The following is a 115,343-nucleotide window of genomic DNA, read 5'->3' as shown; positions in this document are numbered from 1 at the left end:
AGTCTTTATGCGGGCAATTACTCCTAAAATAAAAAGCGATTGGGATGAATCGGCTACAGCGATGCGAACGAAATGGATATCAGCAGTAACTCCGGAATATAAACTGACCTATTCCGAATATGCATCTGATGTTCCCTGGCTCACCGATCTGAAAAAAGATCCGGATGAACTAGTCAACTGCTATCGGGACCCGGCCTACAAGGAAATCGTTTCCCGGTTAGCTGCTGACTTGAAAGAATATGGGGAACAATACAACGACCCAAGGATTAAGCATCCTAAGATACAACAGGAAATTCTATCTGCAATCTTGAAAAAGTAGACAATATCCGTTAAAAATACAGCGTACAGCAAGGCGGATATAGAAAAAATGCAGACCTTTAGTTCCTAAACAAAAATATCATAAACTTATATATACTTTAAATATTATGAAATCAAACGTATTGATCGGTCTCGGACTGGGAGCTTTCTTATTCTCCCCCTCCACCTCTCATGCCCAAAAGGCGAAAGAGGCAAAGACCCCGAATGTCATTTTTATCTATGCCGACGACCTCGGTTATGGTGACCTGGAATGCTATGGAGCAACCCGCGTACAAACGCCAAATGTAAACAAACTGGCAGACAGTGGTATCCGCTTTACCAACACACATGCAACAGCGGCCACCAGTACCCCATCCCGTTATTCCCTGCTTACCGGAGAATATGCCTGGCGCAGACCCGGTACGGACATCGCTGCCGGTAATGCCGGAATGATTATCCGCCCGGAACGCTATACCATTGCCGATATGTTCAAAAATGCAGGCTATACAACAGCTGCCCTGGGTAAATGGCATCTGGGACTGGGCGACAAGACTGCCGAACAGGACTGGAACGCTCCTCTGCCTGCCGCATTAGGTGATTTAGGATTCGACTATTCCTATATCATGGCAGCGACAGCCGACCGTGTTCCCTGTGTATTCATCGAAAACGGAAAAGTGGCCAACTACGACCCGTCCGCTCCTATCGAAGTAAGTTATCAGAAACCTTTCGAAGGCGAACCCTTAGGAAAAGATCATCCGGAGCTTCTATATAACCTGAAACACAGCCACGGTCACGATATGGCTATCGTAAACGGTATCGGACGTATCGGTTATATGAAAGGCGGCGGCAAGGCTTTATGGAAAGATGAAAACCTGGCAGATTCCATCACGACACATGCCCTCGATTTCATCAAAGCAAACAAAGATAAACCCTTCTTCATGTATTTCGCGACAAACGACGTACATGTTCCCCGCTTCCCGCACGACCGCTTCAGAGGCAAGAACCCGATGGGATTGAGAGGCGACGCTATCGTGCAGTTTGACTGGAGTGTCGGACAAATCCTCGACGAACTCGACAGGCTGGGACTAAGAGAAAACACCTTGATCATCCTTTCCAGCGACAACGGTCCTGTTGTGGATGACGGTTATGCAGATCAGGCAGAAGAACTGCTGGGCGATCATAAGCCGGGCGGTCCGTTACGCGGCGGTAAATACAGTGCATTTGAAGCCGGAACCCGTATCCCTGCTATTGCAAGCTGGCCGAAAGAAATAAAAAAAGGCCAAGTCTCTGACGCATTAATGTCGCAGGTTGACTGGTTCGCTTCACTGGCAGCACTGACAGGTTCCGTCCTTCCCAAGGGAGCAGCCCCCGACAGTTACAATTATCTGGGCACTTTGCTGGGAACAGACAATGCCGACCGTCCTTGGGTGATCGAACAGGCATCCGACCATACGTTGTCTGTCCGCACAAAAGACTGGAAATACATTGAAACCAGCAACGGACCGAAAATAGTTCCCTGGGGACCGAAGATCGAGACCGGTTATTCCAAAACTCCTCAACTGTACGATATGACACAGGTAGGCGAACAGGAAAACCTCGCTGAAAAACGTCCGGAAGTCGTTTATCAGTTACAGGAAATTCTGAAAGGTGTACGTAACAATACAGTCAAACCTAAATAATCAGATTTTATCTGTTTAGACTATAAATCAATGGTCCGAAGCGAAAGTTCCGGGCCATTTTTATGTTTTTACCTTTTTTTATCAGGGAATAGGCATTATCTTTGTGGCAATTTGGCAGAAAATAAAAGGATAATGCTGGGACTTATTAGTAAAGGAATTGTGATAGGCGTACTTGTATCAGCCCCTATGGGCCCGATAGGTATGTTGTGTATACAAAGAACATTGAACAAAGGACGTTGGCACGGTTTCGTTACCGGCCTGGGAGCAGCCTTATCGGATGTCATCTATGCGGCACTGACCTGCCTGGGAATGGGAGTTGTCGTCAACTTCGTGGAAGCCAACCAGGCACCGCTCCAACTAATGGGCAGTATCGTTCTCGGTCTTTTCGGTTACTACATATATCAATCCAATCCTGTAAAAAACTTAAAAAAGCAACGTGAAAAAAAGTTATCGTTCACACAGGATTTTATTACAGCTTTTCTTCTTACCTTTAGCAACGTATTAATCGTGCTGCTATATATAGGACTGTTTGCGCGTTTTGGATTTGTGTTGCCGGATCATTCCGTCTGGATGTTGGTGGGAGGAATAATATGCATAGGAATAGGTGCCGTCCTTTGGTGGTTCGGCATCACATATATAGTTGCGAAATTAAAAAAGTGGTTTAATGTACGGGGAATATGGTTATTGAATCGGATTGTAGGGACAGTCATCATTATATTGGCTATTGTAGGGGTATTATCGGTACTCCTCACCTCATATTTCCATTTGCCGTTGCTCCAAATCTATAATTAACATGAAGAAGCTTAAAGTACCTTATTTAGTAACGCTGGATGTGCTGGATTTATCATCAGTCGGTTTTCTCTTGGAAAACAAAGCCCAGCGAGAGTATATCGATGTCATCAATTGGGAAGAATACCCTTATAAACCAATTGTCGCTTTCGATATTGCGCGAACGGATGAAAATCTTTATATCCGTTATTTCGTAAAAGGGAATTCTTTAAAGGCTGTTCACAGCTCAGACGGTTCCCCGGTTTATACAGATAGTTGTGTCGAGTTTTTCATGAAAACGGTCGATGATCACAACTACATGAATTTCGAGTTCAATTGTATCGGGACTTGTGATGCTGCCCGCCGCCAGTCGCGTGATATCAAAAGATCACTAAACACCGATGAATACACTTCTATCCGTCGGTATTCATCCATAGAGAACAAACCTTTTTCAGAAAAGACAGGTGTATTCTCCTGGGAGTTGGTCGTATCTATCCCCTTCAGGCTCATGGGACTCGATCCGGAAAACCTGCCGGAAAAGATTCTGGGCAATTTCTACAAATGTGCGGACGATACAGAATATCCCCACTTTGTCAGCTGGAACCCGATAGACCTCCCAAGCCCCGACTTCCACCGTCCGGAGTTTTTCGGAGAGATTTATTTATAAGACATTTATTCAATAAAATAAAAAATGCCGGAGACCTGAAAGTGATATTATATAACCTTTCAGGTCTCCGGTATTTTTCAGACTTAATTCTTATCGACTCAAAGTAGTTCCGTCAAAATCTTAGTCACCTCTTCTGCCGAAGGATGGATTGCCAAAATCTTTCCATCCTTATCTACCAGATAGGTGCAGCCGCCACTGTTGCCGGCACCGTACATTTCCCAGATATTTCCTTTATCGTTCAGTTCGACTAAGTTCAACCAGGGGTATTTGTCCTGTTCGATTGCCTTTTTCATGGCATCCGTGTTATTATTTTCACGGGCAATGCCGACTACGGTGAATCCTTTGTCTTTAAATGCTTCATAAATAGGGATCATGCTGGATGACAAACGGCGGCACGGTCCGCACCAGGAAGCCCATAAGTCGATTAAAGCTACTTTCCCTTTTATCTGATCCGAAAGTTTTACCATATTCCCTTCAAGGTCCGGGGCAGAAAAGTCAATGTAAGAACCTCCAACCTTTACATTCAAACTCGCAATGATACGCTCCATATCCGTGATATAAGGATGGGAAGAGAATTTTTCTTTATACTTGTTTTCAAATATATCCTGATAGACGGAAACATCTTCCTCCCCCGGACTATAGCGGGCCATCATAATAGCGCGGTCAAGCATCTGTTTCAAAATACATAAGCCGTTCAATGTCGGTTCTTTTTGCATATAATCAAGTTTCCATTGCCGAATGCCCTCAAAATATTCTTTATACTTCTTATTCAGCGCAATGCCTTCTTCCGAGAACTCTTTTCCGGCTTTGTTCAAACGGTCATATTCCGGATAAAGCGTTCTCCGTTCTTCGTCCGTTTTCGCAGCAGATATACGTTTCTTTAAATCATACATTTCTTTTGAATAATAGCGTTCCTCCTGATCCAGGGCATCCCGGTCCTTTTCCAATTGGTTCACAGGATACAATTTCTCCATTTCCTCCTGCATACGGATTTCTTCTTTATTCAAAGCGGATTCCGTTTGTAAGATACTATGCGGACGGTGTTCCATCGGGTAAAGAGTGAAATGTAAAGTTCCTTTCTCGGAGATAAAATAGGTCGGACGCCAGGCACCGTTCAAGTGCTCTTCCCAGAAAACCAGTTCGTAGGTCTCGTTTTCATTCGCAGTCAACGTATAACTGAATTTACCATCCCTGACAGGGATAGAAATAAACGGGGTAGTACGCATATCTTTTCCGGCACGTATCAATGTCAGGCGGGAACTTTCAGGGCGGTCTATTACTTCTCCTTCCAGTACACATTCAAAAGTACCGGGTTGAGCAGGCTGCTTTTTCAAATGTATGCCTTCGATATGGAAATCTCCTTTTTCCGATCCTTCGATAAAACTGATGGCTTCTTCATTCTCATCTACCGGCTCAAAGAATAACGTAGCCGGAGAATTGCCGGATTCGGGCATATAAACCTCCTTATCCAGTTCAAAATCGGACGATTTCAGTAATTTGTATTTCTTTCCCGAAGTAACACCTTCCAGATAGGCACCCGAAGAGAGGCGAACCCAATAATTCGGACGGTTGTACATTTCCGCATAGAGAATCGTTGCCGTATCTGTCAGCTCCACCCGATAAACTTCCATAATTGTTGTATTTTTATTATCAATAACCGGATAATCGATAACGCGGCTTTGCTTTGTACAAGCGACACTGAGGCAAATCATCAGAAAAAGTAATAGTTTCATTTTCATAATCAGTCAAATCAAAGGATTAATAATTTATCAAAAGTAAGTAATATGCCACAATAAACAAAAAAAATAAGGATGGAAGTATACCCCCACCCTTATCAAACACACAACTCCCCAGATTATTTATTTTTATCTTTCGATAACTTCAATTCAATAACGAAAGCTATAATCAATCCGATACCCCCGAACAACAGGACTGATGCACCATATACCGTACTGATCAATTCGCGCCGTCCATCAAGATTAAAATCTGTAAGCGACACAGAGATAATAAATCCGACCAGCAACCCCAATCCGATTCCAGCCAGCAAACACCCGGTTTTCAAAGAACTAAAAGAGAAATTAGTAGCCAGACGTGGTAAACCGATCTTCACATCGAAAGCGGAAGGCTCCAGTTTATCCCCGATCTTCTCAATAATAGCCAAACGTTCTTTTTTACGTACAAACAATTCAAACAAGCCGTAAATACCGGCACAAACTATTCCGACGATCAGCGGAACCATTATAAAATCCATCATAGCAGTAAATATTAAATGTTATTATTAATTCATTTATAAGTTTGACGCAGCTTCTTAGAAAAGGTTACAGGTTTCATTATATCTTCCATAAAAAAATCGCTTGAAAATGGAGAAATCACATTTTTATGTAATACGTATATAATCATCAAATAGGCAACGACAGTATGTTTGATGACATGATAAATAAAATAAGACAGCGTGGTGAACTTGTCATCGAGTGTTATCCAGTAGGTTACTGGCGATTATCTCAAAAGCAACCACTAACTAACTCATTAGTAATTAGTTGATATTACTATCCTGTACAGGAAAACCAACTACGGTGTACAGGGTAACCGGATAAGGTGTACACCCTAACCGACTAGGGTGTACAGGGTAGCTTTACCTGGTAAAGACCTAAGAGACAACAGGTAAGGGGGTATGTAATAGTTCCTCCTTTATCTATTTATAAGAAATGAAAGAACTAATTTAAAAAGTCACATTGCCGGATGAAAGGCAATGATAACTGATGCCGGCATTGCCGGAACGAAATGAGATTCATTTTTAACCTCCGTCGAGCGAAGCCTGCGCTGTATAAATCTCCCCCCAATAAAGTTTTCAAACTTTACCTTTCAGGTTTCAGGATACATAACTGCCTGAAAAATAACAAATCAACCTGAAAGATGCTTTATACAGGAAGTTGATTCCGGTAAGTAGGCATCCGTTCGTCACCCCGTAGTTATCTATTTGCCGGCGAGAAGTTATCCGTCCCAAAAGCATAGGTGTTCCGAATTGTCAAGACCGCTTTTGGGATGACAAAGTTGATATGTTTGAAGACAAAAGTCTTATATTTTACCGGCAGCTATTTAACCTTGAATTCTCGTATACATTTTTTACAGTTTCATCCCTTCAGCCGGATGCATTGAAAAACATTCCATACAGGGCTTCTGAAAGCTGAATGCAATAGTATGCAATTCATAAGGAGGGCGAATCAGATAACAAACAGGCTTATATTTACGCTCTTGTATTTGATTCCAAGAATAGCTGTTTTCTAATTATAGAAATAAATGAACTATTTACTGTGTTACAACCAGTCTATAATTAGATAGCTCAATTTTGATAGCACCACATCGGTGCGCCAACTCTGAAATTCAGATTGCTACTTGCTTTTCACCGAATACGGTTTTAAAAGCCTTGTCGAGCATGATATTCACCTACTTTTCCATAATCAATAGTTTTAGTTGTTTTATTACCCGATAGCAGGTAACGGGACAAATGTAGGCTATATTTTATTTAATCCAAACAGAGAAGGGGATTATTTGATTCAGGCGTAGAAAAATGTTTCACATTTTTCAGTTGTAAGTTGTAACCAAATTGCCGAACTTGCGTCCATAAAATAGGATGGAGTTGTATAGCGACGCATATTACATAGAAAGAGTACAAGCGGGAGATACAGGATGCTTTGCCTGTCTGCTCGATAGATACAGTCGTCCGGTTCATTCGTTAATCCTTAAAATGGTACATAGTAAGGAAGACGCGGAAGAACTGGCGCAAGATGTATTTATGAAGGTCTTTCGTAATTTGTCGTCTTTCAAGGGCGATTGTAGTTTCTCCACCTGGATTTACCGGATTGCCTATAACACGGCTATTTCGGAATTGCGCAGGAAGAGACAGGAATTTGTCGCCATTGAAGAATCGCAGATCAGCAATGTGTCGGAAGAAGAGGTCAGCGAAATGTTGGGACGTAGTTCGACAACCGAACAACTCGATAAGCTGGAAGCGGCCCTCGAACAACTCCCCCCGGACGAAAGGGCACTGATACTGCTCTTTTATATGAAAGAGAAAACGGTGGACGAACTGACCGTGATAACCGGTCTTGGGGCATCCAATATCAAAGTGAAGTTACACCGCATACGGAAAAAGTTATTTGTATTAATTAAAGGAATGGAGGAAAATTAAATATGGACAGCAACAAAAAGAACCCTGATATACTGGAAAGCCTGTTCAGGCAAATGCCGGAAGAAGAGTTGCCCGCATCATTCCGTCTGAATGTGATGCAGCAGATTGCCAAAGAGACCGTCAAGGTTAAGAAACGGAACGAATGGTTCGGGTTGGCTGCTGTCATTGTGGCTTCGCTGGGGATGCTGGGGATGGCTGCCGCTTTCCTCTTCTACATGGATTTTCCACAAATAACCGTGCCGAAAATAACATGGCCGAAAATCGACCTCCCCATCTTTAGTTTTTATTTTTATATCGGAATACTAACGTTGTTCCTGCTGTTCCTTGACTATAAGCTGAGGAAGGTATTTCGCAAGGATGAGTAAAGACGAAACGGGCCCCGTTCTCGTAGGTGGGATCAATGGAAAGAGTTCCGCCCAAACGGTCTGCGATCAGTGTACAGATAGATAACCCCAGACCGGCACCGGATTTATAGTCGTCCAGTTTTTCAAAACGCTGGAAAACTGCGGACTGTTTCTCTTTCGAAAACATAATAACACATCAATAGTCCTCCAGCGGATATCAGTAATATCCAATCAGAAAAAGCAAGTGATATAAAGCATAAATTCCAAGGCAAAACTATTGTATATCAGAAAAAAGCATTACCTTTGCCCCGATTTTTGAGAGATGACAACATAATGTCTAACTTACTAATTAAAACAAACTTAAGTATTAACAATTAGAGAATGGAAAATTTAAAGAACATTCAGCCGGTTGAAGATTTCAACTGGGACTCCTATGAAAAGGGAGAAACTTACGGTGACGTAAGCAAGGACGACCTTGTAAAAACGTATGACGAAACCCTGAACACTGTAAAGGATAAGGAAGTCGTTATGGGAACCGTTACTGCAATGAACAAACGTGAAGTTGTAGTGAACATCGGTTTCAAATCAGACGGTGTTGTATCAATGGCGGAATTCCGTTACAATCCGGATCTGAAAATTGGTGACGAAGTAGAAGTTTACATCGAAAACCAGGAAGACAAAAAAGGACAGTTGATCCTTTCTCACAAGAAAGCTCGCGCTACACGTTCTTGGGATCGTGTTAACGAAGCTCTTGAAAAAGACGAAATTATCAAAGGTTACATCAAATGTCGTACGAAGGGCGGTATGATCGTTGACGTATTCGGTATCGAAGCATTCTTACCGGGTTCTCAGATCGACGTTAAACCGATCCGCGATTACGATGTATTTGTAGGTAAGACAATGGAATTCAAGATCGTTAAGATCAACCAGGAATTCAAGAACGTTGTTGTATCTCACAAGGCTCTTATCGAAGCAGAGCTTGAAGCACAGAAGAAAGATATTATCTCTAAACTGGAAAAAGGACAGGTTCTGGAAGGAACTGTTAAAAACATCACTTCTTACGGTGTATTCATCGACTTGGGTGGCGTAGACGGTTTGATCCATATCACAGACCTTTCCTGGGGCCGTGTTTCTCATCCGGAAGAAATCGTTCAGCTTGATCAGAAAATCAATGTTGTTATCCTTGACTTCGATGACGAAAAGAAACGTATCGCTCTCGGCTTGAAACAACTGACTCCGCATCCTTGGGATGCTTTGGATCCGGACTTGAAAGTAGGTGACAAAGTGAAAGGTAAAGTGGTTGTTATGGCTGACTACGGCGCATTCATCGAAATCGCTGCCGGCGTAGAAGGTTTGATCCACGTATCAGAAATGAGCTGGACTCAGCACCTGCGCAGTGCTCAGGACTTCATGAAGGTTGGTGACGAAATCGAAGCAGTTATCCTGACTTTGGATCGTGACGAACGTAAGATGTCTCTGGGTATCAAACAGCTGAAAGCTGACCCATGGGAAGATATCGAATCTCGCTTCCCAGTTGGTTCACGCCACACAGCTAAAGTTCGTAACTTCACTAACTTCGGTGTATTCGTAGAAATCGAAGAAGGCGTTGACGGCTTAATCCACATCTCTGACCTTTCTTGGACTAAGAAGATCAAACACCCGAGCGAATTCACTCAGATCGGTGCAGAAATCGAAGTTCAGGTACTGGAAATCGACAAGGAAAATCGTCGTTTGAGCTTAGGCCACAAACAACTGGAAGAAAATCCCTGGGATGTATTTGAAACTATCTTCACAGTAGGTTCAATCCACGAAGGTACAATCATCGAAGTACTTGACAAGGGCGCTGTCGTATCCTTGCCTTATGGTGTAGAAGGTTTCGCAACTCCGAAACACCTGGTAAAAGAAGACGGTTCTCAGGCTGCTGTAGACGAAAAACTACAGTTCAAGGTAATCGAATTCAACAAAGAAGCAAAACGTATCATCCTTTCTCACAGCCGCATCTTCGAAGATGAACAGAAGGGCGCTAAGAAAGATGCTCCTGCTGGTGACAAAAAACCGTCAGCAAGACGCAACAACAAGAACGAAGAATCTTCTGCAATGGTAACTGGTCCGGTTGAAAAGACTACACTGGGTGACATTGAAGAACTGGCTGCTTTGAAAGAAAAACTTTCAGGTAAATAATCAGTATCACTGATAACCGATATAAAGGAGTTGTTTTTTCAAAAACAACTCCTTTTTCTTTATTTCCTCCCCCTATTCACTCACTCAATAATGAAAGGCTATATATTTGTTGACTTTCATCTATTTTTACTCCTGATAAGTTTGCGTATTTTAAATTAATTACAGAACTTTGTTGAAGTTACTTGAATATTATGATCATGGACGAAAACATAACAAACAAAGGCATCACTATCCTCATCGCAGAAGATGAAGAAAGTAATTTCTTATTATTAAAAACAATTCTGAAAAAGCATTGTAACATACTTCATGCTAAAACGGGAGTAGAGTTATTGGAGATCTATAAGGAGCAACATGCAGATCTGATCCTTCTGGATATTAAAATGCCGGAAATGAACGGGATTGATGCATTAAAGGAAATCCGGAAATTTGATCAGGACATACCTATCATCATGCAATCGGCTTATGCCTTTGAGAATGACATGGAAGCTGCCCGCCAAGCCGGAAGCAACGGGTTTGTAACGAAACCTATCAACATCAAGGAGCTCAAAAGCGTTCTTTCCAGTTTCTTGCCGCAGTTGACATGGTAATTTCTTCGAAAATACAAAATAAAAAAGGAGATGCTTATTACAAGTATCTCCTTCTTATTTCAAATAAACGTTTACCTACTCATTAGCAGCTTCTGCTTTTTCGCATTCAGCTGCCTGTTCTTGTGCACCATAATAAGCACAATCTTCACCAATACCGATAAGCTGATTGATTGCATGTCTCTTATCCAGATCAGTGAAATAAGTTTCAACGACTTTATAAATATCGAAACCTCCCGTTGATCCGGCTGCCAGATTCAATGACTCTACCATTTTTTTAGCTGCATTGTGAATTTCTTTTTTGTCAATAAGATGCAACTCATTGCTGTGAATTAGATTCTTTCCCATGATGTTTGACTTTAAAGTTATACTCGCTTTTATTAATAACTACAGAATAAACAAGTTACTTCTACTTGCTGTTTCTTTACAGCTTTAAATATACAAACATCTTCTTATTTTCATACAATTTCATCCCTTTAATTTCATAGAATCTTCAAATTATTCAAAAGTACATGCTTTTTCAACGTTCCACCATCCCGAATAAAGGTTTGGTCGGGTGTGATAAAATGATGGTGACGTTCAAGAGAAACAACAACATTTTTTATGAAGTAACAAATGAACAATTCACCATAAACAATGGTTCTTACAAATCATCAGGGCATTGTCTGTAAAAAAAATGTCAATAAGCGTTCCATATTTCTTCATTGTCACACCATATTTCCACTGTCTGAATATCATAAAGAACGATGTTTTAATTTTATACACAAAATAATTATAGGGTGATGTCTTTAAAGGAAAACAAATTACATGTAGGAAATAATGACACCATTGATTCTATAAAAAATGATTTAATTTTCTATGAGAATGTCAAACAAATTCCTATAACTCCGTATCCGTCATATATACAATACGGACTGGTTATGCTTTGCTCTGAAGGTAGTGCAAAGATTAAAGTTCACACACATGAACATTTGTTGATGAACAATGAACTTGTCATTCTATTACCGGGACAACTGGTTTCTATATACGAGACAAGTCAGGATTTTAAGATAAATGCATTTTCTGTTTCACAATCATTGTTTAATGATGTGTTGAGCGGTATTCATAGATTTTCGCCACATTTTTTTATCTATATGCGAACTCACTTCCATTACAAATTAATGGAAAGCGAAAGTATTAACTTTGAAAATTACTATAATCTGGTTTGTTCGAAAGCTAAATCTGCATCCAACCTATACCCCCGGGAATCTGTGATTCATGTATTACGCATTCTCTATCTGGACCTGTACAATACATACAAGATCAGTTCCCTTCCTTATATTCCAACAATGGATGTGCATAAAAAAGAACTTGCAGACAAATTCTTTTATCTGATTATGCAACATTACAAAGAGAACAGGGAGGTTGCATTCTATGCTAAAGAACTATGTATTACTCCTAAATATCTGACAACGATAATAAAAGCTGTCAGCGGAAAATCAGCGAAAGACTGGATACTGGAATATATCATACTGGAAATAAAAGCGCTACTGAGAGATTCTTCTCTTAACATCCAGGAGATTGTTGTAAAAACAAATTTCGCCAATCAGTCCTCTCTTGGGCGGTTCTTCCGTAAACACACTGGCATGTCTCCTTCCGAATACAGGAAAAGCATGATGGAAACATATTATTAATATTAAACTACATATCTAATAACTAATAAAATAAAGTCATGAACAGAAGTCAATTAATCAATGAATTAGCGACAAAAACAAATCTCAATAAACGGGATATAACAACTATTCTCGATGCTTTTACTGAAATGGTTGCAGAAAAAACAAAGGCAGGCGACCGTGTTTTCATTCCCGGTTTCGGTTCATTCAAACCACGTCTGCAAACAAGCCGTCCGGCAAGAAACCCCAGAAACGGGGATGTGATTCAACTCACACCGCGAACGATTGTACATTTCAAATGTGCTTCTCTCTTGATAGAGAAGATGAACGAAAAATAAATGAAAAAAAGGGCTTATTTCAAAATAAGTCCTTTTTTTATTACGATTTGTCATACTTATCGATTAAAAAGTATCTTTGCAGCCACAGAGTAGCATGAAAAGGAAATTATGACTGAACAAGAGATCAGAAGATATTTACGACAAATGAAGGAAGAGGACTCCCAAACTGCCTTGCAGAAATTCTATGATCTATGCTTTGATCGTTTTTTCCGTATTGCTTATTACTATCTGAAACAGGAAGAATGGGCGCAGGAAGTCGTACTCGACGTATTCATGAAAATCTGGGAAAAGCGGGAGTCATTACAAACGATAGTCAATCTGGAAGATTACTTCTTTATCACAGTAAAAAATGCTGCACTGAATTATCTGGCAAAAGAAGAAAGGCAAAAACAGATTACCGAAATAATAGCCGATAAGATAGCCAATCAGGAAAATTCACCGGAAGAAATCCTTATCAACGAAGAACTTTTTTCCCACTATGTCAAAGCACTGGACCGTCTACCGGAAAAATGCCGGGAGATATTCATCCGCATACGGGAAGAAAAACAAAGCTATGCACAGGTCGCTAAAGAATTAAAAATCAGCATCAATACAGTTGACGTACAAGTACAAAAGGCTGTAACCCGACTACGGGATATGTTATCACGCTACCTGAAGCCAGACAAGAACGGATCATAATCTTAACTTATTTTCACCAAATCGACATAGTGAGTTCCAGCGTACATCTCTGTCTTTATTTATGAAAGCAATAATTAAACAGATAAAGAAAAGATGACACCTGAAAACGACAACTTTGATAAGATTCTGGAACAACTGGTCGCCTCTACACGTTCACCGAGAGGACGCTTCTCCGCTAAAAACAGTTGGAAAATACTGGAAAGGCGTATCTCTCCAGCCAGTGGAAAAATAAAATTTCTCCGTATCGCAGGAAGCGTTGCAGCCTCCATACTCATCTGCCTGGCCAGTTGGTATACATATGATTATATCCAATCGGGCACCATACAGACTATTTCTACCCTGGCTGAAATACGGGACATTACACTACCCGACCAGTCTGTTGTCACCCTGAACCGTTACTCAACACTTAGCTTTCCTTCTCGTTTCAGGGGAACCAAAAGAGAAGTCCGGTTAACCGGAGAAGCCTATTTCGATGTAGAAAAAGATACCAGGCACCCATTCATTGTAAAAGCAGAGTCCGTAAACGTACAGGTACTGGGAACCCAATTCAATGTGGAAGCCTATCCCGAAGACCCCGAAATAAAAACAACCCTGATCGAAGGTTCCGTTGCCGTCAGCATACCGGAAGAAAACCGGCGAATCGTCCTTTCTCCCAATGAAAGTGCTATCTATAACCGGTTACAGAAAAGTTTACAACATGAAATAAATCCCAAAAGCAGCAACGATATTGTCTGGCGAAACGGCCATTTCCTATTCGATTATCTGCCATTGCAGGAAATAACCCGGCAACTTTCACATGCCTTCAATATAAAAATAGAAATTACCGATCCCGAACTCCGGAATTACCATATACGGGCTAACTTCACCAATGGCGAAAGCCTGGAAGAAATGCTCGAATTATTAAAAGGAGCCGGCAATTTTAATTACACAATAACAAACAATACTATCATTATCAGCACTAAGCTTTAGTAAATTATGAACTATTCTATACATTACCCGCTTTTCCGCATCAGCCTCATATGTCTCTTGTGGGTTATTTTCGGGAGAACTCCTCTTGATGCCCAAAATAAAGACACATTATTAAATTTCAGTATCCGGAATGCTGCTTTAGACAAATTCGCAAAGCAGTTGGAGGATTCTACCGGCTTCTCTTTCATCTACGGAGAAAAGATACAGCTTAAAAAGCCTGTAACCCTGGATATGACTCAATCTCCTATCACGGATATTCTACACAGGGCTTTCGAAAACGAAGCAATCGCTTTTAAGATCTCTGGAAAATATATCTTATTAGATAAACGGGAAACACCCGTTAACCGCAAATATACAATCAGCGGCTATGTTACAGACGGGATATCATCGGAAACACTGATCGGTACGAATATCTTTGAACAAAACAGAAGGATAGGAACTTCGACCAACCCTTTCGGATTTTATAGTATTACGCTTCCCGAAGGAGATGCAGCACTTTCATTCTCCTACCTTGGTTATGCCACTCAAATATGCCGGTTCCGGTTGGAAAAGGACACCTTGCTGAATATCCGGTTACTGACCGACAATCAGTTAGAGGAAGTTGTCGTCCTGTCAAATAAAAGAGAAACCGGAATCCATGCCACTGCGATGAGTGCCCTTGATGTCCCGATGAAACAAATCCGCAACACACCTGTTGTTTTGGGAGAAGCTGATTTACTGAAGACAATCCAGCTGTTACCCGGCGTACAGGCGGGTATGGAAGGATTCAGTGGTTTGCATGTACGTGGCGGCGGACCGGACCAGAACCTGATCCTACTGGATGGTATTCCGATCTACAATGCAGATCACCTGCTGGGCGTATTCTCGATCTTCACCCCGGAGGCCATGAAAAAAGTGACTCTCTTCAAAGGCTCCTTTCCTGCCCGTTATGGCGGACGATTATCGTCTATCATCGATATCCGCACCAATGACGGCGATATGCAAAATTATCATGGAACGATCAGTGTCGGCCTGCTAACCAGTAAGCTGCATTTTGAAGGACCGATCATAAAAAACAAAACTTCTTTCTGTCTGACAGGACGCCGCACCTATCTGGACCTGGTGGCAAGACCTTTTCTGCCGGAAGATAAAAAATACAACTATTACTTCTATGATATCAATGCTAAAGTAAACCATAAGTTTTCCGACAGAAGCCGACTCTTCCTCAGCTTTTATAAAGGAAAAGACCATTATGATTACAAACGGGATAAGGAATACGACGGTTATGACGATGGTCCGCGCCTGTATTTCTATAACAGCAAAATCAATATCAACTGGGGGAATACTATCGCAGCCGGACGCTGGAATTATATGTTCAACAATAAGTTGTTCAGTAACACGACTGTAGCATACAACCATTATCAGATGTCAATGGCTGACAGTTATAAAAAGGAAGCCACCGGAACCGAGAAAAAGACCAATACCGATCCCATGCATAACGAAACCTATACATATAATTCCGATTATAGGTCAGGGATACACGATGTTAGTATCCAGACAGATTTCGACTATACGCCTGCCCCGAACCATCATGTCAAATTCGGCGGCTCTTATCTGAATCATACGTTCCGTCCGGAGGTCACAACCTCAAATGTGAGAGAAGCAGAAAACGGATCAGTAGCACAAGATACCGTCTATAAAGATTCTTCTAACAGTAATCTGCATGGCCATGAATGCGCTTTGTATGCAGAAGATGACTTCAACATAGGTACCCGGTTAAGTATTAATGCAGGTATACATCTTTCCTTGTTTTACACCCAGGGGAAAGGTTATTTCTCAGCACAACCCCGCCTGTCCGCCCGCTACCGCCTGAACAAGGACTATGCAATAAAAGGTTCATTTACTCAAATGGAACAGTACGTACATTTATTATCGTCGTCAGCCATCTCACTACCAACTGATTTATGGGTGCCTGTTACTCAAAATATCCGCCCGATGCGGTCATTTCAATATGCTGTCGGGGGATACTATACAGGGATAAAAGGATGGGAATTTTCGTTGGAAGGATATTATAAAGATATGCATAATGTTCTGGAATATCAGGATGGCGCCTCTTTCTTCGGAACCTCAGGAGGATGGCAGGAAAAAGTGGAAATGGGTCGCGGACGTTCTTTCGGACTGGAAATACTTGCACAAAAAACGCTGGGAAAAACAACCGGCTGGCTGGCCTATACAATTGCCAAAAGTGACCGCCAGTTCAAAGACGGCAGCATTAACTACGGAGAACGTTTCCCCTATAAATATGACCGTCGCCACAATATAAATTTTTGTGTGAACCATCAGTTCAGTGAACGGTTCGATATTGGACTCACCTGGATATTTAACACCGGAGGGGCAGCAACATTAGCCGAACAGCATACCGGGACAATAAACGGAAACTTGCTCGATTATATCGAACACCGCAACAATTACCGATTACCCGTCAGTCATCGATTGAACCTGGGAGTTAACTTCCATAAAAAAGTACGCCGGGGTACACACACTTGGAATATATCTGTCTACAATGCCTATAATGCCATGACTCCCAATTTGATCTATCTGGAAGAAGAATACATCGGACAAGAACATATTGGAGAAGGAGGTGTGCCTGAAACAACCTGGAAAAGGAAAACAAGGTTGATCAAACAGACTTTATTACCCTGTATACCTTCCGTCACTTATACATTTAAATTCTAAAACAGAAAATGACATGAGAAAGAATTTATCCTATCTATTATTCATACTCTATACATCTCTTTTCTCAGCTTGTGAGAACGAGATACCCTTCCAAAGTAAAATTCAAGAGTCCCAACTACTCATGAATGCCTTTCTGGAAGCCGAAAAAGAAGAGAATCAAGTTTACTTGCATATCATTGATGGCGAGACAACAACATTAGTGAGCGATGGAGCCGTCACGATCTATGTCAACGGAGAGAAGAAAGAAGTTGCTGAAGCCGAATTGATCTCCACCAGTTATAATGACTCTACAAAATACTGCCGCGTGAAAACCCAGTTTCTCCCCGGTGATCTGGTACGCCTGGAAGCAGCTGCGGAAAACGGGCAATATCACGCCTGGGCTGAAGTAAAAATACCCCAACCGATCGAAAAAATTATACAGGTAGATACCCTTCTGACTAAAATTAAAATAGGATATTATATGGATAACTGCATCCGGTACAGAATCACATTCAACGACCGATCCGGAGAAAAGAACTATTATCAACTGCGTATCCAGGAAAACACTTACCGGACATATCCGGAAGAGGGAACAACATACGGACCGGCAATCATCTATCCGGATATTATCAGTCAGGAAGATATCGTGTTGACCGATGGTCATCTCAGTACTGCCGATGATGAAGAATTCGGCATTCTTGATATGACCGTCCAAAATGTGAACAATGTATTCACCGACAGTCGTTTCGAAAACGGATCTTACACGCTTAATGTATATACACGCTACTATGATCACAAAAATATGGACGAAAAGCTGTTTGTAGAGACAGATGCCGTCATCCGGCTACTCTGTATCACCCAGACAGACTATCGGTATATGCGTGCCATGAACTGCCTTGAGTCGGGAAACTATAACGAAACCTTTATGGAACCGGTCATTATACCTCAAAACGTTGTCGGCGGATTAGGGTTTGTCGGTGCTAGCTCCGAAAAACAAATGACGATTCGTATCCTGACCCGCCCGCCATTGTGGTAAAAAACGGTCACTGGAAATTCATTTCTCAAATCCAACAATAGCAAAATAGTTAAAGGATACTAATTGACAACATATTATATAGGGTATCCTTTAACTCATACGGTTATTAATTCAAAAAAATATAGTAATTTTAATCCATTAATAATAATCGTATGAAAAGGTTTTATTTATTTTTATCAATATTGTTTCTGACTATATTTATGAGTAGTTGCTCAAATGATCCTTCGAATCCTTTTCCTGAAGAGGGATATTCTAAACTCATTATAAAAGCAGAAACAAAATCGGCAAACGAACCCACTGAGAAAATCATTTTTACAGGAGATGATATCCTATGGTTCAACGGAACAACAAAAGAAATCCGGTTTAAAGACAATTACTATCAACAAAACTCCATTTCACTTTATGCCAATATTAAATTTTATCTGGATGACAAGTATTTGTTTTCTACCTTGACCCGGGTTTCAGATGTCAACTCCCAAATTTTCAACTCACCGGTATTCTATTACAGTATAATTGAAAATAAATTTTTTATAAACGACGGATATCCTGATATTGCAGTTTTAGGTTCATTGACTGAAATACAAAAAATACGTGATGAGAATATGCAGGCCATAGCAAATGAATGGGATAAATTTATCGGGTATATGAAAAAAGTGAATAAGTACAAAGAGTAGATCAACGACAAACTGTTCGCTAAATGTTGAGTAAAAAGGAGTTTAAACTCTTATTTGATACATATTTTGATGCTGTCCGGAGTTTCATATTTTATCGTTGCGGCGATACTGATATGGCATCTGATATAGCGCAAGAGATATTTATGAAAATATGGGAGAAAAAAGAACAGTTACATAATAATAACCTGAAAGCCCTTTTATATAAAATGGCGAATGAAATGGTGATAAGTTCTTATCGGAAAGAAACAAGCCGGAATCATTTCGAGCAGGATATGATACGCAATGACGCATCATGCTTGTCTCCCGAAGAGGAGATACTTTTCAAGGAACTTGCCACATCCTATGCCAGAGCTCTGGAACAGATGCCCGAAAAACAACGCATCGTTTTCCTGATGAGCCGGAACGATGAATTAAAATATCACGAAATTGCAGGACTCCTTGATATAAGTATTAAAACAGTTGAGAAACGAATGAATTCCGCATTGCAATTTCTAAAGAAAGTATTATTAACGGAAACTAAAAATGAAACCGGACAATATTAAAATAATCCCCCAATGGAGCAAAAGCAAGGAAGATATCTGGAATGAAGCTTTTGCCAGCCTTGAAGATACCCCATCTTCAAAAAAAAACCGGCATATCCCATTTTGGAAATATGCAGCCGTGCTCCTTGTTGCCATTATCCTGACCGGGTCTGTAATCTCTCAATCTTATACCGTGACCGAAATTGCGAAACGGGGATCGCATCTTGCTGTCACCCTTCCTGACGGCTCAAAAGTAAATCTCAATGCCGATAGCCGGCTTACCTATAAACCTTACCAATGGATTATATCGAGAAATGTTGAACTTGAAGGAGAAGCCTTTTTCGAAGTAAAACAGGGAAAACGTTTTTCTGTAAAATCAAATCAGAATAAAGTGAATGTATTAGGAACAAGTTTCAATATATTTTCACGGCCAGGGAACTATCGTGTAACCTGTCTGACCGGCAAAGTAAAAGTGACAACCCATAATGAAACGACCACCCTCGCTCCGGATATGCAACTGACCTATCATAACGGTAAACTGACCATTAAAGAAAATATCAATGCCGGTCAATCAATCGGATGGATAGAAGACAAATTTGTTTTTGAAGGAGTCCCACTGGTTGAAGTGATCAATGAAATAGAACGTCAGTATGATATTCGGGTCAAAGCAGACATTCCTCCGGGACATGTCTATACTGGTAATTTTAGCAGGGCCACAAAACCTGATATGATACTCGAAATTATAGGAAAACCTTTTGGAATCAAATTCAGCATAGAATAAGTGAAAAGGTCAATAGTCATCATTTTCATACAGTTGATAAGTACAATCGCTGCATTTTCACAGGAAATGCAGCTTACTGTTTCCAACAAACCTTTAAACACTGTTTTAGGAATGCTTGGCATGGAAATATCGTTTGATGACAAAGCGTTATCCGCTTATAATATATCCGTCTCGAAAACATTTAAAAATCCGGAAGACGCCCTTTATTATCTGCTAAACAATAAACCGTTCAAAGTCGAAAAAATAAATCATGTATATATCATCATTCCGTTAGACAGGCAAGTACCGGAAAGCAATACGGAAACAAAGCCATCCGAACCTCACAGACAATTTGTTTTCACCGGAACCGCATCCGGCAAGAAAACCGAAGATACACTAATTTTCATACTCCCCGAAACAATTATCACAGCAGATGAAGTTCGCCATAAAGTAGACTGCAACAGTTACTCCATCACTCCTGATATGCGCAGAGGAATAAACAATACGGAAGAACTATTGCATAAAATACCCGGGATCTATTTCGACAAAGCAACTAATACCCTCAAAGTAAGCGACAGTAAGAATATATTACTGTTAGTAGACGGAATACAACAATCGCAGGATCATATAAAATATATGTCACCCAACAGAATACATGCCGTTGAAGTAATCAATGGAGCGTCCGGCCGTTTCATATCCGATGACTATACAGCCATTATCAATATTATCCTGAAAAAGGATTACCGGGGATATGACATCTATGCCTCTAATTTTTCAGCCGTCAGCCTTTCGGGTATAAACAACAGCGAACGGCTGATATTGAACCAACCTGTAATCAGAATGAGTTATACCTATGACAAAATCAATTTCTATGCAACCTATTCTCATAACAAGGAAAACCAAGACTTACCTGTATCCAAAAATTTAATATACAGAGGTGTGGAACTTATTTCAGAAATGCCGGAAAACACACCCAATGACCTGTATGAGCATAAGAATAATACCATAACGGCTGGAGTCAGTTACCAAATCACACCGACGCAAACGGTTGGCATCCAAGGTGATTATGTATCCGGCAAGACAGAAACAAACCAGATATACACCATGGAACGTACGGATATAAGTAACAATGACCGACGCACGATCAAAAATTCAACAGAAACTGCCACATCTGATTACACATTTGTCGGCACACTGTATTATCAGGGACAGTTTAGCGAACGTTTCCGGTTATATAGCGATTTTTCATACAATTATTATTACAATGATATAAAAAACCAATACGACCAGAACGATGCATCGAACTATATAATCCAGGATACATACAACGAGTATAAAAACCATACATTATTTAATGTTGAGGGAAAATATTCGTTATCGTCCCAGATATCGATGAACTTAGGATATTCCAATGCCTGGAGAATGTATGGTTCGGAGAGTAGTCACGGCAGGGGCTTTTTGGACTACCGGGAATATCGGAATAAAGTATTTGCCTACATGAAATTTAGTCCTTCAACGAAAATACAGACTAAATTCGGGGCTGCCATCGAGCATATAAGCTCATATGACAGAGATATAAAAAGTAATTATACCCGGTTTCTGCCTTACATACAGGCCAACATCAGCATCAATAAAAACATAAACATAAATGCCAGTTATTCAACTAATCAGCATTATCCTTTATTATACCAGCTCAGCCCTATGAGCCTGGTAATCGATACGTTCCTGACACAAATAGGAAACCCAGAACTGAAATCAGCCATCCGGCATACTGTTTCCGCCCGCATTTCATTAGGTAACCGGATAACAATTACCCCTGCACTCAATTATGTTCATGATGAAATCAGTGAGTTATATATCGAAAAAGGACATAAGTTATACAGGTCTTTCTGTAATATAAACACAAGAGAATATAGTTTGCAAATCACTTATGATCAGCCTTTCGGCAATTATATCCGATTCAAAAACAATGTGACATATTACCTCGGAGAAGCATTGAAGGCCGAAATCAGAACAAGACCGGACGGATGGCTTGCCAACTCAGAAATAAGTTATTACCACCCTGCCAAATCGTTTGGTATTCAGGTCGGATATTACCGGAATATGAAAAAGCAAATCCTCAGCCAGGGATATCAAATGACCGATAAAGACAACTGGCTGATATCCGCAAACAAGCTATTCTGGAATAAACGGATATCTGTTGCGCTCTCCTACATTCCGCCCATTTCAGCAGGTATCAGACATAACCAGCAGAGAATGTTGGAAACATCGCTTTACCAGGAAAATACTTCGCGCCACCTGAAATCATACAACAACATGCTCCTGGTAAAAATCAGTTTGCGCTTCGACCAGGGTTACAGTAAACCCCTGGAACGAAACGCTGTCATTAAAAATGAAAGGGAGAAGAAAACGATAGAATTCTAATCAAACCTCCGTCAAAATCCAAACCTGGAAGTATCGACCGATTTATGTTCTTTAGCTTTATAGCCACCGAACTTATAAACGAACGAAACTGAAATGTTCCGGCTATCACGTCTCTGATTCATTATCAGGTGCTGCCCTTTATAATTTATTTTGGTATCCGGATTGAATGAATCGAACAGATCATTCACTTTCAATTTCAATTCAGCTTTCTTTCCGGCAAAAGTCCATTTCAAACCGGCGTCTATCTTCCAAATGGGAGAAATATCATATATACCCTGTATAAAAGACGAAACATACATACTATTCAGTTCCAGACGAATATCCGGTTCCGAAAAGAGCTTGAAGGTATTGTTCATCATTGCGATTCCCCGGAATTTTGTCCGGTTAAAGCGAATAGCATGAAACGAATCGCAAACATCTTTGAGGATAGATCCGTCCAACGTAATCTGAGAATTCCAGAAACCGCCGACAGAGAAAGGAATTGTTGCCGTTGCGCCATAATTCTCTTCATAATCATAATTAATTGTCTGGTAAATCAATGCTAGTTTATCCGGGCTTTGGTAAGCCAATTGATTAAACAAATCTTTTATGTAGCTATAATACACATTAAACATATACTTATTCTTCAAAACATATGTCAGTTCTGCCGTATAATCGGTAGACGGCCGTAACGCCGGATTCCCCAAAAGCATTGCATACCCATTCATATAACTAACAGATTCCTGAATAGTCCAATACTCCGGATACGTCTTATCGGAAGAAAATCCCAACTGGAAGATATGGCTGTCGGAAAGGGCATAGCTTAACTGCATCGCAGGATAAACGGCCCACTTTTTATAATTCATTAATTTATAATACTCTCCGGCAACAGACAGAGATAAGGAAAGTTTGTCGTTGAAAGACTTTTCAACACCACCATAGAAATTATACGTTTCTTCTTTCAGATCTGTACAGGTATTCAGCCCCGACATATCGGAACCATCCTGCGGACGATAGATTTGCGAGCTTTTATCTTTGGCAAATGTAAAGTCGATGCCATAATTCAACTCCCAATCAGAAGGTAAAGTATGGGTCTGTCCGGCATATACATTCCAACGGTTGATTGTCTGGCTGGCATCAGCCAGAAACAATTGTTCGGAACTTTCTGTCTTATTTATATAATCCTGAGTGGACGGATAATTATAATAGGTATAATCGAGACCGACATTCAAACCCAGGGAAGAAGTATAATCCACATTTACATTATGCATTTGTTCATCACCCATTTTACTATTAGAGGATTCGGAAAAATTGCCTGAAGACTTTTCCACGGCTTTCCTGTTTGGAGTGATTGCAGAAGTATAAGCCATATTCAGATGATCATTTTCCGATAACTGATAATCCAATGCGGCACGCATATTATGGGTCAGCCCGCGACGTTCTCCTTTATTATATTGTTCTATATCATATATTATATCTCCGATCTTATGATGAGATATAATATCATTATCAATAATCCTTTTCTGATAGTCGGCAGAATAAAGAATATCAGCCGATAGTTTCTTTCCCACAAAGGAAAGATTCGCATGTCCGCTTCCATTGGCATAACGGGCCTGCATGTACTCCGTTCCCACCTCACCGCGCACAAACGGTTCTTCCGATTTCGTGTTTTTCAGGACCAGGTTAATCACTGCTCCCCTAACACGATATTTTGCCGGTGCATTATACATCACTTCTGCTTTCGCCACATTAGATACAGGCATGTTTTTCAATAAATTGACTAACTGGTCATTCGTCATGGAAGAAGGTTTTCCATTCAATATGACCGTTACATTACCAGTACCGGCCAGGCTGATACTTTCATTCTGCTCCATAACTCCCGGCAGATGCAGGATGGATTCATACGCATTGCTGACTGTCGATTTTTCAGCCAATACTGACACATCATAAACCAGCGCTCCGTTTTCAACCTTTACCTGCGGACGTTCACCTTTTATTACGACCTCGTTCAGTGCATAATCCTGTTCCTGCATCATTATGATTCCGGCATCCTCCCCTGAATATTCTTTTATTTGGGTCTGGTATAATAAATGCTGAAAAATCAAACGATACTTATTCGGATGCTGTTTCAGCATAAAGTTTCCGTCTATATCTGTTATGACAGCATCCACAAATGTAGAATCGATGGTCTGCATTACTACAGTTACTGATTCGACCGGTGCCTGTGAGGCATCAACTACTTTTCCTTTAACGTCTTGCGCATCTGCCATCATTCTGATAAGCAATATACCGGCTGCTAATAAAAAACATTTACGTATCATATTCTCTCTATTTTAAATTCTTTACCTTTGATGCAGCAAAAGTAAAACAAGGCATTCCCGGACCGGGTTAATGCCGGGTTAATGTTAGGTTAACGGGAAAAAAGGAATGACGAAACATGAATAATAGACCGATTAAAATACTTACTCTGTGCGGATTACTGGCTATATTGGCTTTACAGGGTATCTGGCTGTTCACGACCTACTCGACCGTCAGGAATGAAACAATCAAGAAAAGTAATGAATTATTTAAGACCGCCGTCACGACTGAATTGCATATAAGAATGGATAACTATACGGATGAAGACGGTAATGATGTATCGATCGAGAAAAATTTTCACATGGATCTAAGTGACAATATTGACTACAGTGATTATGCAGTCAATAAAGTTTATCTGTTTATACAGGAAACAATGGATACTCTTCTTCATGTGCCTGTGGCACTGGATAAACTGGATTCTATCTACCAGGTCCAGTTGGAACAAGCCAATATTCACACACAGACAACCTGCAACCTGGTCGACTCCACAGGTTCTGTTTTAAGCAGCTCTGTTCCTGATTTTCAATTTCCGCATGATTATCAGGCATTACAAACAGATATAACATTCATCAAATCAGACAATAGCCAGGGACTTCAGGCTGTTTTAATCAATCCTTACGGGGCTGTTTTCCGTCAGATGGGACTGTTGCTGGTTGCAACAGGTCTTATCATGGTCTTTGTTGTCTACTGCATTCTTTACCAGATAAAAATCATCAGCAAACAAAATAAGATAGCCCGGATGAGAGAAGATTTCTCTTACGCCATGATACACGATATGAAAACCCCGCTCAGTTCCATCATCATGTGTGCCAACTTCCTGCATAGCGGACGACTGGACGATAAACCGGAGATAAAAGAGAAATACTTCACCATCATAGAAAACGAATCAGACCATCTGTTAATGTTGACCAATAAAGTGTTAACTCTTTCCAAACTGGAAAATCATAAACTGGAAATGGCCAAATCCACCTTTGAACTGCAACCAATGATGGCCGACTTAAAAGAGAAGTTCACCACAAAGGCGACCAAACCGGTACATATCACAATTAATCTCCAGGCAGACACGGCATACGCCGATGATGAATTTATAAAAGAAGCCATCAGCAACCTGCTGGATAACTCCATCAAATATTCCGGAGAATCTGTCAATATAGATATCAGTTCACAGGTAACAGATAAATATACGCTTATCAAAGTACGGGATAACGGTATCGGAATCTCCGAAAAGGATATGAAAACGATTTTCGACAAGTTCGAACGCGCCTCTGCATCTTTGCGTACAAAATCGGGCGGAACAACCGGGTTCGGCCTGGGACTGAATTATGTATATCAGGTGATGGAAGCCCATGAAGGAAAAGTGATAGTAAACAGCCTGGAAGGTGAATTCAGTGAATTTACCTTATATATTCCACGAAAAACAACAGCATCATGATAAAGTTACTTTTAGTAGAAGACGACCCGACTTTATCCTATATCATACAAAGCGGATTACAGGATATCATCGGAGGATACGAAGTCATAACCGCCGGCAACGGCATGGAAGGTTTGCAAGCCTGGCAACAACATCATCCGGATATTATCATTTCGGATATCGACATGCCTGTCATGAATGGTTTCCAGATGGTGGAACGCATCCGTGAAACAGACGGCGATACTCCAATCGTATTCGCTTCCGCCCTGACTTCCCCTAAAGATGTGAGGGAAGGCTACAAAATAGGTGTAAACAACTACATCAAAAAACCCTTTGTTCCCGATGAGCTGGATGCCCATATTCATGGATTACTAAAAATGAAGGAGGGTACAAAGACACGGAATGAAAGCGGATTTTACAAAATCGGCCGTTATACGCTGGATGCAGAACATGCTTCCCTCCGCAATGATGAGACAAACGAGAAGAAAATACTGACCGTACGAGAAGCACAAATCCTGCAACTGCTGGCAGAAAACAAAAACGAAACAATAAAACGGGAAGCAATCCTCAGCCGTTTCTGGAATACGGAAGACGATTATTTTGCATCACGCACATTAGATGTTTTTATAGCAAAACTTAGAAAACTCCTGGAAGATGACCCGCTTGTATTGATAAAAACGATAAGAGGGGTCGGATTGATGTTGGTGGATAAGTAGAACAGAAAGATAAAAAAGGGAGTCAAGCATAAAACTTAACTCCCTTTCCGCTCAGTAATTGTCGGGATGACAAGATTCGAACTTGCGACCACACGCCCCCCAGACGCGTACTCTACCGGGCTGAGCTACATCCCGTTTTTCTTTACGGCTGCAAAGGTAAGATTTTTCCTTTATACGCCAAAACTTTCGCGGTAAAAATCTAATGACTCCAGTATTTTCTCTTTTGTCACTGCCTGATTTATCTGAACCTCACCGATTTTAGATAAAAGGGTAAAGTTGATTATACCACCTTCATTCTTCTTATCATGGGTCATCAGTTCATATAAAGTTTCGTAGTCTTTGCAATCAAAGATGAAAGCCGGATAATATTCTTTGATATACTGGATAACCTGGCTCAGATTGCTCGAAGGGAAACCGCATAACTTGTAGGACAGATATAACTCGCTCACGATACCGGCAGCCACCGCATGACCGTGCAATAGAGGACGGTTCTTTTTGAAAGAAAGACTTTCGTAAGCATGTCCAATCGTATGGCCGAAGTTCAAAGCCTTGCGGATACCATGTTCTTTCGGGTCCTCTGCCACGATACGTTCCTTAACGGCAACCGATTGCGCCACCATCTTATTCAGGAATGCATAATCCATCTTCTGGTCGAGGTCGAACAACATAACTGTCGCATAGGTGTCCATCGAACTGATCAGCGCATGTTTAATCATTTCCGCATAGCCGGATAACAGGTTATCCCTATCCAGCGTACGAAGAAATTCACAATCGATAAACACGCATTCCGGCGGATAGAAAGAACCTATTTCGTTCTTTAATCCGTTGAAATTAATACCGGTCTTACCTCCCACGGCAGCATCTACCGAGGCCATCAGTGTTGTAGGGATATTGACCGTCTTCAAGCCGCGCTTGAAAGTAGCACCGGCAAAACCGCCCATATCCGTCACCATGCCACCACCCAGGTTCACCAACAGTGAGTTACGGGAAGCCCCTTCATTGGAAAGGCGCATCCAGATATTCGACAAAGCCTCCAAACCTTTATGCGTATCACCGGCATCGACAGTTATTACCGGAGCCTCTTTGATTGCCGGCACATCCTGTATCAGCGGATAACACTTTTCCTGTGTATTTGTATCGGTAAGAATAAACAGTTTATCGTAATTCAGTGTTGCAAGGAATGCCTGTAAATCAGCTTTCAAATCCTTACTTATCACTACTTTTTGTTCGGCCATATATTTTATTATTTTGCTTCTTAGGTTACAAAGGTATTATTTGTTATTCGATTATCAAAGATCAGCGCATATCAAAACAGCAAAAAAGCCGGCTATCCCACATGAGTTAGCCGGCATTGATCTTTTCACTTAGAGAAAATCCTACCAGGTAGGTCCGTCATGCCAATCGGCTTTTGCCCAGAATAAGACATCCGAATAATTGTCATATGCACCCACTTCATCCTGGAAGTGAATATTATAACTACGTTCTTTAGCAATATAGCGTAAACGGTTACAAGGATAAGGAGTAACGGCTGTTACATCGTGATCTTTTTCGTAATACATCCGTGGATAACCCGTACGACGCAAGTCACACCATTGTTCACCGCAATAAAGATAACTGAATGCGACCCATTTTTGCTCCAGGACTGCTTCCAGATTACCATCGGCATAAGGAGTTCCGTCAATATGGGTTAACCATCTTGCTTCAGCAAACTGATCGATCCAGGCATCATCATAAACAGATTGATCCGGATTAATCACATAACGTTGTTGTTTACCATTCAAATAGTCACTGTCACCATTATCCGTTTCCGTTACAGAACGACCATTCTGGTATTTGAACATAAACTTAATAGACTGCCTGATGCCTTCTTTGAAAGCGGCTTTTGCATCTCCGGTCACCCAGCCACGCTGGTAAACTTCAGCTTTTATAAACTGAATTTCAAAAGAAGAAATGATCTGATGATCCCAGTTTTTGTTACCCCAGAAGAATCCGTTTCTACGTACACGAGAATAGTAACCTCTGTTCAAACGAGTAAAGAACATATCATTGAATGTATCATAATTTGTATTGGCAGAAGCCCCCCTGAATACAGTCGGAAGAGCGATACCAGTCTTTAAAGGATCACCTACTACCACTTCACTTTCTTTATCAGTCGGTTGTTCACCATTAGCGGTTGCCATACAATACATCAATGGCAAACGGGGGTCATCCTGCCCTTCTACCCATACACCACCGTCACCGGCTTTTTGCATACGGTTGATCATCTCAGCACTTCCGGTTTGCAGGTTATGCCAGTCAAAACCTGATCCGCCTTCAATATCCAACGGACCGGAAGATTGACGTGCAATCTTGATATTCTGTTCAATATCCTCTACAATCGGATAATCACCTTCCAAAATCTCTTTCAAAATAGCCTGCCCTTTTGAAGCCAGAGGACCTTGTGTAGACACCCGCAAAGCTGCACGCAAACGGAGAGAGTTTACATAACGACGCCATAACGTCATATCACCCTTGTTGATAAAATCTTGTCCGCCAAAAGCAGAGGGCTTTTCTATTGCTGCAAATTTCTTGTCGATTTCACCCAGCCTGTCCAGGATCATTTCAAATAATTGCTGGCCATCTTCATAATGAGGATTGGCATAAGAGACATCGCCATTAAGAGCTACCAGACCAATTTCACTGAAAGGAATATCGTTGTATTCACTCAAAATGAAAATCATCATCCCGTACAGATGAGTTTCAGCAGCCAACAAATACCCTTCATTTTTTGGCTTCTCTTCCTCAGGCAGTGCATCATATACCTCCTGCATCTTCTTAAAATCGGTCACCATCGACGGATAGTTGTTATAAGGTTGTCCATAATCTTCATATTCATCATGATAATAAACACTTCCGCTCAAGGTAAATCCTAAAGAGTTGGATAATTTCCCCATCAACTGAGGATCATAACCGAAATAACGTCCATAAGTAGAACAAGCCCAATCGTTGGCCCTAAGCATACATCCGGACATCATTTTATCCAATGTCACCTCTGAAACCTTTGACGGATCTTTATATTTGCTGTCAAAATCATCTTCGCTACAACCATTAAATGTAACCATCGCTGCCAGCAAAGCCGAATATAGAAATATTTTTTTCATATTTTCCACGTATTAATTGTATTGTGATTAAAAAGTTGCGCGCAGAGAAACACCCACCGAACGTGTCGGAGAGGCAGAACCACCAATACTCAACTGGCTCTTCCAGTCTGTACCATTACTCGTTTCAGGATCGAAGTTAGGTATAGATTTATGGAAGTAGAATAAGTTACGACCGAATACCGACAAAGTCAGGTTCTTTATCACAGCATGTTTAATCAGATCTTTCGAGAAGTTGTAAGACAAAGCAACTTCACGGAGTTTCCACCAATTATTCTTGAAGAATTGATACGTACCATTTGGTACTCCCGGAGCTGTTCCCCAAGCATTCTTCGACTGGATATAATCTTCATAAGCGATTACTTTGTCATTTTCTTTCCATCCTCCGTTTCCGTCAGAAACAACGCCATCCAGGATAATACCGGTCTGGGCGGTAAGACCATTGTTATAAGTATAAGGTAGGAATCCTTCCCCTTCACGATGCTCTGTTTCAGGATTAACACCAGTCGCCATGGTATAGCGATAGCAGTCGTTGGCGATATAGCCGCCAAAACGGAAGTCAGTCATAACATCCAATACAAAGCGCTTGTAAGCCACAGTAATACCCAAACCACCGACAACTTTAGGCATAGCATTACCGACAAACTCATAGTCTTGTGACATCACATAATTACCATCCGCATTAACAATGTTGCGACCTTTATACGGGCCATCTTCCACTGTTTGATTAATAGCAGCAAGGAAATCACCCATCGGACGTCCTACATAAGAGTAGTTCTTACCGACTTTGCTGGCAAAATCACCTGTTTCAATAAAATTAATACCTTCCACTAAAGATTCGATCTTATTCTTGTTGAAACCTAAGTTGGTTTTCAATTCCAGGCTGAAATCTTTCGTTTCTATCGGTGTACCATAAGCTGAAATTTCAATTCCCTTATTACTCATGACACCTGAGTTCACCCACATAGTTTCACTACCGCTGGACGGAGCCAAAGCTGTTTTCAACAACATATCAGTAATTTTCTTATTATAGTAAGATACTTCGAAGCCTGCACGGTTATTAAAAAATTTATTTTCGATACCGATTTCAAACTCTTTTGTCTTCTCAGGCTTCAGGTTTTCGTTACCCAAATTATTCGGGACCTGATTGTAGCTCCAGCCCGGACCACTACCAAATGTATACGCCATATTAGCAGCATATGCCTCCGGGGCATTACCTACAATACCATAAGATGCGCGAAATTTACCATAACTATACCAGAAAGGCATGTTGTCTCTGAAAGCATCGGTATATAAAAAACTCAAACTTCCGGAAGGATAGAAATAACTGCGGCTATTCTTGGGCAGTGTAGAAGACTTTTCCTGACGCCCTGTCAAATCCAGGAATAAAAAATCATTATAAGAAAGGCCGATTGTTTCCAACCAGGCAGTCTTCAATAACTCCATATTGCGTTCGTTGTCATTACCAATATTGATCGTCTTATAGGAGTTACCGATCATAAATGTATTTTCAATCATCAAACCACCGTTTGTTCCAACCTGCAAACTGTTCATCTTTTCAGAACGAGCCTGCCAACCTACAGCGGCTGTCAAATTGAATTTGTCATTCAACCGTTTATCAAACATCAACATGATGTCACCATAAGTCACCTGATAAAACTTTGACAAAGTAGAATAGCTACCGCTGGATTCACTTGTACTAGCTGCGGAAGGGAATGTCGTATTACTTTTATCTGTCATTTTCGAAGAAGTGTAGTCGGTGGAAAGACGTCCTTTAGCTGTCAGGAACGGAAAGATTTTCCAGGTCGGAGCCACACTGGCTATCAAACGCTGTTCCAGTTCATCGCTCTCATGTTCATTGGTATCCCACAAAATATCACGCACACCTTTTGTAAAACTACCGTCCAAACCATATTTGAAAGCCTCATCAGGAGTCGGACCGGAACCTTTATCATCATTTTTATACCCCAGGCTTGTCTTATACATTTGTTTCATTAAAGGGATATCCAGGAATGCACCGAACATGTTATCGAAACCTCCATACATACCGATAGAAGCCTGCGCACGGTTTACTACATGTTGGGAAATATAGTTGGCTGTATAATCCAAAGACAGTTTGTCATTGAACTTCAAATTACCCACCAAACTAAAATTGTGTTTGCTATACGAACCGGTCAAAGCAGTAGGAGTTTCCAACAGTGTTGTATAAGAGAAACGGTTGGAGGAATTTTCACTACCTTGATTGATAGCGATATTGTAAGTCTGGTCAGTACCGGTACGGAACAATTGTTTCCACGGATTCGAAGAAATCGGAGAATATGCGCGGGTGGATCCGTCGATATACAATACTTCCCTGCCATCATAAGCAGGCCCCCATTGATAAGAGTTATAAGCAGGATACAATTTGCCGGTTGCTGCATCTTTTCTGAAACCACCGTTTGCTATCATATCTGCCGTCCAGTCGGCATTACCTGTACCAGGACCATATGTGGTCTGTATTTCAGGAACATAAGCAACTATATTAGCCTGAAATGTAGCGTTAACGTCTACAGTAACGCCAGCACCTTTGGCTTTCTTACTTGTGATAATGATAGCACCGTTAGCAGCTTCCGAACCGTAAAGAGCAGTAGCGGCAGCACCTTTCAGGATGGTTAGCTGGTCGATATCTTCGGGGTTAATGTCAGTCAAACCATTGGAACGCACACTCCCCATCTGTGTACTTCCCAATCCGATATTAGAGAAATCAGAACTATTACTGCTACCTGTACCGGAATTACCATTACGGATAGGTACACCATTTAAGATAACCAGCGGCTGTGTATTTCCATTGATGGAAGACAAACCACGGACAGTAATGGAAACACCACCGGCTGCACCACCTTGCGTGTTTTGAATTCGTACACCGGAAGCTTTACCATATAAAGCTGTAGCAAAATTTGGAGTACCCGCTTTGATCAAATCGTCTGATTTAATCGTGGTTACTGAGTAACCCAATTTTTTACTTTCTTTAGCAATACCCAAAGCGGTCACAACCACTTCACCTAAAGCCTGGGAATCTTCAACCAGCGTGACATCTAATGTAGCTTGTCCTATATAAGGAATTTCCTGAGCTACATACCCCAAATAGGTTATTCGGATAATAGCTCCCTTTTTTAAACCTGATAATGTAAAGCGACCATCAGAATCGGTCACTACACCGTTATGGGTTCCTTTAACTTCAACTGCTGCTCCGATAACGGGGCCCAGTTCATCCATGACTGTACCTGTAATCCGTCCGCTTTGCTGCGCTACGGCTTCGATACCACTTTTGGGAGCCAGTTCTGCCATCATACTTCCCGGGAACGACAGAGCGAAAGCAGCCAAAACCAATTGTAATCGGTAATAGGTCTTCATTTAATACTAGTTACGTTAACAACGTTAATAATAAATAAAATAAACTCGCACTGAAATAAAAAACACTCGCTCAAAATCTCCTTTTACTACATCTGAATGATGCAAATATAATTATTTTTCGTATTTATTAAATACACACCTATTGTTTTTATCACGTTTTAAATTATTAATACACCAGTAAGGGATATCAAAAGCACATATCAAATAGATAAATTAAACCAATATTTACACAAAAAGGACACTTCTTTTAACAAAGTGCCCTCTCTATAAAAACTCGTGTGTCTATCTGATTTTGGTTTTATATTTACTAACGTTATTAATAGCTACCTTTTATAATAGTAGCGCTCAGCGACTCATCCCCATCCACTATCTTATCGTTGCCATTGAAAGAACGAAGTTTCCAGAAATAATAGCAATCAGCGCCGCTACCCACAATACAGAAGACACCAATAAAAAAGCAGACATCATTTCCTGTACAAAGACCATGTATAAAAGGAAGTAAACCAATCAGAACAAACGGAGTCAGCAACGCTATCCGGTAATATTTCAAAAGCAGCGGTTTCTTCACCAGAAATCCTAATGACTTCCAGTCCGTGTTCCAATGGAGCGCCCGGCGATCTTTTCCGGTAAACCAATACAGCAAACCATATTGAAGCAAGGTATATACTAAACAACAAAGAGCCATAATAATTGCACCTTTTACAGATAAAGCCTGTAGCCTGGCAATGTTTCCCAGTTCATATCCGGCGCCATAACTCGAGCCATCTCCCCAAATATAATTGAACAATACAACTGCGCCTACGACAAAAAAGAACAGATAGAGCAATATCGTTATATTTACCCGGGCCGCACTCACTTTCACCTCTACGCCTTCCGAATGAGCGTATCCTTCCAAATTCATTTCTTTTGTTTCCATATCGTTTGTTTTTATTTGATTTCTACATTGCAAAGATACAGAGGAACAAAGAAACGGAATGTTATCCCAACGTTATCTTTACGTTAAGATGGAAAGCGAAGGGTGCCGGAAAAATGAAATTACCTATCTTTGCCAATGAAATCAAAGTATTATGACGAAATCATTCTACATTATATCATCGGCTGTCACCTCCTTAATCGTCCTTTTCCTTATCGGGCAATGGATCGGGCGAAGTTATTCACTGACAAAAGAACAACTGGCACGACAGCTACACGAATCTTTCTGCCACGCTACCGAACAATATGAGACAGACAAGACAAAATTCCTTCCCGCCCTCTTCCGGGAAGAACTCGACAAACGCCATCTCGACAAACTGGCGTTTCGCATAGATACGGTATCCCTGGACAGCCCTGCTGCGGTACAACGGGAGAATATCCGCTATTTCACAGATTACAACCGCCTGTTCAACGAACGGCACACTTTTGTTTTCCCGGTCAGTGAGACACAAGGCGTACAGGCATACATTAAAAATCCGCGGGCAGGTTCTATCGGCAAACTGCTCTACTTTTTCTTCGGAACGACTATTGCGCTGGGGATCCTGCTGATCTGTATCCGGAAGCAAATCAAAATTATCAAACAACAGGACGAGATCGCACGAATACGGGAAGACTTCTCCTATGCGATGATCCACGATATGAAAACACCTCTCAGCTCGATCCTGATGGGTGCCCGTATCCTCCGAAGCGGAAAGCTGGACGGAAAACCGGAGAAGAAAGAGAAATACTTCGACATCCTGGAAGAAGAAGCACAACATCTGCTGGCCCTGACCAACAAAGTGCTGACCATCTCCAAGCTGGAACACGGACAATTACTGCTTGAAAAAAGCCTGATCCCTATCCGCCCGATGTTGGAGGAACTGACACAGTTATTCACTGCCAAGACGAATAAAACCGTCACTTTCCTGTTAAACATAGAAGCGGAAGACATATTTGCGGATGAAGAATATCTGAAGGAGGCGGTCAGCAACCTGATAGACAATGCGATCAAATACTCCGGGGAGGCGATCGAAATACAGATCACTTCCTGCCGGTATAACCAATTCACACAAATCAAGGTAAAAGACAACGGGATCGGTATTTCTCTTGCTGCACAAAACCATATATTCGACAAGTTCGAACGGGCTTCGATCAACCGGAGCAATGCTGCCGATGGTGTTACAGGTTTCGGCCTGGGACTGAATTATGTCATGAACGTCACCCGCTCGCACGGCGGCTATGTCAGCGTCGAAAGCCAGGAAGGAAAATACAGTGAATTTACCATCTCATTACCAGTATCCACCACAGAAGAAACAACAGTATGATCAAATTATTATTAGTAGAAGACGATGCCAACCTGAGTTATATCATTCAGGGAGGATTGGAAGATATGATAGGCGGTTATGAGGTGATCATCGCCTGCAACGGGAAAGAAGGCCTGGAGAAATACCGGCAGGTAAAACCGGATATTATCGTTGCCGACATCGAAATGCCGGTCATGGACGGCTACGAGATGGTGCGCCGTATCCGGGAGACGGACAGAGAGCTCCCGATCCTTTTCTCATCCGCCCGTGTTTCACCGAAAGACGTGGTAAAAGGGTATGAACTGGGAGTGGACAATTACGTCAAAAAGCCTTTCCTGCCGGAAGAACTGGATGCACATGTCCGCGCGTTGCTCCGCATGAAGCAAGGGAATACGGAAAAAGTTAAAAACCAGACATGGACAATAGGCGGATACACATTGGATCCGGCACAGGCGACCTTGCACCATATCTCCGGAAGCAGTCAATTACTGACACCTCGCGAGAACGGGATACTGGAACTATTATTTCGTAAACCGGGAGAAATTATCCGCCGTGAAATCATTTTAGACAAATTCTGGAATACGGAAGACGATTACTTTGCTTCCCGCAGCCTGGATGTCTTCGTCACGAAGCTCCGCAAACTATTGTCACAAGACGAAAAAGTCAGTATCAAAACGATAAAAGGGATCGGTCTGATGATCACAGCATCCTGACCTACCAGGCAAAAAGTCAGGACATTGGTAATAAATAGTCCTGACTTTGAATAATTTCTCATATATTTCCACTAAGTTTAACCCTGATTTTAATCATATATACATCCCATATATTTTTATTATGTCATACTATTAAATTTAAACGAACCATGAAGAAAGTTTTCCTATTCCTGAGTCTCTGCCTGTTGGTCGTGTCATTCACCAACGATGCCGCCGCGCAGCAACAGAAACTACGTATCGGCGTTGCCGGTATACAAATCGAGAACAGTGTATTTATGCCCAACAGGCAACCGATAGTCGGAAGGCCGCTCACTTTGCCAGATTATCTGAGTCCGGATTCCGCCATGGGGCAGGCCGCAACATGGCTTCCCTCCCTGATGGGCCGTGGCGGTGGCCGCGGACCGGTTACGAAAGAATCATACGACGCCTTTGTCAACGAAGCACTTGAAATAATAAAGGCGAACATGCCTTACGATGCTTTCTGGTTTTACAATCACGGGGCATGCAGCGTGGATGGAGTAGCCGATCCGGAAGGTGAGTTTATGGAAAAAGTCCGCAGCGTTATCGGCAACGACGTCCTTGTTACGACCACTATGGACCTTCACGGCAATGCCTCCTGGCTCGTAGCCCTTAACTCCGACCTGATTACAACTTACCGCAAAGCTCCTCACGATGATTCACGTGAATCGCATCGTCGTGGCGTTGTCAATCTGCTGGATCGACTAACCTCCGGTAAAGGACGTCCAGCTTATAAAGCATGGGTAGCCGTTCCGGTATTAGTTTCCGGAGAATGGTCGAGTACGCGTGCCGAACCAGCCAAATCGCTTTATGCCATGGTTCCTGAAGTTGAAGCAATGCCGGGCGTAATAGATGCAGGTATTTGGATCGGTTATGTCTGGGGAGACGACCGGCGCAACCAGGGGGTAGTGATGGTTTACGGTGACGACAAAGCACAGGTAGAAGCAGGCGCAAAGAAACTGGCGCAAAAATTCTGGGATGTCCGCCGCCAGTTCACATTGGAAGCTCCGGGGCATCCGCTCGAAAAATGTCTCGATCTGGCGCTGGCCAGCGACAAGAAGCCTTTCTTTATCAGCGATATGGGTGACAATCCCGGTGGTGGCGGTTCAGGCGAAGTTACATGGACATTAGCCCGGGTATTGAAACGTCCGGAACTTCAATCTCCAAACGGCAAAAGCCTGCTTTACTGTTCTATTCCGGGAAGCGAGATGGTTGAAGCCGCACGTAAGGCTGGTGTCGGCGGCCATGCAGAAGGATATGTAGGAGCAATGACAGACAATGCTTATGAACCTCCTGTCTGGTTATCTGGCACGGTAATATATGTCAGCCCCGCTCAGGATCAGAACCAGGCCTCCGAATCTCCATACAGAAGACGCAGCGATATCGCTATTATCAAAACAGGAAGTATTTATGTCGTCGTGGGAACTTCTTCCCCCACACCCAATCTGGAAGGTACCGGGATAGATCCCCGAAAAATGGATATTGTAATGGTTAAACAGGGTTACCTGGTAAACCAATGGTATAATATGAAAGCAGACTGGGTGATGGCTCTGACCCGCGGCGGAGTGGATCAGGATTTCAAAAGCATTCCGTATAAGAACATCGTCCGGCCTATGTTCCCATTAGACCCGGATATGCCGGACCCGGAACTGAATGTTATATTTGTTCCCTCGGCAAAACATTTGTACGGAAGATAAACACCTACATAGCAGATAAGACGTAAAAACCGTTCACCTGTCACCTTTTAGTCAATAAACAACTGGAATAAAATACATTAAACAACAATTATCAGGGTGAATGGTTTGCAAAAAAAGGTGAATGGTTACCTGCAACCGTTCACCTTTGCCTACTAACACTTCTCCAATAATAAACTACTCTAAAATCAATAACCTATTAAGACAAAAGAAACAATCAACTGCCTTATTCACCCAGGTCGATAAGCTTTTCGATAATGGTCAGTAAGCTTAACGACCTCCGTCGACAAGCTTACTGACAGGCATCTTTATATTTATAGGTAATATGTTTCAGACTAATAGAAAAGAGATTGACAGTTAGTTTCCAATAGGTATACTATTAATATCCGGTATACAAGAAAAAATCAGCAAAGTACTCCGATGATTCGGGACTTTGCTGATTCAATATCGTGTGAATAGATTACAATCCGTTTATCTCTTCAACAGACAAGCCGGTACACTGGGCAATTATCTCAATATTAACTCCCTGATTTTTAAAATTGGCAGCAATTTGACGTTGTCCTTCGGCTTTTCCTTCAGCTTTTCCTTCGGCCACCCCTTCAAGCTTGCCTTTTTTCATGCCTTTCACCTCTGCCTCCTCTACTGCATATTCCAGGGTATTACGCCAGTCACGGTAAATCTTCAGGTTCTCATCGTAAACTGCCCGTTCGTGAGAAGTCATTGCATTCAGGTTTGCTACATCGAGCAGGCGTTTGAAAGCATCATTTTTCTCCTTAAACGGAGACATATCAAATAAATTCATATTCTTCAATATATAAACCATATTCTCCAGAGGCGTTTTGCATTCCTCTTCTCTTAGATTGAACAGATCGAACGACAGATAAATCTGTTTCAGTTTGACCTCGCCAAAAGTTTTACCTGTCGCCTCATTGGCCAGCACCACATCGGTGCGCCAACTCTGAAATTCAGGCAGACTAAAGTTCAACAGGTAGATGCCATATACCGGAAGCAAGCTATACTTCCAGTCAGCTCCGCTCTCTCCCTGACGAGAGACTAGTCGACAAATATAATAAAATCCACGGTTAAAGAAATAATGTTGGGGACAATTCTGCATTTCAAGCACAAATTTACTCCCGTCCGCATCTTCACAAAGGAGATCGAAGATCACCGTACGCTGTTCTATTACTTCCGGTTGGATTTCTTTATCGAGATAGGTCAGGTCTTTTACCCGGCGTTCGCCCTCGAGCGTGGCGTTGATAAAGTCGATTGCTACCTGCTTTTCACCAAATACGGTCTTAAAAGCCTTGTCGAGCATGATGTTCACATACTTTTCCATAAGTCAATAGTTTTAGTTGTTTATTACCCGATAGCAGGTAACGGGACAAATGTAGGCAATATTTTATTTATTCCAACAGTGGAGAATACTTTTTTTGATTCACAGTCAGAAATAAGTAAACCCTCCTCTTTCCCTTCAAAGAAAAGGCGATTCAATTCTTAGCAGAAAAGGTGAATGGTTGTTAGCAGCCATTCACCTTTTCCACAAACCTTTCACCCCCGCTATTCACCGTCAAACAACCAGAAAACAGACAGTTGTCCTACACGCAGCAGATGGTGAACGGTTTTTATCTAAAATCTATCAGTATCATTCTACATTATATCCTGACACAACCACTTTCGGTGCATTGCCTCTGGTGTCTTCGTCTTTCCAACGGAAGCTGATTTCTTTCTTTTCACCCGGAAGCAGAGCGAAGTAGTTGTCGGAATAGAACATCGGAAGGAACTGCTCGCCATCCTTGTCGCCCACAACATTTACACGAATCATTAATGCCGGTGTCGAAGTAGTATTCTCGATAACGACTGTACCGTTCCAGTTTCCATCAGTTCCCTTGTTGGTCGTGACATCGGACTTCAATGCTACTTTCGGGAGATTACGCAGATCCTGGTAGTTGTTTTCTTCCTTACTTTTATGATAGAAGTTCTCGGAAATAACCTTTCCGTTTTCAGTCAAGACCATCTTGATAAAGTGAACCTTCGACAGGTTATCCGGGAATTCCAGCTGGATACATTTGTTGGTCGTATCTTCATTGCTATCGGTTGCGACTTCTTTCTCCCAGGCTACGGAAGCATCCATATTCAGCACCTGCGCTTTAGCTGTCAAGCCCTTACGGTTGCCACCACTGTAGTTTACGACTTCTACCTCATCGGTTACCGGGTTCCATTGGATATGCAACGGTTCGGAAGCCTTCTTGATAGCAAAATAGGCGGCTGTCGGTTCGAAGTAATAATCATAGGTCTGCCATACCATAGAAGGCCAGCAGGAATGACTCATCCACATCAGCAAACCTTTACGGTTCTGGCTGCGGGATTCAAACAAGCTGCGGTGACCGTCATAGTTCACCCACTGCGCCAGTTCGGCAAACTCTTTGGCGCTACGGGGTTCGCCGTATCCTTTCGCAATAATCTCGTTGAAAGAAGTAGCACCCTGTGCACCTTCGCGGGTATAGTCGTGCATACCCCACTGGTTATCCTGCGGCCAGATACCTTCCGGAGAGAAGGTACGGAGCATACTTTCGTAGGTCAGCACGTTCGGCATACCGCGTTCGCTATGGAACTTGTCGTTACCGGTCTTCAATGTGAAGTATTCCTTTGCAGGAAGCATACGGTACGGACCGTGACCGCTTACTACATCATCAGCCGAACTGGATATATAATGTATATCCGAATGATCCTCTTTGATGATCCGGCGCAACGCCTTGTCGATCTGTTCGGGAGGGAAACCTTCGTTACGACCGCAATAGATACCGATGGAAGCATGGTTACGGATGCGCTTCACATAATCTTCCGCATTGGCAATAAACATTTCGGGATAGTAAGGATCAGGACCGTCAGCCGGATTCGCCAGCCAGAAGTCTTGCCAAACCACGATACCGTGGCGGTCGCAGGCTTCATACAGTTCTTCATCACCAATCATACCCACCCAGTTACGCATGATCGTGAAGTTCATATCGGCATGGTAAGCCACCGCGATATCATATTCACGTGCACGGTAATTCAGGTTAGACTCACTGAATCCCCAGTTACCGCCCCGGCCAACAAAACGACGGCCGTTGATAAAGAGACTCAAAATCTGATTATCCTCATTGAAGGTCATCTGGCGGATACCGACTTTAAAGTCTTTGGCATCCGATACCTTATCATCTATTTTAAATGTAAAGCTGGCATCATACAAGTTAGGCTCTCCATAACCTTTAGGCCACCAGAGACGCGGATTCTGAACATTCAACTGAGCGAAATCCTTTGCATCGAAGACAACAGCTTTCTCTTCGCCCGCAGCCAGTTCCACCGGCTGTTGGAATGTGATATCACCGATCTTGCCTTCCAGCATACCTTTTACCGCATTTGCATCATGGTTCTTCACGATCACTTCCGCCGTCAGTTTAGCAGAGGTCGTATCGGGCAGCGGCAACACCGATTTAACAAGCGGATCAGCCACCGTCACTTTTCCGGTCGTTGTCAGGAAGACATCATTCCAGATACCGATATTACGGCCACGCATCGTCGGGATCCAGTCCCAGCCGATCGTTGCATGGAATGTCGGGTTATCAGCACCCAGGATACCGCCGTTGAAGTCCGTGCTCTGTGCATTCTTCTCTTTGATAGCACCGACATGCTGGTTCTTGATGATCTCCACGGCTACCACATTCTTACCCGGAACGATCAGGTCCGTTACATCGAACTTGCCACGCATAAAGGCGCCTTCAATGCGGCCAGCCTGTTTTCCGTTTACATATACATTCGCCTTCCAGTTGATACCGTCGAAATTCAGGAACACACGATCCTGTTTAAAGTCGGCCGGCACCTCAAACTCGTCACGATACCAGAAATCGGAATTGAAGAACGACTCGGATATCTGCAACTGATTATCTGCATAGTTAGGATCGGCAATGGCACCAATATTCTTGTAACTGCTCAAGACTGTTCCCGGCACAGTGGCAACAACCCAGTTTTCAGGTTTGAAGCCGGGAGCCGAAATTTCTTCTCCCGTAGCCGTTATTTCTGATGCACGCTGAAGTTTCCAGTTGCCGCCGGACAAATAGATTTCGCCTTTCGATGCGGCAGGTGCAGCCACAGCCTGCGGAACCAGGCCACCTTTACCCATCACTTCCAGTTCGCTCAGGATATAACGACTGTCGTTGGCCGGCTGTTGCATCAGGATACGCACATAACGCGCATTCTTTTTGCCGTTCAGCGAAATTTCATCGACCAGTTCCTCCCCACCGGGAAGTTCAGCGACATCCGTCCACTGTTCTGCATTATCGGAAACCTGTACTTTACCTTTTACGGCTTTGTTTATCCAGCGTAAAACGACTTTGTCGAATTCTGACCGGCTACCCAGGTCTACATACAACCATTCTTCTCCCGTTGTGGCACTCATCCAGGCACTATTGAAGAATTGGGAAGGTTTCATTTCCACCAACTGTCCGTCTTTATAGAAATCAGCAGCCGTAAACACCCAGCTATGAGCCCCCGGCATCTTTAACACCACCCGGAAATAGGAAAAGTCGACACGTTTCCCTAACGTCAGCCCTTCTTTGCCGAAGCGGATCGTTTCATTCAACCGACGCACCGGCATGGAAATCTGTTCCGTCTGTTTATTCGGGTCGGTCACCTTCACACGGCTGCGCACCGCTTCGCCCGGCAATCCTTTGCCTGCCAATCGCCCCATCTCTACCCATTTTTCACCGTCTCGAGATATTTGACAGAGAATTTCGTAGCCTTCAGTCGCTACTTTGTCATCATAGATAAGTGTACCCGTCAGCCTCAATTCTTCAGCCGTTCGGTCATAATTGTTCAACGAGAACTGGAACCAGGTATCCGCCCCTTCAAATGTATTCCGGGAATACGGGCCTTCGTCGATCATCCATTCGCGTTCACGTCGGGGAGCTTCGCCCGCCGGAGTCGATAGTATTAAATACTGCGGTTGCTGGTCGGTCACAATACCGTCTGTCACTAACTGCGCCGTCAGGTTATAGTCATGACTGGAGGAGTTGAAAGCCGAACGCAGAAGGGCTATATTGCGATAATTTGACTTATCCGGAGCCAACTCAGGAGAGAAATCCTCCTTCGGGTTACCGGGGTATTGCCCTATACCACGCGTATAGTAGTCCGAACGTTCGAACGATTCGGTTGTCGCCCCTGCACCACTACAACCCCAAAGCAACAACGAAGTCGCTGCTGCTCCACAGAGCGTAAGGATATGGGAGACTTTTTGCTGTTTACACATTTTCATACGATGAAAGTCTATTTGATTTGTATTTTTTGCATAGGCAAATATACATTAAAAAACAGTGATTTTTTATGCAAATAGGAAAAGGTTAGATATAAAAAAGGTATATAATCGGTATTTAACAAGGGAACAACAGGCGGAGAAACAAACTTATAGCGACGAAAGTATCTCTTTCCCCTCTTGAGAGGGGATAAGGGGTGTGTTATAATTCCGCCATAAGACTTGCTTTAACACACCCCTGCCCCCTCTCAAGAGGGGAAGAGTTACTTCCGTCGCTATATATATGCGATGTTCTTTTACTTCAAATCAGCCGTTTCAAGAATCTGTTCTACGGCCTGGGCTAAACCGTCGGAGTTCTTACCGCCGGCAGTTGCAAAGTGGGCCTGTCCGCCACCGCCACCCTGAATCAGTTTGGCTGCATCTTTTACCAGTTTTCCTGCATTCAGTCCTTCGGCAACAAGCGATTCGCTCAGCATCACCATCAAAGCACATTTTGCACCATCCTTGATACCGGCCACAAAGAATACTTTCTCATCGCTATTGCTTTCACCCTTGATCTGGAAGGCCAGGTCTTTAATGGCATCTACATTCGCTTCACCGCGGAAAACAACCACCTTCACTCCGCGGCGTTCAACAGCCTTGGCGATCAGTTCTTTCTTCAACATAGCGACCTTTTCCTTTACATAGTCGCTAACCTGTTTCTTCAGCTCGGCATTTTCTTCGATAGACTTACGGATCGTCTGCGCCAGGTTCGGTACATTATTAAATAAAGCACGCAACTCACGCATGGAATCCTGCAACATGAAAGTATAGTTTTCTGCCCCTTCGGCCGTCACGGCTTCGATACGGCGTACACCGGCTGCGATAGAACTTTCGGCAATCACACGCAGCGAACCGATCATACCGGTTGCCGGGATATGCGTACCACCGCACAGCTCGATAGAAGAACCGTATTTAACGACACGTACTTCCTCACCATACTTCTCACCGAACAATGCCATAGCACCCAAAGCCTGCGCCTGGGCTATCGGCATATTGCGATGCTCTTCCAACGGATAGTTGGCACGAATCTTTTCGCTTACCAGCTTTTCTACCTGGCGGATTTCTTCGTCGGTCACTTTCTGGAAATGAGAGAAGTCGAAACGAAGCGCTTCGGGAGAAACATACGAACCTTTCTGTTCGACATGTGTGCCCAATACTTCGCGCAATGCCTCATGCAGCAAGTGAGTTGCCGAGTGGTTACATTCGCACTGGATACGTTTCTTCTCGTTGATCTTCGCCGTGAAAGTAACGGTTACATCTTTCGGCAAACGCGTAACGAAATGTACCGGCAGGTTGTTTTCACGCTTCGTATCTACAACATCCAGCTTTTCATCGTCGGCAATCAGCCATCCGGTATCACCTACCTGTCCACCCATCTCTGCATAGAACGGAGTCTGGTCGAGAACGATCTGGAACAACTCTTTATTCTTCTGCTTGATTTTACGGTAACGCAGGATTTCGGCTTCACATTCAAACAGGTCGTAACCAACGAATTTAGATTCGCCTTCTTTCAGGACCACCCAGTCACCGGTTTCGATAGCAGCCGCATTACGGGCACGTTCTTTCTGTTTCTGCATTTCCGCATTGAACTCGTCGATATTCACTTCCATGCCGTTTTCACGCAGGATCAGTTCAGTCAGGTCCAACGGGAAACCGTATGTATCATATAATGTAAAGGCATCCACACCGCTGATAACGGTTTTTCCGGCAGCCTTTGTTTCTTCAATCTTCTTATCCAGCAGACGAATACCTGTTTCCAACGTGCGCAGAAACGATTCTTCTTCTTCCTTGATTACCTTTTCGATCAGCGTCTTCTGGGCAACCAGTTCGGGATAGGCATCGCCCATCGTCTCGATCAGGACAGGCAACAAGCTATACATAAAAGCTTCGCGGCGTCCGAGGAACGTATAACCGTAACGAACGGCACGGCGAAGGATACGGCGGATCACGTAACCGGCCTTTGCATTCGACGGCAACTGTCCGTCTGTGATAGAGAACGCGATTGTACGGATATGGTCGGCAATAACGCGCATAGCCACATCCTGTTGTCTGTTGTCTCCGTATTTTGTTCCGGTCTTTTCGGCAATCACCTGAATGATCGGCTGGAATACATCGGTATCGTAGTTGGAAGTCTTACCCTGCAATGACATACACAGGCGTTCGAATCCCATACCCGTATCGATCACCTTCGCAGGCAGCGGTTCCAACGAACCGTCGGCTTTACGGTTGAACTGCATAAACACCAGGTTCCAAATCTCGATTACCTGCGGATGGTCTTTGTTTACCATCTCTGCACCGCTAGAAACGGCACGTTCTTCGTCAGAGCGAAGGTCTATATGAATTTCCGAACAGGGACCGCAAGGACCGGTATCACCCATTTCCCAGAAGTTATCATGCTTGTTACCATTGATAATATGATCTTTCGGCAGGAACTGTTCCCAGTAACCGGCAGCTTCGTCGTCGCGCGACAAACCTTCGGCAGGGCTTCCTTCGAATACGGTTGCATACAAACGTTTCGGGTCCAGCTTCAGGACATCCACCAGATATTCCCATGCCCATCCGATGGCTTCTTTCTTGAAATAATCACCGAACGACCAGTTTCCCAACATTTCGAACATCGTGTGGTGATAGGTATCGTGTCCTACCTCTTCCAGGTCGTTATGTTTACCGCTTACACGAAGACATTTCTGCGAGTCCGCGACACGTGAATATTTAATGGGTACATTTCCCAGGATTATATCCTTAAACTGGTTCATGCCCGCATTGGTGAACATCAATGTCGGGTCCCCCTTCACGACCATAGGAGCAGACGGTACAATCTGGTGCTGCTTGGAAGCGAAGAACTCTTTAAACGATTCACGAATTTCTTTTGCTGTCAACATAATCTATTATATAGTTCTCGTTAATATTCTGAAAAACAATTTGCAAAAGTACTGCAAATTATTATTTTTGCACGTATCCAAGCAATAAAATATTCAATGAAACTGTTTAAAACAAGAAAAACATATTACTTATATAACCCGAATACGCTCAGTTACGACCGTGTTTACCCCTCCGCCAGAGACCGTTTTTTCATTGTGCTCCGTCATTTGAGCATCGGTGCGGCAATCGGTATCGGTGTATTCTTTATTATGATGTACACGATCGATTCGCCGGTAGAGTCTTTGATGAAAAAGGAAAACAAGCTGTTGCAGACTCAGTATGAAGTACTTTCATTACGTCTCACCAATGCGCTGGAAGTGTTGGATGATATACAGCAAAGGGATGAGAACCTGTACCGCGCCATCTTTCAGGCCGAATCCATTCCCGAATCGGTGCGTAAATCAGGTTTCGGGGGAACCAACCGCTACGAACATCTGCTGAACCTGTCCAATCCGGAACTGGTTGTCTCTACCACCCAGAAGATGGACATGCTCAGCAAACAACTTTATATACAATCCAACTCATTGGAAGAGTTGATTAAACTGGGTAAAAACCAGGAGGAACGCAGCCGCTGCATCCCTGCCATCCAGCCAATCTCCAACAAGGACCTACGTCGCACGGCATCCGGCTACGGTGTACGTATCGACCCGATCTACCGAACTCCGCGTTTCCACTCCGGCATGGACTTCTCCGCCAAAGTAGGAACGGAAATCTATGCAACCGGCGATGGAGTCGTCACTTTTGCCGCCTGGAAACAGGGTTACGGGAACTGCCTGATGATCGATCACGGCTATGGATTCCAGACATTATACGGTCATATGAGCAAATACAGAAAACGCGTCGGACAGAAAGTGACACGCGGCGAAGTGATTGGCGAAGTAGGTAACACCGGTAAATCGACCGGCCCGCACCTGCATTATGAAGTGATAGTTCGTGGTAAACATGATAATCCGTCCAGATATTACTATATGGACCTGACACCGGAAGAATACGACCGTATGATTCAGATTGCAGAAAACCATGGCCAGGTAATGGATTAAACATCTTTAATACAATGGCATTAAATAAAGATAAAAATCTGAAGTTATATTTCTCCATCAGCGAGGTAGCGCAGATGTTCGACGTGAACGAATCGACACTGCGTTTCTGGGAGAAAGAATTCGATATCATCCGTCCGCGCAAGACGCCTAAAGGAACCCGTTTCTATAAGCAGGAAGACATCGACGCCGTCCGCCTGATCTTCCATCTGGTAAAAGAGCGGGGAATGACCCTGGCTGGTGCCCGGCAAAAACTAAAGGATAACAGGGAGACAACCATCCGGCAGGAAGAGATCGTTAATAAGCTGAAGCAGATTAAGGAAGAACTGCTCTCTATGAAAGCTGCCTTCGACGCACTCGACCCTTCCGAATTACCTCAGGAAGAGAAAATCTAAGTCAAACAATTAGCAGGTTACGCCGGAAAAGCGTACCTTCGCCGACAATTTAATAGAACAATAAACATGGAAATTACGGGAAAAATTATCGCCGTACTGCCTGCGCAGAGCGGAACCAGCAAAGCTGGAAACGAGTGGAAAAAACAAGAATACGTATTAGAAACACACGACCAATACCCTAAGAAAGTCTGCTTCCAGATCTTCGGTGCCGACCGCATCGAACAAGCAGCTATTCAACCCGGAGAAGAATTGACAGTATCATTCGATATAGACAGCCGCGAGTATCAGGGACGTTGGTTCACCAACATCAGTGCCTGGAAGGTAGACCGTCCGATGGCGGGCGCTCCCCAGTCAGCACCGGGAGCCATGACACCGGAAAACTTTGCACCGGCATCTGCCCCGACAGCATCTGCCGCTCCCGACTTCGGTCCGGCTAACCCGATCGACGATCTGCCATTCTAATGGATATCGTTGCCCTGATCGGCGGATTACTCCTCATCCTGGTCGGCGCAAATGCACTGACCGATGGGGCTGCTTCGGTAGCCAAACGTTTTAACATCTCCTCCCTTGTTATCGGATTAACGATCGTAGCCTTTGGTACATCCGCCCCCGAACTGACCGTCAGCATTGTATCGGCACTGAAAGGAAGTGCGGATATGGCCATCGGGAATGTTGTCGGAAGTAATATTTTCAATACCCTTATGATTGTAGGTTGCACGGCAGCCATTGTTCCCATCGGGATGAATAAAGGGACGCTCAGCAAAGAGATTCCGTTATGTATCCTGGCATCTATCGTTTTATTTATCTGCGGAAACGACGTGTTGATAAACGGAGCGGCTGAAAATACAATCAGCAACAGCGACGGGATGCTGCTGCTCTGTTTCTTTGCGATCTTTCTGGGTTACACATTCGCCATTGCACATAACGGGAACGGAGAGGAAGAGACGAAAATCAAGTTGATGCCCGTATGGAAATCCGGGGTATTCATTGCCGGTGGCCTTGCCGGTTTGATTTACGGAGGGCAGTTCTTCGTAGACGGAGCATCAGGGATTGCGCGTGGTTTGGGTGTCAGTGAGTCTATTATCGGCCTGACGCTGGTTGCCGGAGGAACTTCCCTGCCCGAACTCGCCACCTCGGTCGTTGCCGCCTTGAAGAAAAATCCGGAGATGGCGATCGGGAATGTGATCGGTTCGAACCTGTTCAATATATTCTTTGTATTGGGTTGCAGCACGACCATCAGTCCGCTGAACATGAAAGGTATTACCAATGCAGACCTCGGGGTTCTGATCGGTTCATGCGTATTGCTTTACCTGTTCGGGCTGTTTATCAGAAAGCGCACCATAACACGCCTCGAAGGGATTGTTATGGTCCTATGCTATATTGCCTATATGATCTATCTGATCAAAGGATAAGTTACTCCCTGACCAACTGCATAAGTGTCTCGTGCATCGCTCCGTTGGTGGCAAGCACTTCATCTCCCGACTGCCAGTTGTCGCCACCGCTGAAGTCGGTCACTTTACCGCCGGCCTGCATCAGGATCAGGGCGCCTGCCGCTATATCCCAGGGACCGATCCAGGCTTCGATACGCGCTTCGAAACGTCCGGCGGCGATATAGCAGACTTCGGCAGCCGCCGCTCCCATCAGGCGCGTTCCTCCGGCGAAACCGTATAACCGGTCGACCAGGCGGAGGGCCACCGGGCGGTAAGCATCGGAGTTATAAGGAAATCCCAGGTCGATAAAGGCTTTATCCAGGTCGGATACGTCCGATACGTGTATCTCCCTGCCATCCAGATAGGCTTTACTGCCTTTCCAGGCGTAGAAGCATTCGTCGCGACAGACTTCGTAAACGACACCGATCAGCAATTCTTCTTTATTACGCAGGGCGATACTGACACAGTAAGGGGCGACATCGTGAATATAGTTGGAAGTCCCGTCCAGCGGATCCACCAGCCAGCAATAGTTTTCGTCGGTCAGGCTGCCGCTGCCTTCTTCGGCGATGAAGCCTGCTTCGGGAAGCAAGGCGGAGAGTTGGGCGATCAGCCATTTTTCCGATTCCTTGTCGACATACGATACGTAATTGTGAGCACTTTTCTCTTCTACACGTGTACGGTCGAACTTACGCCGTTCTTCTTTCAGGAAAGTCCCGGCTTCGCGGGCTATCTGTTGTACCTGGGTACAAAGTTCTTCTAAATTAAGCATATCCTCTTTTTATCTTTTTGTTGTGACAAACATACGCATTTTGGAACTAAATAATACGGGTAGTACTGAATATTAACGAAAAAGATATACTTTTGACACAAGACATAAAACAGTTACGATCTATGAATATCCGGAAACCATGGAAACAGACTCCAAGCTATAAGGGAGAAGAGAAAGCCGAGAGTTATAATTTTTTCGATATCTCTTCCTTCTTCCGTTTCGATACGCACCGGAATGCTTTGGGCGTATTGTCCGACCAGACCTGTTCCGATCTGGGTTTCGAGGATCTTTTCATGTTTTCCGACCGCACCGCCTCACGCGTCGGGCAGCAGTATCTGTACAACCTGATGCGGATCATCCCGGACAAAGCGGGCGAGATAGAACGGCATGAAGCACTTATAAACGAGCTGTCGTCGCATCCGGATTTACAGGAAGAACTTGTCAAAGACCTGCAAATCCTGAATACCCATGAAGCATATAGTATTGCGTCGCTGATGGGTATAGGATTTCCGGCTGTTCCTGTATGGAGGAAAATCCTGTTCCGTATTTGTGGTTTCCTGCCGGCCTTGTTTCTTCTATTGTTGTACTTTTATCAGGCGGGAGCGTGGCTGCTTTTGTTGATTGCAGCGATACTTGTGAACGGCGTTATTCATTACGGGAACAAACCGAACAACCTGAATTTTCTGATATCCATTCCCCAACTGATACGTTTGCTGAATATTTCGGGCAAACTATCGAAGAACCCGCTTTTCACGGAACTCGGCAAAGAGGTTCCGGAGGCGCTGTCTTCATTGGAAACACTGAGAAAGGCGAGCGGCCACCTGCGGATGGAATCGAAGATGGACAGCGACCTGGCTGTCATCCTTTGGGCGATCATGGAATGCGTCAAAATCTTCTTTCTGGCGGAACCGATCGCCTATCATAAAGTGATCACCCTGCTGAAAGATAAGAACCGGCAGATAGAGACGGTGTTTCGTTTTGCCGGGTTGGCAGACAGTCTGTCGTCGGTCGCTTTTCTGCGGAAGAGCCTGCCTTATTACTGTCTGCCGGAAAAGCCGGAAGGCGAGGTGCGGATGGAGACGGAGGAGATGTTTCATCCCCTGCTCAAGAACTGTGTTGCCAATACGATCCGGATCGAAGGCCGCTCCATCCTGTTTACCGGTTCGAATATGTCGGGAAAGACTACTTTCATCCGTACTCTGGGCGTCAATATGCTAGCGGCACAGACGCTTCATACAGCTTTTGCCCGGCGGATGCAGATGAAAACGCCTGTCATGATCCATGCCGCCCTGATGCTTTCCGACAGCCTTTCCGACGGCAAAAGTTTCTATCTGAAAGAAGTGGAGTCGATCCGCGATATGCTATCATGCAGCTGTAGCGAACATATCAACCTTTTCCTGCTGGACGAAATATTTAAGGGAACCAACACCACCGAGCGGATAGCGGCAACCAAAGCGGTCCTGTCATACCTGAACACCTCGAACAACATCGTAATTGTCTCCACCCACGATGCGGAATTAGGAACATTCCTGAAAAATGAATACGACCTGTATCATTTCTGTGAAACGATAGCCAACGGCATTCTCTCGTTCGATTATAAATTAAAGGCAGGCAACCTCTACCAGCGGAACGCCATCCGCATTCTGGAAATAAATGATTATCCGGCTACATTGATAGAAGATGCTTATTCCGTTATCCGGCAGATAGAAGGCCGATAATTCTCGCAAAGCATCTTTCCATCGCTCACGCGCTTCATCCAAATTCTGCGGTTCTTCTTTCGGCTCCTCGCGCGCGTGTTGTTGCTGTTGTTGTATATTTTCTTTACTTTCCTTTTCTTTTCTTTGTCGCATTTCTGTAACAGAAACCCCCGTTTCTGATACATTAACAGCATTTTCCACGATGTTAATGCAATTAAACTCTTCGGAAATGGGATTTTTGCATCGTTTTACAACTAAAATGTATCTTTCCTGAATCTTTTCTTCCGTATCTCCCAAACGATCAGCAAGGTCATACATATAATCATCCGACAATTGCAGGAAATACCCCTCTTTTTGTAAATGTCGCACAAGATGGTGAAATAAACCAGAAAACCGAGCGACTTGTAGCGGCTTTTCAGTTTACGTACTTGTATATTTTCAAATATATCGGTATCGACCGGAAAATAATCCAGTCCTTTTTTGATAGGTCTAGCCATGATTGTTATAAACTTTTTCAATTATGATTTTGTATCGCACGGATAACCAGCCGTAACGTTTTCAGCATCAGCAGTTCTCCCGGCAGCACGCGTATCACGCAGATAGCCTTCGGGGCGGATATGGCGGCCACCGTTGAAGGCGCCGCCCTCCACCTCGACAGCTACGCGGCGGGAAGGGATGGCGAAGTCGAACCGCCAGTCCCGCCCGGAATGGAAACAGTATTCCGCCACCACCTCCTCGCCCGTATGTTTCAGGATCAACGCGCTAAGCGGCGAAAAATAGGCCATCGCCAAAATACTTATTGTAAATTTCCCCATTCTGGCGAAAGCTGTTGTTTTTTTATAGGAAAACGCCCTTCCGGGAGAAAAAATAATTTCTTTCGGAAGAAAATCAAATTTAATCCGGGAGAAATTGAAAACGGACTCGGATGGGGTGAAACAGGGAAGGGAAGATAATGTAAAATTCGAGACTGGCTTTCAGATTTATCTAAATATTTTCCACAGAAAAACAGATACGGGACAAATAATAATCTTAACTTTGCCGCAAACAAAATCGTATCGCTATGAAAAATAATGGAGAAATCATGGTATGCCTTCTCTAAATTGAATCTGGATATAAAGGATATTATACAAAAGATCATTTAACGCAACGTGCAGAACGTACTGCAAAAGAAGGAAGACGAAGGGAGCGACAGACTAAAACCTCCCGTTTCGATCCCGTCTCTATCCGTATCAGCCATTTCGAAATTGGCATATTATCACATTACCCCGTTTTTATTACGAAATTTTATTTCTATATTTGTTAAAGAATTTTCAAACAAAACAGGGTATTTAGCCGTTATGATAATAAAAAAGAAAACGCTGATAAAAAGATGAGGATTTGGATAAAACGGATAGGGATTGTGTTGTTGATACCGGTGGTATTGATACTACTTATCTCTGTGCTTTTATATATACCGCCTGTACAGAATTTTGCAGTGAAACAGGCCGCCTACTATGCCGGAAAAGCTACCGGGATGCAGATCGGGATCGAACGGATACGTCTCTCCTTCCCGCTGAACCTGACTGTGCGGGGGGTGGAGGTCCTGACGGCTCCCACCGATACGCTTCTGACGTTGAAAAGCCTTTCCGTCAATGTGCAAGCCTTGCCTCTGCTGAAAAAAGAAGTGCTGGTAGACGCTATCAACCTGGAAGGGGTGAAAGTGAATACCGGGACTTTTATCGAAGGCATGGAGATAAAAGGCGTGCTGGGACGCTTATATGCCAAGGCCGACCGCATCAATCTCTCGAAAGAACGGGTGACGCTCAATACAATCGACCTGTCCGATACCGCTATCACCCTGCTACTGAACGATACGACAACGAAAGCCGACACCACCTCCACCCCAGTCAACTGGATATTGAAACTGGAAAAAATCAATTTCGACCGGGTGGCGTTTGCCATGCAGATGCCTGCCGACTCGTTGCGCCTGACTACCTATATAGATAAGGCGAACCTGAAAGACGGCGTCGTAGACCTGGGCACTTCACAATATGGGGCGGACCTGTTCACACTGACCGGTTCGACACTGGGATACGACGGCAACGACCAGGAGCCGGTGAAAGGTTTCGACCCTTCGCATATCGCCCTGAGTAATGTCAATATCACCCTGGATTCGCTGTTCTACGGAGGGAGGGACATAAAGGCACGGATACGCGAACTCTCTGCCGACGACCGTTCCGGACTAGCGATCACTTCGCTGACCGGAAGCCTTCACAGTGACAGCACGACTATTAGTGTACCGCAATTATTGCTGAAAACAGCTGCTTCGGAAGCGCGCCTGCTGGCGATGGTTCCCTGGAGTTCGTTCGACGAAAACCCCGAAGGTGATATGCGGGTGTTATTAACCGCCTCTTTGGGAAAAGAAGATGTGATGACATTCGCCGGTGCACTGCCCGAAGATTTTCAGAAAGCCTATCCGCAGAAACCGGTTTCACTGACTGCCGGAGTAGAGGGAAACTTATCGTCCATGCTGCTCCGCCAGCTGAAAGCGGAGTTGCCGGGGACTTTCCGCATGGACGTTTCCGGAACGATGAAAGCACTGACCGACAGTGTGCGCCGTTCTGGAAAACTGGACCTGAAAGCAAAAACCGGCAACCTCGATTTCCTGCTGACAATGCTTCCCCCCGCCGAACGGCACCGGTATAATATCCCGGCAGGCATCACCTTGACCGGTGAGGCGGCTCTGAAAAACAATGAGTATCAAGCCGATCTCCTGTTGAAAGAAGACAAAGGAAAAGTCCTGCTGACAGGCCGTTTCAACCCGGCCAAAGAGGCTTATAAAGCCGACCTGAAAGTGGATAGCCTGGAACCTGTGCATTTTATGCCGCTCGACTCGCTCTATTATATGAGCGCATCCATACAGGCGGAAGGCCAAGGGTTCGATCCCTTCAAAACCTCTTCCCGGGCAAAGCTGGACGGAAAACTGACGGATATACGATACGGCAATTACAACGTATCGGACGTCACCCTGGCCGGTTCGCTGGAAAAGAACTTCGTAAAGTTCGACCTGCTGAGCAAATATCCGCTGGCAAAGATGGATATGACGCTGAATGCGACCTTGCAAAAGAAAGAGATCAAAGCCATGCTGATAGCCGATGTCGAAAACTTCGACCTCTATGGCATGCACCTGATGAACGATTCGCTGGCAACCTCCTTCCAGCTTTTCGCGGAAGCGGAAACCGACATGGGAAAGAACAACCTGGTCGACGTCACCCTCGGAAACTGGGAACTGACTACCACCACGGGTATTTATAAACCGAAGACACTTACCCTGCACGCCCAAAGCACCCAGGACACCACCCGCGTCTCCTTCCATGCCGGCGACCTCGGGATCGTGCTGACCGGCAACTCCGACCTGGAGACCATGACCGATAAGTTCAACAAGATTTCCGAAGGGTTGAACAAACAGCTCGAGAAAGATTCGATGATCAATATCCCCGCCTTTAAACCGTTGCTGCCGGATATGCATCTGGCCATATCGGCAGGGAAGGATAATCCGATTTATAATATATTGCAACAGGCAAACGTCTCGTTCAACAACCTGAACCTGGAGGCGTTCACCTCTCCCGAAGAAGGTTTCCGGCTGGATGCCGGCATTTATAACCTGATGCAGGACACGACGCGGATAGACACAGTCAGCTTTGCGATCCGGCAGGACTCGCTCGGACTGTTGTATCAGGCCGATGTCATCAAGACGAAATTCCGCCAGCAGGCTCCGTTTACAGCCGGAGTCAAGGGAAAGGTAAGGAATACGTTTGCCGACGCCGAACTCCTGTACACAGACGGCCTGGGGAAAACCGGTATCCTGCTCGGACTGCGTGCCGACAAGGTGGAAGAAGGTTTCAACCTCCATCTGTTCCCGGACAATCCGATCCTGGCATTCCGCCCTTTCAAGCTGAACCCGGACAATTATATCCTTTATAAGAACGAAAAAGATATTGCCGCCGACCTCCGCCTGTCGGGCGAAGAAAACGCCTCCCTGTGGATACATTCGTTGCCCGAAAAGGATAAGATGGAGGAACTGCATCTGGAATTGAGCCAGATCAACCTCGATGTGATCTCAAAGGCTTTTGCGGAGATACCTTCGATGAAGGGTATCCTGAGCGCCGACATGCAATATGCTCCGTCGGACAGTTCGTTCCTGGTCGTTGTCGATGCAAATATCGACAATCTGATCTATGAAGGCGGACGGGTAGGCGAACTGATGTTCAGCACCGTTTATCTCCCGCTGGCCGACAATACGCACCAGGTCGACATGCACTTCTTCCGTGACCAAAACGAAGTCATGTCGGCAACCGCCCTTTACAAGATGGGGAAAAACGACCACCTGGACGGGACGCTCGACGTAACACATCTGCCGCTGGATATGGTGAACCCGTTTATCCCGGATAATATGGCGGCGCTCAGCGGCGTGCTCGAAGGGAACATGACGATAAAGGGCAGCAGCAAAGCTCCCGAAATGAACGGATATATCGAAATGGATTCGACTTCAATGTTCGTCACTGCCGTGGGTACCAGTTTCCGGGTGGACGACAAGAAAATCGTGGTGAAAGAGAATAAGATCCTGTTCGACAAATACCATATCCACGCAGCCGGAAAGAACCCGTTCGTGATAGACGGCACGATCGACTTCAATAATCCTTCGCGGATGATGGCCGACCTGAAACTAAATGCCGACAACATGCAGTTGCTCGACGTGAAGCGTAACAAGGAAAGCATGGTGTACGGCAAACTGCTCGTCAACCTGGCGTCGACGGTCAAAGGTCCGCTGGATGCCTTAATGATGCGCGGCAACCTGCAACTGTTGGGAGGAACCAATGTGACTTATGTCATGAAAGACTCGCCGCTGACGGTACAGGACCGTCTATCCGACCTGGTGACTTTCACTTCATTCGAAGACACGCTGGTGAACCGACGCCGGCAAGAAGCCCCGCTGCCTTTGGGCGGCCTGGATATGCTGCTGACCATCCGCATCGACCAGTCCGTACGGCTGAACGCCGACATTACCCCCGACCGCTCCAGCAAAGTCGAACTCGAAGGGGGTGGCGACCTTTCTTTCCAATATACCCCGCAGGGCGAGATGATCCTGAACGGACGATATACCCTTTCCGGTGGTATTGTAAAATATGCCCTGCCGGTCATCCCGCTGAAAGAATTTAATATCGAAAACGGTAGTTATGTGCAGTGGAGCGGCGATCCGATGGACCCGTACCTGAACCTGACTGCCACCGAACGTATCCGCACGAACGTGACGCTCAGCGGACAGAATCCGCGCATGGTGAATTTCGACGTGGGCATCGCCCTCAAACAGCAGTTGGAGAACCTGGGCCTGCAATTCGTCCTGACGGCTCCCGAAGACCAGGCGATGCAGACCCAACTGAGCAGCTTGGGTGAAGATGAACGCACGAAACTGGCAGTCGGCATGATCATGACCGGCATGTATCTGGGCAACTCCGGAAGCGGCAAACAGAATCTGAACATGGGTGCCGCCCTGAACAGCTTCCTCAACAGTGAGATCAGCAACATTGCCGGAAGTGCCCTGAAGACGGTCGACATCTCCTTCGGCATGGATACCTACGACGAGAACGGCGACGGCTCAGGCGGCCAGCGTACCGATTATAATTTCAGTTTCGCCAAACGTTTCTGGAACGACCGCATCCGTGTCGTGCTGGGCGGACGCATCTCGACCGGCGAAAACGCCAGCAACAGCAGCCAGACACAGGCCTTTATCGACAACGTCTCGATCGAATACCGGCTGGATGCCAGTGGAACCCGCTACGTGAAGCTGTTCCACGATAAGAACTACGAAAGTTTGCTGGAAGGTGAGATCACCGAAACAGGCGCCGGTATCGTCCTGCGCCGCAAGATGCTCCATCTACGCGAACTGTTCAATTTTAAAAAGAATCGACCCAAACCGGTAAATGAAGAAGAATGATGGAAAATAAGGACATATTATACAGACTGTTAAACGGCAGAGGGTGTGTTATCGCCTCGATATTCACTACCCTGATCCTGCTATCCTCTTCCTGTTCGACAACGAAGAACCTGCCTGAAGGCGAAGTTTTATACACCGGTATCAAGAAAATAGAAGTCACCGATGAAGATAAAACCACCGCCGGCGAAGATGCCCTAGCCGAAGTGGAAGGCGCCCTTGCCTATCCGCCCAACAATGCATTGCTGGGAAGTTCGTCCATCCGTGTGCCGTTGCCTTTCGGCCTCTGGGTCTATAATGCATTTGTCAATAAAAAGGGGAAGATTGGGAAATGGATTTTCGACAAGCTGGCTGCTAAACCGGTGTTCGTCTCCACCGTAAATCCCGAAGTCCGCATCAAGGTAGCGCAAAACCTGTTGAAGGAATATGGCTATTTCAACGGAACGACTTCTTTCCAGGTGGATACCAATCCGAAAAATGCGAAGAAAGCAAAACTCATTTACCAGGTGGCCATGAACCATCCCTACACCTATGATAGTATCCGTTATGTAAGGATGCGTCACCGGATGGATACACTGATACAAAATACGATAGGTGAACGCCTGCTTCATGACGGTGAAAACTTCAACGTGACGAACCTGGAAGCCGAACGGCAGCGTATCTCCTCCTTGCTGCGCAACAACGGTTTTTATTATTTCCGTCCCGAGTTCATCACTTACCAGGCTGATACCATCATGAATCCCGGCAAGGTGGCGCTCCGCATCATGACCAAACCCGGACTGTCGCGTGCCGCTCTTCGCCCGTGGAAGATCGGCGATATATCAGTCTGGCTGAACGGCTATAACAATGAGACACCCACCGATTCGGTACGTTACAAAGACATGACCGTCTACTACGAAGGCAAACTGCGCGTCCGCCCGTCGGTGCTCTATAACCGCCTGCGGTTCCGGTCGGGTGACCTTTATTCGCAGGAAAAACAGCAACGGACCCAGACCAGCTATTCGCGCCTGGGTATTTTCCGGTATTCCGAAATGCAATATACCCCGCGCGACACCACCCGCCGCCAGGACACGCTCGACCTGAAGATCAACACGGTCTACGACCTTCCGCTCGACGGTGAGCTGGAAGTGAACGTCACCTCCAAAAGTAACGACCAGGTGGGACCGGGAGCTATCTTCAGCGTAACGAAACGGAACGTGTTCGGTGGCGGCGAGACTTTCGGAGTACGCCTGCGCGGTTCTTACGAATGGCAGACCGGCAACCGGGTGGATGGTGCCAAATCGGCCATCAACAGCTGGGAGATGGGGTTGAGCGGAACGCTGACGTTCCCGCAATTGCTTTTCCCGGGAATGATGAAGAAAGACGGCTTGTATCCGTCAAGTACCTCTTTCCGGTTGTATGTCGACCAGCTGAACCGGGCACGTTTCTTCAAGATGCTGGCTTTCGGCGGAAGTGCTTCCTACGATTACCAGTCGTCCGCTACCAGTCACCATTCGATCACGCCGTTCAAGCTGACGTACAACCTGCTCCAGTCTACGACGCATGAGTTCGATAGCATAACAAAGGATAACAAGGCGTTAAAACTGAGTCTGGAGAACCAGTTCGTGCCGGCAATGGGTTATACTTATACCTATGATGATGCCCCGATCACTACACGCCGGAACCACACGTGGTTCCAGCTTGCCGTTTCGCAGGCAGGTAACCTCCTGGGTGCCGGCTATGCTATTGCCGGAAAGAAATTCAACGAAGAAGGGAAACATCTGCTGGGAAACAAGTTTGCCCAGTTCGTGAAAGGGACAGCCGAGATACGTTATGATTATAAGATCGGCCATAACCAGCATCTGGTCGGACGCATGATGGCAGGTGCCGTCTACAGTTACGGGAACGCCCGGGTTGCTCCCTATAGCGAACAATTTTATATCGGGGGTGCCAACAGTTTGCGTGCCTTTACGATCCGTTCGATCGGTCCGGGCCGTTACCTTCCCGAAAAGACAACTTACAGCTACCTCGACCAGACCGGCGACCTGAAGTTCGAAGCCAACCTCGAATATCGTTTCCCGATCCTGGGCGACCTGCACGGGGCTGCATTCGTAGACGCCGGTAACATCTGGCTGATCCGTGAAGACAAGCAGCGTCCCGGCGGCCAACTGAAATGGGGACGTTTCCTGAAAGACCTGGCGCTGGATGCCGGTGTCGGCCTGCGTTACGACCTGACCTTTATCGTGATCCGCCTGGATATGGGTATCCCATTACATGTTCCTTACGAAACAGACAAGAATGGTTACTTCAACGTCCCCAAATATAAACCGGGATGGCACCTGGCAATCGGGTATCCGTTCTAGGAAGTATAGTTGTTGAGGGGAAGGTCGATTATTATTCCTCCTCCCCTCCATACCTATATATAGTTATTTTACCCTTTCCCTTACGCTTCTTTTTTACCTATAATCGGTGATTGATGCGCTTTCCTTTTCAGCCGACCTTTGCAGCAGTTTAATAATGTAAAAAGATTCGGACATTGAAAGCGATATTTAACACACTAATGTTTGCACTATTCCTTGTAATTCTGCCGGTTACGGTAAAAGCACAGGGGGAGGCCATGATTTCAGGGAAGATATTATCAACGGAGAAAGAGATTGTTGATTTTGCAACAGTCTATCTGAAAGGTACCAATTACGGAGGAACGACGAATGAAGAAGGTATCTACCATCTCAAAGCTCCCGCAGGAAATTATACACTGGTTGTATCCGCCATCGGCTATAAAACAGTTGAAAAGCAAGTCAGGCTTATCGACGGCCAGCGCGTAAAACAAAATATCACCATCACTCCGCAAGTGGAAGAACTGGATGAAGTCGTAGTCGTTTCCAACGGCATCAGCCGCCTGAAACGTTCGGCCTTCAACGCCATAGCCGTAGATACCAAGGAACTGCAAAACTCCACCAAAAGCCTGAGCGATGCGCTCGCCAAAGCACCGGGCATGAAACTCCGCGAATCGGGTGGTGTAGGCTCGGACATGCAGCTGATGCTCGACGGTTTCAGCGGAAAGCACGTGAAGGTCTTTATCGACGGCGTGCCGCAGGAAGGTGTAGGCAGTTCATTCGCCCTGAACAACATACCGGTCAATTTCGCTGAACGCATCGAAGTATATAAAGGAGTAGTCCCCGTCGGTTTCGGAACGGATGCCATCGGTGGCGTTGTCAACATCGTGACGAACAAGAAACGCCGCAACTGGTTTCTCGACGCCTCCTATTCTTTCGGCTCGTTCAATACGCACAAATCATACGTCAACTTCGGACAGACACTGGATAACGGTTTCACTTACGAAATCAATGCTTTCCAGAACTATTCGGACAACGACTACTATGTAGATGCCCCGGTAAAGGATTTCGAAACGGGACGTCTCGACACGGATAAGAAAGAACGTGTGAAACGCTTCAACGACACTTACCATAACGAAGCCATCATCGGAAAGCTGGGGTTTGTCAACAGGAAATGGGCCGACCGCCTGTTGTTCGGTTTCACTTATTCCAATATGTACCAGGATATACAGACGGGTGTACGCCAGAACACGGTTTACGGCGAGAAACACCGCAAAGGCCATTCCCTGATGCCGTCGCTGGAATACAACAAACGCAACCTGTTCACCGATGGTCTCGACCTGGTATTCACCGCCAATTACAACAAGAACCTGACGACCAACGTGGATACCTCCGCCTACGAATATAACTGGGCAGGCGACAAGCACCTGATGAACTCACGCGGCGAACAGTCCTACCAGCACACCCGTTCGGACAACAACAACTGGAACGGTACGGTCACCCTCAACTACCGCATCGGCAAGGCACATATGTTTACGTTCAACAACGTACTGACCGCCTTCCGCCGCTCCAACACCTCCCTGCTGACAAACGAGGAACTGACGGATGCTATCGACAAGGAGACACGCAAGAACATTGCCGGCCTCTCCTACCGCCTGATGCCGTCCGAACACTGGAACCTGTCTGTCTTCGGAAAGCATTACAACCAGTATGTAGCCGGTCCGATAGCAACTGATAACACAAGTTCAGAATATGTCCGCACCTCCCGCAGCGTCAACTCGATGGGATACGGGGTCGCCGGTACCTATTTCGTACTGCCGGGTTTGCAGGCCAAACTGTCTTACGAAAAAGCCTACCGCCTGCCTACCATCGAGGAAATGTTCGGAAACGAAGACCTTGAAATGGGCGACATGGGCATCAAACCGGAAAACAGCGACAACCTGAACCTGAACGTAAGCTACAACAAAGCATTCAACAAACATAACGTGTATGTGGAAGGCGGTTTGATTTACCGCAACACCAAAGACTATATCCAGCGTAACATCACCGACCTGAGCGGCGGCAAACAGGCGGCAAGCTATATCAACTACGGCAAGGTGCTGACCAAAGGCTATAACATCTCCGCCCGTTACAGCTTTGCTAACTGGCTGAGCCTGGGTGGAAACTATACGCAGATGAATGTCCGCGACAACCAAAAGACGGCCATCAGCAACGGTGCAAACAATATCGCCTATAAACAGCGTATGCCGAACCTGCCGTACCGTTTCGCCGACTCCGACGTGACCTTCTACTGGCGTAACCTCTGGAAGAAAGGCAACACGCTGATAGTGACTTACGACAATCAGTACCTACATAGCTTTACCTATTATTCTTCTATCATCGGTTCGAATAAAGGCGAATATGTGGTGCCGAACCAGTTCTCACACAACCTGACTCTCTCTTACAGCCTTCAGAACGGACGTTACAACATTTCGTTCGAGTGCCGCAACTTCACGGACGAAAAGCTGTACGACAACTTCAGCCTGCAAAAAGCAGGACGGGCATTCTACGGAAAGGTTCGTGTCTATCTAGGCAATTAATCTCTCTAAAATAAATAGTAATAAACAATATTAAAACAAGACAAGATGAAGAAGAATTTCTTTTTAACAGGCCTTTTCGCTACTGCAATGGCCGGACTGACACTGACAGCGTGTGACGACGATCCATCTACCGGTGGCGGTGATGGCGGTGACGATGACAACAACGCGGAATATGTAATCGCAGCCTCTGTAACGGCTTCCGGAAATACAACCAATGTGCTGGTCAACGCCGAATCGTTGGACGAAGGTACCGTTACGACCATCAACAACGGTGTTGTGAACGACGGTGCAACCTACTGGGTATTCTTCAAGGAACAATATCTCTACGCCCTGACATACAACCAGGGAGAAGCCGGCGGAACCCGCTCGTATATCATGGATGCCAGCGGCGAACTGAAGAAGCGTTCTGCCGAGTTCGGTGTAAAGCGTTTTACCACCTATGGCATCTACGACAAATATATCATGACCTCTTCTACCGGTGACGGTCCTACGGAATGGAACGACGAAAACGGTTACACCCCGAAAGTATTCCTGCTTTCTTACCTGGACCCGGCAGCCGAAACATTCACCACCAACGATACGCAGAACAAAGCCTATTTGTCTGAAAACTTCCTGGGCACCGGTGAATACGTAACCCTGTCCGGTATGCTGGAACACAACAACAAGATTTACACAGCCGCCGTTCCAATGGGTCTGAGCCAGTACGGCACAAAAGACCAGAACGGCAAATGGGTATTGCCGGGCAACGAAGACCTGGTGAAGAAAGAATCGGGCGGTTCCAACAGCAGCGCTTACAAGAAAGACGAATTGCAGTGGACACAGTATCCGAACGAATGCTGGGTAGCCATCTTCGACGATGTAACCATGACCAGCAAGAAACTTATCAAAACGGATAAGATCAGCTATGCCGCTGGACGTATGAAATCCCAGTATTACCAAATGATCTGGGCAGCCGACAACGGTGACGTATATGTATTCTCGCCGAGCTTCGCAAAAACGATGACCGATGCCCGCCAGAAGACAACGCTGCCCGCTGGTGTCGTTCGTATCCCCAGCGGAAGCACTGAGTTCGACGATTACTACTGCAACCTGGAAGCCCTGACCAACGGTAACTCTTTCCTCCGTAGCTGGCATATCGCAGACGATTATTTCATGTTGCTGATGTACGACAGACCTCTCACTGAAACAGGCTATGTAGCCAACCAGTTGGCTATCTTCAAGGCCGGAGACAAGAAGTTGACATACGTAACAGGTCTACCTTCAACCGACCAGATTTCCGGCTTCGGCAACGAACCGTATGTTGAAAAAGGCAACGCCTACGTAACCGTTACCTTCAACGAAGGCGGCGGCAACCCGGCTATCTACAAAATCAACCCGGCAACTGCCACGGCAACCAAAGGTCTGACAATCGAAGCTACACAGGTGAGCGGTGTCGGTAAACTGACGGCTGCACAGTAAACAATAACAACGAAAGATGATTCGCATGTATATCTTTCTTATACTCCTCCTGCTCCCGCTAACCATGCGGAGCCAGGAGGATATTTGTATAGGCAAGAAACAGTCTCTCCACTCTGCCGTATTAAACGAGGAACGGAACTACTGGATACACCTTCCCTCCGGCTATGAGCAGGATACAACGAAAAGATATCCGGTCATCTATCTGCTCGACGGAGACGCTTTCTTTCATTCGCTGGTAGGAATCAGCCGGACATTTACAACCGTCAGAGGCAAATACCTCCCGGAAAGCATCATCATCGGCGTGCTCAACGTCAACCGGACACGCGACCTGACGCCGACAGCCTCGGCAGCGGGACGGGACGGCCGGATTGCCCCGGATGCGACTCCCCAGGGCGGCGGAAGCGAAACATTCAGCCGCTTCCTGACCGAAGAGCTCCGCGGCGTTATCGACAGCACCTGCCGGACGAACGGAAAGAATATGCTGATAGGCCATTCCTACGCGGGACTGTTCACCCTGAACACCTTCCTCCGCCATACGGAGCTGTTCGACACCTATCTGGTCGTCGACCCGAGCCTGTGGTGGGACCAGGGCAAGCTATCGCAGGAAGCAGCCGCATGGGTTGAAGGGAAAGACTTCACGGGTAAAAGCCTGTACATCGGCGTCGCTTCGAAGAAACGGACCGACCGGGTGGACATCCACCTCAACAAAGTAAACCACCTCCTCACAGAGGTATTGCCGCAGGCGAAAAACCTGCGTTTCTTTCATAAATCATTCCCCGAAGAGAACCACGGAACAGTCGCCATTCCAGGTATATACGACGGGATAAAACAATTATTCGGAAAATGAGAAAACTCTTTGCTAAAATACATCTATGGTTATCCATACCCTTCGGTATCATCATCGCCATTGTCTGCCTGACAGGGGCAATACTGGTATTTGAAACGGAGATACAGGAACTCTGCCACCCTTCCCACTACTTCGTAAAAGAGGTGAAGGGCGAACCGCTCCTGCCGGCCGCATTGATAGAATCAGCCCGGCGGCAACTCCCCGACTCCATTAAGATAAACGGCATCCGCGTCACTCCCGACCCGAAACGTACCTACCAACTGGTGCTGCCGGGCAAAAAGGCCGCCGCCTTCATCGACCCCTACACCGCAGAAGTCACCGGCATCAATGACGGACAGGGTTTCTTCATGCAGATGATGCGCCTCCACCGCTGGCTGCTCGACTCCTATAAACGCGACGGCAGCTTTTCACTGGGGAAAGCGCTTGTGGGATACTCCACACTCGTACTGGCCATCATTCTGATAAGCGGCCTTGTCATCTGGTATCCCCGTAACAGGAAGGCCTTGAAAAACCGCCTGAAAATAAAGGCGAACGCCGGCTGGTACCGTTTCTTCTACGACCTGCATGTGGCGGGAGGCTTTTACTCCACCCTACTTCTGCTCGTCCTGACACTCACCGGGCTGACCTGGTCGTTCGGTTGGTACCGGGATGCGTTCTATACGGCTTTCGGCGTAGAGACAACCCAGCCGCAGGCACATGCTCCGGCCCCTTCGGCCAAACAGGAACAGCCCGAAGATAAAAAGCCGGGTGAAAGAAGTCGCGGGGAGAGAGGCGGTCATCCGGAACGTTCCGGTTCTTCTGAAAGAAAAGAAAGGCAACAGAAAAGAACGGATTATACGGTATGGGCCGGCGTTCTATCGGATTTGCAGCACCGCTATCCGGCATACAACTCCATCACCATCCAGGACGGTTCAGCTTCCGTCTCCACCGCCCGATACGGCAACACCCGGGGTAGCGACCGTTACACATTCGATGCGGCAACGGGCCAAATCACCGATATCCAGTTATACAAAGACCTGCCTAAATCAGGAAAGATAAGAGGCTGGATATATTCCGTGCATGCCGGCACCTGGGGTGGCATGACGACGAAGATACTGAGTTGCCTGGTCTCCTTCCTCGGTGCAGTCTTCGCCATAACGGGTTATTATTTCTGGATTAAGAAGAAGATGCGGAAAAGGAAGAGATAACTGCACACCGTCGTCTGAAAGCCATCCGTAACGCTGAACAAGGGAGGCATGATGAAAACTTATTCAGAACCCGAAATCCCCATTTTCTTCATGCTGCTTCTCCTGTTCCTTATCGGTTAGATAAATGAAATCGTTCCCACTCCGGATAATATCGGAGGCAGGGACTTTTTCTTTTAACTTATCTATCTCGCCCTTTTCCTTGACACAAACCAGGGCACGATAGCTCTTCGAAGGTTTGTCGGCCACAAACCAGACACCTGTATAAGCAACACCTTCCAGATAATGCATCAGCGAAGTGCTGACCCCGGATATGCCGATAGGCCCCCGGAAAAATTTAACTTTGCCCGAATAAGGAGACAATCCTTCCAGTTGTTCCGGGAAGGCCGGATTATCCTTGCCATCCATCGGCAGATAATAACGAATTACCGCGTCCGCCTTACTTTTTGCCGCTGCCGAACCGGAAGGAAAAACGACCGACACATATTTATTCCCAGCCACAGCCTGCAACTGGTAAGGCGACAGACAATCGATACACCCTAAAGTATCCGCCCGCTGGCATCTGAACACATGGAGCGAATAAATACCGAACGCGTCCTCCGGCGTTGGCATATCATAAATCTCAACCGTATATTCCTGCCCTTCGTAAACGACATCGCGGGCTACCAGCTTACTGACGCCGTATTCGAGGAACTGTTCCGCTCCCCCGTTCATAAAACCATAAAGGCCGGAACCGGTAAATTCGCGCTCCCTTTTCACCTTAACCTCCTGTGCCACCAGGAAAACAGGGATAAACGTCAAAAGTACCAACCATTGTATAACGTGTTTCATGCCTGCAAATCTATTTCGACCAGTTCTATCTTTTCCTTATCGGCCACTCCCAGCTTGAACTCCTGTGCCATATCCATAAAGGCACGTGCCCCGGCTTTCTCTTCCTCCTGCACGCCTTCTTCGATACGTTTGGCAATCACCATATCATAACCGATGCGGTCGACTGCCACCGGGTCGCTTCCCGCCAGAATCGTATTGTAATGACAGATAAACTGCGGATTGGCAGCCGGCCCGCCATCGAAACAGCCAATCATACCGTCGGTAATATTCAATACCACCTTATCACGCAAAGGAGGAAAGGCACAAGCCGAAGCGCAGGTGTCGTGCCACATCGGGCCGTGAAGCCGCGCCGTATTGGTAATAGAGCCAAAAGCCAGGTTCTTCATACAGGAAGTAATCGTCGTTCCCGCATTCTTCAGCACTGGGACATTGATGATTTTCGTCACCATCTCCGTACATATCTTTGTGAAGTAAGAATATTTTCCGCCATTAATCATGAACGGCATGGTATAGGCATCATACTCGCCCTCCAAATCAACAAAGTAATAGTGCTCCTTGTCAATCCGTTCTTCCCCGTAAAACTTTCCTTCGGCATTGATATAGCTGCCATTCTCATCAGTGTATTCCGTACCGATGATGCGGATATCGGGGTAATTCTCCGGGGTAAAGCCGGACTCTTTCAGGTCTGCCTCCCGCCTGTCCCAGATAACGATGTTTTTCCGGGAGATGCCGGCCTCTTCCAACTGGTTAATAATAGATTGCGTCAGGGCGTGCGAAGTAGACAGCAACTTCCCGGCAATCGGATTCACTTTCAGCCCGATTACATCATCGGGACCGACAAATTGCAGCCATGCCTCTTTCAGATTTTCTTTCCCCGTCAGGTTCAACATGCAGTTCCGGAGCATTTCATAAGCGGCTTCCTCCGACGGTTGCCCGTCGACAATACAACCGGGGTGAGTCGCTTTTACCACTTTTCCGGGATATTTGCCCGGCATAGAGTTTCCATTCCGGGGAATGGAAAGGGCATCCTTTATATTGGTTGCCGACTTCTCTTTGGCAGCCTGCACCGAAGGGGCAGCCTTCACGATGGGAGAAAAAGCGACACTCGCTCCTCCAAGGGCTAACGAACGAAAAAAGTTTCTTCTTTTCATGGCATTACATTATTAAGTCTTCAGCCTGCTAAGGTATTGATTTTCTCCGGTGCATCTCCCCTTTTGACAGTTATTAGTACAACAAATCGCTTTCCACAGGTATTGGTAGCAAACAAGAAAGTATTTACTTTTACCGAATTCTTTATAACTCAATAATACAATTAACTCACAATTTTGTTATAATTATAGAGTTGCTTTTAAGCGACCATCTATCAGATAAGAAAGAAGTTATTTAATTAAACAGAATCAAAAAATGAATTTAGCAGAAGTCTTGCAGTTCCGCCGTTCCGTGCGGGTATACGATAAAGAAAAACCGATAGACCCGGAAAAGGTCAAACAATGTCTGGAACTGGCAACGCTGGCTCCCAACAGTTCGAATATGCAATTATGGGAATTCTATCAAATTACAGAACCCGAATTATTAGCAAAGATTTCGAAGGCTTGTCTGGGGCAGACAGCAGCCTCCACAGCTCCGGAAATAGTTATTTTCGTTACCCGTCAGGACTTATATAAGAAACGGGCAAAATTCGTTCTCGAGTTCGAGAAAGGGAATATCCTGCGAAACAGTCCCGAGGAACGCCAGGAGAAGCGTATCAAAGACAGAGAATTATATTATGGGAAAGTAATGCCGTTCCTTTATGCCAGGTTCTTCGGTTTGCTGGGATTTTTAAGGGTTATACTGGCTAAAAGCATCGGCCTCTTCCGCCCTATGGTACGTGAAGTTTCCGAAAGCGACATGCGTGTCATCGTTCATAAATCCTGTGCACTGGCTGCCCAGACATTTATGATTGCCATGGCAAATGAAGGATACGACACTTGCCCTTTAGAGGGTTTCGACAGTACACAAATCAAAAAACTATTGAAATTACCGCACGGTGCCGGGATAAATATGGTCATTCCATGTGGCATCCGAAAAGGTAACAGAGGCATCTGGGGAGAACGATGCAGAGTGCCGTTCAATGAAGTTTATCATAGGATTTAATCTATCTTTCAAACGGGGAGAGGCTCCTGTTTTCATACCTAGCAGTAGGTATTTAATACAGATTTAATACCAGACTTGCCATTTTATACCGTATAATACCTTATATTTGCAACAAGGTGATGGAGAAGTTCAGGAAATATCTGCGTATAGCGCTCCCCGCACTGTTTATTGCGTATCTGGGATGCCTGATTGCGTTTACCCACGTCCATATCGTGAACGGGGTAACGATAGTCCATTCGCACCCTTACCATAAAACGGACGACGGCCAACCGGACCATGAACATGGTTACGCGGAGTTCCAGTTACTTCACCAGCTTTCTACGATTCAAATCAGCGGAGCTGCGTTTGTTTCGATTCTGCTTGCCGCTTTTCTTACTACATTATTTATACTCAGAAACAATCCGGTCTACCCGGATTACCTACTCCCTGTACGGGGAAAGTTATCTCTTCGTGCCCCTCCTGTAATCTGATACATACGGACTTTTTTTGTTAGGATACCTGTGTTCAAACAGGTACATCCCTTGTATTACCTATTTATCAGAACAAATTAAAATGAATAAGATTATAACACTTATACTATGCCTTTGCTGTGCCGTTACGGTTGCACGGGCAACAGGAGACGACGAGAAAATGAATGCTTCGGATGCCAATGTATTCGGACATGTACTGGACAAAGAGACAGGCGAACACCTGCCTTTCATCACCGTTATGCTGAAAGGGACGACCATAGGGACCACGACGGACAATTCCGGTCATTATTTCCTGAAAAACCTGCCCGAGGGCAAGTTTACACTTGAATTCAAATATCTCGGATACAAAACCGTAACCCGCGAAGTGAGCCTGGTAAAAGGGAAAACACAGGAAATAAACGTCGAGCTGGAAGAAGACCGGATTGCCCTGGACGGCGTTGTCGTCTCGGCAAACCGGAGCGAGACTTCGCGGCGCCTGGCTCCCACCCTGGTCAATGTCATCGACTCGAAGCTATTTAAAACGACCAATGCGGTAAATCTGGCGCAGGGACTGAATTTCCAACCAGGCGTACGTGTTGAGACAAACTGCCAGAATTGTGGTTTCCAACAGGTTCGTATCAATGGGCTGGACGGGCCTTACACACAAATCTTAATCGACTCGCGCCCAATCTTCAGCGCCCTTTCGGGGGTATACGGACTGGAACAGATTCCGGCGAATATGATTGACCGTGTCGAAGTGATGCGCGGCGGCGGTTCGGCCTTATTCGGCTCTTCTGCCATTGCGGGGACCATCAATATCATTACTAAAGAGCCATTGCGCAATTCCGGAGAACTGACGCATACGATTTCTTCTATCGGAGGAAGTTCGGCTTTTGATAACAACACGACTTTGAACGCTTCGCTGGTGACGGACAACAGTAAAGCCGGCATGTACATCTTCGGTCAGAACCGCCATCGTTCCGGCTACGACCATGACGGCGACGGTTATACCGAACTGCCGAAACTTAAAAACCAGACGGTCGGATTCCGTTCCTACCTGAAAACAAGCACTTACAGCAAGCTGACATTCGAATATCATCACATGAACGAATACCGCCGTGGCGGTAACCTGCTGGACCGTCCGCCCCATGAAGCGGATATTGCTGAACAACTGGAGCATTCCATCGACGGCGGGGGCCTGAAGTTCGACCTTTTCTCTTCCGATTACAAACATAGGCTCAGCGTCTTCACTTCGGCCCAAAACACCGACCGCGACAGTTATTACGGTACAGCGCAAGACCCGAATGCCTACGGCAAGACTACCGACCTCACTTTTATGGCGGGAACACAGTATGCCTATAGCTTCGACAAGTTCCTGTTTATGCCGTCGGACCTGACAGCCGGACTGGAATACAATTACGACCATCTGAAAGATGAAATGATAGGCTATAACCGCTATACGAACCAGAAAGTCCATATCGAAAGCCTTTTTCTGCAAAACGAATGGAAAAACAAAATGTGGAGTTTCCTGGTCGGAGCACGTATGGATAAACATAATATGATAGATAATGTGATATTCAGTCCGCGTGCCAATGTACGTTTCAATCCGACGGAGGATATCAATATCCGTGCCAGTTACTCCAGCGGCTTCCGTGCGCCGCAGGCTTTCGACGAGGATATGCACATCTCTGCCGTAGGTGGTGAAATTGCGATGATACAACGAGCAAAAGACCTGAAAGAAGAGAAATCGCAGAGTCTCAGCACATCAGTCGACTTCTATCACCGTTTCAAGAACGGAATCCAGACAAATTTCCTGATTGAAGGATTCTACACCAGCCTGAGCGATGTCTTTGTGTTGGAGGACATCGGTAAAGACGAGCAGGGTAATATCATCAAAGAACGCCGTAACAGTTCGGGAGCCAAAGTGATGGGACTGACGCTCGAAGGAAAAAGTGTTCTCTCCTCCTGGCTGTCCTTACAGGCAGGCATCACCTTGCAGCGCAGCCGTTACAACGAACCGGAGAAATGGAGCGATAACGAGAATGTCCCGACAGAACGGAAGATGTTCCGCACTCCCAATACCTACGGTTACTTCACCTCGACGCTGACTCCGCTGAAACATTTCACGGCGGCTTTGTCGGGTACTTATACCGGAAGCATGCTGGTACAGCACCTGGCCGGCTATATCCCGATGGACAAGGCGGTCAAAACACCGGACTTCTTCGACATGAACATCAAGCTGTCATACGACTTCCACATCTACAAAGACATCAACCTGGAAGTAAACGCCGGTGTACAGAATATCTTCGAAGCCTACCAGTCCGACTTCGACCAGGGACGCAAACGCGACTCCGCCTACATCTACGGACCGGCCGCACCGAGAAGTTATTTTGCGGGGGTTAAGATTTCTTATTAGAAAGAATTGATCCTACTTTTCCCTTGATGGAAAAGTAGCCAAAAGATCAAGGCTGCACCTGCTTCGCTACTCCGCATCCTCCGTTCGCTGTCGTCTGTGAACTCGCTGCGCTCAAACAGCACAGCCTCCGGACGCTCTCTACGGATGCTTCGTTTAACGCTCATCAGCTGATGCCTTTCATAGAACGCTTTGCGTTCTCCTGGGATGGCCGATACTACCTGTTAAATCCAGAAAGTCTTTGTTCTATAAGTATCGGTGTCGGCTATCCCAAGCGGGGTAACAGGGGTAAATAAACAATTTTAGGGAAAACTATCCTACCATACCAGCCAGGTCGGATGACAATGCCTGTTTCTTCTTTGTGCAGAAACGTTCGCACTGCATGCAGATATCATATCCTAATAAGGCGCCGAGAATAAAATCTTCCTCAGGAGTAAGCAAGTTCAAAGGACGGGTAACCAGCAAACGGATTGCATCAATACATTCAGGTCTGCCGAAATAAATATTCACACTCCGCTCACCGGCATCCTGCTTCACATAGCAAATCTGCTGGCTTTCCAGACGATCGGTGGCAATCTTTTCATAAGATTTATTGATCGTGTATAAAACCATGCTTCGTATCCCCTTTTTATATTCGTAGATATGATTCAAAAAAACTTTTACCTCTCCGGGAATCTTATTCTCTTTGACCGTTACCATCGCACTGACTGATATTACCTTAAAAACTAATACATGAAAATCAATTATTCCAATCTTCTTTCTTCAAAGAATCAATCCATGAGTCAAGACGGGACTCCGTCTGGTCGTCTTCATTCAGTTCGTCCAACGGAAGTCCGACAAACTGACCGTCGATAACGGCTGCCGAATCATCGTAAGAGTAACCGTCTGTTGCCACATTTCCGATAAATGTGCACCCAGTATCCTGAAGGTCCGTATAAATTGTTCCGATAGCGTCACAGAACGTGTCGCTGAAAGAGGAAGAGTCGCCGCAACCGAAAATAGCCACGAACTTACCGGATAAATCCAGTTTCTTTATCTTGACAAGGAAATCATACCAGTCATCCTGCAAATCGCCGGTGCCCCAGGTAGAACTACCCAGTATCAAAACCTCATAACCTGCCAGATCGGAAGGAGAAGCCTTCGCCACATCGTACAGGTTAGAAGCATCCACGCCTAACTTGGCTGCTATACGTTTTGCAATATCCTCTGTTGTCCCGGTTGAAGAACCGTAAAAAATACCTATTGTCTTCATCTTATTCTATTTTTAATTGACGAAGACAAAGGTCAGATATCTCCCTTATAAAGGCAATACCTATAAATGTGTATTTTAGAGGGTTAAAATACCTACCGATTAATCAGCCACACGACCGACCGACTTTATGTTCTTTATCTTAGAAAGCGTCACACACATCTTCTGTATGTCTTCCACATCATGCACTTTCATCTTAATCTTTCCTTCAAACACACCGTCTTTCGCTTCAATAAGCAGACGCATGATATTTACATTGAAGTCATCGGAGATTGTTTTAGTGATTGTGTTCAGAACGCCAATCGAGTCGATACCTTTCACTTCGAGAGTAGCCTCAAAGGAAGCATTCTTATGGCTACTCCATTCGGTATTCAGGATACGTTCGCCGAAACTACTCTTCAGGCGCATGGCAATCGGACAGGAGCGTTTATGAACAACCACATTGCCGTCATCGTTGATGAAGCCCAACGCATCGTCACCCGGAATAGGTTTACAGCATTCAGCAATGACATAATTACGTTCGAATGCTTCTTCACGAAGGATATAAGGTTTCGATTTATCGTATTTTGCTTTCGGTTTTTCTTCTTTCTGTACCTCTTCTTTCTCCTTATTATTCTTGACACCGACTCCTAACGCCTGCTTTACATACTTAAATAAAACGTTATCGGTCTTTTCCTTCAACAGCTTCTTTATATTTTCCGGCAAGGTGACATCACCCTTTTCCACGGCATAAAAGAATTCCTCCCGCTTGGAAAAACCGAAATACATACATAACTTATCCAGATTAGACGTACTTGCCTCCATATCAGAGCGCTTAAAGGCTGCAATCACCTTCTCCTCACCCACTTTGGCTGCATCCTTACGAGCACGCTTCAATACGGCATCGATCTTTGAACGGGCTTTTGCCGTAGTAACAAAATTAAGCCATTCCGCTTGCGGCTCCTGTGAACGGGAAGTCAGTATCTCCACCTGGTCTCCACTGGCCAACGGGTGACTGAGAGGAACCAGGCGATGATTAACTTTTGCCCCGATACATTTATTACCGATATTGGTATGCAGCGCATAGGCAAAGTCAAGCGCGGTAGCCCCCTGGGGAAGCGTTTTTATATCCCCTTTCGGGGTAAACACGAATATTTCAGAGGTAAAGAGGTTCAGCTTGATCGTATCCAAGAAGTCGAGGGCATTCGGGTCCGGACTTTCCAGGATTTCAGTAATTGTCTGAAGCCATTTATCGAGTTCGGTATCTTCTTCTACGCTGTGTTCTTTATATTTCCAGTGTGCGGCAAATCCTTTCTCAGCAATATCGTCCATACGCCGGCTGCGAATCTGTATTTCCACCCACTGCCCATCGGGCCCCATGACTGTCAGGTGTAACGCCTGGTATCCGTTAGCCTTCGGACGGCTTACCCAGTCACGGATTCGATCCGGACGAATACGGTAAATATCTGTTATTGCGGAATAGATATCCCAGCACATATTCTTTTCATCCACACCCGGCAGCGGGTCAAAAATGATACGGACGGCATACAGGTCGTAGATATCTTCAAAAGTAATCCCTTTGCTCTCCATCTTGTTCCAGATAGAGTAAGCAGATTTCACACGGGCTTTCATCTCATAATGCAAGCCCATTTCTTTCAGTTTCTTATCGACCGGAATTGCGAAATGTTCGAAAAGTTTATTACGGCTTTCCTCGGAGGCTTGCAGTTTCTGTTCGATAAAATCATATTCCTGAGGATGCTCATATTTAAAACTCAGGTCCTCCAGTTCCGTTTTGATGGTGAAAAGACCCAGGCGATGAGCCAAAGGTGCATAAAGGTACAGTGTCTCTCCGGCAATCTTGAATTGCTTGGCCGGAAGCATCGAACCCAAGGTTCGCATATTGTGCAGACGGTCGGCGATTTTGATCAGGATTACACGGATATCGTCACTCATGGTAAGCAACAACTTACGGAAGTTTTCCGCCTGCGCCGAAGCCTGTTCCCCGAAAATACCACCGGATATCTTAGTCAGCCCATCTACAATCTGGGCAATCTTCGGACCAAACATATCACTGATATCCTGTACGGTATATTCCGTATCTTCCACTACATCGTGGAGCAGAGCCGAACAAATAGAAGTCGACCCCAATCCCATTTCACGGCAAACAATCCGTGCAACGGCAATGGGGTGCATGATATAGGGTTCACCGGACCGGCGTTTCACGCCGGCATGCGCCTGATTGGCAAAGTTGAACGCCTTAGTAATGCGCTCCACCTTCCTCCGGTGATTTGAATTCAGATAGTCCTTCAGCAGCTCGTTAAATCCATCCTGGATCATTTTCTCGTCTGCCGTCATAGCGGGTAACATGTCACCAGCTTCCTTTGTGTCTTTTGTGTCTATCGCATCACTCATGGTTACAACCTCTTCTTTTTATACAACGTCTGTAACCACAAATATACAAATATTCATCAAAAATCAGCACGGAAGCCAAGAAAATAGCAAGTTTTATCCCACAGGAATTTTCAGAACCTGTCCGGGACGGATATTTGCATTCGGTAATCCGTTCGCCTTTTGTATCAAAGCAGCCGACACACCGGGATACTTTTTCGATATCGTGTAAAGGGAATCTCCCGATTTCACCTGATAAGACACATAGCCATTACTCTGTTTCTCAACTATTTCCGAAGGAGAAGTCGTTTTAGGTATCGCCTTAGACTTTACTGTTGAAGCAAAAGTCACCCCGCCATTATCCACATACAAAGTCAGGCGCCGCCCATTAGCCAGACGGTTCGACTTCAGACCGTTCCATTGACGTACTTCTTTCGGAGTCACTCCATACCGGTCGGCTATCGCATAGATATTTTCGCCGGAAGCGACACGATGAGTAATCTTTTCGCGGTTAGAGGACTTTCTACTATCTTTATCGGACGGATTATAAGCCAGACAATTCTCCAACAAATCTTCTGCACGATGCGTATAGATCGTATCTTCTTTGTCAATGAAAGCATATGTCTGGTTTACCGGCAACTTCAACACAGACGGCTCCGTGTTTCCGGGGATAATATCACGCTTATATTGCGGATTCAAGGCACGGACCTGTTGAATATCCATTTGTAGTATATCTGCCACCTGCTCCAGATGCAGTGCTTTTGTGACAACGACCGTATCGGTAGCCAGCGGCATACTGGTCTGTATCGGACAGATATTATGATCGCAATAATAGTTCATAATATAATTTGCCGCAATGAATAACGGCACATACGAGCGGGTTTCTTTGGGCAGATAAGGGAATATCTCCCAGAAGTCCGTCTTCCCTCCGGAACGGCGGATAGCTTTATTGACATTTCCCGGCCCGCAGTTATAAGAAGCCAGCACCAGATTCCAGTCACCGTAAATAGCATACATATCTTTGAAATAACGACAGGCGGCATGTGTAGCCTTTACCGGGTCACGACGTTCGTCAACAAGACTGTTGATCTCCAGTCCGTAAATCTTTCCGGTCGGAAGCATGAACTGCCATAAGCCGCAGGCACCGACACGTGACAAGGCTACCGGATTCAGGGCACTTTCCACCACAGCCAGATATTTCAGCTCGATTGGCAAGTCATGCTCATCCAGAACCTGTTCGATGATTGGAAAATAAAAATCCGCCATACCCAGCATATAACGTACCAGATTACGACGGCGGTCGGCATATAAATCAATGCAATCGCGTACTACCTTATTATAAGGTAAGGAAATAACACGCGGAAGGCTTTCCAGACGTTCCCGGTAGACAGAGTCAGGGAACCATACATTTGCGGCATCGTCATGACAATATTCATCTTTCTTGGAAAAGTATTGCACATGCCAGGAGTGAAGCAGGCTGTCGACATCCGCATCCAGACTTTCGGGTATCAGACCGACATCAACCGACAGGGAGTCGGCGGAAAGGTCCGAATACTGAGGTTCTTCATTTTCAGTTATTGTTTCCTGTGCACGGACAACAGTAACGAAACAGCAGAAACAGAGTAATGATAATAAGTATTTCATGTATTAATTAGAATTTTATACTGCAATTCAGGCCATATATTCGTTCACTGACACTGGTCTTAGGCATCACCATCGGTTCCACCCGCATACTCAGGTCAGGAGATATATCAAAGTCGAACAACTGGGCATCCACATAAGCATCGATCATACAGATAGCATAAACGCCGGCTGTGATAATAATACTCAAATCCCTGTAACGACGGAAATAGTCCTTACGGCGCTTGATGTTATCCTGATAAGATGCGGTCGTAATAAATTTTTCCGGATCATATCCGTTCTTCTTCGCAATATCCGTCCATGAACTACTCCATTTAGACGGATCATCCGCATTGTTTTTCACATCATACATCAAATCAAAATAGGCCGTCGAATAATCCTTATAATTCTTGTTATTCCAGGTTATCGCATAGATACAGCCCATAAAACCACCATATACAATAGGTAATTTCCAGTAAGCCTTGTTATATATCTGTCCCAATCCCGGCAAAATAGCTGACAAAATAACCGCCTTTGTCGGATTGGGTTTGAACGGTTTCATATCTATTTCCTTGCCCTTTACCCGGCTCGCAGAGTCAGCCGACTGAAGTACAGCCTGCACCGTTGAGTCGGGTGGTGCAACAACAACCGTATCGGCGTCGAGTATAACCGCCTTGCCTTGTGCTTTTGTATATAAAGAGATACCCGTAAGCACCACCAGCAAGCACAGTATCCTGCTTATTTTTAATTTCATCCTCACGAATCTACCGTCAACTTATTTCAATTTATCCAACAGACCGATCAGTCTTTCCAGTTCTTCTTCCGAGGTAAAAGGAATCGTGATGCGTCCTTTTCCCTTCTCGTTGCACGCCAATTGTACCTTTGTATTAAAGAATCGGGACAAATGATCCTTCAGCAGGTTAAATTCTTCGGGAAGCATCGGTTTACGTCCGACTGTTTTCTCTTTCTTTTCTGTCGCTACAGCTTCCGCTCCGTTCCGCACGATCTCTTCCACATTACGTACGGAAAGTCCTTCTGCCAATATTTGTTCATACAGAGCCAACTGCACCTCCGGATCTTCGACCGGCAGCAGGGCACGAGCATGTCCCATATCGATTTTCTTATCTTTCAGTCCCATCTGTATCTCGGCAGGCAACTTCAGCAAGCGCAGATAGTTGGCAATAGTAGCCCGTTTCTTTCCTACCCGTTCGCTGAGTTTTTCCTGAGTCAGACCGTAGCTATCTATCAGTTTCTGATAAGCCAATGCTATTTCTATCGAGTTAAGGTCTTCACGCTGTATATTTTCGATCAGCGCCATCTCGACTACATTCTCGTCGGCTGCCGTCTTGATATAGGCAGGGATCTGTTCCAGACCTGCCATCAGAGAGGCACGGTAACGACGTTCGCCGGAGATGATCATATACTTCTCGGTTCCGATCTCTTTCAGGGTTATCGGCTGGATAACACCCAGGGAGCGGATAGAAGTAGCCAGTTCCTCCAGTGCTTCTTCCTCAAATATAGAACGGGGTTGATCCGGATTGGGCTGAATCTTGCTCAGTTCTATCTCACTGATAGAAGACGAACCGCCTGTCTTCAGGTCGTCCATCGTGATCAAAGCATCCAATCCACGGCCAAGAGCCGATCTTTTCATTACTGCCATAATTCTACTTATTTGTTTTTGTCTATCAGCTCCTGTGCCAGCTGCATATGATTGAGCGCTCCCTTCGATTCGGCATCGTAAAGCAATACCGGTTTGCCGTAGCTGGAGGCCTCACTCAGCTTCACATTACGCTGAATAACGGTTGTAAAAACGAGATCGCGGAACGGACGTTTCACCTCTTCATAAATCTGGTTGGCCAGGCGAAGGCGCGAATCGTACATCGTCAGCAGGAATCCCTCGATTTCCAAAGCCGGATTCAGCTTTGACTTAATAATTTTTATTGTATTCAACAGTTTACTGATACCTTCCAATGCAAAATATTCACATTGTACAGGGATTATGACCGAATCGGCTGCCGTAAGGGCATTTACTGTAATCAGTCCCAGAGAAGGAGAACAGTCAATCAGGATAAAATCGTACATATCCTTCAGGGGAACGAGAATCTGTTTCAGGATTTGTTCCCGGTTCTCCATGTTCAGCATTTCAATCTCCGCACCCACCAGGTCGATATGCGACGGGATAATATCCAGTCCTTCCACCTCGGTCGGGATAATGGCCCCTTTTGCCTCCTCGCTATTTACCAGGCATTCATAGATGGACAACTCGACACTGCGAATATCCACACCCAACCCGGAGGAAGCATTTGCCTGCGGGTCCGCATCAACAACAAGCACTTTCTTTTCGAGTGCAGCGAGGGATGCAGCCAGATTAATCGTGGTCGTTGTCTTACCAACTCCACCTTTCTGATTTGCTAAAGCGATAATCTTTCCCATACTTCGTCTATTAATTCGGAGGCAAAACTAAACATTAAAAACCTAACGAAATCAGGTTTTAGCAAAACAATGCTCGTTTTGTTGAAAAGTCGCCCTAACTGTTGATAACTTGCAAATATAAACAGAATATTTAATAACTTGTTCCAAATGAGGAATATGCATATACTTTTTTGGAAATGATAACGAAGTTTTAAAAATACAAAGCCTCCCCGATATCAACCGGAGAGGCTTGTTTTGTGTCTGCGTTCCTCCTTCTCAGGAGTACTTGACAGAAGAACTTTATTTTATTACTTAATATTCATCATCCCACTTGTTCACCCGTCGCAGGCTACTGAATGGCTCTCCCGAAGGAGAACCATTACGCGAAATGATTATTTTTGATTATAAATTTCTTATTTAATAATTGCTTTAACAGCGCTTTCGCCTTCAACAGCTACGAATACAATACCTGCAGGAACAGAGATTGTAGCTTCGCTAGAAGTGATTACTGTGTTAGCAATTGTCTGACCAAGAACGTTGCTGATAGCAACAGTCTTACCTTCAGCACCCTTCACTACAACAGCACCAGGAATTACAGATACAGATACTTCTGTAGTCTTAACACCTTCGTTTTCTGTCGGAGTTTCGTCTGTCTGACCGAAGTGGAATACCTGAGACTGGTTGATTACTTCGTTGATAGAAGCTGAGATGTCTTCATGATCACCTGTCGGTGTAATCTGAGCCAATACAGGAATACCGTTATGAACTTTCACCCAAGCACCAGCGAATGAACCGATAGCAGAACCCTGACCATTAGATTCCATCAGGAAGCCTTCACTTGCATCAGCAGTTTCATCAGCCTGGTCATTGATCTTTCTCAGAGAGAATGCATAGTTCTTATGAGCACCGTCAAGTACATTAGCTACAGAATTAGCACGAAGCAAATCGAAGTCAATTACTTTTGTTCCTGTTTCTGTATTGTTAACGATAGTAGTAACATCTGCCAAAGTCTTACCATTATTCAGGATATAAAGAGTTTCTGCAGTAACATTACCCTTAGCATCAGTTGTTACCTGATGAACACCTTCTACAAATCCTAAACGAGTGTAATTTTCAAATTTGAATTTGTCAGCATCAGTCATTACATTATTGTTAGGCTGAACAGAGTCAGTATAGTTAACCAAGAAACGACCTGCCACGTAACCATTGTAAGCTACATAGTGATTGTCATCAGCAGCTTTTGCTTCAGCTTCAGTTTCCCAATAACCATGAGTTTTGCTGCCACACAGGAATCCGTCAGGAATAGAATCTACGTCTACAGCAAACAAGTACTGAGGCATGAATTTATTAGAAGACAGAACTTTGTCAACATACATAGCAGCAGCGTCAGCTGAAACACCCTTACTTTCAATACCTAAGAACTGAACGTCTGCGATCGGTTGAGAAGCGCTTACGTTTTTGCTGTCATTTCCGTCTTCGAACAGATATTCGTTTGCATTACCGCTCTTTCTGTAGATCTTCACTACATTGTTCATCGGCATGTCATAATCAGCAGTCATATCGATATACTGCGGACGGATCTTGTGCTGGAAGTAGAATGCAGAAGCACGATCTTCAGGATTGTCGTTCAAGCTAGAGAAACGTAATGTACCCAAACCATCTACAACATTAGCCTTGTTCCAACCATTAGAAGTTTCTAATGTACCATTTGTATTTTGAATGTCTACCAATACATAGCAAGTATCAGTTACAGCATTATTAGCATCAGAACGAACCTGATCAGCTTTCAGATAGAAGTAAGCCCACTTAGCTTTTACGCCATCGATATCAGCTTTCTTAACTGCTTCGTAATAGTAATTGTTATCCTGTGCATTTTTAACCAATGCAAGATACTTCTTATCGTTGTCTAATAGATTAGCATCTTTCAGTTTCAGAACATAAGCTGTTCTTTGCAAATCCTGATAACCATCCAACGAATAACCAAAACTGTTCACAATAGCACCACCATTGTTAGGCAATGTTGCTTCAGCGATTTCATAGATTGTAGGATCTGTTGCTTCTTCAGCTTTAGAGATCTTACCTACTTCACTCTGTAAATACAGGTTATCGTTATTGAAATGGTAATACTTGATAGTATAGTTGTTTTCAATACCATTGCTCAGTTCATCAACAGTGAACTTCTTGTATCCGTGATAAGCAGTCTTAGCGATCGGAGAAGTTACAGCAGTGAAGATGATAGAATCCTGAACACCCAGATTCTGGTTATTGAACATACCCTTGTTATCATTTCCACCTACATAAGTACGGTCGATAAAGCGGTAGATTGTTTCACCAGCAGCAGTAGTTCCCATATTATACAACTGACCTTCAAATACCTGATCAGCATATTCACGGTTGTGAATCTTCACACGACGTGCTACGCTTGAAGCATCGTTGCAATCCAACTGTTCAACAACCCACTGTGTAGCAGGCATCAAAGAGAAGTCCTGATCCATTGCCTGGTTGTCATACATCATGTTACCTTCCATGTTTTCAACGATATACATACCGTTAGCACGTTCTACAGAAGATTTAGTTGTATACAGATTGATGAAATACAAACCATTAGCAACTGTACCGCGAGTCAGATATTCGAACGGACGTACAATAGATGTTTTTACCTTAAATTCATCACGGTTGTCTCTGGCAACTGTCAGTACCGGATTAGTTTGACCCGGGATTGTAGCAGCTGTTAAAGAAACTGTATTAGAACCTGTAGTAGCGTATGTTTTAGTATTAGTAAACGTATTTGCTACAGTATAATCGTTTTCGAAATATTGTGTACAAGCTTTTGAAGCCTTCCAATCTGTATGAGCATTGAATTCAGCATCTTCCTGTACAGCAGCATTCAACGGTTCGATCAGCAAGCTGTCGTTTGTCGGGAAATAAGTCGCTTTGAAGTAGTAGCGAGCTTTCATATAATCACCATCTGTTGAAACCGGAGTTTTTACGGCAAACTGAACAGAAGGAGAAACTGAAGGAGCATATTTTTCTTCCTGATAACGAGCTGTATCAGCCAACAGATATTTGTTACCGATCTTGAAATTCAGGTTGAATTTCTTAGCATCAACATCAGCCAAAGTCAAACCCAATGCATTTTTTTCAGCAACGAATGATCCTGTAAAAGGAGCAGTACCTTCCAATGTATTCGGGTTGAACAGGAATTCGAAGTTAGTTGCATGGAAATCAGCATCCATACGAGCATTCAAATCGTCAGCAGTCATGATGATCGGATTAGCAACCACCGGCTTAAGATTTACTGCAATAGTAGGAATGTTACCTACTGACGGACCAGCTACATTTGAATCGTAAACAGCAGAAGTCAACAGTACACCTGTTTTATTCATACCGTCAGTAGCCAAATCACCTGTTACTGTAGCATCATCAGCAACTACCAAACACATCACCTGATTGTTTGCCTGATTGTGAAGATAAGAGAATACAGGAGAATAATCAAAAGGATTTACATTACTGTTTACTGTGTACCATGACCAGTTGTCAGTGCAACCATTCATTTCTACAGCAGCTGTTGCTTTAGCATTTGGAGCTGTACCAACAGTTTTTGCAGCACGTTCGTGATCGAATGTCAAAGCGAAACCAGTTTCTTTGTTTACATAAGTAAACTTACCACCACTTACACCATCTTCCTTGTCATAGTTGATTGTCCACAAAGAAGCATTCAGAGGAGCTTCGCTGGATTTAACTGCTTTCAGATAAATCTTACCTGTTTCATAGTTTCTTTCCTGAATCAATACATAAGGATCTGTACCATCATCCTGGATATTGGTTCCGGCAGTTACCTGTAATTGATAAAGAAGATTGTCTTGGATATGGTAAACATCCTGTGACCAAGCAGCCCCGTTGAATGTTGCACCACCAGTCAAAGCAGATAGACCAGCTTTACCTGTAGATGTTTTGGATACGGAAGTTGTAGCAAATGTGCGATAAGCATCTTGTACAGTCTGTGCATTTGCTGAGAACAACGTTCCTAAAGCCAAGCATCCTACCAGAGTAGAAAACTTTTTGTTCATAATTCTAAAATTTAATATTAATACTAAAGTGTAATAAGTTCTTATTCAATACGATCACCCTCAAAAGGTCCTCTTAACCTATGACTAAAATAATCGATCGTTTTTTCTCGTCATGACTTTGAAGGTTCGTCCCTTAAATCGGGAGATTCATACAGATGATGCTATTCAATTGATAAGAAAGAACATACCGTTGAAAAAAATATTTGAAAAAGGATTGCCGAAATGAAACAAATGCTTACTTTTGTTGACGAGAAAAAACGATCGTTTTAGCTAGTCATTTCTGTCCCCTCTTTTTAGTCCATTATTCATCTATTTCATCAGATAAAACACTTCTTATATATTAAGATGTACGCACGTACATTAATATTGCATTTACATAGAGTTGATTTTCAAGTCATACGCACATTCTAAACAGATACCGATCTTCGCTTTCCATGAGATCTAAAACTATTTTACCCACAAATTTATCCATACAGACGGAGTCATCCTCACAAGCCCACCGGATTACCAACTGTAAGTCAACCAATTAACAGATGAATCCACCATCCTCTTCCGGCGTCACCAACACTTTTTCATACTATTTTTATACAAACAGACTCACTCGAACAGGCTAGTAAAAGGTAAAAAACAACATACGGAAAATTAAATATTAAACACCCTGAAATTAAGAGTAAAATATAGCACCTTTAAATATGTAAAGCTAGCCTTACGTATTTGTAGTATATAACTTACTTTTTTGTAATGATAGCATTACTTTTTAGAAAAGTATATATTACAGAAATCAAAGTAAGCAGAAAAACACTTAGAATTACCATACTTACTCCTTAGATATACGGACGTGACGGATTAGTTCCCGATAAGTAAAAAATAATAGCCGAACCGTCATTCCGCTTGCTTTATCACTTTACAACAGTGACGCCCAACAGAACTGCCGGCGTCACCCCATAAACGCGTGATAACCAACAGACAAAAGCCACAAACACAGTCGATGACTCCCTTTTAAATAAAACAAATATAAACTCCAGAAACTCAAATTGTACTGACCGGAAGTAACTCTCTCCGAACGTTAAGAAAAAATTAAAAGCATCCTCCGTCAAAAGATTATCGTTACATTTGTAGTGATATTTAAAAGAAGTTGCGATGAATGATAGACCGTTGATACTGATTACAAATGATGATGGCGTAAATGCCAAAGGTATTAAAGAGTTAACTGAATGCCTGAGAGACCTGGGCGATTTAGTCGTATTTGCTCCCGACGGCCCACGTTCGGGCATGAGCAGTGCAATTACTTCTGAAAATCCAATCAGATATAATCTGGTGAAGAGAGAACACGGACTTACAATCTACGAATGTACAGGGACGCCGGTGGACTGTGTAAAACTGGCTATCAATGAAGTGCTTGAACGTAAGCCAGACCTGCTCGTTTCGGGTATCAACCATGGTGGCAATATGGCGATAGCCGTTCTTTATTCCGGTACGATGGGAGCTGCTGCCGAAGGATGCGTATTCGGAGTTCCTTCGTTGGGAGTTTCGTTGCTCGACCATCATCCGGATGCCGACTTTACAGAATGTTGCCGCCTGGGACGTATGGTGGCACGCCGTGTACTGAAAGAGGGATTACCTGCCGGAACCTATCTGAATCTGAATGTACCGAAAGTGGATACAGTCAAAGGCATGAAGATTTGCCGTCAGGCTGCCGGAAAATGGGTGAAGGAATACAAACGCTCGGAGAATGGAGCCGGCAAACCGGTATTCTGGCTGACAGGTTCTTTCGAGAATGCTAAACCGATTCATCCGGACAACGATATGCTGGCACTCGACAGCGGATACGCTTCGCTGGTGCCCTGCAAACTGGATGTGACGGATTACGAATGGATGGAGAAATACAAAAACTGGGAAGGATGAAATATTTTCTGATCGCAGGCGAAGCTTCGGGCGACCTACATGCGTCGAACCTGATGGCGGCATTAAAAGAAAAAGACCCGGAGGCGGATTTCCGTTTCTTCGGGGGAGATTTGATGCAGGCTGTAGGCGGCACATTGGTAAAGCATTACAAAGAGATGGCTTTTATGGGTTTTATCCCCGTATTGCTCAACCTGCGAACAATCCTGAATAATATGAAAACCTGTCAGGAAGATATCCGGAAATATCAGCCTGACGTGGTGATACTGATCGATTATCCGGGATTCAACCTGAAAATAGCCAAATTCGTAAAGACAGTGCTGCATCTGCCTGTTTACTATTATATTTCTCCCAAGATATGGGCCTGGAAACAGTACCGCATCAAAGACTTCCGCCGTTATGTGGACCGGATGTTCTGCATCCTGCCTTTCGAAACCGAGTTTTTCCGCAAGCTGGATTACTCGGTCGATTATGTAGGAAATCCATCTGTCGACTCGGTTGCCCAATATAAAGAAAAGCAAGCTAACCGCCCCGATACGTTTATGGCCGATGAAGGACTGCCGGATAAACCCATCCTGGCCCTCCTTGCCGGAAGCCGCCGGCAGGAAATCAAAGATAACCTTCCGACTATGCTGGAGGTGGCAGCTGCCTACCCGGACTATCAGCCCGTTATAGCCGGAGCTCCCGGACTGGAACCGGAATATTACAAACAACATATAGGAAACCATCCTGCCAAAATCGTCTTCGGCAAGACATACGACCTGCTGCAACACAGCCGGGCCGCCCTGGTCACCTCGGGTACGGCAACGCTTGAAACATCGCTATTCTGCGTACCGCAGGTAGTCTGTTATTACGTCGTGGCCGGACCGTTGGCCAGTTTTATCTTCCGCAATTTCTTCCATACCAAATATATCTCGCTGGTGAATCTGATTGCCGGACGCGAAGTCGTACAAGAATTGTTCGGCGCCCGCTTCTCTTATCAGCAGATACACGATGAACTAGGCAAAATACTTCACGATACGGCTTACCGTCAACAGATGCTCGACGGTTACGACGAGATCATTCAGATGCTCGGAAAACCCGGTGCTTCACAACGTACAGCCGAACTTATTTACCAATCACTGAAGCATTAACATCTTTTATTATTTTCTTTTGCAGCATTTTCCGTTATTCTTCCATCTAACCTTTTAGAATGGGAAAATAAACAATTGTGATATGAATGTGATGAGGACGTTGAAAACTTTTATACTGGTTCTGGGAACCATTCTGGCGACCTTTACCATGTATTCTTGTTTAGATGATGACAGCAATTCTTCTAATAAATACAGTTTTGGAATAGCTACGATCAAACCATTAGGGAATGACGCCTATTACCTGCAATGGGATGATTCAACGACTTTCTGGCCGGCATCCGGCGTTACTCCTTATTTCGGGGTAGATAAAGAAAGACGTGCTTTTATAAACTTTACATTATTGGGAGATTCGACCAGCCACATGGCAGAAGGATATGATTATGCAGTCCGTGTAAACAGAATCGACAGCGTATTGACTAAATCGATCGTTGGCGATCTGGGCGAGAAAAATGATGAATACTACGGCAATGATCCGTTATGGATGAAGTCCGTATGGATTGAGGATGGTTATATTAATTTCCAGTTCGAATCTTATTTCGACGGATCGACCAAACATTTTCTCAATCTGGTGAAGATGAACAATACGGATACATATGAACTGGAGTTCCGTCATAATGCATACAATAACTTGTCGGGTGGGCAAGGATGGGGCCTGGCCTCATTCAGACTGAATAGTCTGCCGCCTACAAACGGTGATACAGTGACGATGAAGGTGAAGTATAAATCGTATGAAGGTGATGATACGATTGAACTTAAATACAAATCAGGTTCCCCTGCCGGTAAAGCGCCGATGTTGGGAGCCGAGAATTTTCAAGTGACAAATTAAACCTTCCCACATAACTTTTATTTTTATCATTTAGTTCAGGGAGAGAGGCATCGTGATGATGCCTTTCTTTTTTTTGTCTAATTTTGTGACAGAGATGCAACGGTCGGACGTTTTCTCTCGTTTATATAAACAAATGAACGAAACAACAGTACAACTGATAAAGGGTTGCCGGGAAGGAAAACGGAGTGCGCAACTGGGCTTGTACAAACAATTCGCACAGCGATTGTACATAGCTTGCCTGCGCATTGTCGGCAACAGCGGTGAAGCGGAAGAAGCCATGCAGGATTCGTTCCTGAAAATCTTCACGCACATCGACCAATATAAAGATGGACAATGTTTCGAAGCCTGGATACACCGGATAGCAGTCCATACGGCCATTGATTATGTGCGCCGGCAAACACCGGAATGGGAGGAGCTATCCGACAACTATGCCGATCCGGAGCCGGACGGACCGAACGAAGAGGAGATAGCCTATTCGGTAAAACAGGTGAAAGAGGCAACCGGTAAATTACCCGCCGGTTACCGCGTAATCCTCTCGCTCTACCTCTTCGAGGGATATGATATGGAAGAGATTGCCTCTATCCTGAACATTCAGCCGCCAAGCGTACGCAGCCAATATCTGCGGGCAAAGCGCAAATTGTTAGACATTATAGCAGCAAATTGACATGGACAAATTAAAGAATTTCATAGACACCAATAGAGAAGCATTTGAAGATGACCTTATGCCGGAAGGTCACTTCGAACGCTTCGAAAAGAAACTGCCGCCTGCCCGCAGGAAACATTTCAAACTATATAGTTTGTCTGCTTTCGCTGCCGCAGCCGCCATTGCACTGATACTCCTGCTCCGCATGCCGGGTGGGACGCCTACTCCTATAAATCAAAAAGCAGCCATACAGCAACAATGCAGCCAGCAAAAGGAATTTGGCGAACTTCAGATGTATTACAAGATGCAGATCAACGATATCATGGCGCAAATGGAATCGTTGTATAAAAAGGAAAAGACTCCGGGAGCCGCCGGCCTGTTACAGGAAAGCAAAAGGATTCTGAAAGATAACTATATGTTTGAAGAAACAATCCTCCCGACACTGCCTTGCTCGAACGACGGCCTGTTCGCTATGAACCAGCATTATAGTGCGAGTGTCGAAAGCCTGAACATCATGCTGAAACAGATGGAAATAGTTACAAACGATAATGATGACAAATAAAAATATATATCATGAATACAAAACAATTAAAAAGCCGTTCCTTATTACTTTTGGCAGTGCTACTTATCGCTAGTACCGCTATCAGTTGGGGCGCAAAACCGGAAAGTATTAAGAAAAAAGAGATCAGTAAATCTTTTGACGTCAGCCTGAGTGACCTATTGATGACGGACAATCGTTACGGCAATACGACCATCACGCACTGGAACAAGAATGAAGTGGCAATCCGCGTTGAGATAGAGGCTAAAGCCGAAAGTGCGGATGCTGCACAGGCTTGCATCGACCGTGTGAACATCGAACTAAAGAAAAGCGGGAATACGGTTTCCGCCATCACTTCGCTGAAACAGCAAAACTGGGGTAATAACAATTCCAACATCCGGTTTACGATCAATTATTTTATCAGCATGCCTTCGAAACTGGCAATCAACCTGTCGCAGAAATACGGGAACATCAATCTGCCGGACAAGAATGAAGGCAAAAGCACGATACAGGTGAAGTACGGTAACCTGAATGCCGGCAGTTTCACCCAGCCTCTCAACCTGGAAGCTAAATACGGGAATGTGGATATTAATAATGTAACGAAGGTGAATCTGGACCTGGGATACTGCGGAAACGTCTCTGTCGGCGATGCAGAACAAATGAATGCCGACAATAAGTATTCGAATATGAATATTAAGAAATGCGGCCAGATCAATCTGGAAAACAAGTATGGTAATATAAAAATCGAAAGTCTTGACAAAGGCTATATGGAGATCAAATACAGCGAAGCGATGATCGGTTCGGTAAAAGATGAATTGAATGTGGATGAACTGGCTTACAGCACATTGACAATAAAAGAATTGTCTGCCAACTTCAAACAGGTGAATGTAGATGCACGCTATGGCAATCTGAATATCAGCGTTCCGGCAAAAGCCTCTTTCAAAATCGCTGCCGAAAACATGAAATATGCCAACCGTCATGTCAGTGGTTTCAACATCACAAACTCTTCGACAGAGGATAAAGTGAACCATTACTATGAAATCAACGGCGGAAACAAGGGACGCATCAATTTCGACGGAAATAATTACAGCAATATTAATGTGAAGGCGTTAAAATAACCTACTTTTCCCTTGATGGAAAAGTAGGCAAAAGATCAAGGCTACACCGGCTTCACTGCTTCGGAAGAAGACTACGCTGTCGCATCTGAACTCGCTTCGCTCAAACAGCAGATGCTCCGGACGCTGCGTCTTCCTCCTTCGCGGACGTTCACCCGCTGAGGCCTTTCACAGGAAGCTTTGCTTCCTTTTAGGATGGCCGACACCGATACTTATAGAACAAAAACTTTCGGATTTAACAAGTAGTATCGGCAATCCCAGGAGAACGCAAAGCGTTCTATGAAAGGCCTCATTTGGTGAGCGTAAAGCGAAGTATCCGTAGAGAGCGCCCGGAGGCTGTGCTGTTTGAGCGAAGCGAGTTCGCAGACGACAGCGAACGGAGGATACTGAGTAGCGAGGCAAATGCAGCCTTGAACTTTTGGTTACTTTTCTTTCAAGAGAAAAGTAACAGCCAACACTTTATCCAGTGCCGAATAAAATATCAGCGAACCGGCGATAGCCGCAATTGTCATAATAAACGGCAGTTTATCCTTTATCCCTTCCAGCATATGATCAACGCTTCCTGCGGGCTGTTGGCCTAAAAGCATCAATACGCCGGCAAATACGACGAGATATGCAATAATGATGCCAACAATCATAAAAGGGGGCATTCCGGAACTCATCCGGGCCTTTTTCACTTCCGGTACTTTCAACGGTTCTTCCTGCATGATAAGCTCCATGATCCGCAGGCTTAAATCCGGAGATGGCTTAACCATTCCTTCTTTCAGAAGTTTGCCGGTCAAGCGGTTTATATCTTTATCTGATGTACTCATAACACATTCGCTGTTTCATTCTTCATCATTAACTGTAATGTCTCGTAGAAATGCTTACGTCCCCGAAACAATTTTACTTTAATATTGGAAGGCGTCAGATCCGTGATCTGACCGATGTCCGCAATGGAACACTCTTCCAGGTAAAAGAGATTAAGTACCAGGCTCTCATCGGCAGGTAACTTTTTCAATACACGTGCAATTATTTCTTTCCGGTCTTCCCGCTCCAGGATAGCCGTTGCGCTATCTACTTCACTGGTTGTAAGATCGGTTGCAATAGCATCATCATAACTGTCGAATACGGATTGCTTCCGCTGGGCGGTAATGGCCGTATTATAGACAATTTTATAGAACCAGGTAGAAAACTTACTGCCAAACTGGAAAGACGGAAGTGCACGATACATCTTGACAAAAGCATCCTGCACGACTTCTTCTGCCTCCTCGCGATTCTCCAGTATGCGGAAGGCAATCGTAAATGCCATCTGCTGGTACTTCACGACGAGGCAGGAGAAACTTTTGGTGTCCCCTGCCAGAATGCTTTTTATCCATTTTTGTTCGTCCATCAATCCGGTTTATTGTTCTTTCTCCTTTTCCAACATCTTGAGAACAATGAAGAAATAGGCCAGATAAGCTATGCCGCCACCTAAAACAGTAAAGATAACAACAGAAAAACCAGCCCAGTCATGCGGCATCGTATCATCCAGATATATACCACCAATAGCTCCCAAAGCCAGTCCGATCATCAGCAAACCGTTACGCAGGGCATTGAATTTATTCGCCTTCCTTTCCGGCTCTTCCAATACAATACCTTTCTCGATCATAGCCATACGCTCTTCATGTTTTGTCCGGGTAGTTCTTACTACAAGTACTATAAGCAACACTACGGGCAAGCCTACCGCACAAACAATTGCAACCAGGGGAATCAACCAACTTTCCATAATTTCAATATTTAATTTGTTTCTAATTTGTTTCGTTTACAGATAAGACTAACGTTCCGGAAAGAAGGTTACAGGAATGACAAACTATTTTCAAAAAAAATACCCGAAAACCGGATGCACCTCCGATTTCGGGTATTTATCAATAAGTTATCCGTAAACTACGGAAAGATTAATCCAATATTTTAATCTTAATGTTACGATACCAAACGTCGTCACCATGATCCTGCAAACCGATGAAACCTTCTTTGTTAGGTCCGCCACAGTTCAACAGTAGTTCATAAGCCAACGGCCATTTGTCTTTGCTGAATTTACTCTTATCCAGCATTTCTTTCCACTGCTGTGTCCACAAGTGATATTCAACAACCGGTTCGTCATTCTGATAGTGAACAACCGTACCTTTATAACACATGATCTTAGACTTGTTCCATTCGCCGAACGGTTTAGAGTTCTGCGGTTTAGCCGGGATCATATCATACAGGGAAGCAGACATACGATTGCCATCTTTACCCAATTTGGCATCCGGATGGTTTGCGTTATCCAAGATTTGGAATTCAGGAGCAGAAATATAAGAAGGTTGTCCTTCCACTTCCTGGATCATAATAAATACACCGGAATTAGCGCCTTTAGCTACTTTCCATTCCCATTCCAACTCAAAATTTTTGAACTTATGAGCAAATACCAGGTCACCACCGTCCTTAGCACCAGCTTCACCGGCACCAGAACCTTTGATATGAATTGCGCCGTCATTCACCTCCCAAGCATTAGGAACATCTGTACGGTCATATCCTCTCCAGCCATTCAGTGTTTTACCATCAAACATAGTAATCCAACCATCGGCATCTTTCGGGAATTTAGACAGGTCGACTGTCGGTAAATCCAATAATTTGTATTCAGGCACAGCTGCTTCTGTTTTTGCTTCGGCTGTTGCATCGGCAGCAGCTTCATCTGTTTTCTTTCCACCGCCACAAGATGTAAAATAGCACATCATCAGCGCGGCACTGACAAATAATACTGACTTCTTCATTTTTATGTAGTTTAAAACTGTTATCTAGGCATATCAGGCAATTTCCAACCATCGCGATAGTTGTGCTTGATCAGTTCTGCTGCAAACTGTTTTGCATTAACAGGATCTGTCCAGTCTTTTGCAAACGAAGGATGACCATCTTTGATAGTGAAACCGTCTTTGATACAAGTCTTTATCATTTCGTTATCACCGATGTTCGTAAATTGCATGTTATTGCCATCCCATTTCAATGTTCTGTTCAGACTCTGTAAACGAACTGCTAATACACCCATCACGATCATTTCGTTGAACGGACCGGCTTCCGAGAAATTCGATTTTGTTTGTACACGGCTGGATGCATTTTCTTTACAAGCACGTACCCAATCCATTTCATGTCCTTTTACACGACGACATACTTTAGGAGCATTTGGAACACGACCTGACAACAAGAACGGCTGCTGTCCGTAACAACCGCAAATCAATGTATCTTTCGTTCCATGGAAAATAGTCAGACCGCCACCAGGTCCCATCAATTCTTTTCCTTCCGGGAAACCTTCCGGACGATTCGGCATCATACCACCGTCATACCAATGAATTTCAACTTCCGGCATGGCCAGTTTCGGCATATTTTCACGAGCCGGGAAAATAAACTTCACATGCTGTGCATTAGGAGCGCAATCACGAAGCAACAAAGTAGAGGAAGCTTCAACGCTTGTCGGGTAACCCAATTTCAATGCCTTAAACGGAGTGTGCATGATATGGCAAGCCATATCGCCTAAAGCACCTGTACCATAAGCCCACCATCCGCGCCAGTTCCAAGGATGATAAATTTTGTTGAAAGGTTTCAATTCGGCAGGACCGGTAAATAAATCCCAGTTCAATGTAGAAGGCACCTTATCTGCTTTATCCGGAGTATTCAAACCTTGCGGCCAAATAGGACGGTCTGTCGCACATTCAACTTTTGTGATATCACCGATTTCGCCATTCCAGATCCATTCGCAAACCAAATCCGTATCTTCAGAAGAAGAACCTTGGTTACCCATCTGAGTTGCAACATTTGTAGAAGCAGCCAGTTTAGTCAACAAACGAGATTCGTACACAGAGTGTGTCAACGGTTTCTGACAATAAACATGTTTGCCCAATGTCATCGCATCTCCCGTAATCATAGCATGTGTATGGTCGGCTGTAGCGATAATAACGGCATCAATAGATTTACCCATCTCATCGTACATCTTGCGATAGTCCCAATATTTTTTAGCATTCGGATGTTCGTCGAATACGCCTTTCGCATATTTCCAATCCACGTCGCAAAGAGCAACGATGTTTTCACTTCCTTTTACAGCATTAATATTGGCATGTCCCATACCGCCGATACCGACAGCAGCAATATTCAATTTATCTGTTGGAGCCACATACCCATGACTTTTTCCTAAAACGGAACCCGGAACAATGGTCAAAGCAGCAGCAGCGGCTGCGCCTCTTTGAAGAAATGATCTTCTAGTGATGTTTGACATAGTAATAATTTTTTATAGATTAGCACTTAATAATAATATTCTGATTCAATTGTCACATCTTAAAAACACAAACTGACGCAAATATAGCCAATGCGAAAATAACAACAAGCCGTCCTTCCCGCTTTCTTTTTCAAAATAGTTTTTTTTAACAGTGCTTATAGACAATGTCTATTTTTTCATAAATATTATCTATAGAACTAGGTGTTTGAAAAGTCGTTCTTTCTTTTATATTTGTCTAACACAAAACATATTCACCGGATTTCTGTTATATAAATGAAGAGCTGAACATGAAAAAGAAACCAATACTTGTTCGAATTTACCAATTTTACCTGGAAGGATTTCGTGAAATGAAGCTGGGTAAAACGCTATGGCTGATTATATTGGTCAAGCTCTTCATCATGTTTTTTATATTAAAACTGTTTTTCTTTCCTAATTACCTGGGACAGTTTGACAGCGATTCCGAGAAACAGGAACACGTATCGGGTGAATTGATCAATCGAGCAATTACTCCTTAATTAATATAATTATGATCGAAAGCATTGACACTTCTTTGATTGACTGGTCGAGGGCGCAGTTCGCTCTGACGGCCATGTATCACTGGCTTTTTGTACCCCTGACTTTAGGGCTTGGTGTGATCCAGGCAATACTGGAAACCATTTATTACAAAACAGGTGACGAATTCTGGAAAAAGACAGCTCAGTTCTGGATGAAGCTGTTTGGTATTAACTTCGCGATCGGTGTTGCCACCGGTCTGATTCTCGAATTTGAGTTCGGGACGAACTGGTCGAACTACAGCTGGTTTGTCGGTGATATTTTCGGAGCGCCGCTGGCCATCGAAGGTATCCTTGCTTTCTTTATGGAAGCGACATTCATCGCGGTTATGTTCTTCGGGTGGGACAAGGTGAGCAAACGTTTCCACCTGGCTTCTACCTGGCTGACCATTATCGGAGCCACCTTATCCGCCCTGTGGATTCTGATCGCCAATGCCTGGATGCAGCATCCGGCAGGTATGCAATTCAATCCGGACACGGTACGCAACGAAATGTTCGATTTCTGGGCTGTCGCTTTGTCGCCTGTCGCCATCAATAAATTCTTCCACACCGTATTATCCGGCTGGATCGTAGGTGCGTTATTTGTAATAGGCATCAGTAGCTGGTATCTGTTGAAGAAACGGGAAACGCGTTTTGCCCTGGAAAGTATCAAGATCAGCGCCATTTTCGGACTGGTTGCTTCTTTACTGATCCTTTGGACCGGTGACGGTTCCGCCTATCAGGTTGCTCAGAAACAGCCGATGAAGCTGGCTGCCATGGAAGGCCTTTACGAAGGAGGAAACGGTGTCGGACTGGTGGGCATCGGGATGCTGAATCCGGAAAAGACCAGTTATAAAGACAATGTAGAGCCGTTCATCTTTAATATACAAATACCCAAAATGCTGTCTTTGCTGGCAGAACGCAAGATAGACGGATATGTGCCGGGTATCAATAATCTGATCGAAGGAGGATATGAAACCAAAGACGGCACACCGGCCCTTTCCGCTGCCGAAAAGATCGCCAAAGGGCAACTGGCTATCCAATCACTCGCCAAATACCGCGAAGCCAAGAAAGAGAAAGACGAAGCGGCCGCCAAACAATACCGGGCGACACTTGAAGAAAACTTTCCCTATTTCGGTTACGGTTATATCAAAGATCCGGGCGACCTGGTTCCTCATGTAGGAATGACGTTCTATTCCTTCCGCATCATGGTGATTCTGGGAGGTTACTTCATCCTGCTCTTTATCATTGCGATCATCTGGAGTAAAAAAGACAAGTTTAAAGACACCCGCTGGCTTCAGAAAGTATGCCTGTGGTCGATTCCGCTGGGATATATTGCCGGACAGGCCGGATGGATCGTTGCCGAGGTGGGACGCCAACCTTGGGCCATACAGGATATCCTTCCGACGAGCGCATCTATCTCCAAACTGGCTACGTCGTCTGTACAGACCACTTTCTTCCTGTTTCTGATCCTGTTTACCATCTTACTGATTGCCGAAGTGGGAATTATGGTGAAGGCTATCAAGAAAGGACCGGCCGTATCTACTAACAATGAAAACTAAAAATATACACCATGGATAGTACATATATATTATTACAACATTACTGGTGGTTCCTCGTATCCCTGCTGGGAGCACTGTTAGTATTCCTGCTTTTTGTACAGGGAGGTCAGTCATTGCTCTTTTCGATCGGGAAGACGAAGTTGGAACAAAAGATGCTATTAAACTCAACCGGACGTAAATGGGAGTTTACCTTCACAACGCTGGTTACTTTCGGTGGTGCCTTCTTTGCCTCTTTCCCTTTATTCTACTCGACCAGTTTCGGCGGTGCTTATTGGGTGTGGATGCTCATTCTGCTTTGCTTCGTGATACAGGCCGTATCCTACGAATACCAAGCTAAAAAAGGGAACTTACTGGGCAAAAAGACTTACCAGATATTCCTGATCATCAACGGCGTGCTGGGCCCGATCCTGCTGGGAACCGCCGTAGGGACATTCTTCAACGGAGCCGAATTTTCAGTGAATAAAGGACAGATGACAGATATTGCCATGCCAGTTATCTCGACCTGGAATAACTCTCTGCACGGACTGGAAGCAGCATTTGTATTCTGGAACGTTTGTCTCGGGCTGGCCGTATTCTTCCTGGCACGTGTGCAGGCATTGCTCTATTTCATCAACAATATTGACAATAAGGATATAGTGAGCCGCTGCCGGAAACGCTTGATACCGGAAACAGCTTTGTTCCTGGTGTTCTTCCTGCTGTTCCTCGTACGTTTGATGCTGGTAGACGGTTTTGCCGTGAACCCGGAAACGCAGGAGGTGTTCATGCAGCCTTATAAATATTTCATCAACCTGATCGAGATGCCGGCTGTACTGGCAGTTCTGCTGGTGGGCGTAGTGCTTGTCTTGTTCGGTATTATTAAAACAATCCTGTCGCAAACGTGGCGGAAAGGAATCTGGTTTACCGGGACAGGGACCGTCCTCACCGTACTGGCGTTATTGCTCTGTGCCGGTTGGAACAACACGGCTTATTATCCGTCGTTGACCGATCTGCAAAGTTCGCTGACTCTTCAGAATAGTTCATCAAGTCCGTTCACGCTGAAAGTGATGAGTTACGTATCCATTCTCGTTCCGTTCGTGCTGGCTTATATATTCTATGCATGGAGGGCACTCGATCTTCATAAGATCGACGCAGAAGAGATGGAACAGAAAGACGGGCACACTTACTAAAGAACACGGCGTCCGTACGGGCGGTTCACGAACCGCCCTTTGCAAGAAACATACCCCATAAAACAAAGGAAACGGCGAAGCTCACGCTTGGCCGTTTCTACATTTAACCGTTTTAAACAAAAAGAAAAAGTTAGTTAAGGCTTAGAATAAAATATCTTAAGTCTTTTTTACTTACTATAGAATGCTTCCTTTAGGACAGCAAACAAATATATGTAATCCGAAGCATCTTCGGAACAATCCGACCGCATTTTTTGCTATTTTTCACAGAACACAGATGCTTTTGTATTATCTTTGCAAACAATTATCCAAGGGATTCCTTTATGGCAGATTTCAATTTAAACATTTTGGGATGCGGTTCGGCCTTACCTACAACACGGCATCTGGCAACCTCTCAGGTAGTAGATTTACGGGACAAATTATATATGATAGACTGTGGCGAAGGCACACAGGTGCAGATGCGCCATATGCGTATCAAATTCAGCCGGTTGAATCATATTTTCATATCCCACCTGCATGGTGACCATTGTTTTGGTCTGCCCGGCTTGATCTCCACACTCGGTATGCTGGGACGCACCGGCGAACTGGTGATACATGCACCCAAAGAGATCGAAAACTATATGCGTCCGGTATTGGATACATTCTGTAAAGGCATGCCTTACGAAGTCCGTTTCAATCCTGTGGATACACGTAGTCATTCGCTGATTATGGAGGATCGCTCGCTTTCCGTCTACTCCATTCCTCTGAAACATCGTATCCCGACCTGCGGCTTTTTGTTTGCCGAGAAGCCTAAAGAAGCCCATATCATCCGCGAGATGACCGACTTCTATCAGGTCCCCGTCAGATGCATGAAGGATATCAAGCTGGGAGAGGATTATGTCACGCCGGAAGGAGAAGTGATTCCCAATTCACGACTGACACGCCCGGCAGCTCCCCCCAAACGGTATGCGTATTGCTCGGATACGGCCTACAATCCTTCCGTCATCCCGATCATTGAAGGGGTAGACCTTCTTTATCATGAGGCGACCTTTGCCGAATGCGACAAGGCACGCGCCAAAGAAACATTCCATTCTACAGCACGGCAAGCGGCAGACATCGCTCTGAAAGCCGGTGTCAAACGCCTCGTTATCGGCCATTATTCTGCCCGTTACGAGGACTTGGCAACATTGCATCGTGAAGCGGAAGAAGTATATCCCGGCACCATTCTCGGAGCCGAAGGGATGGTTTTGCCTATATAATATCGTGGTTTTCTTAAATAATAACTGCCAAATATCCAGCATATTCAAAATTATTCATACATTTGTACGAATTTAGGGTTTCGAATATGAGAATATTATTTTCCATAATCCTGTTGATCAGCGCTTACGTTGGTTCCCCGTTTATTGCAAGTGCGCAGCAAACGGTTCAGGCAACGCATGCCATAAAGCAGACAGAACCCGATTCTATCGAAATCAGCGCCTACGACAACAAGGTGGTTGTGAAGAATGCTCCCATCGGAAGCAAGCTGGAAATATACAGTGTAGTAGGCATCCGTGTCAAGGAAATCGAGCTGAAACAACCGGATGGCGAATACACCGTTAACATCGCCAAAGGTTACTATATCGTCCGCATCGGCGAAACTGTCCGCAAAGTAGCCATCCGCTAAATACATCTCTGTTGTTTTTGGATATCTTTTTACTTATATCCATCACATCTCATTCTAATTTCCCCAAAGTTTTTTTCACAGTGGGGAAAAGTCCCCACCATAATGGGGAAAAATCCCCACTGCAATGGGCTTATTTCCCCACCCTGATGGAACTTTTATTTCATCCGCGCAAGCTATAAGTTCTTCCCGAATAAAACAAACCTCCGTATTCCCAAAAAGAAAAGAGGACCTGCCACCAAGACAAGCCCTCTTCTTCTGTAATTATATATGTATAGGTTAAAAAGCGTAGGAAAGACCGATAGACGGCATCAAGGCATATACGTTGTAATGTCCGCCGAATGTACGGGGTTTCTTTAAAAGGTCCAGGTCGGTATAAGAACCGTCGCGCCCGAAACCTGTTACATAAGAGAATGCAAAATCAACGGATAAAGACTGTAACGGACGGAAACTCAAACCGGCAGTGATACCCAGTTTGTTCATACTCGGAGTTTCGGGATTCAGATAATTATCTTCTACCGGAGTTTCGTCGAAATATGCACCTAAACGAAGGTCCAGACGGTTTGTTGCTGCGAACTGGGTTCCCAAACGATAGATACGTGAGTTTTTATATTTCTTCGGGGCATCGATATCATAATCGCTCAATTCGGATGCCGGATAGAAGTTCACAACTAAAGAGTTGTAAGCACCCCAGCCTACAAACTGAACTTCACCGGAAACAATCCAGCGGTCATTGGGTTTGTAAGTCAGGCCGACATTCCAGTTATCCGGCAGAGGCAGTTCAGCAGAGAAAGTAGCCTGGTCCAGTGGAGGAATATTGATTCCGCCCTCAGGAATACCGGGAATAGTGATGCCACTTGCCTGGAGCTGACCAACCAAGCCATTTACCTGTTCCAACAATCCTTTAATTCCTAATTCATTAGCATAGCTCAAACGGACATCACCTTCTTTCACACGGGCTTTCACCTTTGAACGGTAAGATAAACCGACCGTGAATTTATCGTTAATATCATACATCGCACCCACATTGAACCCGAAACGGATACCTGCATCTCCTTTCAAAGAAGCAGAAGCTGCGGATACTTCGTCATATTTAGCCATTTCTGTGACCAACTGGTCAACAACCGGTCTCAATTCCGGCTTTGCTTCAAGTATCGGCCCAAGTTGCCCCATCATGCTCTCAGCCAAACCTGTCATGGCACGCGGAGCAATCAAGGCACGATTCAGTTCAATATTACCGAATTCCATCATCAGGCCTGCGCCGATACTCAGGTTATCCATAATCTTCCAGGAAACAGTTGGCTGAATATTGAATGCCTTCAAAGAGATATCCTGCACCAGGTGAGCACCTTTCCAGTCGCGTCCCCAGTTAATCGCACTACCATAAGGAGTGTTTACACTGATACCGGCTGCCAGGAAGTCATAAATCTTGAAACCGGCATATACATATAAAGGAGTACTTGCCTTATTATCCGTTTTTTGTACATAACCATCATCTCCCGTAAACTTACCATTGGCAAACACCCCGGTAATACCGGCCGACAAATCCACGTTCTTATCCATAAACACCAGACCAGCCGGATTAAAATGCATGCTTTCTGCACCCAACTTCATGGCTACACCAACGTGTCCCATACCTGCCTGCTTGGTACTCTGAGCGTTAACCTGGTAACCCTCTGCCGCTGCATACGACATCGGAAGCATGGAAAGACATGCTAAAGCGATAACTTTCTTCATAAAATATTCATTAATTAATACCTCTCTTATAACATCCTCTCAGATGCAAACGCCGGCAAAGATAAAGACTTTTCTTTAATATTGCACACTTTTAACAAGAATGTGCGGCACATTTCCGCATTTATTGTGCAATTACTCCACAGAATAAATAATTCAGAAAATCTCCTTATCTTTGCAACGCAAAGGAACGTTTCCCTTGCCGTGTGCTTGCTGAACCACGTATAAAACAAGAAAAATATGAAACATCAAGATGCCGCTCTGGTATGCTTCTCCGGTGGACAAGACTCCACCACCTGCCTGTTCTGGGCCAAGAAGCACTTTAAACGCGTAGAAGCCGTCTGTTTTACTTACGGCCAGAAACATTCCCTCGAAATTGATATTGCACGCAAGATTGCTGCCGATGCCGACGTGCCGTTCCAATTGCTGGACGTATCGCTAATCAGCCAACTGGCGCCTAACTCGTTGACGGACACTTCTATCGAAATGGATGAAGACAAACCGGCCGACAGTTATCCGAACACCTTCGTACCGGGAAGGAACATGGTTTTCCTGACATTCGCTGCCATCATGGCACGGAGCAAAGGGATTTTCCATCTCGTCACCGGCGTATCGGAGGCCGATTTCAGCGGATATCCCGATTGCCGCGACACCTTCGTCCGCTCGCTCAATGTGACGCTGAACCTGGCGATGGATGAACAGTTCGTCATCCATACACCTCTGATGGACCGCGATAAAAGCGAAGTATGGCAGCTCTCCGACGAACTGGGCGTATTCGACCTGGTCCGCACGCAGACACTGACCTGCTACAACGGCGTCCCAGCCGACGGTTGCGGCCATTGCCCCGCCTGCAAACTGCGCCGGGAAGGATTAGAGAAATACCTTAGAAGGAAGTTAACAGCTAACAAGTAACTGCAAAAATGGATACAAGAAAGAATGAAAACGAACTGCACCTCCTGGGCGGTTCTACCGAATATAAACAGGATTATGCCCCGGAAGTGCTGGAAGCATTTACCAACAAGCATCAAGGTAATGACTACTGGGTACGTTTCAACTGCCCCGAATTCACCAGCCTCTGCCCCATCACCGGACAGCCCGATTTTGCGACTATCCATATCGACTATATACCCGATGTGAAGATGGTGGAAAGCAAGAGTCTGAAATTATACCTCTTCAGCTTCCGCAGCCACGGAGCCTTCCATGAAGACTGTGTCAACATCATCATGAAAGACCTTATCAAGCTGATGGACCCGAAATATATCGAAGTGACGGGCATCTTTACCCCTCGCGGCGGCATCAGCATCTATCCGTACTGCAACTACGGCCGTCCGGGCACCAAATACGAGCAACTGGCCGAACAACGCCTCTTCAACCATAACGCATAAAAGTATTTTCCGGTAGCAGATGCTACAACGTGGCAAATAATTATGTAGATTTGCAATCACTTAATTGTAAACCTACATAATTATTTAGACCATGAGGAATAGAAATTTCACTATCAAGGCAACACTGGCCGCTATGGCCTGCACCGCCTGCGTAAATCTGAGCGCACAACAAAAAGAGTATCCGCAACCGGAAAAGATGACTCCGGGCATGTCGGAGTACTGGACGCCTCAACCCAAGATTGTAACTCCGGGAGATATCAAAACAAATTCCGCCCCGTCGGATGCCATCGTCCTGTTTGACGGCAAAGACCTCTCCGCCTGGGAAAGCACCAACGGCCAACCGGCCCAATGGACCGTTCACGACGGCGTATTCACAGTCAATAAAAAGACCGGTGATATCCAGACCAAACAGAAGTTCAACAACTACCAGCTACATATCGAATGGTGTGTTCCTGAAAACATCACCGGAACCAGCCAGGGACGCGGCAACAGTGGCATCTTCATGCAAGGGATGTACGAAGTTCAGATACTCGACTGCTACAACAACGAAACATACGTGAACGGCCAGACCGGCAGTATCTACAAACAGACACCGCCATTGGCAAACGCCATGCGTAAACCGGGCGAATGGAATGTATACGACATCATCTACACCGCCCCGATTTTCAAGGAAGACGGAACCTACCGCGTTCCTCCCAGCATCACCGTTATCCAGAACGGCATCGTTTTACAGAACAATACGACCATCCTCGGAACAACCGAATATATCGGCTTCCCGAAAGTCGTTCCCCACGGAGCCGGCCCGATTATCCTGCAAAGCCACGGCGACCCGAGCGAACCGATCAGCTTCCGGAATATCTGGTTGAGAGAGTTATAAGAATCAATAAGTAAAGTGTTTATATACGATGAAAACAAATAACCTATTCGGCATATGGCTGCTGTTCCTTTGTGCGACCGTCCTTTCCGGCTGCAACAACTATTTATTAAACGGCAAAGACGGAGATGAGGAAGAAGACAACGAAGAAGTATGGTATAACAATATACCGGAGGGAAACTTCTTTTCAAGAGGAAACACTTTACGATTCTATTATATAGATGAAAAGGGAAACGACCTCATCAACCCGAGCGACCTGAAAACCTTCCCTGTCTCGTGGAACGAAGAACTGGACAATCCGCTCGAACGCACCTACGACAACATCCGCGACATCGAAAGCAACACCATCCGCTACAACGGCAATCACAACTGGATACTTTATGATTCGGAAGAACAACTCCATTACTGTACGGTGAGCGCTTACGGAGATGAAAGACAAAGTACTTATACGTTCCCTATCTATGTAAACGGCGATACCGATAAAATGGAAATCACCTATAAATACACAGACAAGGGCGTTGTCGGAGGAAAGTACTGGGGGAAAATCGTTTCCTGGAAATACAACGGCACACATATCTACTCGGATGACGATGAATATGACAAAAAGATATTCATCCGGAAGTCCGGTGGCAAAACAACCGTTTCTCTCGAGCGATAAGAAATCTGAGATTTCAGTCACACGATAGCACACAGATGACGCAGATTGAGCAGATAGCCGCAGATAATATATTTTTAAATAATATAAATCTGTGGTCATCTGCTCAATCTGCGTCATCTGTGTGCCATCTACAAACTTTATATACCATTGTTATTAACAACAGCCCTCTCCTGTTTATCGGTGAAATTCCCGTATTCGTCTATGAACCACTGCCCTATTTCTATTCTGATTGTATAGTTTTTTAATGTAAAGTAGTTTTGCTTCCGTAACAAGGTAAAAAGAATGTTTAGGTCGCAAAACGAAAGCATTATGAAACAAGTATCTCTAATAATCCTCTCCTGCCTGCTTCTCCTGCCCGCCGGGATGAAAGCAGAAGACGACATGCCGAAGCAATGGACGCTTCGTAATTGTATAGATTATGCACTGGAGCATAATATCACTATTCGTCGAAACCGCATCAACGTCGAAAGCACTCAGGAAGATGTAAAGACGGCAAAAGCGGATTTCCTCCCTTCCCTGAGCGGTAATATCAGCCAGCGTATCGTGAACCGTCCGAACAGTGCGAGCGGCACCATCATCAGCGGCGACAACATCACCACCAGCGAAAGCAAAACCTCGTACAACGGCAGCTACGGCATCGATGCAAACTGGACCGTGTACAACGGAAGCAAACGGGTGAACACGCTCAAACAACAGCAACTGAACAGCCGCGTGGCCGAACTCACCGTCGACGAGAGCGAAAACTCCATCGAGGAAAACATCACCCAGCTCTACGTGCAGATACTTTATTCCGCCGAAGCCGTGAAGGTGAACGAATCGACACTGGAAGTCAGCCGGAAAGAGTTTGAACGCGGACAGGAACTGTTCAACGCCGGAAGCATCGCCTCCAGCGACCTCGCCCAACTGGAAGCACAGGTCAGCAACGACAACTACCAGCTGGTCACTTCGCAAACGACCCTGCAAAACTACAAGCTGCAACTCAAGCAACTCCTGGAACTCGACGGCGACTTCGAAATGGACCTTTTCCTGCCGCCACTCGACGACAGCAGCGTGCTGATACCGCTCCCTACCAAGGATGACGTTTATCAGACCGCCCTCAACCTGCGTCCCGAAATCGAATCGAGCAAGCTAAACATAGAGGCCTCCGACATGAACATCAAGATTGCCCGCGCCGGATACATTCCGAGCCTGAGCCTCAGCGCCGGCATCGGAACGACCAATGCCAACGGCAACGACTTCAGCTTCAGCGAACAGGTGAAACAGAACTGGAACAACTCGATAGGGCTGACCCTGAGCATCCCCATCTTTGACAAGCGGCAGACCAAAAGTGCTGTCAATAAAGCCAAACTGCAACGTCAGACCAGCGAACTGGACCTGATGGACAACCAGAAAACGCTTTACAAAACCATCGAAAGCCTCTGGCTCAGTGCCAACAGCGCACAGCAGCAATACGTAGCCGCCACCCAGAAACTGAAAAGCACACAGGCCAGCTACGCCCTTGTCAGCGAACAGTTCAACCTGGGCATGAAGAACACCGTGGAACTGCTCACGGAAAAGAACAACCTGCTAAGCGCACAACAGGAAACGCTCCAGGCCAAATACACAGCGATCCTGAATGCAGGCCTACTGCGATTCTACCAGGGAGAAGAAATCGACCTGCTCTAAATTTCCAGTAAAGAAAAAATAAAACAGATAAAGATATGAACAAGAAACTTATTATCGGTATAGCAGGCGTGCTGGTCGTAGCCGGAGGAATCTGGTTCTTCACAGGTAAAACGTCGAAAGGCGGCATCCGGCTCGAGACAGCCAAAGTAGGCCGCAGCTCCATCTCAAACACAGTAACGGCAACCGGGACAGTCGAACCGGTGACCGAGGTCGAAGTCGGTACACAGGTATCCGGCATCATCGACAAGCTCTATGCCGACTACAACGACGTTGTGAAAGCCGGCCAGTTAATCGCAGAAATGGATAAAGTCAACCTGAAAGCCGAACTCGCTTCCGCCCAGGCCCAGCTGGCTAGCAGCAAAACCGAATACGAATACCAGCAAAAGAACTATGCCCGCAGCAAAGTCCTTTTCGACAAGAAGCTAATCAGCGACGCCGATTACGAAACGGCCACCTACAATTACGAGAAGGCCAAAGCCGCTTACGAGCAGAGCCAGGCCTCGATGGTGAAGGTAAACCGCAACCTGGAATACGCGACCATCACCAGCCCGATAGACGGTGTCGTTATCAACCGCGCCGTTGAAGAAGGGCAAACCGTTGCCGCCGGCTTCGAAACCCCGACCCTGTTCACCATCGCCGCCGACCTGACGAAGATGCAGGTAATCGCCGATGTAGATGAAGCCGATATAGGCAACGTAGAAAACGGACAGCGCGTCAGATTCACCGTCGACGCTTATCCGAACGACGTGTTCGAAGGAACCGTCTGGCAGATTCGCCTGGGCGACAGTAGCAGTAGCAGCAGTTCGTCGACCTCCACTTCAACCGTTGTCACTTATGAGGTGGTCATCACAGCCGACAACCCCGACTTGAAGCTGAAACCGCGTCTGACAGCCAACGTCACCATCTATACGCTTGAACGCGAAAACGTGTTGACAGTGCCGACCAAATCATTGCGTTTCGTCCCTGAAGAAGAGTTATTGCCGGGCACCGGCTACACCACCGAAAACAGTGCACAGGAAGCTCCCGCCGGCAAACGCATCATCTGGGTAAAACAAGGCCAGCAGCTCACTCCGAGAGCCATCACCGTCGGTTCTACCAGCGGCAATATGATTGAAGTGACCGAAGGACTGACCGAAGGCGAAGAAATAGCCGTAGACCTGACCTCCGACGCTCCCGCCCCAATGGCCGAAGCAGCCGAAAAGAGCCCGTTCATGCCGGGACCTCCGGGAGGAAACAAGAAGAAGTGATATTGTAAACTGTAACACACCCCCTGCCCCCCTCTCAAGAGGGGAAAGGAAACTCCCGACACTACCTGTTATCTACCTACAAGTAGTAACTCTTCCCCTCTCGAGAGGGGGCAGGGGGTGTGTCAGAATTAAACAACAGAACGAACAATGAAAGAGATTATTAAACTAGATAATATCAAGCGTGACTTCCATGTCGGTGACGAAACCGTTCACGCCCTGAGGGGTGTCAGCTTCACGATACATGAAAGCGAATTCGTGACCATCATGGGAACCTCCGGCTCGGGAAAAAGTACGCTACTGAACACGTTAGGATGCCTCGACACACCGACCAGCGGCGAATACTATCTCGACGGCGTCTCAGTCCGCACCATGGGGAAAAACGCCCGTGCCACGCTGCGTAACCGCAAGATCGGATTCGTATTTCAGAGTTACAACCTGCTGCCCAAAACGACAGCCGTTGAAAACGTGGAACTCCCCCTGATGTACAATCCCTCTTTCAGTGCCGCCGCCCGCCACGAGAAAGCCGTAGAGGCACTGGTGGCCGTAGGGCTGGGCGACCGCCTGATGCACAAGAGTAACCAGATGTCCGGCGGACAGATGCAGCGCGTTGCCATCGCCCGTGCCCTGGTGAACGACCCGGCAGTTATCCTCGCCGACGAAGCGACGGGAAACCTGGACACACGCACCTCGTTCGAGATACTGGTACTTTTCCAGAAGCTCCATGCCGAAGGACGTACCATCATCTTCGTAACACACAATCCGGAGATCGCCCAATACAGCAGCCGTAACATCACCCTGCGCGACGGGCATGTCACTGCGGATACAGTGAACAACAACATACAAAATGCGGCAGAGGCATTAGCCAAATTGCCGAAAAACGACGATTGATTATGAACGGAACAAACCTCATAAAAATAGCCCTCCGTGCCCTTGCCAACAACAAGTTGCGCGGATTCCTGACGATGCTCGGCATCATCATCGGCGTAGCCTCCGTAATTACGATGCTGGCCATCGGGCAAGGTTCCAAACGGAGCATACAGGCCCAAATCAGCGAGATGGGTTCCAATATGATTATGATACATCCCGGCGCAGACGTCCGCGGCGGTGTCCGTCAGGATGCCTCCGCCATGGAGACGCTGAAGCTGGAAGACTACCAGAATATCGTCGACGAGACCCGCTATGTCTCTGCCGTTTCACCGTCGGTCAACAGCAGCGGACAAGCCATCTACGGCGCCAACAACGCCCCGACCACCGTCTACGGTATCAGCCCGGACTATCTGGAAATCCGCCGTTACAAGGTAGGCGACGGTGACATGTTCACCGAACAGGACATCCAGACCGCCGCCAAAGTCTGCGTAGTCGGCAAGACGGTCGTCGACAACCTTTTCACGGGTGGCGAGAATCCCGTGGGAAAAGTCATTCGTTTTCAAAAACTGCCTTTCCGCATCGTTGGTGTGTTGGAGAGCAAAGGATACAACAGCATGGGAATGGACCAGGACGACCTAATCTTAGCTCCATACACAACTATTCAGAAAAAGGTCCTGGCCATCACCCATCTGCAAGGCATCACCTGTTCGGCCCTCAAAGAGGAATATACCGACCAGGCCATTGACGAGATAACTGAAATACTGCGCCGCAACCATAAGTTGAAGGAAAGTGACGATGATGATTTTACCATCCGTAGTCAGCAGGAGTTGAGCACGATGTTGACAAGCACTACGGACATGATGACCGTGCTGTTGGCGGCTGTGGCTGGTATTTCGCTACTCGTTGGAGGTATCGGGATTATGAATATCATGTACGTCAGCGTCACGGAGCGTACCCGCGAAATCGGTCTGCGTATGAGTATCGGCGCCAAGGGCATCGACATTCTGGCACAGTTCCTGATTGAATCCATCCTGATCAGTGTGACCGGCGGATTAATCGGCGTAGTGCTCGGTGTAGGCGCAGCCTTAGTAGTGAACGCGGTGGCACACTTCCCGATTTACATACAACCGTGGAGCGTAGTGCTTTCGTTCGCCGTCTGTACCGTCACCGGGGTCTTCTTCGGATGGTATCCGGCCAAGAAAGCGGCCCAACTCGACCCGATCGAAGCGATTCGTTACGAATAAAAAAACGGATGAGCATCCGGCTGAAAACAGGAGACGGGTCCTGTTGAAACGAGAGACGCGTCCGGTTGAAACGAGAGGCGCGTCCGGTTGAAACAGAAGACGCATCTCGTCACAACGGAAGGCGCATCTCGTCGCAACGGAAGACGCATCCAGTTTTGCAGCAACCAATAATTAATTATCTTTGTAGCAGATGAAAACAGAAGGAACAACACAGACACACATCTCTCCCCCTTTCCGGGGGATGGGCGGCATTATCCATATTGCCGCCTGGGGAATCCTGTTCGGACTGCCTTTTTTCTTTACAGGCAGGGAGTCGCAGGTATTAACCGTCACAAGTTATTTACGTTCCGTCATCGTCCCGTTATCGTTCATGATGGTTTTCTACGTAAACTATTTCCTGCTGGTCAACCGCTATCTGTTTTCACGTCACGGATGGAAATTCTTTCTGAGCAACGTGGCCCTGATTGCCTCGGCAATCATCCTGGTGCACCTGCTGATGCAATTATTGCCGCCGCCGGAGATTCCTCATCCGCATCGTTCGGAGAGGGAGCTGAAAGATATCATCGGCTTCTTTACGGTCAATGCCATGCTTTATGCGTTGGTGGCCGGCCTGAGTGTCGCCATCAAGATGACCAGCGGCTGGTACCAGATAGAATCCATGCGTCGCGAACTGGAGAAGAGCCGTGCCGAAGCCGAATTGCAGAACCTGAAAAGCCAGTTGAACCCGCATTTCCTGTTCAATACGCTCAACAACATTTACAGCCTGATCGCTTTCAGTCCCGAACGGGCACAGGAAGCCGTCCACGACCTGAGCCGCCTGCTGCGTTACGTACTCTACGACAGCAGCCAGCCGCAGGTGTTACTGGAAAAAGAGCTGGATTTCATCCGTAATTATGTGGAACTGATGCGTATCCGCCTGCCGGAACATGTGGAACTGAAAACGGAAATAGCTGCCACCAAGCCCGACGCGCTGATTGCTCCCCTGCTGTTTATCTCGCTTATCGAGAATGCCTTCAAACACGGAGTCAGCAACAGCAAGCCATCGTTCATCGACCTGGATATCCACCAGAAAGGCGACAGGGTCGTCTGCTACCTGAAAAACAGCTATTTCCCGAAAGATGCGGAACAGGACAAGAGCGGCTCGGGAATCGGAATCAAGAACCTGCGGAAACGCCTGGAACTGATCTATCCGAACCGGCATATCTTCTCATACGGTGTAGAGGGTGACAACTACTACAGCATGTTGGAGCTGCAAATAAGCGGCGAAGAACCGAAAAGTGAAAAATGAAATTAGGCTATGATTCTGAAGTGTGCAATCATCGACGACGAACCGCTGGCTATCAGCCTGCTGGAAAGTTATGTAAACAAGACGCCTTTCCTGGAACTGGCGGGAAAATACAATAGCGCCGTCAACGCGCTTCCCGCCCTCAGCAAAGAGCCGGTCGACCTGCTTTTCCTCGATATCCAGATGCCGGAGCTCAACGGAATGGAGTTTTCCCGCATCCTGAAGACCGATACGCGCATCATCTTTACGACCGCTTTCAGCCAGTATGCGCTCGACAGCTATAAGGTCAACGCACTCGATTATCTGCTGAAACCGATTAGCTACGCCGACTTCCTGAAATCGGCCAATAAGGCGCTGCAATGGTACGAACTGCTGCGCGAAGGCGCAAGTACGGGTGGTTCGCGAACCGCCCCTTCCCAGGCAGTTTCCCCCTCCGTCGAAAGCATTTTCATCAAGACGGAATATAAACTGGTACAGGTCGAACTCCGTAAAATACTCTATATCGAAGGTCTGAAAGATTATGTCAAGATATTCGTTGAAGGCGAAACCCACCCCATCCTTTCGCTGATGAGTATGAAAAGCCTGGAAGACATGCTGCCGGCGAACCGCTTCATCCGCGTGCACCGCTCCTTTATCGTCCAGCCGGAAAAGATCAAAGTAATCGAACGCAACCGGATTGTGTTCGGCAAAGAATACATCCCCATCTCCGACAACTACAAACAGAAGTTCATGGAGTTTCTGGCACAGAGGGCACTGCTGCCTTAGAAAAGTTGCAGTAGCAACTTTTCCAACCCTCTCGTCATCTCGCTCATGCTACAGGCATAGTTATTGGAGAAAACGGCAACGGCATACCGCTTGCCGTCTTTTGTTATATAGCCGGCATAACTTCGCACACCGGTGATTCCGCCACTTTTCAGACGAGCCTTCCCCTGCAAACCGGAACCTTTCAGGAAATTTCGCACCGAACCTTCGATACCGGCCTGCGGCAAGGATTCGATAAAGGCTTCGGCATAATCGGACTTCGTCGCCATATAAACCAGCAAATCGGCTATAAACTCCGCAGAAACCTTATCCGCAGGAGCCAACCCGCTGCCATCGTGCATCCGCAAAGGGAAAACATCCAGCCCCTTCCTGTCCCAATGGGCGGCAACCACCCGGACACCCCGGCCGAAAGAAGAAATAACCTCATTCTTCCGCGGAGTATATTGCAGACCGACCGTCTTGACCAACGCGTCGGCAAACAAATTATGGCTCACATGATTCGTCACCCCCGCAATCTCCTTCAACGTTGGGGAATAGGTGGTGACAATCGTTTTCCTCTCCACCGTCTTCCATCGCCCCGCTTCCGATTCAATCCGGTAACAGGTCGGCTTCTTTCCCACCGCAATGCCTTCGCGTTCCAGGCATGCGGTCAGATACTCCGCCAGGAACAATGCCGGATCAGGAATATCCCCCTTCAACACATAACGTTCGCGATTGGCAGGAACGACACCGTACAAATAGCGTTCGCCGGCAAGCGGAGCACCGATAATATAGGCACTGTCCGACGAGACAGGCGCCGCTTTCAGGTAATTGGTGAAACGGACACCCGGCAGTTCAGGTTCAGTGCCGATCACCACCGGACGGCTGCCCGCAGCGCCCGACTTCAGATACAACTTATACATATTGTCGAACACGGAAACCCCGTAGCTGCCCGGCGCATAATAATTTCCCATATCTTCCCGCAGCCATTTGATGGAAGCACCTTCCGTGTCAAAGATTCGCTCGTCCGACACCACCGCCCCGGCAATCTTCCGAATACCGGCCTTCTTCAAAGCTGCAATCCATTCCGGTACGAATTTATTTTTCGCAGGCGTATACGCATTCCTGTCCGGAGCGAAATGAGCCGAACCCAGCGACGGGTCGCCACTGCCTTTGATATACAGGTTACCGTTCAGCACACCCTCTTTTATAGAACCGTCATACTCCAGCGAAGTCGGAAAACGGTAATCGTCCCCCAAAATCTCCAGAGCCGTAGCCGTAGCGACGGTTTTCAACACGGAAGCAGGCGAAACCTCCCGGTCCCCATCATAATTATAGACGGTTTTCCCATCCTGAAGGTCCTTCACCACGATGGAGAAAGTAGCCCCTTTCATATAAGGAGCATTCAGTAACTGTTTGACAGGCTGCGGAGTTTGTGCCTGTGGCTGTAAAAAACAGCCGAGCAGCAGGGCGGCACATAATATTTTCTTTATCATCTTATTATACTATTCTACTTTATTCTATCTTTGTTCAGCAAAGATAAAAATTATAATATGAACTCATTGTTTGAAAGACCTTTTACGTTCGACCGGGTGACACGTATCGTATTCAGCATCGTCATCATTGGCGTATTGCTTTACCTGATTACCGTATTGCGTAACGCCTTGCTCCCCTTCCTGATTGCCTGGCTGCTCGCCTATATGATGCAACCTTTCGTCAAGTTCTTCCAGTATAAGCTGAAGCTGAAAAGCCGTATCCTGGCCATCGTCGCAGTCATCATCTCCGCATCGCTGATTATCGGGATTGCCGCCGCACTGGTCGTTCCGTCTGTCGCCCAGGAAGCCGAGCGGACCCTGAACCTGATGCGCACGCATAATCCGGGAGAAGGTCATGTTCCGCTTATACCAGCTTCATGGATCGAATATCTCGAAAACAATGTAGACATAAACCAGCTGATGGAACTCCTCAGCCGGGAGAACATACAGAATGCAATCAAGCAGCTCGCCCCGAAGGTCTGGAACATCCTGTCGAACACATTCTCCATCCTTTTCAGCATAACGATTATATTCGTGATTCTGTTGTATTTCATTTTCATCCTGCTCGACTACGAAAAGATAGCCAACGGCTGGATAAACCTGATTCCGGCACGCATCCGTCCTTTCGCCAAAGGGCTGGCCGACGATGTGGAGCAGAGCATGAACCGCTATTTCCGCGGGCAGTCATTGATTGCGCTATGCGTCGGAGTTTTACTTTCGATAGGCTTCAAAATCGTCGGTTTCCCGCTGGCCGTGACGCTCGGGTTATTTATCGGCGTGCTGAACCTGATTCCGTACCTGCAAGCGATCGGCCTTATCCCGATGGTCATCCTCAGCCTGCTAAAGTCGGCAGAGACCGGACAGAATTTCTGGATTATCTTCGGTTCGGGATTATTAATACTCGGAATCGTACAATGTATCCAGGATTTATACCTTACGCCGCGTATCATGGGAAAAGCAATGGGACTGAATCCGGCCATCATCCTTCTTTCGCTCTCCATCTGGGGAACTTTGTTAGGTTTTATCGGCTTAATCATCGCATTACCGCTCACAACGCTCTGTCTGTCTTATTATAAGCGTTTTATCTTGCTGGAAGAGGACATTATCGCTCCTCCCCCGGCTGATATTCAACCGGAGAAAAAGAAAGAAAAGTAATTTTTTTCAAAAAAATTACTCCAGCTATTGCAAATTCAAAAATAAACCCTACCTTTGCACCCGCAATACAGAAGTAAAGCACACCGCAATACAGAGTATGCACAGGATGATTCGCTAGCTCAGCAGGTAGAGCACATCCCTTTTAAGGATGGGGTCCTGGGTTCGAACCCCAGGCGGATCACCAAGAAACAAAAGAAAATCAAGCAAATCCCTGATAATTAGATATTATCAGGGATTTCTTTTTTTCTCCCAAATAGTAAAAGGGGTACTTTAAAGCATATTCTCGGTGGATAAATCGTGGGACTAAAATCAAACCTATGGATAGTATCAGCATCAAGCCCCATTTCACTATATACTTGAATTATTTCTTTTAAATATCCAGCTTCATTTGCTCTTGCCCTGCAAACTATTTCATAAGCCACATCCTTATGGTGACGATATAATTCATCTAATGCAAATGCTTCATGCTCCAAGAGTAGAAATAGGTACAACCAACACGTTATCTTTTCTTCTATATGCGAATGTTCCAGTGGCCGTAAGTACCATGAGAAAAGAAGGATGCTTCATACGATTAACATCTATTTTAGACGCTAGTCGCAACAAACTATTTGCGCCATCTTCTATGAGTTTCTCTCCTCCTAATTTTATTTCAATCAATGCATAATCTCCATTTGGTAAATGAACAACAGCATCACATTCCAGTCCATTCTTGTCCCGGTAATGATATACATCACCCGCCAATGATTGGGCATAAACCCTTAAATCACGAACACATAATGTTTCAAATAATAAACCGAATGTTTTGAGATCGTTCATTAAATCTCCAGGACCTATTCCCATTGCGGCTGTTGCTATTGATGGATCAACAAAATATCTGGTATCCGCAGTACGTATAGCTGTTTTAGATTTCAAATTTGGATTCCATGCAGGCATATCCTCTACTACAAACATTGAACGTAATGCATCAAGATAGTTCCTAACCGTTTTATCTTCCACAACATTGGGATCGCCACCGTTCATGTCTTCAACAATTTGCCTGATGGATGTTTGTGTACCTTGAAATCTTGCATATGAACGCATAAGTCGTTTTGCTCTTTCAACACTTCGATCCACCCCATCCACTTGACGAATGTCCACATTCACTACGGCATCATAATAATCTTTAGCAGGGTTCAATGCGACATCTTCAGGTAATTCTGAAACTACCGGCCAACCACCACGGCAAATTAAAAACGCGATTCTTTGTAAATCAGATTTTGCCTCACATCCAATAGACATTCTGGGATTACTGAATAATTTTGACAAACTAATATCCCCAGTAGAATCTCCAGATTCAAATAATGCCATCGGACGCATCCGTAACCAAGCAAAACGCCCGGTTCCTGAATGACTTATTTTTTCTCTATTTGCAGGTTTGGCTGAACCTGTCAATATAAACTGACCCATTCCATTTCTATGATCCACTGTATAACGTATAGCATCCCATATTATAGGTGCAAGTTGCCATTCATCAATCAAACGAGGTGTTTCTCCATTAAGTATTATATCAGGATTATCCTCTGCAAATATCATGTATTGTGAACGCCTGCGAGGGTCATCCATAAAAACAGCACTATTGCTATGGTGCTCCGCAGTTGTGGACTTACCACACCATTTTGCGCCCTCCAAAACAATTGCACCTATACTTTTTAATCGTGTGGAGAGTTCTATATCTATAATACGTGGACGATATTTATTAGCCATAAATAGTTGAATTTATGATGCAAAGATAACTCAATTTGCCAGGATTACCAAATATGGCGATCTGAAATTGCTCAAATCGGCGCATTTCAACTACCCAATTTGGCGGTTTTACACTACCCAATTTGGCCACATTGGATAACCAAAATCACCCCGCTTTCAACACCTCCCGACCCGCCTCTATCGCTTTATCAAAAAATCTTTTCAACAAAATCCCCATCGCCTGCTGCTTAACCATCGCCAGCCGCATCTCTTCGTCTATCACCATATTCCCGGCAGGCCGGTAACC

94 protein-coding genes, 2 tRNA genes and 1 pseudogene (1 of these 97 running past the window's edge) are annotated in these 115,343 nt (G+C 45.3%); 60 read left to right on the top strand and 37 right to left on the bottom strand.

What is annotated here, in order from left to right; genetic code table 11:
• The 4 genes from DWW91_RS20470 to DWW91_RS20455 form a co-directional block, all read left to right on the top strand.
• Positions 1–319, top strand: the end of a protein-coding gene (locus tag DWW91_RS20470) for a sulfatase-like hydrolase/transferase (RefSeq protein ID WP_122328787.1). The gene continues 1,187 nt to the left of window position 1, outside the view; 319 of the gene's 1,506 nt are visible here — the last part of the coding sequence; the start codon falls outside the window, past its left edge; the stop codon is at positions 317–319.
• 106 nt (positions 320–425) lie between these two features.
• Complete coding sequence (locus DWW91_RS20465; RefSeq protein ID WP_009859782.1) at positions 426–1,976, top strand: arylsulfatase; 1,551 nt, start codon at positions 426–428, stop codon at positions 1,974–1,976.
• A 132-nt stretch (positions 1,977–2,108) separates the two neighbouring features.
• A complete protein-coding gene (locus tag DWW91_RS20460; RefSeq protein WP_009859783.1) occupies positions 2,109–2,768 on the top strand; it encodes a LysE family translocator in 660 nt (219 codons plus the stop codon).
• Position 2,769: 1 nt separating this feature from the next.
• The gene (locus DWW91_RS20455) at positions 2,770–3,411 is read left to right on the top strand and encodes a carbohydrate-binding family 9-like protein (RefSeq protein ID WP_010800704.1); all 642 of its coding nucleotides are present in this window, start codon (positions 2,770–2,772) and stop codon (positions 3,409–3,411) included.
• Between the two features lie 98 nt (positions 3,412–3,509).
• Here DWW91_RS20455 and DWW91_RS20450 read toward each other — a convergent pair whose 3' ends face one another.
• Positions 3,510–5,150, bottom strand: coding sequence for a peroxiredoxin (locus DWW91_RS20450; protein WP_044245184.1), 1,641 nt, complete (start codon positions 5,148–5,150; stop codon positions 3,510–3,512).
• A gap of 116 nt (positions 5,151–5,266) precedes the next feature.
• On the bottom strand, positions 5,267–5,665 hold the full coding sequence (locus tag DWW91_RS20445; RefSeq protein ID WP_122328786.1) for a DUF6249 domain-containing protein: 399 nt from the start codon (positions 5,663–5,665) through the stop codon (positions 5,267–5,269).
• Between the two features lie 1,377 nt (positions 5,666–7,042).
• On the opposite strand from DWW91_RS20445, the gene DWW91_RS20440 reads away from it, so the two are divergent.
• Positions 7,043–7,600 carry an RNA polymerase sigma factor gene (locus tag DWW91_RS20440; protein WP_009859787.1) on the top strand — a complete coding sequence of 186 codons (558 nt, stop codon included), beginning with the start codon at positions 7,043–7,045 and terminating at the stop codon, positions 7,598–7,600.
• A gap of 2 nt (positions 7,601–7,602) precedes the next feature.
• The gene (locus tag DWW91_RS20435) at positions 7,603–7,965 is read left to right on the top strand and encodes a hypothetical protein (protein ID WP_009859788.1); all 363 of its coding nucleotides are present in this window, start codon (positions 7,603–7,605) and stop codon (positions 7,963–7,965) included.
• Here the strand turns inward: DWW91_RS20435 and DWW91_RS20430 are convergent.
• Positions 7,877–8,119, bottom strand: a pseudogene (locus tag DWW91_RS20430) (ATP-binding protein); the annotation flags it as partial. The gene DWW91_RS20435 and the pseudogene DWW91_RS20430 sit on opposite strands and share 89 nt — an antisense overlap.
• 206 nt (positions 8,120–8,325) lie before the next feature.
• Between DWW91_RS20430 and rpsA the strand changes: the two are divergent.
• Together rpsA and DWW91_RS20420 are read left to right on the top strand one after the other, a co-directional pair.
• Entirely contained in the window at positions 8,326–10,125 is a 1,800-nt protein-coding gene (gene rpsA, locus DWW91_RS20425) for a 30S ribosomal protein S1 (protein ID WP_009859790.1), read from the top strand.
• A 191-nt stretch (positions 10,126–10,316) separates the two neighbouring features.
• Positions 10,317–10,712, top strand: a complete 396-nt coding sequence (locus DWW91_RS20420; protein WP_009859791.1) for a response regulator — start codon at positions 10,317–10,319, stop codon at positions 10,710–10,712.
• 75 nt (positions 10,713–10,787) lie between these two features.
• Here the strand turns inward: DWW91_RS20420 and DWW91_RS20415 are convergent, their stop codons facing one another.
• Positions 10,788–11,057 (bottom strand): hypothetical protein, encoded by a 270-nt coding sequence (locus DWW91_RS20415; RefSeq protein ID WP_009859792.1) that lies wholly within the window; start codon positions 11,055–11,057, stop codon positions 10,788–10,790.
• Positions 11,058–11,491: 434 nt separating this feature from the next.
• Between DWW91_RS20415 and DWW91_RS20410 the strand changes: the two genes are divergently transcribed.
• The 10 genes from DWW91_RS20410 to DWW91_RS20365 all read left to right on the top strand — a co-directional run bounded on the left by DWW91_RS20410 (position 11,492) and on the right by DWW91_RS20365 (position 22,455).
• Positions 11,492–12,382: a helix-turn-helix domain-containing protein gene (locus DWW91_RS20410; RefSeq protein ID WP_122328785.1), complete on the top strand. Its 891-nt coding sequence runs from the start codon at positions 11,492–11,494 to the stop codon at positions 12,380–12,382.
• Positions 12,383–12,420: 38 nt separating this feature from the next.
• Positions 12,421–12,699 carry an HU family DNA-binding protein gene (locus tag DWW91_RS20405; protein ID WP_009859795.1) on the top strand — a complete coding sequence of 93 codons (279 nt, stop codon included), beginning with the start codon at positions 12,421–12,423 and terminating at the stop codon, positions 12,697–12,699.
• 108 nt (positions 12,700–12,807) lie between these two features.
• Entirely contained in the window at positions 12,808–13,377 is a 570-nt protein-coding gene (locus DWW91_RS20400) for an RNA polymerase sigma-70 factor (protein WP_122328784.1), read from the top strand.
• A 93-nt stretch (positions 13,378–13,470) separates the two neighbouring features.
• Positions 13,471–14,346, top strand: a complete 876-nt coding sequence (locus DWW91_RS20395) for a FecR family protein (protein WP_122328783.1) — start codon at positions 13,471–13,473, stop codon at positions 14,344–14,346.
• 6 nt (positions 14,347–14,352) lie between these two features.
• Positions 14,353–17,061: a TonB-dependent receptor gene (locus DWW91_RS20390; RefSeq protein WP_122328782.1), complete on the top strand. Its 2,709-nt coding sequence runs from the start codon at positions 14,353–14,355 to the stop codon at positions 17,059–17,061.
• Between the two features lie 13 nt (positions 17,062–17,074).
• A complete protein-coding gene (locus tag DWW91_RS20385) occupies positions 17,075–18,076 on the top strand; it encodes a DUF4249 domain-containing protein (protein WP_122328781.1) in 1,002 nt (333 codons plus the stop codon).
• Between the two features lie 152 nt (positions 18,077–18,228).
• The gene (locus DWW91_RS20380) at positions 18,229–18,750 is read left to right on the top strand and encodes a hypothetical protein (RefSeq protein ID WP_122328780.1); all 522 of its coding nucleotides are present in this window, start codon (positions 18,229–18,231) and stop codon (positions 18,748–18,750) included.
• Between the two features lie 23 nt (positions 18,751–18,773).
• Positions 18,774–19,292, top strand: a complete 519-nt coding sequence (locus DWW91_RS20375; RefSeq protein WP_009859801.1) for an RNA polymerase sigma factor — start codon at positions 18,774–18,776, stop codon at positions 19,290–19,292.
• A complete protein-coding gene (locus DWW91_RS20370) occupies positions 19,273–20,052 on the top strand; it encodes a FecR family protein (protein WP_122328779.1) in 780 nt (259 codons plus the stop codon). Before DWW91_RS20375 ends, DWW91_RS20370 begins: the two co-directional genes overlap by 20 nt.
• Positions 20,053–22,455: a TonB-dependent siderophore receptor gene (locus tag DWW91_RS20365; protein WP_122328778.1), complete on the top strand. Its 2,403-nt coding sequence runs from the start codon at positions 20,053–20,055 to the stop codon at positions 22,453–22,455. It abuts the gene before it with no gap.
• Positions 22,456–22,466: 11 nt separating this feature from the next.
• Here DWW91_RS20365 and DWW91_RS20360 read toward each other — a convergent pair whose 3' ends face one another.
• A complete protein-coding gene (locus DWW91_RS20360) occupies positions 22,467–24,755 on the bottom strand; it encodes an outer membrane beta-barrel family protein (RefSeq protein WP_122328777.1) in 2,289 nt (762 codons plus the stop codon).
• Between the two features lie 116 nt (positions 24,756–24,871).
• Between DWW91_RS20360 and DWW91_RS20355 the strand changes: the two genes are divergently transcribed.
• On the top strand, positions 24,872–26,224 hold the full coding sequence (locus DWW91_RS20355; protein WP_122328776.1) for a sensor histidine kinase KdpD: 1,353 nt from the start codon (positions 24,872–24,874) through the stop codon (positions 26,222–26,224).
• Positions 26,221–26,919 carry a response regulator transcription factor gene (locus DWW91_RS20350; protein WP_009859806.1) on the top strand — a complete coding sequence of 233 codons (699 nt, stop codon included), beginning with the start codon at positions 26,221–26,223 and terminating at the stop codon, positions 26,917–26,919. The genes DWW91_RS20355 and DWW91_RS20350 overlap by 4 nt, the downstream gene beginning before the upstream one ends.
• 61 nt (positions 26,920–26,980) lie before the next feature.
• On the opposite strand, the gene DWW91_RS20345 is transcribed toward DWW91_RS20350, so the two are convergent.
• The 5 genes from DWW91_RS20345 to DWW91_RS20325 form a co-directional block, all read right to left on the bottom strand.
• A tRNA-Pro gene (locus tag DWW91_RS20345) sits at positions 26,981–27,054 on the bottom strand.
• 35 nt (positions 27,055–27,089) lie between these two features.
• Positions 27,090–28,154 carry a 3-dehydroquinate synthase gene (gene aroB / locus DWW91_RS20340; RefSeq protein ID WP_010800717.1) on the bottom strand — a complete coding sequence of 355 codons (1,065 nt, stop codon included), beginning with the start codon at positions 28,152–28,154 and terminating at the stop codon, positions 27,090–27,092.
• Positions 28,155–28,295: 141 nt separating this feature from the next.
• Positions 28,296–30,059, bottom strand: a complete 1,764-nt coding sequence (locus tag DWW91_RS20335) for a SusD/RagB family nutrient-binding outer membrane lipoprotein (RefSeq protein WP_122328775.1) — start codon at positions 30,057–30,059, stop codon at positions 28,296–28,298.
• A 27-nt stretch (positions 30,060–30,086) separates the two neighbouring features.
• A complete protein-coding gene (locus tag DWW91_RS20330; protein ID WP_122328774.1) occupies positions 30,087–33,449 on the bottom strand; it encodes a SusC/RagA family TonB-linked outer membrane protein in 3,363 nt (1,120 codons plus the stop codon).
• A 316-nt stretch (positions 33,450–33,765) separates the two neighbouring features.
• A complete protein-coding gene (locus DWW91_RS20325; RefSeq protein ID WP_122328773.1) occupies positions 33,766–34,365 on the bottom strand; it encodes a DUF3267 domain-containing protein in 600 nt (199 codons plus the stop codon).
• Positions 34,366–34,516: 151 nt separating this feature from the next.
• On the opposite strand from DWW91_RS20325, the gene DWW91_RS20320 reads away from it, so the two are divergent.
• The 3 genes from DWW91_RS20320 (at position 34,517) to DWW91_RS20310 (ending at position 38,132) form a co-directional block, all read left to right on the top strand.
• Positions 34,517–35,725, top strand: a complete 1,209-nt coding sequence (locus DWW91_RS20320; protein ID WP_010800719.1) for a sensor histidine kinase KdpD — start codon at positions 34,517–34,519, stop codon at positions 35,723–35,725.
• On the top strand, positions 35,722–36,417 hold the full coding sequence (locus DWW91_RS20315) for a response regulator transcription factor (protein WP_009859810.1): 696 nt from the start codon (positions 35,722–35,724) through the stop codon (positions 36,415–36,417). The genes DWW91_RS20320 and DWW91_RS20315 overlap by 4 nt, the downstream gene beginning before the upstream one ends.
• 149 nt (positions 36,418–36,566) lie before the next feature.
• On the top strand, positions 36,567–38,132 hold the full coding sequence (locus DWW91_RS20310; RefSeq protein WP_122328772.1) for a M81 family metallopeptidase: 1,566 nt from the start codon (positions 36,567–36,569) through the stop codon (positions 38,130–38,132).
• A 457-nt stretch (positions 38,133–38,589) separates the two neighbouring features.
• Here DWW91_RS20310 and DWW91_RS20305 read toward each other — a convergent pair whose 3' ends face one another.
• From DWW91_RS20305 to alaS, 3 genes are all read right to left on the bottom strand, one after another.
• Positions 38,590–39,465, bottom strand: a complete 876-nt coding sequence (locus DWW91_RS20305; RefSeq protein ID WP_122328771.1) for an Rpn family recombination-promoting nuclease/putative transposase — start codon at positions 39,463–39,465, stop codon at positions 38,590–38,592.
• A gap of 306 nt (positions 39,466–39,771) precedes the next feature.
• A complete protein-coding gene (locus DWW91_RS20300; protein ID WP_122328770.1) occupies positions 39,772–43,419 on the bottom strand; it encodes a sugar-binding domain-containing protein in 3,648 nt (1,215 codons plus the stop codon).
• Positions 43,420–43,712: 293 nt separating this feature from the next.
• Entirely contained in the window at positions 43,713–46,340 is a 2,628-nt protein-coding gene (alaS, locus tag DWW91_RS20295) for an alanine--tRNA ligase (protein WP_122328769.1), read from the bottom strand.
• A gap of 96 nt (positions 46,341–46,436) precedes the next feature.
• On the opposite strand from alaS, the gene DWW91_RS20290 reads away from it, so the two are divergent.
• From DWW91_RS20290 to DWW91_RS20275, 4 genes are all read left to right on the top strand, one after another.
• Positions 46,437–47,420, top strand: a complete 984-nt coding sequence (locus DWW91_RS20290) for a M23 family metallopeptidase (protein WP_010800728.1) — start codon at positions 46,437–46,439, stop codon at positions 47,418–47,420.
• A 14-nt stretch (positions 47,421–47,434) separates the two neighbouring features.
• Positions 47,435–47,812, top strand: coding sequence for a MerR family transcriptional regulator (locus tag DWW91_RS20285; protein WP_009859819.1), 378 nt, complete (start codon positions 47,435–47,437; stop codon positions 47,810–47,812).
• A 66-nt stretch (positions 47,813–47,878) separates the two neighbouring features.
• The gene (locus DWW91_RS20280) at positions 47,879–48,274 is read left to right on the top strand and encodes a DUF3127 domain-containing protein (RefSeq protein WP_009859820.1); all 396 of its coding nucleotides are present in this window, start codon (positions 47,879–47,881) and stop codon (positions 48,272–48,274) included.
• Complete coding sequence (locus DWW91_RS20275; RefSeq protein WP_122328768.1) at positions 48,274–49,224, top strand: calcium/sodium antiporter; 951 nt, start codon at positions 48,274–48,276, stop codon at positions 49,222–49,224. The genes DWW91_RS20280 and DWW91_RS20275 overlap by 1 nt, the downstream gene beginning before the upstream one ends.
• Position 49,225: 1 nt before the next feature.
• Here DWW91_RS20275 and DWW91_RS20270 read toward each other — a convergent pair whose 3' ends face one another.
• Positions 49,226–50,011, bottom strand: coding sequence for an inositol monophosphatase family protein (locus DWW91_RS20270; RefSeq protein WP_010800730.1), 786 nt, complete (start codon positions 50,009–50,011; stop codon positions 49,226–49,228).
• A gap of 122 nt (positions 50,012–50,133) precedes the next feature.
• On the opposite strand from DWW91_RS20270, the gene DWW91_RS20265 reads away from it, so the two are divergent.
• Positions 50,134–51,729 (top strand): hypothetical protein, encoded by a 1,596-nt coding sequence (locus DWW91_RS20265; protein ID WP_122328767.1) that lies wholly within the window; start codon positions 50,134–50,136, stop codon positions 51,727–51,729.
• Here DWW91_RS20265 and DWW91_RS27895 read toward each other — a convergent pair.
• The 3 genes from DWW91_RS27895 to DWW91_RS20255 are packed head-to-tail and all read right to left on the bottom strand — an operon-like array spanning position 51,613 to position 52,523.
• Complete coding sequence (locus tag DWW91_RS27895; RefSeq protein ID WP_199722614.1) at positions 51,613–52,077, bottom strand: hypothetical protein; 465 nt, start codon at positions 52,075–52,077, stop codon at positions 51,613–51,615. The two genes, DWW91_RS20265 and DWW91_RS27895, sit on opposite strands and share 117 nt — an antisense overlap.
• Entirely contained in the window at positions 51,963–52,205 is a 243-nt protein-coding gene (locus tag DWW91_RS28430; RefSeq protein ID WP_122328766.1) for a Lin1244/Lin1753 domain-containing protein, read from the bottom strand. The genes DWW91_RS27895 and DWW91_RS28430 overlap by 115 nt, the downstream gene beginning before the upstream one ends.
• A gap of 21 nt (positions 52,206–52,226) precedes the next feature.
• Entirely contained in the window at positions 52,227–52,523 is a 297-nt protein-coding gene (locus DWW91_RS20255) for a hypothetical protein (RefSeq protein ID WP_122328765.1), read from the bottom strand.
• A gap of 554 nt (positions 52,524–53,077) precedes the next feature.
• Here DWW91_RS20255 and DWW91_RS20250 point away from each other — a divergent pair.
• The 6 genes from DWW91_RS20250 to DWW91_RS20225 all read left to right on the top strand — a co-directional run bounded on the left by DWW91_RS20250 (position 53,078) and on the right by DWW91_RS20225 (position 66,065).
• Entirely contained in the window at positions 53,078–57,682 is a 4,605-nt protein-coding gene (locus DWW91_RS20250; RefSeq protein WP_122328764.1) for a translocation/assembly module TamB domain-containing protein, read from the top strand.
• A complete protein-coding gene (locus tag DWW91_RS20245; RefSeq protein WP_046146523.1) occupies positions 57,682–60,021 on the top strand; it encodes a BamA/TamA family outer membrane protein in 2,340 nt (779 codons plus the stop codon). The genes DWW91_RS20250 and DWW91_RS20245 overlap by 1 nt, the downstream gene beginning before the upstream one ends.
• Positions 60,022–60,275: 254 nt before the next feature.
• Positions 60,276–62,573, top strand: a complete 2,298-nt coding sequence (locus tag DWW91_RS20240; RefSeq protein ID WP_122328824.1) for a TonB-dependent receptor — start codon at positions 60,276–60,278, stop codon at positions 62,571–62,573.
• A 45-nt stretch (positions 62,574–62,618) separates the two neighbouring features.
• Positions 62,619–64,031 carry a DUF4374 domain-containing protein gene (locus DWW91_RS20235; protein WP_122328763.1) on the top strand — a complete coding sequence of 471 codons (1,413 nt, stop codon included), beginning with the start codon at positions 62,619–62,621 and terminating at the stop codon, positions 64,029–64,031.
• 16 nt (positions 64,032–64,047) lie between these two features.
• The gene (locus DWW91_RS20230; protein WP_122328762.1) at positions 64,048–64,878 is read left to right on the top strand and encodes an alpha/beta hydrolase; all 831 of its coding nucleotides are present in this window, start codon (positions 64,048–64,050) and stop codon (positions 64,876–64,878) included.
• A complete protein-coding gene (locus DWW91_RS20225) occupies positions 64,875–66,065 on the top strand; it encodes a PepSY domain-containing protein (RefSeq protein WP_046146198.1) in 1,191 nt (396 codons plus the stop codon). Before DWW91_RS20230 ends, DWW91_RS20225 begins: the two co-directional genes overlap by 4 nt.
• A 63-nt stretch (positions 66,066–66,128) precedes the next feature.
• On the opposite strand, the gene DWW91_RS20220 is transcribed toward DWW91_RS20225, so the two are convergent.
• Positions 66,129–66,893 (bottom strand): DUF6599 family protein, encoded by a 765-nt coding sequence (locus tag DWW91_RS20220; RefSeq protein ID WP_010800740.1) that lies wholly within the window; start codon positions 66,891–66,893, stop codon positions 66,129–66,131.
• The gene (locus DWW91_RS20215) at positions 66,890–68,044 is read right to left on the bottom strand and encodes a DUF362 domain-containing protein (protein ID WP_122328761.1); all 1,155 of its coding nucleotides are present in this window, start codon (positions 68,042–68,044) and stop codon (positions 66,890–66,892) included. Before DWW91_RS20215 ends, DWW91_RS20220 begins: the two co-directional genes overlap by 4 nt.
• A 253-nt stretch (positions 68,045–68,297) precedes the next feature.
• Here DWW91_RS20215 and DWW91_RS20210 point away from each other — a divergent pair, with 253 nt between their 5' ends.
• From DWW91_RS20210 to DWW91_RS20200, 3 genes are all read left to right on the top strand, one after another.
• Complete coding sequence (locus DWW91_RS20210; protein WP_010800742.1) at positions 68,298–69,026, top strand: nitroreductase family protein; 729 nt, start codon at positions 68,298–68,300, stop codon at positions 69,024–69,026.
• A 119-nt stretch (positions 69,027–69,145) separates the two neighbouring features.
• Positions 69,146–69,496 (top strand): hypothetical protein, encoded by a 351-nt coding sequence (locus tag DWW91_RS20205; RefSeq protein ID WP_009859835.1) that lies wholly within the window; start codon positions 69,146–69,148, stop codon positions 69,494–69,496.
• An 82-nt stretch (positions 69,497–69,578) separates the two neighbouring features.
• Positions 69,579–71,891 carry a TonB-dependent receptor gene (locus tag DWW91_RS20200; RefSeq protein WP_122328760.1) on the top strand — a complete coding sequence of 771 codons (2,313 nt, stop codon included), beginning with the start codon at positions 69,579–69,581 and terminating at the stop codon, positions 71,889–71,891.
• Here the strand turns inward: DWW91_RS20200 and DWW91_RS27720 are convergent.
• From DWW91_RS27720 to DWW91_RS20160, 9 genes are all read right to left on the bottom strand, one after another.
• Positions 71,888–72,055: a hypothetical protein gene (locus tag DWW91_RS27720; RefSeq protein ID WP_154278097.1), complete on the bottom strand. Its 168-nt coding sequence runs from the start codon at positions 72,053–72,055 to the stop codon at positions 71,888–71,890. The two genes, DWW91_RS20200 and DWW91_RS27720, sit on opposite strands and share 4 nt — an antisense overlap.
• A 145-nt stretch (positions 72,056–72,200) precedes the next feature.
• A complete protein-coding gene (locus DWW91_RS20195) occupies positions 72,201–72,587 on the bottom strand; it encodes a DUF2023 family protein (protein ID WP_122328759.1) in 387 nt (128 codons plus the stop codon).
• 40 nt (positions 72,588–72,627) lie between these two features.
• A complete protein-coding gene (fldA, locus tag DWW91_RS20190) occupies positions 72,628–73,140 on the bottom strand; it encodes a flavodoxin FldA (protein ID WP_122328758.1) in 513 nt (170 codons plus the stop codon).
• A gap of 99 nt (positions 73,141–73,239) precedes the next feature.
• Complete coding sequence (locus DWW91_RS20185; RefSeq protein ID WP_010800746.1) at positions 73,240–75,528, bottom strand: bifunctional (p)ppGpp synthetase/guanosine-3',5'-bis(diphosphate) 3'-pyrophosphohydrolase; 2,289 nt, start codon at positions 75,526–75,528, stop codon at positions 73,240–73,242.
• Positions 75,529–75,621: 93 nt separating this feature from the next.
• Positions 75,622–77,148 carry a lytic transglycosylase domain-containing protein gene (locus DWW91_RS20180; protein WP_122328757.1) on the bottom strand — a complete coding sequence of 509 codons (1,527 nt, stop codon included), beginning with the start codon at positions 77,146–77,148 and terminating at the stop codon, positions 75,622–75,624.
• A 7-nt stretch (positions 77,149–77,155) separates the two neighbouring features.
• Entirely contained in the window at positions 77,156–77,878 is a 723-nt protein-coding gene (locus DWW91_RS20175; RefSeq protein ID WP_052716691.1) for a DUF5683 domain-containing protein, read from the bottom strand.
• 21 nt (positions 77,879–77,899) lie between these two features.
• On the bottom strand, positions 77,900–78,784 hold the full coding sequence (locus DWW91_RS20170) for a ParB/RepB/Spo0J family partition protein (RefSeq protein ID WP_009859842.1): 885 nt from the start codon (positions 78,782–78,784) through the stop codon (positions 77,900–77,902).
• 8 nt (positions 78,785–78,792) lie between these two features.
• Complete coding sequence (locus DWW91_RS20165; protein ID WP_046146192.1) at positions 78,793–79,557, bottom strand: ParA family protein; 765 nt, start codon at positions 79,555–79,557, stop codon at positions 78,793–78,795.
• Between the two features lie 392 nt (positions 79,558–79,949).
• Positions 79,950–83,606 carry a DUF6383 domain-containing protein gene (locus DWW91_RS20160; RefSeq protein ID WP_122328756.1) on the bottom strand — a complete coding sequence of 1,219 codons (3,657 nt, stop codon included), beginning with the start codon at positions 83,604–83,606 and terminating at the stop codon, positions 79,950–79,952.
• Positions 83,607–84,746: 1,140 nt separating this feature from the next.
• Here DWW91_RS20160 and surE point away from each other — a divergent pair.
• The 6 genes from surE to DWW91_RS20130 all read left to right on the top strand — a co-directional run bounded on the left by surE (position 84,747) and on the right by DWW91_RS20130 (position 89,766).
• Positions 84,747–85,511 carry a 5'/3'-nucleotidase SurE gene (surE, locus tag DWW91_RS20155; RefSeq protein WP_048316792.1) on the top strand — a complete coding sequence of 255 codons (765 nt, stop codon included), beginning with the start codon at positions 84,747–84,749 and terminating at the stop codon, positions 85,509–85,511.
• Positions 85,508–86,641, top strand: coding sequence for a lipid-A-disaccharide synthase (gene lpxB / locus DWW91_RS20150; protein ID WP_122328755.1), 1,134 nt, complete (start codon positions 85,508–85,510; stop codon positions 86,639–86,641). The genes surE and lpxB overlap by 4 nt, the downstream gene beginning before the upstream one ends.
• Positions 86,642–86,723: 82 nt before the next feature.
• Positions 86,724–87,467 carry a NigD-like protein gene (locus DWW91_RS20145; protein WP_122328754.1) on the top strand — a complete coding sequence of 248 codons (744 nt, stop codon included), beginning with the start codon at positions 86,724–86,726 and terminating at the stop codon, positions 87,465–87,467.
• A gap of 94 nt (positions 87,468–87,561) precedes the next feature.
• Entirely contained in the window at positions 87,562–88,131 is a 570-nt protein-coding gene (locus DWW91_RS20140) for an RNA polymerase sigma factor (protein ID WP_370449600.1), read from the top strand.
• Position 88,132: 1 nt separating this feature from the next.
• Entirely contained in the window at positions 88,133–88,672 is a 540-nt protein-coding gene (locus DWW91_RS20135) for a hypothetical protein (RefSeq protein WP_046146187.1), read from the top strand.
• 11 nt (positions 88,673–88,683) lie between these two features.
• The gene (locus tag DWW91_RS20130; RefSeq protein WP_122328752.1) at positions 88,684–89,766 is read left to right on the top strand and encodes a hypothetical protein; all 1,083 of its coding nucleotides are present in this window, start codon (positions 88,684–88,686) and stop codon (positions 89,764–89,766) included.
• Positions 89,767–90,185: 419 nt separating this feature from the next.
• On the opposite strand, the gene DWW91_RS20125 is transcribed toward DWW91_RS20130, so the two are convergent.
• The 5 genes from DWW91_RS20125 to DWW91_RS20105 all read right to left on the bottom strand — a co-directional run bounded on the left by DWW91_RS20125 (position 90,186) and on the right by DWW91_RS20105 (position 94,027).
• Entirely contained in the window at positions 90,186–90,575 is a 390-nt protein-coding gene (locus tag DWW91_RS20125; RefSeq protein WP_122328751.1) for a hypothetical protein, read from the bottom strand.
• Complete coding sequence (locus tag DWW91_RS20120; RefSeq protein WP_122328750.1) at positions 90,572–91,135, bottom strand: RNA polymerase sigma factor; 564 nt, start codon at positions 91,133–91,135, stop codon at positions 90,572–90,574. Before DWW91_RS20120 ends, DWW91_RS20125 begins: the two co-directional genes overlap by 4 nt.
• 9 nt (positions 91,136–91,144) lie before the next feature.
• Entirely contained in the window at positions 91,145–91,510 is a 366-nt protein-coding gene (locus tag DWW91_RS20115) for a DUF6249 domain-containing protein (RefSeq protein WP_010800759.1), read from the bottom strand.
• A gap of 169 nt (positions 91,511–91,679) precedes the next feature.
• Positions 91,680–92,534: a DUF1080 domain-containing protein gene (locus DWW91_RS20110; RefSeq protein ID WP_010800760.1), complete on the bottom strand. Its 855-nt coding sequence runs from the start codon at positions 92,532–92,534 to the stop codon at positions 91,680–91,682.
• A gap of 20 nt (positions 92,535–92,554) precedes the next feature.
• Complete coding sequence (locus DWW91_RS20105; RefSeq protein ID WP_009859855.1) at positions 92,555–94,027, bottom strand: Gfo/Idh/MocA family protein; 1,473 nt, start codon at positions 94,025–94,027, stop codon at positions 92,555–92,557.
• A gap of 287 nt (positions 94,028–94,314) precedes the next feature.
• Between DWW91_RS20105 and DWW91_RS20100 the strand changes: the two genes are divergently transcribed.
• The 5 genes from DWW91_RS20100 to DWW91_RS20080 all read left to right on the top strand — a co-directional run bounded on the left by DWW91_RS20100 (position 94,315) and on the right by DWW91_RS20080 (position 98,927).
• Entirely contained in the window at positions 94,315–94,542 is a 228-nt protein-coding gene (locus tag DWW91_RS20100) for a DUF4492 domain-containing protein (protein ID WP_009859856.1), read from the top strand.
• A gap of 11 nt (positions 94,543–94,553) precedes the next feature.
• Positions 94,554–96,119 (top strand): cytochrome ubiquinol oxidase subunit I, encoded by a 1,566-nt coding sequence (locus DWW91_RS20095; RefSeq protein WP_009859857.1) that lies wholly within the window; start codon positions 94,554–94,556, stop codon positions 96,117–96,119.
• 11 nt (positions 96,120–96,130) lie between these two features.
• A complete protein-coding gene (locus DWW91_RS20090) occupies positions 96,131–97,285 on the top strand; it encodes a cytochrome d ubiquinol oxidase subunit II (protein WP_122328749.1) in 1,155 nt (384 codons plus the stop codon).
• Positions 97,286–97,605: 320 nt separating this feature from the next.
• Positions 97,606–98,520: a ribonuclease Z gene (locus tag DWW91_RS20085; protein ID WP_010800761.1), complete on the top strand. Its 915-nt coding sequence runs from the start codon at positions 97,606–97,608 to the stop codon at positions 98,518–98,520.
• Between the two features lie 86 nt (positions 98,521–98,606).
• Positions 98,607–98,927 (top strand): T9SS type A sorting domain-containing protein, encoded by a 321-nt coding sequence (locus DWW91_RS20080; protein ID WP_122328748.1) that lies wholly within the window; start codon positions 98,607–98,609, stop codon positions 98,925–98,927.
• 276 nt (positions 98,928–99,203) lie between these two features.
• On the opposite strand, the gene DWW91_RS20075 is transcribed toward DWW91_RS20080, so the two are convergent.
• Positions 99,204–100,661: an OmpP1/FadL family transporter gene (locus DWW91_RS20075; RefSeq protein ID WP_010800762.1), complete on the bottom strand. Its 1,458-nt coding sequence runs from the start codon at positions 100,659–100,661 to the stop codon at positions 99,204–99,206.
• Positions 100,662–100,898: 237 nt separating this feature from the next.
• Here DWW91_RS20075 and queC point away from each other — a divergent pair, with 237 nt between their 5' ends.
• The 10 genes from queC (at position 100,899) to DWW91_RS20025 (ending at position 110,648) form a co-directional block, all read left to right on the top strand.
• Complete coding sequence (queC, locus tag DWW91_RS20070; protein ID WP_122328747.1) at positions 100,899–101,570, top strand: 7-cyano-7-deazaguanine synthase QueC; 672 nt, start codon at positions 100,899–100,901, stop codon at positions 101,568–101,570.
• Between the two features lie 8 nt (positions 101,571–101,578).
• Positions 101,579–102,043 (top strand): preQ(1) synthase, encoded by a 465-nt coding sequence (gene queF, locus DWW91_RS20065; RefSeq protein WP_009859863.1) that lies wholly within the window; start codon positions 101,579–101,581, stop codon positions 102,041–102,043.
• Positions 102,044–102,134: 91 nt separating this feature from the next.
• Positions 102,135–102,920: a DUF1080 domain-containing protein gene (locus DWW91_RS20060; protein ID WP_010800764.1), complete on the top strand. Its 786-nt coding sequence runs from the start codon at positions 102,135–102,137 to the stop codon at positions 102,918–102,920.
• Between the two features lie 28 nt (positions 102,921–102,948).
• Positions 102,949–103,575, top strand: a complete 627-nt coding sequence (locus tag DWW91_RS20055; protein ID WP_122328746.1) for a hypothetical protein — start codon at positions 102,949–102,951, stop codon at positions 103,573–103,575.
• Between the two features lie 363 nt (positions 103,576–103,938).
• Entirely contained in the window at positions 103,939–105,240 is a 1,302-nt protein-coding gene (locus DWW91_RS20050) for a TolC family protein (protein ID WP_233584540.1), read from the top strand.
• 35 nt (positions 105,241–105,275) lie between these two features.
• Complete coding sequence (locus DWW91_RS20045) at positions 105,276–106,487, top strand: efflux RND transporter periplasmic adaptor subunit (RefSeq protein WP_122328744.1); 1,212 nt, start codon at positions 105,276–105,278, stop codon at positions 106,485–106,487.
• A 147-nt stretch (positions 106,488–106,634) separates the two neighbouring features.
• On the top strand, positions 106,635–107,375 hold the full coding sequence (locus DWW91_RS20040) for an ABC transporter ATP-binding protein (protein WP_122328743.1): 741 nt from the start codon (positions 106,635–106,637) through the stop codon (positions 107,373–107,375).
• Positions 107,376–107,377: 2 nt separating this feature from the next.
• On the top strand, positions 107,378–108,598 hold the full coding sequence (locus DWW91_RS20035; protein ID WP_009859869.1) for an ABC transporter permease: 1,221 nt from the start codon (positions 107,378–107,380) through the stop codon (positions 108,596–108,598).
• Positions 108,599–108,788: 190 nt separating this feature from the next.
• Positions 108,789–109,886 carry a sensor histidine kinase gene (locus DWW91_RS20030; protein WP_122328742.1) on the top strand — a complete coding sequence of 366 codons (1,098 nt, stop codon included), beginning with the start codon at positions 108,789–108,791 and terminating at the stop codon, positions 109,884–109,886.
• Between the two features lie 9 nt (positions 109,887–109,895).
• Positions 109,896–110,648: a LytTR family DNA-binding domain-containing protein gene (locus DWW91_RS20025; protein ID WP_122328741.1), complete on the top strand. Its 753-nt coding sequence runs from the start codon at positions 109,896–109,898 to the stop codon at positions 110,646–110,648.
• Here the strand turns inward: DWW91_RS20025 and dacB are convergent.
• Complete coding sequence (dacB, locus tag DWW91_RS20020) at positions 110,645–112,120, bottom strand: D-alanyl-D-alanine carboxypeptidase/D-alanyl-D-alanine-endopeptidase (protein WP_122328740.1); 1,476 nt, start codon at positions 112,118–112,120, stop codon at positions 110,645–110,647. The two genes, DWW91_RS20025 and dacB, sit on opposite strands and share 4 nt — an antisense overlap.
• 57 nt (positions 112,121–112,177) lie before the next feature.
• On the opposite strand from dacB, the gene DWW91_RS20015 reads away from it, so the two are divergent.
• Both DWW91_RS20015 and DWW91_RS20010 read left to right on the top strand, forming a co-directional pair.
• Positions 112,178–113,314 (top strand): AI-2E family transporter, encoded by a 1,137-nt coding sequence (locus DWW91_RS20015; protein ID WP_009859873.1) that lies wholly within the window; start codon positions 112,178–112,180, stop codon positions 113,312–113,314.
• Between the two features lie 108 nt (positions 113,315–113,422).
• Positions 113,423–113,498, top strand: a tRNA-Lys gene (locus DWW91_RS20010).
• Between the two features lie 34 nt (positions 113,499–113,532).
• Here DWW91_RS20010 and DWW91_RS20005 read toward each other — a convergent pair.
• Positions 113,533–113,787, bottom strand: coding sequence for a hypothetical protein (locus tag DWW91_RS20005; protein ID WP_044215092.1), 255 nt, complete (start codon positions 113,785–113,787; stop codon positions 113,533–113,535).
• A complete protein-coding gene (locus DWW91_RS20000; protein ID WP_122328739.1) occupies positions 113,777–115,057 on the bottom strand; it encodes an ATP-binding protein in 1,281 nt (426 codons plus the stop codon). Before DWW91_RS20000 ends, DWW91_RS20005 begins: the two co-directional genes overlap by 11 nt.
• Between the last annotated feature and the right edge of the window lie 286 nt (positions 115,058–115,343).

The sequence above is a fragment of the Parabacteroides sp. AF17-3 genome, from assembly GCF_003635445.1.
Lineage (GTDB): Bacteria > Bacteroidota > Bacteroidia > Bacteroidales > Tannerellaceae > Parabacteroides > Parabacteroides goldsteinii.
This window is presented reverse-complemented; position numbering and strand designations above follow the sequence as displayed.

What these genes read in the sequence shown, in the direction of transcription:
- DWW91_RS20465 (WP_009859782.1), top strand. Translation starts at nt 426, where the DNA reads ATGAAATCAAACGTATTGATCGGTCTCGGACTGGGAGCTTTCTTATTC.
- DWW91_RS20460 (WP_009859783.1), top strand. Translation starts at nt 2,109, where the DNA reads ATGCTGGGACTTATTAGTAAAGGAATTGTGATAGGCGTACTTGTATCA.
- DWW91_RS20455 (WP_010800704.1), top strand. Translation starts at nt 2,770, where the DNA reads ATGAAGAAGCTTAAAGTACCTTATTTAGTAACGCTGGATGTGCTGGAT.
- DWW91_RS20450 (WP_044245184.1), bottom strand. Translation starts at nt 5,150, where the DNA reads ATGAAAATGAAACTATTACTTTTTCTGATGATTTGCCTCAGTGTCGCT.
- DWW91_RS20445 (WP_122328786.1), bottom strand. Translation starts at nt 5,665, where the DNA reads ATGATGGATTTTATAATGGTTCCGCTGATCGTCGGAATAGTTTGTGCC.
- DWW91_RS20440 (WP_009859787.1), top strand. Translation starts at nt 7,043, where the DNA reads ATGGAGTTGTATAGCGACGCATATTACATAGAAAGAGTACAAGCGGGA.
- DWW91_RS20435 (WP_009859788.1), top strand. Translation starts at nt 7,603, where the DNA reads ATGGACAGCAACAAAAAGAACCCTGATATACTGGAAAGCCTGTTCAGG.
- rpsA (WP_009859790.1), top strand. Translation starts at nt 8,326, where the DNA reads ATGGAAAATTTAAAGAACATTCAGCCGGTTGAAGATTTCAACTGGGAC.
- DWW91_RS20420 (WP_009859791.1), top strand. Translation starts at nt 10,317, where the DNA reads ATGATCATGGACGAAAACATAACAAACAAAGGCATCACTATCCTCATC.
- DWW91_RS20415 (WP_009859792.1), bottom strand. Translation starts at nt 11,057, where the DNA reads ATGGGAAAGAATCTAATTCACAGCAATGAGTTGCATCTTATTGACAAA.
- DWW91_RS20410 (WP_122328785.1), top strand. Translation starts at nt 11,492, where the DNA reads ATGTCTTTAAAGGAAAACAAATTACATGTAGGAAATAATGACACCATT.
- DWW91_RS20405 (WP_009859795.1), top strand. Translation starts at nt 12,421, where the DNA reads ATGAACAGAAGTCAATTAATCAATGAATTAGCGACAAAAACAAATCTC.
- DWW91_RS20400 (WP_122328784.1), top strand. Translation starts at nt 12,808, where the DNA reads ATGACTGAACAAGAGATCAGAAGATATTTACGACAAATGAAGGAAGAG.
- DWW91_RS20395 (WP_122328783.1), top strand. Translation starts at nt 13,471, where the DNA reads ATGACACCTGAAAACGACAACTTTGATAAGATTCTGGAACAACTGGTC.
- DWW91_RS20390 (WP_122328782.1), top strand. Translation starts at nt 14,353, where the DNA reads ATGAACTATTCTATACATTACCCGCTTTTCCGCATCAGCCTCATATGT.
- DWW91_RS20385 (WP_122328781.1), top strand. Translation starts at nt 17,075, where the DNA reads ATGAGAAAGAATTTATCCTATCTATTATTCATACTCTATACATCTCTT.
- DWW91_RS20380 (WP_122328780.1), top strand. Translation starts at nt 18,229, where the DNA reads ATGAAAAGGTTTTATTTATTTTTATCAATATTGTTTCTGACTATATTT.
- DWW91_RS20375 (WP_009859801.1), top strand. Translation starts at nt 18,774, where the DNA reads ATGTTGAGTAAAAAGGAGTTTAAACTCTTATTTGATACATATTTTGAT.
- DWW91_RS20370 (WP_122328779.1), top strand. Translation starts at nt 19,273, where the DNA reads ATGAAACCGGACAATATTAAAATAATCCCCCAATGGAGCAAAAGCAAG.
- DWW91_RS20360 (WP_122328777.1), bottom strand. Translation starts at nt 24,755, where the DNA reads ATGATACGTAAATGTTTTTTATTAGCAGCCGGTATATTGCTTATCAGA.
- DWW91_RS20355 (WP_122328776.1), top strand. Translation starts at nt 24,872, where the DNA reads ATGAATAATAGACCGATTAAAATACTTACTCTGTGCGGATTACTGGCT.
- DWW91_RS20350 (WP_009859806.1), top strand. Translation starts at nt 26,221, where the DNA reads ATGATAAAGTTACTTTTAGTAGAAGACGACCCGACTTTATCCTATATC.
- aroB (WP_010800717.1), bottom strand. Translation starts at nt 28,154, where the DNA reads ATGGCCGAACAAAAAGTAGTGATAAGTAAGGATTTGAAAGCTGATTTA.
- DWW91_RS20335 (WP_122328775.1), bottom strand. Translation starts at nt 30,059, where the DNA reads ATGAAAAAAATATTTCTATATTCGGCTTTGCTGGCAGCGATGGTTACA.
- DWW91_RS20330 (WP_122328774.1), bottom strand. Translation starts at nt 33,449, where the DNA reads ATGAAGACCTATTACCGATTACAATTGGTTTTGGCTGCTTTCGCTCTG.
- DWW91_RS20325 (WP_122328773.1), bottom strand. Translation starts at nt 34,365, where the DNA reads ATGGAAACAAAAGAAATGAATTTGGAAGGATACGCTCATTCGGAAGGC.
- DWW91_RS20320 (WP_010800719.1), top strand. Translation starts at nt 34,517, where the DNA reads ATGACGAAATCATTCTACATTATATCATCGGCTGTCACCTCCTTAATC.
- DWW91_RS20315 (WP_009859810.1), top strand. Translation starts at nt 35,722, where the DNA reads ATGATCAAATTATTATTAGTAGAAGACGATGCCAACCTGAGTTATATC.
- DWW91_RS20310 (WP_122328772.1), top strand. Translation starts at nt 36,567, where the DNA reads ATGAAGAAAGTTTTCCTATTCCTGAGTCTCTGCCTGTTGGTCGTGTCA.
- DWW91_RS20305 (WP_122328771.1), bottom strand. Translation starts at nt 39,465, where the DNA reads ATGGAAAAGTATGTGAACATCATGCTCGACAAGGCTTTTAAGACCGTA.
- DWW91_RS20300 (WP_122328770.1), bottom strand. Translation starts at nt 43,419, where the DNA reads ATGAAAATGTGTAAACAGCAAAAAGTCTCCCATATCCTTACGCTCTGT.
- alaS (WP_122328769.1), bottom strand. Translation starts at nt 46,340, where the DNA reads ATGTTGACAGCAAAAGAAATTCGTGAATCGTTTAAAGAGTTCTTCGCT.
- DWW91_RS20290 (WP_010800728.1), top strand. Translation starts at nt 46,437, where the DNA reads ATGAAACTGTTTAAAACAAGAAAAACATATTACTTATATAACCCGAAT.
- DWW91_RS20285 (WP_009859819.1), top strand. Translation starts at nt 47,435, where the DNA reads ATGGCATTAAATAAAGATAAAAATCTGAAGTTATATTTCTCCATCAGC.
- DWW91_RS20280 (WP_009859820.1), top strand. Translation starts at nt 47,879, where the DNA reads ATGGAAATTACGGGAAAAATTATCGCCGTACTGCCTGCGCAGAGCGGA.
- DWW91_RS20275 (WP_122328768.1), top strand. Translation starts at nt 48,274, where the DNA reads ATGGATATCGTTGCCCTGATCGGCGGATTACTCCTCATCCTGGTCGGC.
- DWW91_RS20270 (WP_010800730.1), bottom strand. Translation starts at nt 50,011, where the DNA reads ATGCTTAATTTAGAAGAACTTTGTACCCAGGTACAACAGATAGCCCGC.
- DWW91_RS20265 (WP_122328767.1), top strand. Translation starts at nt 50,134, where the DNA reads ATGAATATCCGGAAACCATGGAAACAGACTCCAAGCTATAAGGGAGAA.
- DWW91_RS28430 (WP_122328766.1), bottom strand. Translation starts at nt 52,205, where the DNA reads ATGGCTAGACCTATCAAAAAAGGACTGGATTATTTTCCGGTCGATACC.
- DWW91_RS20255 (WP_122328765.1), bottom strand. Translation starts at nt 52,523, where the DNA reads ATGGGGAAATTTACAATAAGTATTTTGGCGATGGCCTATTTTTCGCCG.
- DWW91_RS20250 (WP_122328764.1), top strand. Translation starts at nt 53,078, where the DNA reads ATGAGGATTTGGATAAAACGGATAGGGATTGTGTTGTTGATACCGGTG.
- DWW91_RS20245 (WP_046146523.1), top strand. Translation starts at nt 57,682, where the DNA reads ATGGAAAATAAGGACATATTATACAGACTGTTAAACGGCAGAGGGTGT.
- DWW91_RS20240 (WP_122328824.1), top strand. Translation starts at nt 60,276, where the DNA reads ATGATTTCAGGGAAGATATTATCAACGGAGAAAGAGATTGTTGATTTT.
- DWW91_RS20235 (WP_122328763.1), top strand. Translation starts at nt 62,619, where the DNA reads ATGAAGAAGAATTTCTTTTTAACAGGCCTTTTCGCTACTGCAATGGCC.
- DWW91_RS20230 (WP_122328762.1), top strand. Translation starts at nt 64,048, where the DNA reads ATGATTCGCATGTATATCTTTCTTATACTCCTCCTGCTCCCGCTAACC.
- DWW91_RS20225 (WP_046146198.1), top strand. Translation starts at nt 64,875, where the DNA reads ATGAGAAAACTCTTTGCTAAAATACATCTATGGTTATCCATACCCTTC.
- DWW91_RS20220 (WP_010800740.1), bottom strand. Translation starts at nt 66,893, where the DNA reads ATGAAACACGTTATACAATGGTTGGTACTTTTGACGTTTATCCCTGTT.
- DWW91_RS20215 (WP_122328761.1), bottom strand. Translation starts at nt 68,044, where the DNA reads ATGAAAAGAAGAAACTTTTTTCGTTCGTTAGCCCTTGGAGGAGCGAGT.
- DWW91_RS20210 (WP_010800742.1), top strand. Translation starts at nt 68,298, where the DNA reads ATGAATTTAGCAGAAGTCTTGCAGTTCCGCCGTTCCGTGCGGGTATAC.
- DWW91_RS20205 (WP_009859835.1), top strand. Translation starts at nt 69,146, where the DNA reads ATGGAGAAGTTCAGGAAATATCTGCGTATAGCGCTCCCCGCACTGTTT.
- DWW91_RS20200 (WP_122328760.1), top strand. Translation starts at nt 69,579, where the DNA reads ATGAATAAGATTATAACACTTATACTATGCCTTTGCTGTGCCGTTACG.
- DWW91_RS27720 (WP_154278097.1), bottom strand. Translation starts at nt 72,055, where the DNA reads ATGAGCGTTAAACGAAGCATCCGTAGAGAGCGTCCGGAGGCTGTGCTG.
- DWW91_RS20195 (WP_122328759.1), bottom strand. Translation starts at nt 72,587, where the DNA reads ATGGTAACGGTCAAAGAGAATAAGATTCCCGGAGAGGTAAAAGTTTTT.
- fldA (WP_122328758.1), bottom strand. Translation starts at nt 73,140, where the DNA reads ATGAAGACAATAGGTATTTTTTACGGTTCTTCAACCGGGACAACAGAG.
- DWW91_RS20185 (WP_010800746.1), bottom strand. Translation starts at nt 75,528, where the DNA reads ATGAGTGATGCGATAGACACAAAAGACACAAAGGAAGCTGGTGACATG.
- DWW91_RS20180 (WP_122328757.1), bottom strand. Translation starts at nt 77,148, where the DNA reads ATGAAATACTTATTATCATTACTCTGTTTCTGCTGTTTCGTTACTGTT.
- DWW91_RS20175 (WP_052716691.1), bottom strand. Translation starts at nt 77,878, where the DNA reads ATGAAATTAAAAATAAGCAGGATACTGTGCTTGCTGGTGGTGCTTACG.
- DWW91_RS20170 (WP_009859842.1), bottom strand. Translation starts at nt 78,784, where the DNA reads ATGGCAGTAATGAAAAGATCGGCTCTTGGCCGTGGATTGGATGCTTTG.
- DWW91_RS20165 (WP_046146192.1), bottom strand. Translation starts at nt 79,557, where the DNA reads ATGGGAAAGATTATCGCTTTAGCAAATCAGAAAGGTGGAGTTGGTAAG.
- DWW91_RS20160 (WP_122328756.1), bottom strand. Translation starts at nt 83,606, where the DNA reads ATGAACAAAAAGTTTTCTACTCTGGTAGGATGCTTGGCTTTAGGAACG.
- surE (WP_048316792.1), top strand. Translation starts at nt 84,747, where the DNA reads ATGAATGATAGACCGTTGATACTGATTACAAATGATGATGGCGTAAAT.
- lpxB (WP_122328755.1), top strand. Translation starts at nt 85,508, where the DNA reads ATGAAATATTTTCTGATCGCAGGCGAAGCTTCGGGCGACCTACATGCG.
- DWW91_RS20145 (WP_122328754.1), top strand. Translation starts at nt 86,724, where the DNA reads ATGAATGTGATGAGGACGTTGAAAACTTTTATACTGGTTCTGGGAACC.
- DWW91_RS20140 (WP_370449600.1), top strand. Translation starts at nt 87,562, where the DNA reads ATGCAACGGTCGGACGTTTTCTCTCGTTTATATAAACAAATGAACGAA.
- DWW91_RS20135 (WP_046146187.1), top strand. Translation starts at nt 88,133, where the DNA reads ATGGACAAATTAAAGAATTTCATAGACACCAATAGAGAAGCATTTGAA.
- DWW91_RS20130 (WP_122328752.1), top strand. Translation starts at nt 88,684, where the DNA reads ATGAATACAAAACAATTAAAAAGCCGTTCCTTATTACTTTTGGCAGTG.
- DWW91_RS20125 (WP_122328751.1), bottom strand. Translation starts at nt 90,575, where the DNA reads ATGAGTACATCAGATAAAGATATAAACCGCTTGACCGGCAAACTTCTG.
- DWW91_RS20120 (WP_122328750.1), bottom strand. Translation starts at nt 91,135, where the DNA reads ATGGACGAACAAAAATGGATAAAAAGCATTCTGGCAGGGGACACCAAA.
- DWW91_RS20115 (WP_010800759.1), bottom strand. Translation starts at nt 91,510, where the DNA reads ATGGAAAGTTGGTTGATTCCCCTGGTTGCAATTGTTTGTGCGGTAGGC.
- DWW91_RS20110 (WP_010800760.1), bottom strand. Translation starts at nt 92,534, where the DNA reads ATGAAGAAGTCAGTATTATTTGTCAGTGCCGCGCTGATGATGTGCTAT.
- DWW91_RS20105 (WP_009859855.1), bottom strand. Translation starts at nt 94,027, where the DNA reads ATGTCAAACATCACTAGAAGATCATTTCTTCAAAGAGGCGCAGCCGCT.
- DWW91_RS20100 (WP_009859856.1), top strand. Translation starts at nt 94,315, where the DNA reads ATGAAAAAGAAACCAATACTTGTTCGAATTTACCAATTTTACCTGGAA.
- DWW91_RS20095 (WP_009859857.1), top strand. Translation starts at nt 94,554, where the DNA reads ATGATCGAAAGCATTGACACTTCTTTGATTGACTGGTCGAGGGCGCAG.
- DWW91_RS20090 (WP_122328749.1), top strand. Translation starts at nt 96,131, where the DNA reads ATGGATAGTACATATATATTATTACAACATTACTGGTGGTTCCTCGTA.
- DWW91_RS20085 (WP_010800761.1), top strand. Translation starts at nt 97,606, where the DNA reads ATGGCAGATTTCAATTTAAACATTTTGGGATGCGGTTCGGCCTTACCT.
- DWW91_RS20080 (WP_122328748.1), top strand. Translation starts at nt 98,607, where the DNA reads ATGAGAATATTATTTTCCATAATCCTGTTGATCAGCGCTTACGTTGGT.
- DWW91_RS20075 (WP_010800762.1), bottom strand. Translation starts at nt 100,661, where the DNA reads ATGAAGAAAGTTATCGCTTTAGCATGTCTTTCCATGCTTCCGATGTCG.
- queC (WP_122328747.1), top strand. Translation starts at nt 100,899, where the DNA reads ATGAAACATCAAGATGCCGCTCTGGTATGCTTCTCCGGTGGACAAGAC.
- queF (WP_009859863.1), top strand. Translation starts at nt 101,579, where the DNA reads ATGGATACAAGAAAGAATGAAAACGAACTGCACCTCCTGGGCGGTTCT.
- DWW91_RS20060 (WP_010800764.1), top strand. Translation starts at nt 102,135, where the DNA reads ATGAGGAATAGAAATTTCACTATCAAGGCAACACTGGCCGCTATGGCC.
- DWW91_RS20055 (WP_122328746.1), top strand. Translation starts at nt 102,949, where the DNA reads ATGAAAACAAATAACCTATTCGGCATATGGCTGCTGTTCCTTTGTGCG.
- DWW91_RS20050 (WP_233584540.1), top strand. Translation starts at nt 103,939, where the DNA reads ATGAAAGCAGAAGACGACATGCCGAAGCAATGGACGCTTCGTAATTGT.
- DWW91_RS20045 (WP_122328744.1), top strand. Translation starts at nt 105,276, where the DNA reads ATGAACAAGAAACTTATTATCGGTATAGCAGGCGTGCTGGTCGTAGCC.
- DWW91_RS20040 (WP_122328743.1), top strand. Translation starts at nt 106,635, where the DNA reads ATGAAAGAGATTATTAAACTAGATAATATCAAGCGTGACTTCCATGTC.
- DWW91_RS20035 (WP_009859869.1), top strand. Translation starts at nt 107,378, where the DNA reads ATGAACGGAACAAACCTCATAAAAATAGCCCTCCGTGCCCTTGCCAAC.
- DWW91_RS20030 (WP_122328742.1), top strand. Translation starts at nt 108,789, where the DNA reads ATGAAAACAGAAGGAACAACACAGACACACATCTCTCCCCCTTTCCGG.
- DWW91_RS20025 (WP_122328741.1), top strand. Translation starts at nt 109,896, where the DNA reads ATGATTCTGAAGTGTGCAATCATCGACGACGAACCGCTGGCTATCAGC.
- dacB (WP_122328740.1), bottom strand. Translation starts at nt 112,120, where the DNA reads ATGATAAAGAAAATATTATGTGCCGCCCTGCTGCTCGGCTGTTTTTTA.
- DWW91_RS20015 (WP_009859873.1), top strand. Translation starts at nt 112,178, where the DNA reads ATGAACTCATTGTTTGAAAGACCTTTTACGTTCGACCGGGTGACACGT.
- DWW91_RS20000 (WP_122328739.1), bottom strand. Translation starts at nt 115,057, where the DNA reads ATGGCTAATAAATATCGTCCACGTATTATAGATATAGAACTCTCCACA.